Here is a 115,343-nt window from a genome sequence, read left to right on the forward strand (position 1 = left end):
GCGGGCCTGCAGGATGTCCAGGCCGGTCAGCGGCAGTTTCAGCGCCTGGCGCAGACGCTCGGCGAGCTGGACGGCGATCAGTGAGTGGCCGCCGAGGAGGAAGAAGTCGTCGTCCGGTCCGGGCAAGTGGCCCAGGAGAGCGGTGAATCCTTCGGTCACGGCGTCGGCGCGCGCGCCTTCCGGTGCCGGGGCCGACGGGAACCCGGGGAGCCGGGCCGGGTCCGCCGCACCGCCGGCCGTACGCGGCAGGGTGTCCAGCAAGGTCACCGCGGCGGGTACCAGTTCCGCGGCCAGCGCCGTGCGCAGACGGGAGCGGAGCTGGGCGGGTGAGGGGCCGCCGATGCCGCGCAGTACGGCGTACGCCAGCAGCGGGCCGCCGGCCGGTGCGACCACTGCCGCCTCGGCGACCTCGGAGTATGACCGCAGCAGCACCTCGGCCGGGTGCCCGCCCGGTTCGCTCCGAGGTGCCGGTGGCGCACCGGGAAGCCGGGACAGCCGAAGGCCCGGCTCGTCCGCCACCGCGGTGAGCAGGGCGGCGTAGTGGGCGCCGAGAGCGGCCGCCGCTTCCTCGTCCAGTGCGGTCCGGCTGTACTGGACGATCCCGGCGGGGGCGTCGGTGTCCACCATGCCGAAGGAGAGGTCGAACTTGGCTTCGCCGGCGCCGACTTCGACATACTCGTCCACCGTGCCCGGCAGCCGCAGTGTCGCGGGTGCGCCCAGGACGTCCGCGGTCACCCGGATCAGTGCCGTCCCGTCCGTGTCGCGGGCGGCGGCGCCGAGGCGCTCCAGGATGAGGTCGAAGGGGATCTCGCGGCGCTGCTGGGCGTCCAGCAGCGCCTCCCGCACGCGTTCCAGCAGCGCGGTGAAGGACGGGTCGCCGGCGGCGTTCACCCGCACCGGGAGGGTGTTGACGCACAGTCCGACCAGACCGCGCACGTCCGCGCCCTGGCGGTGGGTGCCGGCGACCCCGATCACCAGGTCGTCCTGGCCGGTGAAGCGGTGCAGTGCGGCGAAGGACGCGGCGAGCGCCACGGTGAACAGGGTGGCCCGGTGCTGCCGTCCCAGTTCGCGCAGTGCGGCCGGCACCCGCGGGTCGAGCGGAGCGGTGTGTGTGCCGGCCGGGCGGATTCCGGTGTCGGCGGGCGGCTGCGCGGGGCGGGGCAGACGCAGCGGGGAGACGCCTTCGAGGCGGCCGGCCCAGAGGCTCAGGCCCTCTTCGAGGCGGTCGGCGGCCGCCTGCTCGCGGCGCGCGAAGTCCGCGTACTGCGCAGGCTCCGGCTGCTCCTCGGGGGTGGTGCCCTGGACGGCGGCCGAGTAGACCCGGGCCAGTTCCCCGGCGACGGTATCCAACGAGGCGCCGTCGATGGCGATGTGATGGAACGTCAGCAACACCGTGTGATCCTGCTCCCCGTGCCGCAGGACCAGGGCGCGCGGAAGGGGACCGGCGGCGAGATCGAAGGGGCGGTGCGCCTCCTCGGTCAGCAGTGCGGCGGAGCCGTCCGCGTCGGACTCCACGACGCGCAGCGCGAGCGCCTCCGGAGCCGGAAGCACTTCCTGGTACGGCTCACCGTCCTGCTGCCCGTAGCGGGTACGCAGAATCTCGTGACGGCGTACCAGCGACGTCAGCGCGGCGGCCAGCGCGTCCAGGTCCAGCGGGCCGCGCAGCCGGGTAGCGAAGGGCACGCTGTACGAGGCGTCACCGTGGCCCAGCCGGTCCATCAGCCACATGCGGCGCTGGGCGTGGGAGAGCGGCGCGGGTCCTTGCCGGACGGTCGCGGGGGCGGCGGTGGGGCGGGCGGCGCGGGAGCGCGCCCGGCGCAGCAACTCCTCCTGGAACGCCGCGGCGGCGGGGGTGTCAGTGGCCATCGGTGTCCTCCGGGGTGCCGGGGTGCAGATCGCTGTGCGCGGCGAGGAGGGCGCGCTCGACCAGCGCGGCGTGCCCCGCCACCGTGGGGGCGGCGAAGAAGTCGGCGAGCGTCAGCTCGACGCCGAGCTCCTCGCGGAGGTCGTCGGTGACCGCGAGCGCGAGCAGGGAATGACCGCCCAGCGCGAGGAAGTCGGCATCCGGACGTGTGACGTCACGGCCCAACGACCGGCCCCAGACCTCGGCGACGGCCTGCTGCAGCGGACTCAGCGGCCCGGCCGGCGCATCGGGCCCGTCCGCGGTGACGAGATCCGTCAGCGCGCGGCGGTCGACCTTCCCCGAGGCGGTGAGCGGCAGCGCGTCCACGAGCCGTATCTCGTCGGGGATCAGATGGGCGGGCAGGACGGCGGCGAGCCGGTCCCGCAGGGTGCCGGGGCGGGGCACCGGTCCGGGCGAGGCCACGACGAAGGCCGCCAGGCGGGCGTCGTCGGGAGAGGGGCGGTGCACGGTGACGGCCGCGTCCGCCACCTCGGGCTGCTCCCGCAGGGCGTGTTCGATCTCCGCCGGTTCGATCCGGAAGCCGCGGATCTTCACCTGGTCGTCGGTCCGCCCGTGGAAGTCGAGGGTGCCGTCCGGACGCCGGGAGACCAGGTCGCCGGTGCGGTAGAGCCGCCCCGGCCCGGGGTGGTGGCAGAAGCGCTCAGCGGTCAGGTGCGGCTGCCCGGTGTAGCCGTGCGCCAGCCGGCTGCCGCCGATCCACAGTTCGCCGCGCTGCCCGTCCGGGACCGGCCGGCCCCCGTCGTCCAGCAGGTGCACGGTCGCGCCGGCGATCGGCCGGCCGATGGGCACCTGGCCGTCGCAGTCGGTGGCGGTGACGCGGTGGGCCGTGGTGAAGGTCGTCGCCTCGGTCGGCCCGTAGCCGTTGACCAGTTCCAGCCAGGGGAAGGCATGGAGCACCTCACCGGCATGGTGCGCGGACAGCGCCTCGCCGCCCACGATCACCGTGCGCAGCAGCGAGAAGACCCGGGAGCGGCGGGCGGCCAGCTGGTGGAAGAGCGCGGTGGTGAAGAAGGCGACGGTGACGCCGTGGCGTTCCACGTGCCGGGCCAGGTCCTCGAACGAGGGGCGCTCGGCGGTGCACACCACCACGGCGGCGCCGTTGGCCAGGGCTCCCCATATCTCGAACGTCGAGGCGTCGAAGGTCATCGGCGAGTGGAAGAGCACCCGGTCGCGGGAGGTGAGGGTGAGGTACGCCGGATCGGTGACCAGCTCGGCGATCGCGCTGTGCGGGACCGCCACCCCCTTGGGCCGGCCGGTCGAGCCCGACGTGAACATGATGAACGCCGTTGCGTCCGGGGCGAGTTCGGCTCCGGGGGCGGGGTCGCCGTCCACCAGCGGCTCGCCGGGCAGCGCGAGGGTGGCGCCGGCGGGAGCCGCCGATTCGAGGAGCTTGCTGTCGCCGACGGTCAGCGTCGCGCCCGCGTCGGCGGCCAGTGCCTCGGAACGGGAGCGGGGATGTGCCGGATCGAGCGGTACGCACACGGCGCCCGCCCACCACAGCGCGAGCTGGGCGACGACCGTGCGCGCGGAGCGCGGCATCAGCAGGGCTACGGAGTCACCCTGGCGCACGCCGTGCTCGCGCAGATGGGCGGCGAGCCCACGGGCCGAGGAGACGAGCTGCGCGTAGGTGAGCGTGGTGTCGCCGTCCGCCACGGCCAGGGCCTGCGGGGTCCGTGCGGCATGCCATGCCACGAGGGCCGTCAGGCCGGCCGCTGGCGTGGGCCGTCCGGCCGCCGGGGCGGGCGCGGAGCCGGACGGGGTGCGCTCGTCCTTCGGGGTGCCTTCGGTGGGCACGGGGCCTTCCTTCCGGGTAGCGGGGGAGTGCGGGGTGCGGGTGGTCATCTCAGGCTCCCGCCGGTTGCCGGGCGGCGCGGCGGGTGTCGACGAGCAGGGCCACCGCGCGCAGGTCCGGCTGGCGGAGCAGTTCGGGGGCGCGCAGCCGTATACCGCTCTCCTTCTCGATGACGGTCAGCAGCCGGGCGGCGAGAAGAGAGGTGCCGCCGGCCTCGGTGAAGTTCTCCGTCAGCGAGGTCCCGGGCCGCGCGAGCAGATCGCGTACGGCGCTCAGCACGAGCCGCTCGCCGGGGGTGGCGTCGGCGGACCGGTCGTCGTGCGCGGGGACGTCGCCGGGACGCGGTTCGGCGGTGGCGGCCGCCTGCCGGGTCAGCTCGGCCCGGTCCACCTTGCCGTTGGCGTCCAGGGGGAAGGCGTCCACGATCCGTACGTCCGAGGGCACCGCCTGCTCCGGCAGCCAGGCGCGTACGGCCGGCAGCAGCGCGTCCGCGGTCAGCACGGCGCCGGCCGCCGCCCGTACGTACGCCACCAGGCGGGTGTGGCCGTCGGCGGTACGCGGCGCGGTGACGACGGCGCCGAGGACCGCCGGGTCCTGCTCGAACGCGGCCTCCACCTCGGCCGGTTCGATCCGTACACCGCTGATCTTGACCTGGTCGTCGAGGCGGCCGAGAAACTCCAGCTCCCCGTCGGCCGGCATCCGCACCCGGTCTCCGGTGCGGTACAGGCGCTCCACTCCCGGCAGATCGAGGCCCTCGGGGACGGCCAGGAAGCGGCGCGCGGTCAGTTCGGGGTCCAGGTAGCCGAGCGCCAGACCGCTTCCGCCGATGAGGAGTTCACCCTCCGTGCCGCGTGCGACGGGCCGGCCGTCCGGGCCGGCGACGACCACGGTCACGCCCGGGAGGGGGTGGCCGATCGGCGGCGCGGACTCCGTGCCCGCCGCGCTGTCCGTGCCGTGCATGGCGTACACGGTGGAGACCACGGTGGCCTCGGCCGGTCCGTAGGCGTTGTGGACGGTGGCGGTCACGTCGGTGCCGGGCCGGCGGCGCATCCGGTCACCGCCCACGAACAGATGACGCAACGTCAGATCCCGGGGCCAGGGCCGCTCCAGCAGCGGCTCCACCATCGGGGTGGCCGCGACACCCACCGACACCGCGGACTCCCGCCACCAGTCGGCCAGCACCACCGGGTCCCAGCGGACCTCGTCCGGCGCGGGCACCAGAGCCGCCCCGGACGTCAGCCCGGCCCACAGCTCCAGCAGATGAGGATCGAACGCGACGCCGATCAGCAGGGACTGCCGGTCGCCGGGGGCCAGACCGCTCGTGGCGCGATACCAGCCCAACAGCGCGCCGAGCGCGGGCTCGCCGACGGCCACCGCCTTGGGGCGGCCGGTGGAGCCGGAGGTCAACACGGCGTAGAACGCCCCGGAGGGCGCGGAACGGGCCGTGGCACCGGGCGCGGCGAACGCCGCCACCACCGTGGCGGTGGCGTTGGCACCCTCGCCGGGCAGCGCCAGCGGCAGATGGCCGGCCGTCCGGTGCCGGGGCGGCAGGACCTCGGGGTCGCCGATCAGACAGACGACGTTCAGGTCCTCGGTGACGGCTTCGGTGCGGCGCTCACCGGGGCGGGGGCCCAGCGGCAGATAGACGGCGCCGATCCTGGCGAGCGCGACGGCGGTCACCACCAGCGCGGCCGAACGGTCGAGGCAGACGCCGACCAGGTCTCCGGGCCGTACCCGGTCGCGCAGCGTCCGTGCGACCTCGTCGGCTGCGGCGCCGATCTGCCGGTAGGTCCAGCTGTGGGCACCGTCGATCACCGCGGGAGCCTCGGGGGAGCGCCGGGTCCACTCCTCGAACAGGGCGAGCACTGCGCTCGCGCCGTCGGTCGCCGGGGCGTCGGCGCGGGCGACGCTGAGCGTGCTGCTGTCCGGGGTGGGCCGTCGGGTGCCGGCGGTGGTCGTCGGTGCCGCCGTCCGGGCGGTCATCGGCTGGGTCATCGGGACTCCGTCACGGTGGTCGAAGCGGCGGAAGCGGGCACGGCGGCGGGGCCGACGGCCGCCAGCGCGGTGGCCTGGTCGGCCAGCACCGGGTTCTGGAACAGCAGCCGCAGTGGCGGACGCTTCCCCAGCCGCGGTTCGAGCCAGGCCGCCAGCTGCGCGGCGAGCAGTGAGTGACCGCCCGCCCGGAAGAAGTCCGAGGACGCGTCGAAGCGGCTGTGGCCCAGAGCCTCCCGCCAGCCCTCGGCGAGCAGCTCCGTCATCGGATCGGCGGGCAGCTGCGCGGGCGCGCCATGGCTCTCCTCGACGGGGGCGGCCGGCTCCAGGGAGGCGGCCCGGCGGGTCAGCGCGACGCGGTTCGGCTTGCCGCCGGCCAGCCGCGGCATGGTGTCGAGCCGTGCCCAGCGCCCCGGTACCAGGGCGCTCGGCAGCCGGCGGCTGAGCTCCGTGTGCAACGCCTGCTCGTCCCACGACTCGCTGTCGTCCGCGCTCTCCAGGAAGCCGACCAGCCGGGGTCCGCCCGGGGCTTCACGGTCCAGGACGACGGCGCAGGACCGGCCGCCGAGCGCGGCCGAGGCGGCGGCTTCCACCTCTTCCAGTTCGATGCGGTAGCCCCGCAGTTTGATCTGGTGGTCCCGTCGTCCCAGGAAGTACAGCAGCCCGTCGCGGCCGCGGTAGCCGAGGTCGCCGGTGAGGTAGACCCGCTCACCGCCGAGGGCCTCGACGCGCAGGAACCGAGCGGCGGTGGTCTCGGGGTTGCCGACGTAGCCCTCGGCCAACCCGGCTCCGGAGATGGCCAGTTCACCGACCGCGCCCTCCGGCAGCGGCCGGTGGTGTGCGTCCAGGACATGGATCCGTTCGCCGGGCAGCTCGGTGCCGAGCGGAATCTCCGCAGCGTCGGCGAGACCGTCCCGGGTGATCTCGTGGACGGTGGAGCTGATGGCGGCTTCCGTGACGCCGTAGACGTTGAGCACGGTGCTGTCGCTGTCGGCCAGGAACGCGCGCATCACGTCCGCCGGGAGGCGCTCGCCGCCGAGCACCAGCAGCCGCGGCGCCCAGTGGCCGTCGCGGAGCACGGGGCGCATCTCCTCGCGGGTGGCGAGGAAGTAACTGGTCGGCAGATTGGCCACGGTGACGCGGGCGGCGACCAGCAGTGCGGCCAGCTCGGCGCCGGTCGGCACCTCGCGCTCGGGGGCGACCAGGCACGCCCCGGCGTACAGCGACGGCAGCACCTCTTCGAGGGCCACGTCGAACGACGGCTGGGCGAACAGCAGCACCCGGTCACCCGGGCCCAGGCCGAACCGGCCGGCCGCGCCGGTCAGATGGTTCTCCAGCGCCGCGCGGCCGACGGCGACGGGCTTGGGAATGCCGGTCGATCCGGAGGTGTGAATGAGGTAGGCGGCACCGGGCACGACCTCGGCCGCCCGCGCCGGCGGCAGGACCGGGGCGTCGACCGTGGCCGTCGGCAGCCCGTCGGGAACGGTGACGGCCGCGTCAGCTGAGGTCAGGACCAGCGCCGGGCCCAGCCGGCCCAACAGCAGCTCCAGCCGGGCCGGCGGGTCGGACGGCGAGAGCGGGCAGTACACCGCCCGGGTCCGCAGACAGGCCAGCAGCGCCACGACCGAGTCGGCGCCGCGGGGCAGCACGGCGGCCACCGGCTGCCCGGCGGTCACCCCCGCCGCCCGCATCCGCTGTGCCAGCGAGGTGACCTGAGCATCGAGGTCGCCGTAGGTGATCCGGCGGGCACCGGTGAGCAGCGCGGGCAGGGACGGGTCGTGGGCGGTGGCGGGGTCGAGCGGATCGTGTTCCGGCGCCGGCGGCGCGACGGCCGGGACGGCCTGCGGTGACGCCGGCGGCGCCAGATCCGCAAGGGCGGTGCCGGGCGAGTCGAGATACGCCCGCAGCAGGTCCAGGAACCGCCCGGCGAGCAGCTTCGCCACGTCCTCGCCGAACATGTCGGCGTCGTAGTCCCAGACCAGGGTCATCCCCGGCGCGCCGTGCCGGGGGCCGACCCCGCGCCGGTCGTCGGGCAGCAGCACCACGTCCAGGTCGAAGCGTGTGGTGCCGGTGTTGAAGCCCTCGAACAGGGTGATGTCCAGACCGGGGACGTCGATCTCGGGCAACTCGGCGTCGTGTGCGCTGAACATGACGCTGAACAGCGGGTTGTCGGCGCCGGAGGTGTGCAGGCCGAGCGCGCGGGTCAGCTCCTGGATCGGCACCTCCTGGTGCGGCAGCGCACGGATGAGGGTGTCGGTCACCTCGTCCATGGACTCCTCGGCCGGGGCGGCCGGGTCCAGCCGGAGCGCGAGCGGGATGGTGTTGACGAACATGCCCACCGTGCCCTCGAAACCGCGCGGGCGGTTGCCGACCGCGGTGCCGATCACCATCTGCGAGCGGCCGCTGTGCCGGCGCAGCAGCTCGGCGAAGAGCCCCAGGAGCGTGGCGAACGGCGTCAGACCGCGCTCCCGGGCATGGCCGCGCAGCGCTTCCGTCAGATCCGCACCGATCGACTGCCGCAGCTGACCGCCGTGGTGCCGGCGCCGGGAGCCGGGCCGGGTCAGACCGGGCAGCGGCATGTCGTAGGACATCTCGCGCAGTTCACCGGCCCAGAACTCCAGACCGTCACGGCGCTCCCCGGTCGCCTCGTCCCGGGAGCGGGCCCGGACATGGTCGGCGTACGAAGGCGCGGACGGCAGCTCCACCGGCTCGCCCAGGACGTGGCCCCGGTAGACGCTGAACACATCGCGCAGCAGGATCGCGAACGAGTGACCGTCGTGGATCAGATGGTGTTCGACATGGATGAGCCGGTGCCGGTGGTCCGCGAGCCGCACCAGCGTCCAGCGCAGCAGCGGTGCCTCGAAGGTGTCGAGCGGGGTCTCCGCCTCGGTGCGCAGCAGGTCCTGGAACGCGCTCTCCGGGTCCGCCTCCCCACTCAGATCCACCGTGTGCAGGCGCGGCACACAGCCCTCCGCGACCCGCTGCCCCGGCATCGCCCCGGCGACGGCGACGAGTTCCAGCCGCAGGCCGGGGTGCCGGTCGAGTGCGGCGGTGAGTCCGTGGCGCAGCGCGTCGGTGTCGAGGGTGCCCCACAGGTCGAGTGCGGCGGTGAAGTTGTAGGCGCGGCTGCCCGGTTGCACCTGTTCGTGCAGCCAGACGATCTCCTGCGAGGAGGAGAGCGGAAGCATGGGCGATCCCTGAGGTTGTCGGGGCGGGTTTTCTCCGGCCGGGGCGTGGTCGGGCCCGGCCTGGGGTGCGCAGACCGGACCGCGGATCGCGCGGCGGGTCTGGCGGTATCGGTAAGTGAGTGGTGAGCGCGGGGCGGGGCCCCGGGCAGGTCAGCCGGCCGTCGGAGCCGGGGTCCGCAGTGCGTCGGCCAGCGCGGTGAAGGCGCTCTCGGCGGTGTGGTCGGGGAGGATCGCGCGGTCCCACACCATGCGCAGATGCAGCTCGGGTCCCTGGGTGACGGAGACCGCGAAGGGGCCGCGCACGGCCCTGCCGTCGATATGGATCTCACGGGCCGTCACCCCGCCCAGGCGGAGCGGGGGGTGGCGCCGGGTGTCGTCGACGGTCAGCATGCCGTCCAGCCGGCCGGTCCAGCCGGAGCCGGCCGCGCGGGCGGCGTGCACCACGGCGTCGAAGGGGGTGGCGGCATGGTCCAGGTCGTCCCACCAGGCCTCGGCCGTCGCGGAGGCAGCGAGCGTGTCCCCGGTGGCGGTCGGGAAGACCACGGTGTTGAGGAAGCAGCCGAGCACCGGCGCGGCAGCGGCCGGCCGGCCGCCCCAGGGGTAGCCGAGCGGCACCACCTGGCCCGCCCCGAACAGCGCCGCTGCCGCCGCCCGGCAGGCGTTGAGCAGCTCGGGGAAGGGCACACCGGCAGGCGGCGCGGGCATCCGCAGCGCGGCCGAACCGCTCGGCGCGGTCCCGGCGCCAAGGAGTTCCGGCCGTGGCGCGGGGGCCTGTTCGCGCACCGCGCGGAGCCGCTCGCCCCAGTAGGCCATCGCCGCCGGTGCGCCCGCGCGCTCCTCCGCGTCGAGCTGGAGCAGAACGGCGTCCCGGTAGGCGGCCAGCTCGGCCGCGATCTCCGAGGGAGCGGGGCCCGCGGCGCCGGGACCTTCGTCGTAGGCGGCGCCGAGTTCTTCGACGAGCCGGGACAGCGACCGGCCGTCGCACGCGGTGTGGTCCAGGACGACGGCGAGCACCTCGTCCGCACCCTGAGGACCGTCCTGCACCAGGAACAGCCGCAGCGGCGAGCCCTGCGGGGCCCAGTCGCCCAGCGCGCGGCGCAGCACCGTGGCCGCATCCTCACCGGACGCGCACGTCATACGGGTCACCGGTACCTGCGGCTCTTCCGGGCGGAGCACGGGGGTGCCGCGCAGCACGGTGAGCCGGGCACGCAGCACGGGGTGCAGGGCGGCGAGACGGTTCGCGGTCGCCGCGAGGCGTACCGGATCCACCGTGCCGCGCGGGAAGGCGAAGAACATCGGCACGAGATCCGGACGCCCCGCGGGGTCCATGGCACGCACCAGTGCAAAGCGACGCTGGGCGCCCGTGACGGGCAGCAGGACCGGGGCCCCGTCGCCGGAGTCGAGTCGCCGGTAGCGGGCCAGGTACTGGCTCGTGATGCTGAGCACGTGATCCTCTCTGACGTGGCGGACATGTATCGCCGGAAGTGATGCGGACGGGAAGACCGTGCGGGGGCAGGCAGGAGGGGGGGCCGGACGCGGTGGCCGGCCGTCAGCCGATGGACGCGGGTTCGGCCGGGCCGGCGGAGCCCGACGGGGCGGCATCCGTGTCCTCGGCCGGCCCAGTGACCGGCAGTTCACGCATCCGCCGCAGCGGGGAGAGCAGCAGCGGCAGCGGTACGGCCAGGAATCCGGCCGCACACCACACCAGCGCCGCACGGGCCCCGAAGGCCTCGGCCAGGGCGCCGCCGGCCAGGGCACCGAGCGGCAGGGTGCCCCACATCAGGAACCGCAGCGTGGCATTCATCCGGCCGAGCAGCCGGGGCGGGCACAGGGCCTGACGGAAGCTCACCTGTGCGACGTTGTAGACCACGGCGCCGAAGAAGACCACGCCGGAGCCGAGAGCGAACAGTGCTGCCCCTGCGCCGCGTCCGGAGAGCGGCCACAGCAGCGCGAACGGGCCGGTGACCAGCGCGGACAGCCAGATGATCCTGGCCTGGCCGAACCGGGCGGCGAGCCGGCCCGCGCACAGCGCGCCGGCCAGTCCGCCCAGGGCCGCGGCGGCCAGCACGAGGCCGACCACTCCGGGCGCAAGTCCCAGCACCCGGACCAGAAAGACGGACTGAGTGGCCATCAGCACGGCGGAGAAGAGGTTTGCCAGCCCGGTGGTCACGGCGATCACGCGCAGCAGGCGATGCCCGAACACAAAGCGCAGCCCCTCACCGATGTCCTGGCGCAGCGAGGCATCCGGCCGGCGTTCGGGGCGGGCCTCGGGCTGCTTGATGCCCCACAGGAAGAGCGCGGAGAGGACATAGCCGGCGGCGTCCGCGACGATGGCCAGGGCGGCCCCCAGCAGCTGGACGAGACCGCCGCCGATCCCGGGACCTGCGACCTGCGCCGAGGAACGGATCGTCTCCAGCGCCCCGTTGCCCGAGACCAGCTGGTCCTTGGGCAGCAGCTGGGGCAGGAAGCTCTGGTGGGCGACGTCGAAGAAGACGGTCGCCACGCCGGTGACCAGGGCGACGACATACAACTGCGCCATCGTCAGCACACCGGCGACGGCGGCCGGCGGAATGCTCGCCATCGCCAGCGCCCGCACCACATCGGCGCGGATCATCAGCGGCAGCTTGCGCATCCGGTCGACCCAGGCCCCGGCCGGCAGGCCGACCAGCAAGAACGCGGCGGTCTCCGCGGCGGTGAGCAACCCCACCTGGAAAGCGGGGGCGTTGAGCTGGAGCACCGCGACGAGCGGCAGGGCGACCAGGGTGACCTGGGCGCCGAGTTGTCCGGCCGCGGCACCGGCGAGAAGAAGACGGAAGTCGCGCAGACGCAGCGGGCCGCCGGCTGCGGGTCGGGGTATGACGGGCATGTGGTCGACCATCGCCGAACGGTCGATCAGGGGTCAAAACCTGATGCACACTTTCGGCCGGATTTCTTCACCATTTACACACCGAAACAGAAAATTCTCCGTCAGATCCCGGCAACCACCGGATGACTGCCACACCCTGCCCCGCTATACGGGAAGGGGATTCCGCGGCGGTTGCACGGCCAGACCGGGCGATCATGCACAGAGCGTCACGTGCCGGAATCCGACCGAAAACAGTCGTTGATGTCCTCTTATTGACCGAAGCGTTCAGTTCCTCCGCTAGGACGCCGCTTCACGGAAGAGGACCCGGCCCCGCAGGTCATGGCGGCCGCGGGGCGGGTGGACCGAGCGGAGTTCCCCTCAGGCCGGCCGGAGTTCCGCGTCGACGGCGCCACGGATCAGCTCGTGCGCGCGCCGGAGCGAGGTGGTGCCGCTCAGCCAGCGTTCGCTCACGCCCTCGACCAGGGCGGTGAGCCGCTCGGCCGCCGCGGACGGGTCGGTCCCGGAGAGCGCCGGATCGGCCGCCTGGGCCCGGCGTATCAGATCGGCGAGGTCCTCGTTCCACTCGCGGGTCGCGGTGGCCAGCAGTTCCCGCAGGTCCGGGTCGAAGACGGCGGTGGCGCGCAACTCGCCCCACGCCGCGCTGTTCTCCCTGACGTGGGGGACGTCCTGCAGCTCGCGCACCAGGATCTCGGTGAGCTGCGTACGGGGGTCGTCGGAGACATCGAAGGCTGCGTCGGTGTAGCGGACCGCCCGCCGGTTGATGAACTCCAGTGTGCGGCGCAGCAGTCCGGTGCGGTCCTTGAAGTGGTAATAGATCAGCGCGGTCGAGACGCCGGCCTCCGCGGACACCTCCTCGACGCGCAGCCCGCGTACGCCGCGCCGGGCGATCAGCCGGGCGGCGGCTTCGAGGATCTGGGTGGGCCTGTCCGGCATCACATGCTCCTGGGTCCGAAGAATCATGGTGGCTCGGCTCCGATCATGCCCTAACATCGTCCTGACCGAAATTTCAGTCAGGGGGCTGATCGTGAACATATCCCGACGTCAGACACTGCAGGCGGCGGTTGTCGCCGCCGTAGGCGGCGCCTTGGGCGCCTGTGACACCCAGGACAGCGGCGGGCCCGCACCGCACGGCGAGCGCGCTGTCCCCGCGGGCGCGAACACGGCCGGCACATGGCGGCTGCCCGAGGAGTCCCATCCACACGAGTCGACCTACATGGCGTGGCCCACCCGCCGGATCTGGGGGCCGGACATCGCCGGCGTGCGCGACGACATCGCCCGCATCGCCCGGACGATCGCCGAGTTCGAGCCGGTGGTCCTCCTGGCCAACGAGCGGGAGGCACAGGCGGCAAGGCAGGCGTGCGGGTCCGGGGTGGAGGTCGTCCCGGTCCCGGTGGACGACCTGTGGATGCGGGACAGCGGGCCGGTCTTCGTCCTCGGGCCCGACGGCATCGCCGGCGTCGACCTCAACTTCAACGGCTGGGGCAACAAGCAGGACCACGGCCGCGACCGCCGGGTCGCCCGCGCAGTCCTGGACGAAGCGCGCATCCCCCGGATCAAGGCGCCGGTCACCGCCGAGGGCGGAGCGGTGGAGGGCGACGGCCGGGGGACCCTGCTGGCGGCCGAGAGCTCGCTGGTCAACGACAACCGCAACCCCGGCAGGTCCCGCAAGGACATCGAGCGCGCGCTCAAGGACCTGTTCGGCGCCACCACGGTGATCTGGGTGAAGGGCGTCAAGGGCAAGGACATCACGGACTATCACATCGACGCGCTGGCACGGTTCTCCGAACCCGGCGTCGTGGTCCTGAGCACCCCGCCGAAGAACTCCCGCCCGAATGAGTTCACCGGCGCCTACGAGCAGGCCCGCACGGTCCTGGACCGGGCCGTCGACGCCCGGGGCAAGCGGCTCGATGTCGTCGAACTGCCCGAGCCGGCCGACATCGGGCGCCGGGGGAAGGGGTTCCTGGCCTGTTATGTGAACTACTACGTGGCCAACGGGGCGGTCATCATGCCCCGTTTCGGCGACCGGAAGGCCGACAGCAAGGCCGCAGCCGTCCTGCGGGACCTGTACCCGGGGCGGAAGGTGGTGCCACTGCCCGTCGACAACCTCGGCGAGGGCGGCGGCGGCATCCACTGCTCCACCCAGCAACTCCCCGAGGCCGGCTGAACGGCACTGCCGGGGACGGCGGTTCGCCGGCCGTTCCGGTGGCGCCGGGCGCGGCAGCGACGAGCCGCTGCGCGCCCGGCGGCGGCCTCAGGTACGGCGCCCGCCACCGGCCAGCTGATTGAGCGGACCGTCCGCCGGCGTCCCGCGCTGGTCCGTCACGACCGGCAGCCGCGCCATCGTCTCCGCCGGGAGGAGCCCGGTCTGGCCCAGCACCGCGGCCTGGTCCCAGTAGAGGTGCTCGGCGGAGACCAGCGCACCGTCGAACGACACCACCGCGATGAGCGGGATCTCGACGCGCCGTCCGGTCGGCGGCACACCGGGGAGGATCCACGGCACCTCCACGTCATGGGTGAACGAGACCAGCATTTCGTCGACGAGCCGGGTCCCGCCCGTGGTGCGGGTCAGGGGCTCGATGGCGAAATCCGGTGCGTTGTGGCCCACGAACCAGCGGCGGTAGAAGTGCCGCACGGACGCCCTGCCACGGGCACCCATGGCGGTGGGCACATGCACGACCTCGGGGGCGTCCGACATGGTGGCCATCGTCATGTCGAGATCGAGGGTGCTGAACTCGCTGCTGGTGTGCAGCTCCCAGACACGCTCCCGATCCCGGTCAACTGCGCTGGTCACGGGCGGTCTCCTCGGTCTTCCATCCCCAAGCGGTGAGCATCCCGGGGGAGAGGGCGGCGCACCGGGGCGACGACAGATCGTGCAGGGCCCGCTCGATCTGGGCCTCGTCCACCCGCCCGGTCGCCAGCATGCCGCCCCGTGCCCGGCTCCACGTATCGGCCCAGAAGCGGCTGACCGCGCTGTCCGGCACCAACGGGGGAACGTGGATCTCGGCGGCCACGTGGCACAGGCCTTCCTCGTGGAGGAGCTGAGGGTAATCCGGCACCCAGGAGATGTCCGTGCCGATGGTCTCCCGGAGCGCCTGCCACATCGCCCGCATGACCATGGTGTACGGGGTATGTGGCGCGGTGGCGCTCGTCAGGTCGACGGCGTCGCTGAGCACCAGCACACCATCGGGCGCGACCAGCGAACTCAGCTTGGCGATCATGCGGCGCCACGAGCACAGATGCATCAGCACGAACCGCGCATGGACCAGCTGGAACCGGCCGGGATGGAAGTCCGGCGCGGTGATGTCGGCGCTCAGCGCCGTCAGGCCCGGTGTGCCGTCGCCGGTGAGGAACCGGGTGTCACGGTCCACGGCGAGCACCGTCCTGACACCGGCCGACTCCAGCAGCCATCGCGCGAGGGTGCCGGTTCCCGCGCCCACGTCCAGGCAGTTCCAGCCGGGACCGGCTCCCAACGCCGTCAACCGGGCGGCGCTCACCTCGTCGTAGGCGAGCGCTCCCAGGTCGATACGACCGGCCTCGCCGGCCTCTTCCGGGCGGAACATGCCTTCGCCGTAGCGCCCGGCATCCGTACCCCGCACGTCACCAGTATGACGGTGACCCTCAGGGGTTTCCTGCTGTGGTGACCAGCTCCGGAACCGGCTCCGCCGCCGGCCGCTTCCGGGGCCGTCCCGGGGCACGCCGCAGGATCACCTGCAGGACGAGCATCACCACGCCGGTGGCCACCGCGCTGTGCCACAGCAGCGCGTCCAGCCGGCCCGCCGAGAGATAGGCGCCCGCGGCCACCGCCGCCAGTGCGCACACGGCCCGGTCCACGATGCTCTCGACCGACAGCAGCGTGGCACGCGGCGCACCCGCCGGGATGGCATCGTTCACCAGCTTGCGCTGCAGCGGATAGGCGAAGCCGGTGACCGCGGCGAACACGCACAGCAGGGCGACCACGGTCCAGGGCCCGCCGAGGGTGCTGCCCGCCAGCGCGGCAGCCATCGCGAGGCTGAGCAGCGAGACCCAGGCCACCGGTGACAGCCGCGAGCCGAGCCACTGCGGACGGGCCGAGGCCACCGCCTCCGCGACGGTCATGGCAGCCAGCACACCGCCGTGTGAGCCCTCCGGGATGCCGTGATCCAGCAGCACCGGCTGGAAGAGGTTGACCTGGCAGATCCGCGAGAGCGTGAAGACGGCCACGCCCTGCACCATGAGCAGGGCGAGCCAGGGCGTGGCGCACACACAGCGCAGCGCCCTGGTGGCATCGCGCAGAAACGCGAGCCCGCCGCGCGAGGTCTCCTCGGTCCGGTCCCGGCCGGCGGGCGCGGCGTTCCGCGGCAGCACCACGGCGCAGACGAGCGAGCCCGCCGCGCTCGCGGCGCTCAGCACGTACGGCGTGGCGTGCGCGAGGGCCATCAACGGACCGACCAGCGGCCAGCACAGCACCTTTGCGGCCAGCCCCAGCGCCCGCGCCTGCCCCTCGGCCTTCAGATAGTGCTCTCCGGCCCCCTCGGCCGCCAGACCGTCGTAGAGATAGGCGCTGGCTGCGCCGGAGGTCAGCGAGCGGCCGGCGGCGATGGCCAGGAAGTGCACCAGGAAGCCGGTGTAGCTGGGGGAGAGGACCGGGGCCAGGTTCGCCGCGGTCATCACGACGGCACCGGCCCGCAGACAGTTGCGGGCACCGATCCGGTCGGCCACGATCCCGGTCGGGATCTCGAACAGGCAGAACGCGACGTAGTAGATGCTCTGGATGCCGAAGATCTGCCCGTCGGAGAGCCCCGCCTCCCGCTGGTAGGCGTAGAAGACCGGCATCCACCACAACAGGTTGAACAGCAGCTGGAAGCCGTTGTTGAGCCGGATGATCCGGCGGGCCCGCGGCGTCAGGGGCACACCCGCGGCCCGGGGACCGCGGGCTGATCGCAAGGCCGTGAACGGGCGGATCACAGCGCGTAGGGGCGGATCTGGACCAGGCGGAAGTCCCCCTGATCTGTCATCAGCCACTCGATGTCCAGCGGATGATCCACATCGGTGTCGCTGAAGTGGGACTGGAGCAGCCGCCCGGTCAGGGCGAGCCGGGCCAGCTTGTCGCGGGTGCCGACGGGCAGGTCCTTGTCGGACGAGCCGAGCGCGACGGTCCGGCCGCCGCCCTCGACCGTGTTGTACAGGTACTGCAGCGGCAGCGTCGTCCCGTCGACGACCGTCTCGGGCGAGCCGGGGGAGCAGTTGACGTAGACATTGCGGAAGTCCGCGCGCCGGGTCGGGTCGCAGGTCACCAGGACGCCGCCGAGGTCCGCGGGCACATACCGCTGGATGATCACACCCATGTATGTGTCGTCCAGGGAGATGCCCGCCTGATGGCGCAGCCGGACGCTGCGCGGCGACAACAGGGAGGCCCACACCTGGCGTACCGCATCGAGGAGTTCGTCCGCGCCGTGGACGGTACTGATGGAGTCGTAGACCCCGGCCGCGGAGAACCCGGGGAGGTCCTCGGCGTTGGAGGAGGAGCGGACCACGAGACGGTTGCCGGCGTCGGGTCCGTCGGGCAGTGCCTGGGTGATCTGCCGGGTGACCTCATCGGGCATGGGGGTGTTCCGGATGAGCTGCTGCAGATGCAGACAGAGCGCGTCCAGCACATCGACGGCGTCGAGTTCGAGGGCCATCTTGAGCTTGCCGAGGCCCTGTTGCACGGCCGGCGAGGACGTCAGGAAGCGGTGCTGCAGGGCGAAGGGGAGGGCGATTCCGTCCGGCGCGGCGATGGTATCGGCCACGAAGTCGGCGGCCCGTTCCCGCAGTTCGGCAGCCGATGCGTCCGGGGTGCCCAGGCGGGCCGCGAGGTGGCCGTAGAGGTCGGTGCGGGGCGGCCTGGGCTGCCCGTAGAAGGCGGTGAGATCGGCCGAGCGGCTGTCGAGGACGTGATGGAGCTCCCCGAGGTTGGCCGCCTTGGTGCCGTACCGGTCCTGGTCGGCGCGGCGCAGCCGGTGCAGGAACAGCGCGGGCACGTCCTCCAGCAGTGGCGGTTCCATCCGGATCCGCTGCTGGTGCCAGGCCGGGGCGTCCAGCGCCGGGACATGGGCCAGCGCGGCGAGGGTGATCTCGTCGTCCTGCACCCGGTAGCGGACCCATGCGCCGTCCAGGCCGTCCGCCTCGACGAGGCGCTCCAGGTCGCGCACGATCGCGTTGGGGATGCCCCAGCCGGAGGCGAGGACATTGGTGTGCGAGAGCGGTGTACCGGGCGCGGTGTTGAGGAAGCCGGCCACCCGCGGCACATCGTCCGGCAGCGCCGGCATGGCCACGATGTCGGACCAGCCGAGCCCGCCGGCCGCGGCCGCGTACTCCTCGGGGGTCCGGAAGTAGCGGAGCCGGCCGATGGCCTCGCCGGGGTTGAGCGGGGTACGGGTGCGGTTGCCGAAGAGTTCATGGCCGAGGATCCGCGGCACCCGTACATCGCTGATCGCGGCGAGTTCGTGCTCCTGCCCGTGGTTCGCCGGTTTCAGCAGGAGCGGCAGCCGGCCGTCGACCCGGTGGCGGACGAAGGTGTAGAACTCCTCCAGCAGCCGGCCGTTCATGGTGTCGGCCTCGGTCGTCTCCAGGACGAGGAAGGGCCGTTCGCGGCCCTCCGGGTCCTCGTCGGTGTGCAGCGAGAGCACACCCAGCAGGAAGCGGCGCTCGGGGTCCATGTAGACCGAGGCGTTGAAGGCGTCCAGGCAGTCGTCCAGCGCGGCCAGCTCCATGCCGAGGACGCGGGTGGCGATGTAGTTGACGTGGAACGGGTGGGCGGCGGTGTCGAGCAGATGCCAGGTGTCCTCGATGCGGTCCACCACGACCTTGAGGTACGGGTGGCCGGCCAGGACACCGGAGAGGGTACGGAAGAGCGGCAGCGAGAGGTTCTCGCCGATGACGGTGCGATCGGTGACCGGGCCCGGCGCGCCGGAGGGCAGGACGGTGGTGGTCATGACTGCGCCTCCGTGGTGCCGTGGGGGAGGATCTGCGGGAGGGCGTCCACCAGCGTCCGGAAGTCGCGGATCACGGTCTCCGGGTCGGCGGCGGACAGCAGACACAGCGCCGCCATGGTGTTGGCGCCCGCGGCCGGGTCGTACACCGGCACCAACGTCCCGTCCGGGAGGGAGTTCTCGTCGACCACGGACAGCCGGCTGCCCGCGCTGACGGGCACGGTCTCGCGCACCGTCGGGAAGTCCCAGATGCGCCGGTCCGGCCAGGCGTCACCGGCGCCGTCGACGGCCAGGACGACCAGGGACCCGGCCGCGCCGTCCGCCTCCTGCGGGGTGCGGGCCTCGGCGGGCCAGGAGACCGGACGCCCCAGAAGGTGGTCGGTGAGCATACCGATCAGGTCCAGGCCGAAGACCTCCTCGATCTGCGGGACGGTCATCGCCCCGCCGAACCGGGCGGCGGTCTCGATCACCCACATCCGCCCGTCGGCACCGAGCTTGATCTCGGTGTGCGTACCGCAGTTGCGCAGCCCCAGCGCATCGACGGCATCGCGCGCCAGGGCCACGATGCGCCGCTGGGCATCGTGCGGCAGCGCGGCGGGGGTGATGCCGGCGCGCTCGGTGAACGGCTCCACCGTCGGCATCCGCCCGCTGAGACACACCGGGCGGAAGTCGCCGTCCACCACGACGCCTTCGACGCTGACGTAGTCGCCCCAGCCCTCCTGGCCGAACCACTCCGACGCGGTGCCCTGCACGATCTCCTCGACGAGGAAGTCCGCCCCGGCACCGGCCACATGGAGCTCGGCGTAGCCCAGTTGCGCGGATTCGGCCATCACCTCCCGCGCCCGCTCCCAGGCCGCCTGCACCTCGCCGGCACAGCGGATGATCCGGTGGGCGGTGGAGCCGGCGCTCCAGGCAGCCTTCAGCAGCAGGGGGAAGCGGAGCGTGGCGGCCGCGTCGTGCAGATCCCGCTCGGTGGCGACGGGACGGAACCGGGGCTGGGATATGCCCTGGTCCTGCCAGGTGCGCCGCATCATCCGCTTGTCGCGGGCGAGGGCACAGGAGCCGCCCGCCCCGGCGAGGCCGAGCTTCTCGCAGGCCTCCGCGACCGCGACGACCGCGTACTCGGAGAAGGTGACGACCGCGTCCGCGCCCACCGCCTGGGCCCGGGAGACGATCAGGGACACCAGGTCGCGCCGTTCAGGCTCGGAAGGGCTCAGCACCGAGGCACACAGCCGGTCCACGGATGCGGCCACGGTGGGCGGGAGCGCGCTGAGCGCCAGCAGGTGCACTGCCGACCGTGCGGCGACCCGTGACAGGGCGTACCCCAAGGGCGGTCCGCCCTTGGCATACACGAACAGCACCTTGCTCACTGGAATCCGACTCCTCTTCATACGGGTATGGACCTTCGCAACGGCCGAGGACGCCCGGATCTCACCTCCGGACGCCATGCCTCAAGCGAAGCAGCCGTGCGGCACACGGTTCCCCGCATCGGGCCGCAACCGCTCAGGCAAATGCCAGAGTTGTGGATACCGTCGAACAGCGGTGAAGGTTCCGTGATGCCGTATGGCGGCCGCAGCAATGCCGAGGTGCGCGGACGCCACCAGATCGGCCGAGAACCGGGCATGCCGCGCAACGCAGGGGGATACGCATGGCGATGGCGCGCCGTCCGAACCCGTTGAACTCTTCACCGCAAAGGGGCCCGTCGTGGACGAGACCAGTCTGAAGTCGCTGCTTGAACGCCTTCCGGTGTCCTGGTGGGAGGCCGACCGTGAGCTGCGCGTGATCGACAGCGGCGGTGGTGCCTTCGATGACACGCTGACGGCCCAGCGGTTCCTCGACACCGTGCGCAGAGAGCTCCCCGAACCCGCCGCAGCACCCGAAACCAGCCATTGGCAAGCGCAGTTCGACGGTCGTGTCTTCGATGTGAACTGGCCCCTCGGCGTGCCCCGGCAGGGCCGCTCCCGTGGCCTGGCGGTGGAGGTCGCCGCGCGTGCCCCCGGCGTCCGCCGCTACGACGCCTTCGCGGACCTCGCCCCCGCCGCGGCCTTCATCCGGGACGCGGACGGGCGCTACCTCTGGGCGAACCACGCCTACGCCCATCTGTACGGGACCACACCGGAACACGTCATCGGCGCATACGTCGCGGACGTCGACGGCCCCGCCGACTGCCCGCAAGTCCTCGACCTGGACCGGGAGGTACTCGCCCGCGGCAAACCCGTGCGGCACACCCTCACCTACCACCGTGTCGACGGCACCAGCGGGCAGGCGGCCGGCCATCGTTTCCCCGTCCGGGAAGGGGGCCAGGCCTGCGTCGCGGGCATCTACGTCGACATCAGCGACTACACCCGCGCCCTGCGCCAGCGCCGGGAGGCCGAGGAGAGCCTGCATGCGCTGCGCGATCACAGCGGACTGGCGTGCGCCCTGATCTCCGCGGGCGGACGGATCCAGCAGGCGAGCGCGGCGGCCGCCGAACTGCTGCAGACCCGGCTGTCTGACCTCGTCGGCCGCCGTGCGCACACCGTGCTGGCACCCGCTCCGGAGTTAGGGGCACTGCGTCGCAGCTGGCACGATCTGATAGCGCGCCGCAGCCGGCGGATCCAGACCTCCGCCGTGCTCCAGGACGCCCGTGGCCGACAGTGCCGCGCCCGGCTGCATCTCACCACGGTCGGCCGGAGTGCGGACCGGGCCACGAGCGTGTGGGCGGTCGTCACCCACCAGGGACTCGCCCATGAGGCACATCCCCCGCTGACAGCCAGTCAGGTCCGCATCCTGTCCCTGCTGGCTGCCGGCCGCAGCAACGCGGAGATCGCCACCTCCCTGCACCTCTCCCGGCAGACCGTCGACTACCACCTCAGCCGCCTGCGCGACCTCCTCGAAGCCCCGACCAGACCCGCCCTCGTCGCCCGCGCCTATGTCCTGGGCATCCTCGCCCCCCAGACGTGGCCGCCCCGCTCGGCCACGGCCTGCCATCCGCACAGCGCCACCTGAGCGGTGCGGCGCCGGGCCGCGGCTTCGCCCGCGGACGGCCCGACGCACCGGGGAGGCGGACCGCCGGACGAGGTGCGAGAGCACCCGCTGCCATGCGGTGGCCGAAAGCCCAGTGTTGGGCCACCCGGCTGATTGTGGCCGACGGGCGTTTTACTCACGCGGGTTGAACGACGACGCAGGCCGACAACGGCAGCACGATATGTCTGGCAGCAGAAGGATGAAGAAGCAAGGAGCGTCGTGAGAAGAATCATGCGGGCGGGAAGTGTCGTCGGGGCGTGTGGGCTGGTGCTGCTCGGCAGTGGAATCGCCCAAGCGGTGACCATTCCGGACTCCCTGCTCTCGGCGGTGACGGACGCCGATATCGGCAGCGTGACCGGCACGGTCCAAGGAGTGGTCTGCAACAACCGCCTCGGCCATATCCACTACAAGTCGCCGGTGTTCCGGTCGGGCCACGCCTGCATCAATGGGCCGGTGCACAGCGGTAACAGCCTGCACAGCGGTAACTTCGTCAACCACGGAAACCCGAACAACAGCGGCAATCTCGCCAACACCAATGGGTCCACCAACAGCGCCGACTCCGTCTCGGGCGCTTCGACGGCCAGCAGCAACAACATTCAGGGCATCCTCGGAGGCCTTCTCCACTGATCCGGATACCGCCCTGACGGCAACGCCCCGAGCCGTCACACGATCGCCCGGCGAATCCGCCGGGCGATCGTCGTTTGTGGCCCCTCAACCCGAAACGGCCCCCGGAAGCCGGGGGCCGTTCTTTCGGATCAGCGTGTGGTCACGAAGCCTTCTGCGTGTTGCCGCCGCCGAGGGCCTGCGCGTTATTGCTGCTCTTCGTCGTCGGGCCGGTTGTCTCGTCCTTCGAGTTGGTGTTTCCGATGGTGTTGGTCGGGCTGCCGCTGTTGTTGATGCTGCCGCCGGAGATGCGAACGTCCCCTCCCCTGGGGTTTCCGCTTCGCAGCGGCCCGTTGACGCAGAATCTGGCTCTCGGTCCGCAGCGGAACGAGGCGTTGACCCTGGAGACGGTATCGCTGTTCGTGATCCTGTCCCCGCCGGATGAACCCGCCCAGGCCTGGGCGGGCGCGACCGCTCCGGCGGCCAGGAGCAGACCGCAAGCCCCTGTCATCACGAAGTTGATGCGTGCCATGTTCTTCACACTGTGCTCCTGCACCTCATGGTTGGTCCCCGGGATGTTGCTATCCCGGATGCCCGCATCCACCAAGCAGGAGCAACGGCCCGTCCTGCGTATTCACCCTGTCCGATCATGGGATTCACCGGTACGGCCGTCGGCCGCACCCACCTGTGCGCGCCCGGACAGCGCCTCGGCGAGGGCGAGAATCCTGCGGGCGTCCTCGACATGCAGGTTCTCGATCAGCCGGCCGTCGACGGTGACGACCCCGCGTCCCTCACGGGTGGCCTCGTCGAACGCGTCGATGATCTTCCGCGAGCGGGCGATCTGTTCAGCCGACGGGGCGAACACCCGGTTGCACGGTTCGACCTGCGACGGATGGATGAGCGTCTTCCCGTCGAAACCGAACTGCCGCCCCTGCACGCACTCGGCCTCGAAACCCTCGGGGTTCTTCACGTCGTTGTAGACGCCGTCGAGGATCACCTTGCCGGTGTCGCGGGCCGCCAGCAGCGCCAGGGACAGCCCGGTCAGCAGCGGGGCCCGGCCGGGGACGTGCTCGGCGTGCAGCTCCTTCGCCAGGTCGTTGGTGCCCATCACCAGCACCGTGAGCCGCTCGCCGGCCGCGGCCACCGCACGGGCGTCCAGCATCGCGCGCGGCGTCTCGACCATGGCCCACAGGGCCGTGTGGTCCGGAGCACCGGCGGCCTCCAACGCACGCTCGACGTCCCGTACGGTCTCGGCGGAGTCCACCTTGGGCACCACCACCGCGTCCGGACCGGCCTCGGCGGCGGCCCGGAGGTCGTCGGCATGCCAGGCGGTGCCCGGCCCGTTGACCCGGATCGCCACCTCGCGGTAGCCGTACTCGCCCGAGGCCGCGGCGGCCGCGACCCGCATCCGGGCGTCGGCCTTGGCGTCGGGGGCGACGGCGTCCTCCAGATCGAGGATCAGCGCGTCGGCGGGGAGGGACTTGGCCTTCTCCAGAGCGCGTTCATTGGCACCGGGCATGTAGAGCACGGAGCGGCGCGGTCGCAGGATCGCGTCGGACACGGGACTTACTCCTTTTCGGCCGCGGCGTAGGCGTCGCGCAGCTCGGGGTCGCGGGCGGCGAGGGCGTCGGCGAGTTCGGCGACCACCTGGCACTGCTTGTACGTGGCGTCGTCCTGCATCTTGCCGTCGATCATCACCGCGCCGGTGCCGTCCCCCATCGCCTCGATGACCCGACGGGCCCAGGCGACATCGGCGGGTGCGGGCGAGAAGACCTTCTTGGCGATGGCGATCTGCACCGGGTGCAGGCTCCATGCGCCGACGCAGCCGAGCAGGAAGGCGTTGCGGAACTGGTCCTCGCAGGCGGTGGTGTCCTTGATGTCACCGAACGGTCCGTAGTACGGCAGGATGCCGTGCGCCGCACAGGCGTCGACCATGCGCGCGAGGGTGTAGTGCCACAGGTCCTGCTGGAAGGTGGCCCGCGGAGCGGCGCCGTCCTCGCCGTGCGGGTCCTCCCGGACCAGATATCCGGGGTGCCCCCCGCCCACCCGGGTCGTCTTCATCCGGCGGCTGGCGGCGAGGTCGGCAGGACCGAGCGAGATGCCCTGCATCCGGGGGCTGGCGCCGGCGATCTCCTCGACATTGGCGACGCCGGTGGCGGTCTCCAGGATGGCGTGGACCAGGATCGGCCGCCGGACCTGCGCCTTCGCCTCCAGCTGGGCCAGCAGCCGGTCGACGTAGTGGATGTCCTCGGCGCCCTCGACCTTGGGCACCATGATCACGTCGAGCTTGTCACCGATCTCGCCGACCAGGGTCACCAGGTCGTCCAACGCCCACGGCGAGTCGAGGCTGTTGACCCGGGTCCACAACTGGGTGTCACCGAAGTCCGTGGCCTTGGCGATCTTCACCAGACCTGACCTGGCCGCTTCCTTGCGGTCGGCGGCGACCGCGTCCTCCAGGTTGCCGAGCAGCACGTCCACGGTGGGGGCGATGGACGGCACCTTCGCGGCCATCTTCTCGTTGCCCGGGTCGAAGAAGTGGATCATCCGGGACGGCCGGAACGGTACCTCGCGTACCGGTGTCGGCGCCCCGACGGCCAGCGGGCGGAAGAAGTCCTTCGGAGAGCGCATGCAGTCTCCCTGGTCGGCTCGGAGGGCGGTCCGCCGCCGGGTGCCCGGCGGCGCCATTGCGGCCCTCACTCTAGGCCCGCACGACAAGAACGCTACTGACCAGTACGTGTGCCGTTGATCACCGTCGGCAGGGACGTGCCGCGGCGGATACCGCCGGCCGCGATGGCTCGCTGCCACCGCCGGCGGCCCGCTCAGGACCCCAGGCAGTCGACGAAGGACACCCGGTCGCCCGCGCCCTTGATGAAGTCCTGCTGGGAGTGATTGCGGAAGTGGCACATGTCGTAGCGGGCCCGGGGGCCGGCTCCACCGTCCGGCTCGTAAGCGTGCTGCCCGGACAGCTGGCACGAGTCGTAGCGCACCAGCGGGCCCCGGGCGCCGATGCGGTAGCGGTGGGGGCTGCTGTCCGCCGCAAAGGACTTGAAGGCGTTCGCGGTGTCGTCGCAGTCGTTGAAGTGCACCGTTCCGCTGTCCCAGGCGCAGTCGATCACGACGGTGTCCGGGTCGCGCACCTCGAAGCGGATGTCCTCGGCGTGGAAGCGCTGTACGGAGTCGTGGTGCGGACCGCGCGGAAAACGGAAGAAGGTGCTGGTGTGCCCGTAGTCGCCGGAGTCCTCGGGGCGGCGGCCGGTGACGATGTAGGAGCCGCCGCGGCAGGTGATGGAACCGCCGTAGGGGAACTCCAGGAAGTTGCCCCAGGCGTACTCGACCTTCATGTCGTTGAACCAGTAGTTGAGGAACTGGTCCTGCTGCGGGCGGCTCAGTGACTTCTGGGACAGCCCGGAGTACAGGAACGCCTTGCGGTAGGCGCCGCCCACCCGGCAGGCGTCCCAGCGCATCTCCGAGTTGGTGTTGCTGCCGTCGAGGGCCAGCCCGTAGGTCCACTCGCCCGTCCACTCGCATTCGGTGAAGCGGTAGTCCTGTGCCTGCCCGGTCGAGTAGGAGTAGAAGAACGACGCGCCGGGGGTGGCGGCGGCGAAGCCGATCTGCTCGAACATCACATTCGCCCAGCTGTCCTCGTTGCGGCACAGATAGGCGTTGTCGGCCCGGTGCGGGGCGAAGAGCAGCTGGGTCATGCGTTTCCCGGCCCCGCGGAACCGTAAGCCATTGGCCTTGAGCTTTCCGCCCTGGGCGTTGAGCAGGGCGTGAGGGGCGCGGATGAGGTACGTGCCGGCCGGTACATCGATCACGGTCCGGCCTATGTGGTCCCACACCCGGCCTGCCGCGTACGCGTAAGCGCGGGCGAACGCCCGGCTGTCGTCGGTGCGCCCGTCGCCCTTGGCGCCGAAGTCCGCCACCACGTCGATGACGTCCTTGCCCTTGGGCTTGTGACCGGTGACCACGGGCGCCTTGGCGTCGTCGGACGACTGCCGGGTGGCAGGGGGCGGCTGGGAGTCGCACCCGGTGAGGGGGGCAGCCAGCGCGGCGGCCGTGCCCGCCAGCACGGACCGGCGGGTGGCACCACCGGTTGACGGGGAGGTTCTGCCTGCCATGATGTTGCTCCTTCGGGGGCCATTCATCAGGTGGGGGACATGAGCCAGTTCGGATATGCGATCAGACAGCTGTCGGCGGCCCAGAAATCCGCGAAGGGAGTGTCCCTGTATTCGCGCTATGTGAACCGGCCGGCCGGACGGGTGTTAGCTGCCGCGGGCTACAGTCTGAAACTGACACCCAATCAAGTCACCATGATCAGCGCCGTGTTCACCTTTACCGGCGTGGTGATGATTGCGGCGCTGCGTCCCTCGCCCGCAGTGGCGGTCGGAATATTCGTGGCCCTGGTCGTCGGCTTCGCCCTCGACTCCGCCGACGGGCAGCTCGCCCGGCTGACCCGGACCGGCAGCGCCGCGGGGGAGTGGCTGGACCATGTGGTCGACTGCGCGAAGATGCTGGCCCTCCACATGGCCGTGCTGGTCTCGTTCTACCGCCACTTCGGTTTCTCCGACCCTCGCTGTCTGCTCGTTCCCGTCATGTTCCAGTTCGCCGCGGTGATGGTGTTCTTCGGCGGCATCCTCACCGAGCAACTCAAGCGCGCCGACCGGCTGAAGAGCGGTGCGGGCGGGCCGGCGCCCGCGGCACCGGCCTCCACGCTGCGTTCCGTCGCGCTGCTTCCGGTCGACTACGGGGTGTTCTGCGCAATATTCCTGGTGTTCGGCAGCCGGGATCTGTTCATGGCGCTGTACTGCTGTCTGCTCGTCGCCCATGTGCTCTTCATGGGGGCGTTCCTGGTCAAGTGGTACCGCGAATTGTCCGCCCCCGGCCGCTGATGGGCCGGGGACGGAGAGGCATCCGGTCAAGCTGCGCGGGCACGGCGCGGGGTCAACCCGTCCGGTTCACGCCGAATTCGCGAGCCCGTCGAGCACCTTGCGCAACAAGGAGCTCGAGGTGTGCACGGTGTAGGGGAAATAGATCACATCGACCCCGACCGTCGCGAAATCCTTTTCGAGCTTGTCGCCCTTGCTCGTCCCCCGCCAGTCGTCGCCCTTGAAGATGACGTCGAACCGCACCTGCTGCCATGTCTCCAATTTGTCGGGCACCGTCTCGACGAACGCCGCGTCCACAAAACGGATGCTGCGCACGATTTCCAGCCGCTCGGTGAGCGGAATCACCGGCGCCTTCCCCTTGGCCTGAGTCGCCATTTCGTCCGACACCACACCGGCCACCAGATAGTCGCACTGGCTTTTGGCGTGCCGGAGAATGTTCAGGTGCCCGACGTGGAAAAGGTCGTAGACCCCGGGTGCATAACCTACTCGGTGCGTCATTTACCCCCCACTCGCCCTGCGGTCAGTTCCTGGCGGTCACATAGACCGGGCCATTGCGTCCCGAGACATTGGTGCCGTCCGTGACCTCGATCGAGTACCGGTGCTGGGACCCGGGATCCACGGTGTCCGTGAAGCTCATATCGGGCCGGTTCCAGTAGCGCGAGTCCTGGTTGAGCGAGGTCAGATACGCGCCATCGCGGTAGATCTTGTAGGTCAGGACGCCGTTGTCCCGGTCCCAGGAGGCCTTCCACTTCAGCGTGATCTTGCCCCGGGAGCCGCTCGCACCGCTGAGCAGCGGCACCTGCGGCGCCCCGGTGTCCGGCGCCGCCGCGAAGCGGGTCAGGCCCTGCTGCGGTGCGTCATTGACGGTGGTGAACTCGCCCCCCGCCCACAGGACGCCGTCCGCCATGGTCAGCGCCCGCGGCCCGATCTGCTCGCCGATCCCGTCGTTGGTGTCCGGGAACCACGGCAGGATCGTCTTGTCGGAGATCGACTGCGCCAGGAAGTGCTGGCGGTTGTTGATGTCCGTGAACCCGCCCGGGGTGCCGGAGCAGTCGTGCGCATGCGAACCGCTGTAGAGCACGCCCTTGTACGGCAGCACCGCCTGGGTGGCACCCAGACAGGTGTCCTTCCAGAGCTGCGAGCCGTCGGACAGCCGGCCGGCCGCCCGGCCGTCGAAGACTCCGCCGCCGGTGCCCTCGGCGCCCAGGTAGAAGTTGGTGCCGTCATTGACGAGGGTCTTGACGGCCGATCTGTTGGGGATCCAGCCGCTGAAGGAGTTGACGACCTTGCCGGTGGTCGCGTCCAGCCCGGCCAGCGCATGCACGCCCAGCAGGCTCCCGTTCACCGAGGTGAACCGGCCGCCGATGATGACCTTGTTGAGCTTGGGGGCGACCGTGATGGCGTTGACCCCCGGTGTGGGGTCGTTGGAGACCGAGGAACCACGGATCGTCGCCTTGAACGGCAGCAGCGCGCCTGTGGGCCGCAGCGCGGCGATCCGCTCACGCGTCTGTCCTTGGACCGTGCCGAACCCTCCGCCGATGTAGACCGTATCGGCGGTGACGTCGATGGCCCGTACGGTCGAGCTGACCGTCGGCTGCCAGTCCGCACCGATCGTGCAGTCGGCGGTGTTGAGGGCGGCCGTGTTGGACCGCCCCACCGGACCGGCCTTCCCGAACGAGCCCCCGATGTAGATCATCGAGCCGTCGGGCGAGGCCTTCATGGCCCGGATCGTGCCCGTGCCGCCGGTGAACGCCGGGGCACACGGCAGCGGTTCACCGGTCTTGGCGTCGAAGGCCGCGAAGTTCGTGCGGGCGATCTCGCCGGTACCCGGGGCCGCGCCCGGGGGCCTGATGTGGCTGAATGTGCCTCCTACGTACACGATGCCCTTGGCGTAGGCCATGGCCCACACGATGCCGTCGGTCTGCCAGGTGCTCAGCGGATCGGCGGTCAGCGTGGTTTCACCGGTGGCCTGGGCGGGACCGGCGGAAAGTGCCGTCGACGCGGTACCCAGTACCGCGGCCGCGAGCAAGACATGGATGGTTCTGTTTCTTTGGCGCACAGGTCCCCCCTGGAAGCATGGCGCGATGGGAATTGTCAGGACAGGAAGCGGGAACGAGGCGATTTCTGTGCGGAAATGAGCCCGGTGTTCATCGCGAGTTTTCCGAACCACGCTTGCGTAGTGCCCCGAAGAACTCCCCTACCCCCAGCGGCAAACGATAGCGCCAGACGGCAGCGCCGAAAGCCCCAATCGACAAAACAATTCCCAAGAAGAGGCCAGGAACGCTGTCGCCGAGAAATGTCCGCATGGCGAACACCGGGAGCGCCACCGCCACGACGGCGGCAAGTGCGGCGTACACATAGCCGCGGTCGACGGTGCGAAAGCCCAGCCGATAGCGGGTCAGCAGCGCCGAGGCGCCGTTGTCCACCACGATCGCCAGCCCCCAGGAAACCGCCGCGCCCAGCACTCCGTACCGCGGAACCAGCCATACGCCGCTGCCCAGTTGGATCACGAACGCGGTGCCGGCGACAGCCAGATTCCAGACACTCCGTCCGGCCATGAGGATGACCGTCTGCGCGTTGCCCACACCGACGTTGACCAGACAGGCCGCCGCCAGCACCACCAGGCCGGCCGCTCCACCGGCGAAGCCGGGGCCGAAGAGCGACAGCACGGTCCGTGGGTAGGCGGCGAGGACCAGGAACACGGGCCAGGAGAAGAGTGCGATCCAGCGCGTCGACAGCCGGTGCAGATGCTGGGCCCCGTGCGCGTCGCCACCCGCGAGCAGTCGGCTGATCTGCGGCGCCACCGCCAGCCGGATCGCCAGTTGGAGCAGCGTCCCCGCGGTGACCAGCCGCCCGATCGCGGTGTAGACGCCGGCCTCGGCGGCCGTGCCCAGCACCGACAGCAGGATCACCCCGGTCCACACCGCGGTGATGTCGAACACCGAGGAGATTGCCCGCGGACCGGCGAAGGCCCAGAACTCCCGTGCCTGCGGCGGTGGTCGGCCGGTGCCGGGATGCGTACGGCAGGATCTGCGCAGCGAGACACCGGCGGCCACCGCACCCAGCACCCCGGGCACCAGCCAGGCCGCGGAGAGCGCGGCCACACTCGGGGCGAGCAGCACCAGCGGCACCGCGAGGAGGACGCGCAGCGCCGGCTTGCCGATCTGCTCCACGCCCACGAAGGGGACCACCGAGCCGTACCCCCGGGTGGCCCCGAGCAGCACCAGCGCCACCGTCGTCACCGGCAGGAACACCGCGAACAGCCGCATCAGCGCCGCGGCTTGGCCCGGCTCCAGATCGGGCAGCAGCAGGCCGGCGAGCCCGGGGGAGAGCAACAGCACCGCCGCCCCCGCGACGCTCGCCAGCAGCGTCGGCAGCACCGAGATCCGCAGCAGCCCCGGCACCCCGCCCCCGCCGCTGAGTTCGAGGTCCCGGGAGACGAAGCGGACCAGGGCGGTATCGGCCCCCAGCTTCAGCGCATTGCTCAGGATGGTGAAGGCCGCGACACCGGTGAAGACCGCGCCGGCCCCGCGGGCCCCGAGCCCATGGGTGACGACGGCGACGAGGGCGAACCCGAACAGCGCGTTCGCGGCCGAGCCCGCCAGGCCGAAGAGACTGCCGCGTGCGGTCGTGGACACCCCGCGCCCGCCGGCCGCGGCCGGTACGGGTGCCGTCGGCGTGGGCCGGCCGCCGGAGCCCGCCGGACGGACGGCCGTCATCTGCGCAGCGAGGTGGTGTCGGCGTCGAGGGAGGTTCCGCCTGCCGGCGCGGGGGCGGTGCGAGGCGGCGGCGGGCCGGGCAGTTCGGGCGGTGCCACCACCACGGCGGCGCGCGCACGGCTGCGGCCGCGCTTGCGGTGGGTGGGACCGCCGTCCGTCAGCCGGCGCAGCGACGGCCCGCGGCTGCCCTTGTCCAGGACGGCGCCCAGGATGTGCCCGCCGGCCCCGGTGATCAGCTCCCACACCCGGTCCAGATCGTCCCGGCGGACCTCGTTCAGATCGCAGACCACCACGACGCCCGCGGCCTGTTTGGCGACGGCCAGCCCGTCCGCGTGCGACAGCAGTGGCCCGGTGATGACCACGACGTTCTCGTTCGGCCCCGACGGTGCGTTCAGCAGCCGTGCGAACTGCGGGGAGGACAGGGTGCGCGCCGGGTTGGGTACCTCCCGGCCGGGCAGCAGATCGAAGCGCCCGTCGACTCCCGCGTCCACGGCCAGCCGCTCGCCGTCCGCCCAGCTGCCCGGCACCGGCCGGCCGTGGCCGGGGTGCAGCGGGAGCCGCTGGGCGAGCCGCGGGGTACGCAGATCGGCCTCCACCAGCAGGATGTCGTTGCCGATCTCGGCGAACGCACCGGCCAGGTTGACCGCGACCGAGACGGCATCCGCGTTCTCCCGGGGGGCGACGATCAGCAGGCTGCCCCGTCCGGCGAACCGCTGGTCGTGCACCAGCCGGAACGCGATCGTGCGGTAGGCCTCCGCACGGTTGCCGCGGCCGCTCCGGCCGACCTCCAGCAGCTCCGTACCGCCCTGCCGGCGCGGCAGGATGCCCAGCACCGGTGCCCGCAGGTTGTCCTGCACATCGGCCACCGACCGGACCCGCGGTTCCAGCACCGAGCGGACCCAGGCGGCCAGGATGCCCAGCACCAGACCGATCACGGCGCCGGCGAGCAGCAGCACGGCGAGACCCGGACTGGACGGGAAGGCCGGCGGATCGCCCTTGCGGACGATGTCGCCGGGCGTGGTGTCGAGGGACTTGAGGCTGGAGATCCGTCCCTGCAGATCCGCTATCTCCGACACCAGGTTGCTGCGCTCGGACTCGTCGGTGGCCCGCCCCGACCCGCTCGCGCCCGCGATCCGCCGGTCCAGCACCTTGCGCTGCTCCTCCAGGGGCTTGAGTTCGGCGCCGAGCTTGGTGACGGTCGTATCGATCCGGTGGCTCGCGGCATCCTGCCGGTAGTCGAGATACGCATGCAGGAAGGCGTTGACGAGAGCCGCCGCCCGGTCCGCGGAGTCCGCGCTGTACTCGAACATCAGGGTCTGCGTCTCGGGCGGATTGCTCACCCGCAGATCGCGCTGGAGGGTGGCCGGGTCGGCGTCGAGCTTGAGGGACTTGGCCGCGCCGGCCGCGACCGAGGCGCTCTGGGCGATCTGCCGCTCGGTGCCCATGCTGATCTGCTTGTCCACCGAGACACCACCGGCCTCGAACGGCGCCGTACTGATCGCATGCACCACGACCTCGCCGGTCGCCGTATAGGTCGAGCCACCGAGCAGGGACACGGCGCCGCCGCCGAGCATGCCCAGCACCAGCCCGAGTACGAGCAAAGCGCGATACCGGAAGAGCTGGCGCAGCTGGTCACGGATCTGGTCCGGCTCCTCCGCAGGCTCGTCGAAGACGCTCACGTACGTGCTCCTCCTGTGTGTAGAGGTGAGGTGACGCGGTGCGCTGTGGACGTCGCTGCGCACGCGGGCTCCTCCGGGGACCGCGGCAGGACCCGCCGTCCCGGTTTACGGGTGATCAGTAGCGGGATGCACACCAGCAGCGCGAGCGGGCCCACGATGGCCATCAGACTGCCGCGCAACAACACCAGCTGGTAGAAGCCGAATGCGGGCACCAGCAGCGCCGCGAGGGTGCCGCGGCGCCGCCGCAGCCGGTGCCGCAGGACGTCGATGCGCCGTCCCACCGCGCCGATCAGACCGAAGACGGCGACGACCGACGGGAAGCCCGCCCACATGTAGGACTCGATCCACAACGGCGCGGAGAGGTTCTCGAAGGTGTAGCCGGCATGCCGGGCGAGCAGGATGCCCGCGTCGTCGGGCTTGCCGGGCCATGCGGAGCGGGGCACGAAGAACAGCGGAGGACCCAGCGCGGCCGTCGGGGTGTAGCCATGGGTCCGGACGTAGTCCACACCCGTCTCCATCTGCTGGAACGCGTCATAGTCGCCGTTGGAGGTGAACTGCTCGGCGAGCGAGACGACATGGACGGGTTCCCGTTTGTCGTAGCGGAAGTAGTCGCTGTACGGGAAGACCACCAGCACCACGGCCGCCACGGCCGCCGCACCGAAGCGGAAGGCGCGCGGCCCCCGCAGCCAGGACGCGCTGAAGACCAGCGCCAGCAGGACCGTGCCGGCCCAGAAACGCGGCTGGCTGATGGGGTTGTTGACCACGACGTTCACCGCGATCAGCAGCGGCAGCAGCAGCCACCGTAATCCGCGCAGGGTCCGGTCGCCCTCGGTGAAGCGCGGCACATGCACCAGCGCCACCAGCGCCCAGAACGCCGGTACGGACAGGGCCCAGGCCGCCATTGCCCGGTCCGCCGACCCGGAGGGCTCCGCATGCGCCGCCGCCTCGTTGGCGGCCTGCCGGCTGAGGAAGAACGCCGACAGTCCGCCCTGACCGGGAATCAGCACGACCGCCAGCAACAGCGCCAGACCGCACAGCAGCAGCACCCGCCCCGGCGACAGCCGCCGGGCGAGGAGCGGTTCGAGGACCGTGGAGGGACGCGCCGACCGCCAGGACGCCACCGCCGAGCCCGCGCTGTAGGCCAGAAGTCCCGTCTCGACCACGGCCGTTGTCACGAACGCGGTGTTCGCGTCGACGACGAACCCCCGCGGATACGCGTCCGTCGCGAGCATGGCCAACGGCGCAAGCCCCAGCCATACGTACGAGAAGAGCCAGAAGCCGAAGGCGATCACCCGGGCCCGCACATCCGTCAGCACCCGGGCCAGCGCCGCACCGGTGTGCACCACCACCACGCACTGCACGGCGAGCGCGGCACCGAAGCGGGCGTCCAGCGACTGCAGGATCAACACCGGCACCAGCACCACCAGCAGCAGCGCCCAGCAGCACAGTGCGGCGATGCCACGCACCGGTGCCGCGGCGCCGGGCCGCTTCACAGGCATCATCGGCCCACCTCCCCCCAACTCCCCACCAGCGCCCACAATCTAAGGGACATCGGGAGACAAGGGCGCCTTCGGGACACAATCGCAACCCAATTCACAGTCCGCGGGCCCCGGCGGGCTCCTACGATGACCGCACATCCAGAGGGGGGCCAGTCTTGGAAGACTCGTTCGCGGGCCGGTGTGTGCTGGTGGTCTCGACCAACTACGCGCCCGAACACACCGGCATAGGGCCGTACTCGACACAGATAGCCGAGCACTTGGCAGCAGCCGGCGCCGACACCCATGTCCTCGCGGGCATGCCGCACTACCCGGCCTGGCGGGTGGCGGAGGGGTATCGCGGCCGGTGGCGGATACGCGAGCGCCGCGGCGGGGTCACGGTGCACCGTCGGCGCCACACCGTGCCGCCGCGTCAGACCGCCCTGCGCCGGGCGCTGTTCGAGGCGAGCATCCTGGCGCACGGTGCGGTGTCGCCACCGCGTATCCGCCCCGACGTGGTGCTCACCCAGATGCCCAGCCTGGCCGGGGGAGTGCTGGGCGGGCGCCTGGCGCGACAGGCGGGGGTCCCACATGTCGTGGTCGTCCAGGACCTGATGGGAGCCGCCGCCGAACAGAGCGGCATCCAGGGCGGTGGCCGGGCCGCCGCCCTGGCCGGGGCGGTGGAGGCCAGGGTCCTGCGCGGGGCCGCCGTCGTCGGGGTGGTGCACGAGTCGTTCGTCGACCGGGTGACGGCGATGGGCGTGCCGCGGGCGCGGGTGCATGTGGTGCCCAACTGGACGCATGTGGAGGGCCCGAGCGGCGACCGGGAACGGACCCGGGCGCGGCTGGGCTGGTCCGAGCAGGACACCGTGGTGCTGCACGCCGGCAACATGGGCCTCAAGCAGGGACTGGAGGTCCTGGTCGAGGCCGCCCGGCTCGCCGATCAGGAAGCCGCGCCCGTACGGATCGTGCTGATGGGCGACGGCAACCAGCGCGCGTCCCTGCAACGGCTCGCCGCGGGCGTCTCCTCGCTGTCCTTCCTGCCGCCCGCCGACGCCGCGGAGTTCCCCGAGGTGCTCGCCGCCGCCGATGTGCTCGCGGTGACCCAGAAGGCCTCCGTGCTGGACATGAGCCTGCCGTCCAAGCTGACCTCGTACTTCATGACGGGCCGGCCGGTGATCGCCTCGGTGGCCGTCGAAGGGGGCACCGCCCAGGAGGTGCTGCGCTCGGGCGCCGGATCGGTGATCGCACCGGAGGACCCGAAGGCGCTGCTGGCGGAGGTCCGGGCGCTCGCCGACGACTCCGAGCGGGCGTCCCGGCTGGGAGCCCGGGGCCCGCAGTACGTCGAGCAGCGGCTGAGCAGCCGGGCCGGTCTGGAGCGGATCAGCGCTCTGCTGCGGACCGCGAAGGCCGGCCGGTAGCCGCGGGTGGCGGGGGCGGTGTCCGTCCCCGCCGCCCGGGGTCACCCGGCGCCGGCCCGCGCGAGGGAGCCGTACCACTCCTCCAGCCGGTCGGTCACGGCCGCCAGCGAGAACTCCGCCTCGACGGCCGCCCGGCCCGCGCGGGTGATGCGCTCCCGCAGCGGGCGGTCCTCCAGGAGCCGCAGCACCGCATCCGCCAGCTGTTCCGGCGAACCGTCGGTGACGAGCGCGGCCTCGCGCCGCTGGAGGGCGGCGGCGATACCGCAGCTGTCCGTGCAGACCACCGGTGTGCCCACCGCCAGGGACTCCAGCACACTCATCGGGAACGGCTCGTCGACGCTGGGCAGGACGTACACGGTGGCCTGCGCGGTCCGTCGCACGGCGGCGTCGTGATCGAGGGCCCCGCCGTACGTCATCACCGCGCCGAGGCCCTCGTCGGCGATCAGCCGCCGGACCTCCGCGAGCCGCCCCTCGTCCGAACCGTGCACGGTGAAGGACACCTCGGGCCGCTTGCGGTGCACCAGCGCCGCCATCCGCACAAAGGCCTCCGGCCGTTTGCGGCTCTGCAACCGGGCGAGGAACAGCACATCGGTTTCGTTCCGGTCCGCGGCGACGGGCCGGGCGCGGACTCCGTTGGGGAGCCTGACCAGGCGTGGCCCGCGCGGCCCCAGCACCTGCCGCAGCCCGGTCTCTTCCTCGTCGGTGAGCACCAGTGCCGCCGCCGCCCGGCGCAGCAGCGGGACGTACACCCGGTCGAAGAGCCGGGCCACCGCCGAGCGGCGGGGCTGGACCATGCCGTGTGTCTGCACCAGGAAGGGGCGGCGGCGCACCGCGGCGACCGCGAGCGCGGCCAGCGAGACCAGATCGCGCCCGGCGTGCAGATGCAAGGCGTCGGCCCGCCCGGCACTCCGCCAGAGCACCGGCAGCAGCCCCGGGTGGAACAGACCGAGGAACCCTTGCCCCGGCACCAGGGTGCGGGCCGGCCGGGCGCGCAGCGGCACGCCGTCCACGGACCGCGGGGGTGGCGCGCCCCGCCCCCGCCACAGCGAGACCAGCTCCACCTCGTGGCCGCGCGAGGCCAGTTCGCCCAACTGCCCGGTGGCGACGCTCACCGGACCGCCGTACGCACCGTCGTCGCTCACCAGGGTCACGACATGGGTGATCCTCATACGGCACCTCCGGCGGTGTGCACGGCCCCCGGGGGCACATCGCGGTGGGCGACCGCGCCGGCCCCGACCACCGCACCCGCCCCGACGGTGACGCCGCGCAGCACCATGGCGCGGGCGGCCACCCAGGACCCCTGCTCCAGACGGATCGGCGCATTGTCGAACTCGAAGGTGGGCGAGCGCCGTTGATGGCTTCCGGTGCACAGCACGGCGCCCTGGGACACACAGACATCACTGGCGATGGTGATCGGCTCCAGGTTGATCAGCCAGGAGTCCTCACCGAGCCAGACGTCATCGCCGACCGTCAGCTTCCACGGCCACTGCACCCGCACCCGATGCCGTATCAGTACCCGTTCGCCCACCCGGGCGCCGAAGGCCCGCAGCAGCGGGGGCCGCAGCCGCGGCGGGAACCACCACTTCATGAACAGGACGTTGAGCACGGCGAACCAGGCGGCCTGGGTCAGCAGCCCCCGCCCCTTGTCGTAGCCGGTGCCGCTGAAACCGCGCAGCCGGCGGGCGGTGGTGGGCACCGTCATCGGTCCACCCGCACCCGGTGGCCGGAGCGTTCGTCCGCCAGCTGCCGTACGTCCGACTCGACCATGATCCGGGCGAGTTCGTCGAACTGCACCTTCGCCGACCAGTCCAGCAGGCTCTTCGCCTTGGACGCGTCGCCGATGAGCGCATCCACTTCGGAGGGGCGCTCGTACTTCGGGTCGAAGCGCACATAGCGCTCCCAGTCCAGTTCCACCGTGGCGAAGGCGGCCTGCAGGAAATCGCGTACGGTCGCGGCCACACCGGTCGCCACCACATAGTCGTCGGGCTCGTCCCGCTGGAGCATCAGCCACATGGCCTCCACGTACTCGGGGGCGTAACCCCAGTCGCGGACGGCATCGAGGTTGCCCAGATAGAGGTGCTCCTGCAGGCCTGCCTGTATGCGGGCCACCGCGCGGGTGATCTTGCGGGTGACGAAGGTTTCGCCCCGCCGCGGGCTCTCGTGATTGAAGAGAATCCCGTTCACGCCGAACAGGCCGTACGCCTCGCGGTAGTTGACCGTGGACCAATAGGCCATGACCTTGGCGCAGCCGTACGGGCTGCGCGGGTGGAAGGGCGTCGCCTCGTTCTGCGGCGGCGGGGTGGAGCCGAACATCTCCGAGGACGAGGCCTGGTAGAGCCGGGTCCGCACCCCGCTGGCGCGGATGGCCTCCAGCAGCCGTACGGCGCCCAGCCCGGTCACATCGCCGGTGTACAGCGGAGCGTCGAAGGAGACCCGGACATGGGACTGGGCCCCGAGGTTGTAGACCTCGTCGGGCTGCACATCACGCAGCAGGTTCACCAGGGCGACCCCGTCCGACAGGTCGACGTGGTGCAGCAGCAGCCGGCGGTCCGGTGTGTGCGGGTCCTGGTAGATGTGGTCGATGCGCTCGGTGTTGAAGCTCGACGAGCGTCTCATCAGGCCGTGGACTTCATAGCCCTTACCGAGCAGCAATTCGGCGAGATAGGAACCGTCCTGACCGGTGATACCGGTGACAACCGCGGTTTTCGGCATGGCTTCCCCCCACGAGAAGTGATGTACATCGGGATCGATCGATGGAATTCCCGCGCCGGCCGGCGGGCCGCGGGGCGTGGACGCTACCCGCTCCGTGGCCGGTGGTCGAGAGCGAAGTGCGGCAGATATTTCCTGAAATAGCCGGTGGACGTATCGGGTTCACTGACACAATCCGGCCCATGGATGACTTGCTGCCCACACCCGCCCGGGTCTTTGTCGCGGGCCACAGAGGTCTGGTGGGATCCGCCGTGGCCCGGCGGCTGACCGCCCAGGGCTATGACGTACTGACCCGTACGCACGCGGAGCTCGACCTGCGTGACGCCGACGCCACCGCGGCGTTTCTGCGCGCGGCCCGGCCCGATGCCGTCGTCCTGGCGGCCGCCAAAGTCGGCGGAATCATGGCCAACAGCACCCAGCCCGTGCAGTTCCTGGAGGACAACCTGAGCATCCAGCTCAGCGTCATCGCCGGTGCGCACCACGCCGGGGTGCGCCGGCTGCTGTTCCTCGGATCGAGCTGCATCTACCCCAAGCACGCCGCCCAGCCCATCACCGAGGACGCCCTGCTCAGCGGGCCGTTGGAGCCCACCAACGAGGCGTATGCGATCGCCAAGATCGCCGGACTGGTCCAGATCCGGTCCTACCGCCGGCAGTACGGTGCCTCCTTCATCTCCGCCATGCCGACGAACCTCTACGGGCCCGGGGACAACTACGACCTCGAAAACTCGCATGTCCTGCCGGCGCTCATCCGCCGGTTCCACGAGGCGAAGGAGAAGGGACTGGCGGAGCTCACGCTCTGGGGCACCGGCACCCCACTGCGCGAATTCCTGCACGTCGACGACCTGGCCGCGGCCTGCGAGGTACTGCTGCGCCGCTATGACGGCGACGACACCGTCAACGTCGGATGCGGCGAGGACCTGACCATCGCCGACCTCGCCTCCTGTGTCGCCTCCGCGGTGGGGTACGAGGGGCGGATCTCCTTCGACCCCTCCCGCCCCGACGGCACCCCGCGCAAGCTGCTCGACATCAGCAAGATGCGTGCGCTGGGCTGGACTCCCACCATCCCGCTGACCGAGGGCATCGCCCGGACCTACCGGGCGTGGCAGGCGGAGCCGGCCCGGGTGTGAACGGGCCGGTCCCGTGGTGTGCGGCCGGCGCCCGCCCCTAGGGCGTGTCGTTTGGGGCGAGGCGCCGGCCGCACACCGGCGCTCCCGGCGTCTAGTAGGCACCGCGCCCGTCCACGACGGCACGCACGGTCCGGACCAGCACTCCGATGTCGCTGCCGTAGGACCAGTTGTCCACATAGCTCAGATCCAGTGCGACGGTCTCGTCCCAGGTGAGGTCGGACCGCCCGCTGACCTGCCACAGGCCGGTCAGCCCCGGCTTGACGGATAACCGGCGGACCTCGGTCCCGTCATACCGCTCGACCTCTTCGGGCAGCGGGGGCCGCGGGCCGACCAAGGACATATGGCCGGCCAGGACGTTGAAGAGCTGGGGCAGTTCGTCCAGCGAGAAGCGCCGCAGCAGCCGGCCCACCCGTGTCACCCGGGGATCCCGCCGGATCTTGAACATCGCCCCGTCGTTCTCGTTCGCCGCCTCCAGCGCGGCCCGCATCCGGTCGGCGGTGACCACCATCGTGCGGAACTTCCACATCCGGAACGGCATCAGATCCCGGCCGATCCGGATCTGCCAGTAGAACACCGGGCCGGCGCTGGTGAGCCTGATGGCCGCGGCCACCGCGGCGAAGACGGGCGCGAACAGCACGAGCAGCAGCAGGGCCCCCAACCGGTCCGTGGCCTGCTTCAGCAGCACCGGAAGCCCCCGTCGAGCCGCCGGGTCTATGTGCATCACCGTCAGGCCCGCCGCCTTGGCGAGCCGGACCCGGTGCTGTGACACGTCGATCAGGCCCGGAAGTATGGCCAGATTCCGGCCTCCGTCGTGCAGCGCCCAGGCCAGGCGCCGCACCCGTGCCGCGGACAGCTGACGGCCCGGCGCCACGAAGACGAGATCGGCATCGAGTTCCGCGGCGCACCTGAGGACGGTCTCCCCGTCCAGCGCCCCCTCGGGTGCCGCACCGTCGGAAGCGAGCCGCGCTGGGACGGGCAGCGCCGAGTCGGTGGTTTCCTCCCCGACGAGACAGCTGCCGACGACGACGTATTCGTGATCGGTGCGGTGCGCCAGTTCCGCGAGCACCACATCGACGGCGCCCGCTTCCCCGACGATCAGTACGCGTCGCAAGGCCTGCGCCCGACGGCGTATCGCCAGCAGATACCGGTGTACGAGCCTGCGCCGGGCCACGCTCAGTGCCAGGCAGGGCAGCAGCGCGACGACACAGACCTTCAGTGAGACCTCGACCCGCACCGCGACGCAGACGACGGCCAGCACGCCCAGCATGGTCAGCCAGTCCCGCAGGGCCGGCTTCACGGCGTCGCCGCTGCCCACCTCATCCCTGGTGTAACGATTCTTTGACGTTCCGACGGCCAGCCAGGAGAGACCGGCCAGCACCGCGGTGAGCACCGGCTGCGGCTGTCGCGTCACGGCACAGAGCACGCCGACCGGCACCAGGGCACCGAAGGCGTCCACGACCCACGCCAGGTGCACGAGCCAGCGTTCCGTCGGCTTGTCCCTGCCTCCCTCGTTGCGCTCCGGCGCACGATCCAACTTGGCTGTTCCGGCAGGTGATTCGATCACCCGTGATCCGGCAGCTTCGAACAACCCCATGGCCCCCCACTTGGTCGTCCCCTCACTTCCGGCGCAGTTGGAGCCCCCCGGCCACACAACCGCCTCCGTGTCGGACGTGACGTTAGAGCACGATGCACCCGACTGCTGCGGTTTACCTATTTTGAGTGTTCTTGTGTCCCATTGTTTACAAGGCAACGGAGGCGTGATCGGGTTTCGGCCGACGCTCCGGGGCCCCGGGCCGGCGGCGGCCGCACCCCGCTCGCACTCGCTGCCGGGCTTTTCGCTGTGCCCTGTCCGCACCCGGCCTAGCATGCTGGCCATGAACAGCGATCTCTTCTCCGCCGAGAACATGGCCACGCAGGCCACCGCGCCCGGGATGACCCAGCAGAACGCAAAGTCGGTCAAGTACGCCCTGGACGGGGAGTGTTATGCGCGACAGGGCTCGATGGTCGCCTACCGGGGTGATCTGCAATTCGAGAAGCAGGGGCAGGGCGTCGGCAAGTTCCTCAAGCGCGCCGTCACCGGCGAGGGGCTGGCGCTGATGGCCGTACGGGGCCGCGGCGAGGTGTGGTTCGCGCACGAGGCCGCCAACTGCTTCATCATCGACCTCGCCCCCGGCGACGGCATCACCGTCAACGGCCGCAATGTGCTGTGTTTTGACCCGTCCCTCTCCTACGAGATCAAGGTCGTCAAGGGCGCCGGCATGGTCGGCGGCGGACTCTTCAACTCCGTCTTCAGCGGCCAGGGCAAGGTGGCGGTGATGTGCGAGGGCAACCCCCTCGTCATACCCGTGTCCCCGCAGTCCCCGGTCTTTGTCGACACCGACGCCGTGGTCGGCTGGAGCAGCAGCCTGCAGACCACGCTGCACCGTTCGCAGAGCCTCGGCTCGATGCTCCGTGGCGGCTCCGGCGAGGCCGTGCAGCTCCGCCTCGACGGGGAGGGCTTCGTGATCGTACGGCCCAGTGAACTCCGCCCGGAGAAGTCGGCCGGCAACTGATCCGGCGCCACCGTGTACGTGGCGACCGCGGTCAGCAGGTCGAAGGGGGAATCGATGCCGTAGGGCTTGGCCCGCCATCGCCACATGGCGGCCGGCTCCGGGGCCTCCTGCAGGTGCGGGCCGGCGCCGGGCGTATCCGGAGGGGACTTCGCTCGGCGCGTCATCGGCTGGCATGATCGCGTCCATGGCTGAACGCGTGATTGCCGCATGTGACGGCGCGTCGAAAGGAAACCCCGGGCCCGCGGGCTGGGCCTGGGTCATCGCCGACGGCGAGGGAGCCGTCGTGCGGTGGGAGGCCGGGCCGCTGGGCACCGCAACGAACAATGTCGCGGAACTCACCGCACTGGAACGCCTGCTGGCAGCCACCGATCCGGCCGTTCCCATGGAGATCCGGATGGACTCCCAGTACGCGATGAAGGCCGTCACCACCTGGCTGCCCGGCTGGAAGCGCAAGGGGTGGAAGACCGCCGCGGGCAAGCCGGTCGCCAACCAGGAACTCGTCATGCGCATCGACGCGCTGCTCACGGACCGCTCCGTGGAGTTCCGGTACGTGCCCGCGCACCAGGTCGACGGAGACCCGCTGAACGACTTCGCGGACCGCGCCGCGAGCCAGGCGGCGATCGTCCAGGAGGCCGCCGGCAGCGAGCTCGGCTCCCCGCAGCCGCCGCCCGCCGCGGCCGCCGTCCGGCCCGCAGGCACTCGCCGAGGCGCCTCCGGAGCGGCAGCGAAGACCGCGTCCTCGCCGAAGCGGCGCACCTCGGGGAACGCGTCGCGGACACTCAACGCCAAGTTCCCGGGGCGCTGCCGCTGCGGACGCTCCTATGCGGCAGGTGAGCCCATCACCAAGAACCCGGACGGCTGGGGGCACCCCGCGTGCCGCACGGGCGCGGACAGCGGTGCCTGACTTCCCGGGCGGCGGCTCACCGAGGTACCCGGACTCCGGACGCACCTGACGCCCGGAGTCCGGTACGCGGCCGACGACCGCCCGGGACTAGTCGGCCTTGCCCCCCTTGGGGCCCGCCACCGGTACGTCGAGCGGGCGGGCGATGCCCACCACCCCCTCGTCGAGGCGCTGGAGGTGCCGCAGCACGCGGAAGGTGACCGTGCCGGAACGCAGTGCCCCGGAACCGGCGGCATCCAGCATCGCGGCGATGCTGACGCCGGATTCCACCTCGCCCTCGGTGCTCTCCTCCAGCACGCGCGCGACGATGAGATCGATGTTGTGCGCGATCCGCCGGCCCGCTCGTTCGAGGCGTGGATCGGCCGCGATGGTCTTGCTGTACGGCACCAGTTCGGCCGTCGCCGCCAGGGAACGGGCGTGGTAGGCGCAGGTCTCCAGGAGCGCGACCAGGTAACGGGCGGTCTGCCGCCGTACGCGCAGCGGGGTGATCGGATGGGTCAAGGGCTGGATGGAGGCACGCAGATCGTCCAGCGCCGTGTCCAGATCGCGCGCCTTGCCCAGCAGGTCGACGGCCGGCCCGCCGCTGAGCTGTTCCACCGCAGCGGAGACGACGTCCCGCAGCCGGACCAGCACCGTGCCCAGCTGCTCGTCCGTACGGCGGTCCGTGTGCACCGGCAGCACCAGTACGGCGGCGATGATCCCGCACGCGGCGCCCAGCGCCGTCTCCTCGATGCGCAGCACCAGCACGGTCAGGCTGTAGGTGTTGAGCAGGGTGTAGAGCAGCCCGAGCATCGCGGTGACGAAGAAGGACATCAGCGCATACGACAGCGGTGCGCTGAAGAACATCCCGAAGATGCAGAGCAGAACGAGGGCGAAGGCGGTCCAGGTGTGGTTGCCGACCAGCCCGGCGAGAGCGACACCGGCGACCACGCCGAGGACCGTGCCCACCAGCCGGCGGTAGCCCTTGACCAGGATCTCGCCCGTGGACGCGGTGTTGAGGAAGACCACCCAGCAGGTCAGCACCGCCCAGTACCAGCGCTGGCTGGACAGGAACTCACCGCCGATGATGGCCAGGGTCGAGCCCACCGCGACCTGGAAAGCGGCCCGGGTGGTGGGCCGTTGGAGCCCGGTGCGGTCCTCCTCCGCCTCGTCGGTCTCCTCGCCCCTGACGATCGCGAGGTCCTCGGCGTCGAACTCTTCGCGTGAGCGAGTGGTGGCCGGGGTGTCGTCCGATTCGTCCTGCGGCCCGTCCAGCGCCAGCCGCAGACCGAGCACGGCACGGGCGGCCTCACCGAGCCCGCGGAAGACGTCCTGGACGACGGAGGAGGCGCGCGGCAGGTCGTCCTCGTCGCGGTAGCCGAGCAGCCTGTTGCGTACATGGGCCAGCGCGGTGCCGCGGTCGTCGGGCGCGCGCCGGGCGACCAGCAGGAGCAGTGCGTTCAGATCCCGGCGCAGGGTGACGGTGGCATCGTCCTCGGATTGCGTACGGGTCGCCGTGGCCGGCACGGGGGCGTGCGGCAGATGCATGGTGAGGGTGTCCGCCCGCTCGGCGCTGCGGGCGTTGAGTATCAGCATGCCCAGCCGCTCGGCGGCGATCTCGGCATCGGCGACGCGGCGTTGCACCAGTCCCGCCACGCCCGCGTCGCGGGTGCCCTCCTCCAGGAGGCCTTGAATCATCAAGGCCGCTTCGTGCAGCCGGGCGGTGTGCCGCCGCAGGTCGTCGAGGACCTTGTCCAGGTCCTCGGGGCCGGCGTCCAGCAGCTCTATCTGGGTGGCCAGCAGCTGGGCGAGGCGGGCCCGGAAGGCCTCGCGCAGCCGGCCCAGGGTGCGCTGCGGTGTCTCCAGGACGACGGCGAACCGTACGACCGCGCTGCACGCGAAGGCAACGCCCAGGGTCAGATACAGCTCGGGGAGGGCGGGGAGGGTGGCGTGCACGAACAGCGAGACGAAGTAGACCTGGAAGCCGATCAGGCCGAGCGCGGTGCCGCGGTCACCGAACCGCCGGGAGTAGACGGCGCCGAAGATCAGGAGGACGAAGAACACATCACCGGCGATCACCAGGGCCTGCAGCAGCGCCGCCAGTGACATGGCGGCCAGCGCGACGGGCAGGCCCAGCGCAAGCGTGATCGCCTGCCCGCGGACCTCCTTCTCCCGGATCGCGAAGGTGGCGACCATGGCCGCCATGGCGCCCGCGACCATCAGGGTGATGCCGGTCCGGAGCAGTGCGAGGACGACGAGCGTGAGCACGATCGCCCCGACCGTCCGCAGCCCCGCCTTGAGCCGCAGGAGCCCTGGGTCGGATGCCGCGAAGCGGTCCCAGGTTCTCGTCCCAGTCCGCCGTATCGCTGCCATCACGATGCCGTACACTCCCACTTCTTGCCTTGGTCAGGGGTGCTCCAGCATCGCACGCCTGATCGGAATGGCTTCATCCGCACCGTCCCGGCGCAGCCGCGCGGCAGCTGTGAGTTCCGCGGACCCCCGCCAACTCCCCTGCTTCACGCACTCCTTCGTCTTCTCGCACCCCTGGATTTCCCGGCGTTAGCCGACCGTTAGCCGATCATCAGCGGCGGCACCCAGGGTGAGTGGTGCGAAACGAACGAGACCGGCCGTCCCCCGTCGGCTCTCCCGCTCGGAGTCACCCTTCCCGGGTGGCTGGAGGGAGCCGCACGGGCCGGACGGCGGTGTTGCACCGATGTTTCTCCGGGTTCCGGAGAAGAGGGAGTTGATGACTGATGACCATCCGTGGTCTGCGTACCGTCGCCACCGTCACCGCCGCTGTCGCCCTTGCTGCGGGGGCGAGCGCCGGAATTGCCTCCGCAGCCGGTACGGCAGGATCCGGCGCGGCCGCGGCCGGCGAGTGCGAACCGGGGACGCTGAAGGCCACGACCACCAGCGCGGGTTCGAGCCAGGCCGGAATGAATCACGCGGGCACTTACCTGAAGGTGACGAACACGGGGGAGAGCGCGTGCGCGATAAGCGGCTACCCGGGACTGGCGCTGGAGGGCGCCGGTCACACGGCCCTGAAGACCACCGCGCACCACGGTGACACCTACTTCGCCAAGGACCCCGGCGCGCACCAGGTCACCCTGAAGCCGGGCAAGAGCGCCTTCGCGGACCTGGTCTGGACGCACGCCGGTCCGTCCTCCGCGCAGGCCAAGTACCTGCAGGTGTCTCCGACGGGCAGCAACTCGCACAGCGTCGTGGCCTTCGACAACGCCGTCGACGGCGGGGCGCTGTCCGTGACCGCCTGGTCGGCGAAGCTGCCCAGCGCTTCCTGACCTCTCCCGGCAGAGCGGAGGCCCGGCGCACCGAGCGCCGGGCCTTCGCTCTGCGGGCGCCGGGTCAGCCGCGGGCGCCGGCCAGAAGTGTGCGGTACCAGTCGACGGTGGCGTCGAGAGTGGCGCCCAGAGGTGTCGGATGGACGCCGAAGGTCCGCGCGAAGGCTGCCGAGTCCACGATCTGCGGCTCGGTGTGCTGGTAGAACATCTCCGCGTACTCGTCCATGAAGGCCGCGTCGAACGGCCCGAAGGGGCGCGGCTCGGCGAGGATGACGCTCCGCAGCGGGCGCCCCACCCGCTCCTCGATCATCGAGTGGATCTCGCGCGTGGTGACGGCGGGAGCGGTGGGCAGATGCCAGACCCTGCCGTCGCCTTCCGGGTGTTCGCCGAGCGTGGCGAGCCCGGCCGCCACATCACGGATGTCCGTGTAGCTGTGCGGCAGGTCGATATCGCCCATGCCCAGGACCTCGCCTCCGGTCAGCGCGCCGGGGAAGACCGCTCCGCCGAGCGTCGAGTTGAGCACGCCGGGGCCGACGAAGTCCGCCGACCGCGCGAGGACGACCCGGGCGCGCCCCGCACGGTGGGCGGCGAGATAGTGCTCGTCCAGCTGTGCCCGCATCTGCCCCTTGCGGCTGGTCGCCCGCCACGGAGTGTCCTCCGTCATCACCTCGCCGTGCGTCGGGCCGTACGGGTACAGCGTGTCCAGGACGACCAGTCGGGCGCCCGTGGTCTCGACGGCGGCCAGCACCGACTGCTGGACCCGGGGCATCACCTCGACCTGGCGGTGATAGTCGACATTCACGCAGTGGTACACGACGGCGGCGCCCTCGACGGCGGCCAGTGCCCCCTCGGGAGTGCTCACATCGGCGGCGTACCGCTCGATGCCCTCGACGGCGGCGTCCGGAGTCGAGCGGCTGACCAGCCGTACGGCGTGACCGCGGCGGGCGAGTTCGCCGGCGAGTGCGGTGCCTGCGGGCCCGGCGCCGAGCACTGCATGGAGGGGACGTGCTGTGGCAGACATGGCGGTTCCTTCTCTGCGAGCCGATGGCCGGTGACCGAGGGCCGAGGGGGTGGACGGGCGGAGCGCCGGTGAGGCGATCTCCGCTTTGCTCTTTCGCTTCTGTTAGAGACCATAACTCTAGTGATGGCTCGTTTCAATAGGTGTGTTGGATACGATCAGCAATGACCCCTCACACTTGCTGGATGCCGTCGCGAACGCAGGAGGAGAACATGGCCGCCGAAGGACGGAGCCCCCGGGCCCGCTACCGCGAGCAGAACCGCGCGGAGATCAAGGCGGCCGCGCTGCAGCAGCTCGCCGAAGGGGGAGTCCAAGCCGTGGCGCTCACCCGTATCGCCAAGGACATGGGGCTGTCCGGCCCCGCCCTCTACCGCTACTTCGCCGGCCGCGACGACCTGCTGGGTGAGCTGATCCGGGACGCCTATGACGAGGTGGCGCGCACCATCGAGGGTGTCGGCGCAGTGCCCGCCGACGGCGCGCGAGCCACCCTGCACGCGCTCGCCGACGCCTACCGGAGCTGGGCGTTCGCGCAGCCGCACCGCTATCTGCTGATCCAGGGAACCCCGGTACCCGGCTACGCGGCTCCGCCCGACACCCTGCTCCGTGCGCGGGCTGTCCTGGGCCCGTTCCTGAAGGTGTTCGCCGAGGGCGTCCCCACTACGGCGCTGCGGCCGGTCGTCGACGAAATGGAGGCCTGGGTACGCAAGGACGACGGCGTCGCCGACTGGCTGGCGCAGCACACCGGGCTGGCTCCGCACGACGAGGCGGCGGGGACGGCCCTCGCCGGTACGGTGCTGACCTGGTCGCAACTGCACGGCACGGTCAGCCTGGAGGTGTCCGGCCAGTACGCCGGGATGGGGCACCGGGCGCAGACTCTGCTCACCGCCCAGATCGACCTCTTGGCGGATTCCTTCCAGCTGTAGCCGCAGGATCAGTGCCCGAGTCCTTGCCGAGGCGATGGCTGACGGAGAACGTGCCGCGCGCCTTGCCGGCGAACCCGTGGGCGTCGACGCGGAAGTGGACGTCGACCGGAATCGATGCGGCAGCGCCCCGCCGAACGGCGGCTCAATATCCGGCCGGGCGTATCAGCCCCGTCTCATACGCGAAGACGGTGGCCTGTGTCCGGTCGCGCAGGCCCAGCTTGACCAGAATCCGGCCCACATGGCTCTTCACGGTCTGCTCCGCCACCACCAGACGCTCCGCGATCTCCCCGTTCGACAGACCCTGGGCGACCAGGGCCAGGACCTCGGTCTCGCGTTCCGTCAGGTCACCGATGCGGTCCTTGAGCGGGGTGCGAGGGGAGCTGGTGACCCGGGAGAACTCGGCGATCAGGCGCTTGGTGATGTTCGGCGCGAGCAGGGCGTCGCCGGCCGCCACCACCCGTACCGCCTGGGCGAGTTCGGCCGCCGAGGCGTCCTTCAGCAGGAACCCGGAGGCGCCCGCTCGCAGTGCCTCGTACACGTACTCATCGAGGTCGAAGGTGGTCAGAACAAGGACCTTGACGGTGGCGCCGGCCGGTTCGGTGAGCTGACGGGTCGCCTCGATGCCGCCGAGCCGGGGCATTCGGACGTCCATCAGGACGACGTCCGGGGCGAGTTCGGCGACCTGGGCAACGGCATCGAGGCCGTCGACGGCCTGGCCGACGACCTCGATGCCGGGTTCGGCGTTGAGCAGCACCGTGAATCCCTGGCGGACCATCACCTGGTCGTCGGCGATCAGCACGCGGATGGTGGTCACGGGGCGTCCTCAACAGGGGTGACGGGGACGGCAGGGGCGGCAGGACCGGCGGTCTGCCGAGGGGGGCCGCCGGGCAGGACGGCGGTGACTTCGTAGCCGCCGTCCGGAGTGCGGCCGGCGGCCAGTTCGCCGCCGAGCATGGCACTGCGTTCGCGCATCCCCAGCAGCCCGTGCCCCGACCCGGGCGAGGGCAGGGCGGGCCCGTCCGGTGCGGTGTTCGTGATCCGGAGGGTGAGGCCGTCGCGGTGGTATCCGACCGTCACCCGCACCGCGGCTCCCGGCGCATGCCGCATCGCATTGCTCAGCGCCTCCTGCACGATGCGGAACGCCGACAGTTCGATGCCCGGTGCCAACGGGCGAGCCGCACCGACGGTCTCGGCGGTCACCACCACCCCGGCGCCGCGTACCTTGCCGATCAGTTCGTCCAGCCGGCCGAGTGTGGGCTGCGGGGCATGTTGCGCCCCTGCCGACAGGGCGTCCTCCGAGCGCAGAACGCCCAGGACCCGCCGCAGTTCGGTCAGGGCCTCGACCGCGCTCTCACGGATGCCCGTGAGGTTCTCCCGCAGCTCCTCGGACGGGCTCTCGACCAGGTGCGGTGCGACCTGTGCCTGGATGGAGATCACCGACATGTGGTGGGCGACCACATCGTGCAGCTCGCGGGCGATCCGGTTGCGCTCCTCCAGCACAGTGCGCTGGGCCCGCTCCTCCGCGGTGAGCACCTCCTGCTCGACCAGCCGTCTGCGGGCCACCCGGCTGATGCGCAGCGAGCCGCCGACCACCACTGCGGTCGCGAAGCTCACGGCGCCCTGCATGACGTCCTGGTGCGGGCCGGGATACGCCCAGGACAGGGGGGCCGCTCCGGCCAGGACGCTGATCACCAGCGCCTCGGCCGCGATGAGGGGGCGGACCCGGAGTGCGAGGAGGAGCAGCACGAGGGTGTGCAGCGCGATCCCCGCGATACTCCAGGGCCACGGTGTGTCGTGGGTGGCACCGTAATCCACGGTCACCGAGGTCAGGAAGAGGCTGATCGTCGACAACCACCAGGCGGGTACCGGGCGGGACAGCGCGAGGACGGCGGCTGCCGACTGCAGCCCGTTGAGCAGCAGCACGCGGGTGGGAATCGGGTCGAAGTCATGCTGGTACTCGTTGGTGTTGAGCAGGAGCATGAGCAGCGCGAACAGCACCACGTGGACATGTGGGAGCCAGGCCAGCCATGGCAGGCGTGGCAGTGGGTCGCGTGCCACCGTCCACAAGCCCGTGCGCACAGTGCGCAGCACCGTCCCGAGGGAGGCTGTCGACCGCCGCCCCCCACCCTCCCCGACCCCCGTATCCACAAGGCTCACCCTAATCACGCCCCACTTCCGCCACGCGTACGGGCTGTTGTTCGCGTACGACCCGAGTGACGCCGCCGACTTGGGGGCGCCCTTGCTCATACGTCCGGAACGCGGCCCAGCACATCAGCAGCGTCAGCGCGAACACCGGCAGCCAGGCCAGCCGGGCGACCACCCAGCCGAAGCCGTCGGGGACGGTGTGCAGGCCGGTCAGCGGCTCGCCCGCCGACAGTCCGACCGCCGTCACCGCCATCAGCGCGGTCTGGTGCCACAGGAAGACAGTCATCGCCCAGAGGTTCATCACGGCCACCGCCGCCCAGAGCACAGGGCGTTGCAGCATCCGGCGCAGCGGACCGAGCAAGAGCAGCGCCGCCCCCGACTGGGCGAGACCGAAGGTGACGGCCGCGAGGGTGGGCGGGTTGAGATTGGATATGCCGGCGCCGGGCACCCCGACCATGGCGGCGGGTAGCCGGCCCACACGACGAGTCCGACGGTGGCGGTGGCGCCGCCGAGCAGCAGCACCCACGCGGTCGGCCGGCTCCGCAGCCCGCCCCGGGCCCAGGCAGCGCCCAGGCAGTACGGGACCAGCCAGCCCGCCAGTACATTGATCCAGCCGAGCCAGGCCGGCCCGCCCAGGCCGAACCGGATCAGGTCGATGTGCAGGACGACGGCGAGTGGCCACACCGGATGCAGTCCGGTGACCAGCGGGGTCGCTGCCGTCAGTGCCATGAAGACCACCAGGAACCAGAGGGGGGACAGCGCCAGTTTGCCCAGTGTGTGTACGGTCTCCAGGCCGGCGCCGGTGGCGAGCAGCGCGCCCGCCACCACGCTCCACACCACCAGGAGGGCCGCAACCGGCCGCAACAGCCGGGCTGTCCGGGCGCCGAGCCACCGCCCGTACGTACCCCCCTGGACACGGGCAGCGGCATAACTCCTCGCCGCCACCCGGCCGCCCACCAGAAAGAAGACCGCAAGGGTCTGGAAAACCCAGGAGACCGGGGTGAGGTGCGGCATGGAGTGGAGCGGGCTGGCGACGTGCACCGCGCCGCTGTCGACGACCAGGGCGGTCACCAGCCAATGCCCGAGCACCACACCGAGGATGGCGAGCGCACGCAGCGCGTCGATGCCACGGTCGCGATCGGGCGGGGTCGCGGAGGCGATCCGCCGGACGAGGTCACGCACCGTGGCCCTCCTTGGCAAGGGCCTGTCCGGAGACGATCCGGGCGAGGTTCCGCAGGGATACGGAACCGGGCTCGAGGTAGTTGCTGTGGCCGCCGGCACCTGCTGGGAAGATCCGGGCGCCGAAGGCGGGCGAGACCGGGTCGGTCCCCAACCCCAGGGTGAGGAAGGAAAATTGCACCTGCGTGTGCGGCACTTCGGCGATCCAGTCGTCGTCGCCCCGGCCGGCCCACACGGTTGCTCGGGTGTGCAGTGCAGCGACGCTGTCGGCACCGGCCCCGGGGCTGCCGTACAGGACGATGTCCGCGGCATCGAGCCCCGAAGCGGCCCGGCCGCAGACCACGGAACCGTAGGAATGGCAGAGGACGGTGATCCGGGCGGGCGGCCGAAGTGCCACCACCTCGTGGACGAATGCGCGAAGTTGGGGAGCGGCCTCCTCGGCGAGGCCCGGTGTCACGGCCCGGGTGCTCACCGTGGCCGGCGTCTCGTATCCGAGCCAGGCGATGACGGCGGACCGGTCACCCAGCTCCTGACTCAGCGCCGTCGCACCCGCCCTCAGGCGTCCGTACCTGTCGAGGTTGGTGTCCGAGCCCGGCACCAGTACGGCGATCCGGCCGGCCCGCGCCAGGTCGCCGAAGACCTCGGCGGTGCGGCCCCCGTTGCGGCCGTCGAAGGACAGGAACTGCCGTGCCGGGCCGGCCATGAGGCGCAACGCCTCGGCCCGCGCCCGGTCGCCGTGGCCCTCGGCCATCCGCTCCGCCGCGCGGATGCTGTCGCGGTTGACGGCGTACCGCTCGGCGAGGGCGGCGGGTCCGGGGGACCGCAGCGGTGCGAGGGCCACCGGGACAGGTGCCGGAACGGCCGAGGGGCGGGCCGCACCCGACACGGGCACGGTCACCGAGGCGGCGACGAGTACGGCGAGCAGGGTGCGCAGCGGGCGGCTGCCGGGCGGGCGGGGCGCCATGAGGGAGGGTCCTTCCGTACCGGAAGCCGGTCGTGCTTCCGGTACCGAAGCTATGGATCACCCCACTTGGTCGGCGTCCCGCCGTGGAGCGCACTTCCCGCGTAGCTCTCAGGTACTAGGGGTAGGGGCGACGGACGGGCGGTGGACAGTGGGGCCGCGCCGTCCGTGGACTCATACCTTGCGGACGGTTACCTCCGCCGCGGGCCAGTGCCTGGGTCTCCTCGTCCGGTGCCATCTCCTCCGTGACGACGGCATCCAGCTCCGCCACCGCCGTCACGTGGGCAAGGACCCGGGCCGGCTGATGCGCTTGTTCGGCATCACCTCGCACACCGCGATCCACTACGTCCGCGCCGCCCACCCCGAACGCTTCACCATCGACCCCACCCAGGCGTGAGCCTTACCGACGCCGCCGGCAAAGGACACAGAACTCGCGGGGCACGCCGACCACCGGAGCGCCGGCACCGTGCACCGAGAGCTCGAAGGCGACCCCGACAGCCGATGAACCGGAGGCTGCTTCAGGGCACCTGCGCCGGCTGCCGCCGTTGGTGTCAGAGGGGGGCGGCGCCGTGCGTGGTGTGTGGAGTGCGGCGGCGGGGGAGGGCAGGGTCGGCGTGGGCATCGGTCTTGTGCCCGGCCGGACGGCTCCCGGGCCCCGCCGGCCGGCCGGCCGTGATGCCGGGACGGTCCCGACGCCACGGCTGAACGCGGCCCCGTTCGGGGCGCCCTGCGCTACAAGGGCGGAGTCCGGACCAGTGGAGCGCGAGGCGAAGGGCGTGTGTCGTGGGTGTCGGTTTCACGGAAGAGTCGACGTCGGTGACGGTAGCGGCGTCGGCGGTGCCGCAGCGCGTGCTGCTGGCCGCCCGTCCGCAGGCGGCGCTGCGCTTGTACTGCGTGCCGCCCGCCGGGGCCGGTCCGGACTGCTATCTGCGATGGGTCCCGATGCTGCCGCCCTGGGTCGAGCCGTGTTCCGTGGCGCTGCCCGGCCGGGGGGCCCGCTCGGCGGAACCGTCGCTGACCGATCCCGCCTATCTCAGCGCCCGGCTTGCCGCGGTGCTGGACGACTGGGCCGACCCCCGTCCGTTCGCGGTCTTCGGACACAGCGCGGGCGCGCTGCTGGCCTACGAGGCGATCCGTCATCTGCGGCGCACCCACGGCCGCCTGCCCTCGCTGCTGGGTGTCTCCTCGTTGTCGGCGCCGCATATCGATGCCTACAGCGCCGGGCTGCCGCCGCGCCTGACGGCCGGCCTGGAGGGCATCAGGGAACTCGTCGGCCCGATCCCCGAGCAACTGCTCGCCGACGCACGTCTGATGGCCGCCGCCTGCACCCCGCTGCTGGCCGACTGCCTGCTGCTCCTGCACTACCGCCACCGCCCCGAGCCGCCCCTCGATGTGCCGTTGGCCCTCTACGGCGGCGAGCAGGACCCCGTCACCCCCGTGCAGGAACTCCAGGCATGGAACGACCTGGTCACCACGCCCACCCTGCCCGAGCTCTTCCCCGGCGGGCACACCTACCTGCAGACCGGGACGAAGGCGCTGGTGAGCCACCTCACCGGTGCGCTCGACACCGTCATCAACCGCCCCGTGACGACGGCATGACGGCCGCCGCGCCGGCCGGCGGACCGGTCGGACCTGCCCGGCGCGTGGGAGCGGCCGCCGTCGTGTGCCTCGGCCTGTTCATGCTCGGCCTGGATCTGACGGTCCTCAATGTCGCCGTCCCCGACTTGCAGGGCGACCTGGACACCTCCACGGCGCAGGTGCAGTGGATCGTGGACGGCTACGCCCTGGTACTCGGCGGCACGGTGCTGGCCGTGGGCGCCTTCACCGATGCCTGGGGCCGGCGGCGTTCCTTCGTCTGCGGGGTGACGGTCTGCGCGGGTTCCTCGCTCGGTGGCGCGCTGGCCGGTCACCCGTGGCAGGTGATCGCCGCGCGCTGCTCCATGGGAGCCGGGGCGGCCTTGCTGATGCCGGCCACGCTGGCGGTCATTCACCAGCTGTTCCCCGAAGCCCGTCTGCGCAGCCGGGCGATCGCCGCATGGGCCGCGGTCGGCGGCATGGGCGGCCTGTGCGGTCCGGTCATCGGCGGCTGGCTGGTGGAGCACGCCTCCTGGCGCGCCGCCTTCTGGATCAATCTGCCCCTGGCCGCCGTCATCATCGTCCTGGCCCTTGCCCTGGTACCCGAGTCCCGTGCGAAGCGGCGCACCGGCTTCGATGTGCCCGGTGCCGCCCTGTCGGCCGCGGGGCTGCTGGCCCTGGTGTGGTCGATCACCGAAAGCCCGCACCGCGGCTGGACCAGCCCGGCCGCGCTCACCGGATTCACCGCCGCCGCACTGCTGCTGGCCGCCTTCGTCGGCCGGCAACTGCGCACGCCCGCCCCCATGCTCCCGCTGTACCTGCTGCGGGTGCCGGGCATCGGTGTGGCCGCGGCGGCCCTCGCCCTGATGTCCTTCGCCATGTTCGGGGCGCTGTTCGTGCTGACCCTGTATCTCCAGGGGGTGCTCGGCTTCAGCCCCTGGCAGGCCGGTGTGCGGACGCTGCCCCTGCCGGCCGGACTCGCGCTCGGCGCGGTGTGCGCGGTGCCCGTACGGGCACGGCTGGGCGGGAAGGTCCCCGTCGTCGGCGGTCTGATGCTGGTGACGGCCGGCTTCGCCGTCCTGGCGACCACCACCCCCGACTCCGGCTACCCGCACTGCGCGGCCTTCCAGCTGCTCGCGGGCGTGGGCGCCGGACTGGTGGCGGCAGCGGCCACCGAGTCCGTGATGGGCTCGGTCGCCACCGAGCGAGCCGGGCTCGGATCGGCCATCAACGACGCCACCCGCCAGGTCGGCTCCGCCCTCGGTGTGGCCGTCCAAGGCTCCGTGCTCGCGGCCGTCTTCACCTCCCGCCTCACCACCTCCCTCACCGATCTGCACGCCCCCGCACTCGTGGCGGAAGCGGCCGAGCACAGCATGCTGTCCGTCCCCGCACAGGCGATGCGCCTCCCCGGCCCGCTGCGCGCCGGCGTGCTGGCCGCCGCGCGCAGAGCCTTCACGGACGCGATGACGCTCACCGCCGTCGTTGCCGGAGCCGTCACACTGCTCACCGCCGCCGCGGCCGCACGCTGGCTCGGCCGGCCGGCCGAGCCCCACGACGCCCGTCTCTCCCGCGACGGCCATACCGCCCCGCCCGCCGCGGCCGGAGCCCGGGGAGGTCGCGCACCCGGCGTTATAGAGCGATAAGTCACTCGTTCAGAGGTGCCATCAGGGCCGTTGCCCGAGGACCGGGTCGGCGACAGTAGGGAGCGCGAGACCGCCCTCCGCGCACCGGTTTCCGGTGCCGACCGCCGCCCGCCCGCCTGGAGCCGCGATGCACAGCCCCGTCCGCACCGGCACGTTCCGGGGTGCCCCGGGCTCCCGCTGAACGCACGCGTGGTGCCCCGTCCGCACCGACGTACCGCGCCCGGACCGCACTGCGCCCGAGGCCTTCGCCGGCACCACCTCACCCATTGAAGGAGTCACCCGTGCCCACCAGTACCGAGCTGATCACCAGCACCCTCACCAAAACCTTCGATCTCGACCCGGCCGAGGTCACCCCCGAGCGCACCTTCGAGGATCTGGGGCTGGACTCGCTCGCTCTCGTCGAGATGGGTCTGATGCTGCAGGAGCGCACCGGGATCTCGCTGGAGGACATTCCCCTGCAGACGACCATCGGCGGGCTGGCGGCGCTCATGGACGCCCGGGACGCCGACACCGCTCTGACCGCGGCGCCGAACAGCGGGGCCTGATGCCCAGTCAGTGCCGCGAGGTCGCCGTCACCGGCCTCGGGGTCATCAGCCCGGCCGGGATCGGCGCCCGGGCAACCTGGGACGGTCTGCTCACCGGCCGGTCCACCGCCGCCCGGGACCCGGAACTGGCGGGCCTGCCGGTGGACATCTCCTGTCGGGTGCCGGACTTCGACACCGCCGCCATGGTCGGCCGCAAGGCCGCCTGGCGGCTGGACCGCTTCGTGGCCATGGCTCTCCTCGCCGCCCGGCACGCCGTCGCGGATGCCGGCCTCGGCCCCACCGAATGGGACGCCGCGCGCGTCGGGGTGGTCATGGGGACGGGCACGGGCAGCATGGAACGCTATGTCGGCGAGTTCGCCAAGCTCGCGGCCGGCCGCCCCCTGGACATCTCGCCGCTCGCCATCACCCGCAGTGTGCCCAACATGGCAGCCGCCGAAATCGCCCTCGACCTGACGGTCACGGGACCCAACTTCGCCGTCTCCACCGCCTGCGCCTCCGGCAGCAACGCCCTGGGCATCGCCCGTGATCTGCTGCGCGCCGGGAGCTGCGACATCGTGCTGGCCGGCGGAGCGGAATCCGCGCGCCACCCCATCCCCGCGGCCTGCTTCCACCGGATGGGAGCCCTCTCCCGGCGGACGGAGGACCCCGCGCGGGCCTGCCGCCCCTTCGACGCCGGGCGCGACGGATTCGTCCTGTCCGAAGGCGCGGCCGTCCTGGTACTGGAGCGCCCCGACCACGCGCATGCCCGCGGTGCCCGCCCCCGCGCCCATCTGGTCGGCTACGGGGCGAGCTGCGACGCCTACCACTACGCCGCCCCCGACCCGGACGGCCGGGGAGCCGCGGCGGCCCTCACCGCCGCCTTGGCCGACGCCGGCACCGCGCCCGGGGACATCGACCACATCAATGCGCACGGCACCGGAACCCGGCGCAACGACCTGGCCGAAGCCAGGGCGCTGCGCAGCGTCTTCCCCGAGCCCCCCGCCGTCACCTCCCTCAAAGGCGCGCTCGGGCACGCCATCGGAGCGGCCGGTGCCATCGAAGCGGCCGTCACCGTCATGAGCCTGCAACGGGACACCATCCCTCCCACCGCCAACCACGAGGACCCCGACCTCGACATCGACCTGGACATCGTGGCCAAGGTCCCCCGCACCACGGCCCAGTCCGCCGCCGCCAGCCTGTCCACCGGCTTCGGCGGCCAGAACGCCGCACTGGTCTTCCGGTCCGCCTGACGCGCACGCGGGGCGGCGAACAGCCCACGGTGCGCGCCGGGCCGGATCGAAAGCCACGGCTACCGCATCGCCCGTTCCTCTCTGCGCCTCGACGAGCCCGACCGTGATCCTTCCGCGGTACGGGGCCGTGAAGCGGCATGCGACGCGCGGAAATTCGGTGGGCCGGTGGCCTCGTCCGCCGTCGCGCGCATGGTGCGGCCCGGTGGCCGGGTATGCGGATTCCGTGCGGTCCCGGCCGCCCGGCGCCGACGCCGGTGACGGCACCGCGGTGGCCGGGCCCGCGTGCGGCGCCCGCCGCGGCGTACGCCAGAATCCCTTCCGACCAATCCAGGTGTCGCCCGGCGCCGAATCACTGGTGACCATGTCACAGTCCGGAGGTGTCCATGCCCGTCGCAGCCCGCGGCGACCGATCCTCAGCGCCGCATTCCGGTGCCCTGGAATCACTGCTCGACCGCGTCTCCCGCGGCGACCAGCACGCGTTCGAGAGTCTCTACACAGCGGTGGCCGGATCCGTACTGGGCCTGGTGCGGCGGGTGGTGCGGGATCCGGCCCAGTCCGAGGAGGTGGCACAGGAGGTGCTGATCGAGGTGTGGCGGTCCGCGGCCCGCTTCGACGTGCGGCAGGGCAGCGCCATGGCCTGGATCATGACCTTGACCCACCGGCGGGCGGTGGACCGGGTGCGCTCGGTCCAGGCGGCGGCCGACCGCGACCACCGGGCCGGGTTGCACGCCTACACCGCGGCCTTCGACGAGGTCAGCGAGCAGGTCGAACGCCGACTGGAGCGTGAGCAGGTGCGCCGCTGTCTGGGGCAGTTGACCGAACTGCAACGGGAGTCGGTGACGCTCGCCTACTACCGCGGCTACACCTACCGGGAGACCGCCGACCTGCTCGGCACGGCGCTGGGGACGGTCAAGACACGGCTGCGCGACGGCCTGATCCGGCTCCGCGACTGCCTGGGGGTGTCGGCATGAACACCGTCGATCTGCACACACTCACCGGTGCCTACGCCCTGGGCGCACTGTCCGAGCACGAGGCGGCGGAGTTCACCCGCCACCTCGCCCAGTGCGAGGCCTGCACCCAGGAAGTACGGGAGCTGCAGGAAACCGCGGCCCGACTCGCCCTGGCGGTCGCCGAGGTGCCCCCGGCGGACCTCCGGACCCGGGTGATGGCGGCCCTGCCGGAGGTCCGGCAGCTGCCGCCGATACGGCGTGAGGCGACCGTGGTCCCGATGCGCGGACGGCGACTGCGCCATCGCCTGCCCTACTTCGCGGCCGCCGCCTGTCTGGCCGTCGCCGCGGTCACCGGCGGGCTGGCCGTCAACGCCCGGTACGACGCCGACCGGCAGCGGGACCGTACCGTCCGCGCCGAACAGCAGGCGGCCGCGGTCAGTGCCCTGATGACGGCGCCGGACGCCACCTTCCACACCACGGCCTTCAAGGGCGGGGGCAGCGGCACCGTGGTGGCCTCCAAGCGGAGGGGACAGACCGCCTTCCTCTATCACGGGCTGCCGGCACTGCCGGGCCAGCGGGTGTACGAGCTCTGGTACAGCCGCAACGGCACCATGGTGCCCGCCGGTCTCGTCGAGCCCGGCCGCTCCTCGGGCACGATGCTGCTGACCGGCGGGCCGCAGGGCGCGGACGGGGTCGGCGTCACGGCCGAACCTCCGGGTGGTTCCAGCAGTCCCACCAGTCCGCCGCTGGGCCTGCTCCGGGTGTGACCTCCGGAAACGACGGGTGACACCGGCGGCCGTCCCACGGCGCGGCCGCCGGTCCCGTCGGCGTGCCCGGTCTGAACCGCCGGCCTCCAGGCGCCACGAACTCCCGCTCGTCGCGGCGGTCCGGAACATCGGGACCAATCCGCGCCGCACCCGGTACCGAATCCCTCAGTGAGCGGGCCGTCGCACCCCGGACGCGGCCCCGCCCCGACATGAGGAGGCACCTGCTGTGGAGCTTCGACGGATAGCTGTGGTGGGCGGCGGGGTAGCGGGACTGACCGCCGCGTATGTGCTGCAGCAAGGCGGATGTGAGGTGTCGCTGTACGAGGCGGAGGACCGTCTCGGCGGCCACGCCCACACCCACGACACGGCCTCGGGAGACGGCCGGGTGGTCCGCGTCGACACCGGCTTCATCGTCCACAACGAACGCACGTACCCGCTGCTGCTGCGGCTGTTCCGCGAACTCGGGGTGGCCACCCAGGACTCCGAGATGAGCATGTCCGTACGGTGCGAGGGCTGCGGTCTGGAGTACGCCGGCGCCCGCGGGCCGGCCGGGCTGTTCGCCCAGCCGCGCAGCGCCCTGCGGGGGCGCTATCTGCGGATGCTGACCGAGATCCGGGCCTTCCACCGCGCCGCGCGCACCACGCTCGCCACCGAGCGCGGTGACACGCTGACCCTCGGCACATTCCTTACCGGCTGCGGCTTTTCACGGTATTTCATCACCCACTTCGTCACTCCGCTGGTCTCCGCGGTATGGTCCTGCGCCCCCACGACCGCCATGCAGTATCCGGCCGCCTATCTGTTCCGCTTCCTCGAACACCACGGGCTGCTGTCCGTCAGCGGCTCCCCTCAGTGGAAGACGGTGACCGGCGGCTCGGTGGAGTACGTCAGCAGGGTCGGCAAGCAGCTCACGGTGGTCCGTACCGGCACGCCGGTGCGAGCGGTGCACCGCAGCCACGACCGGGCCACGGTCGTTGCCGAGGACGGCACGGAGCGCGCGTACGACGCGGTGGTGGTGGCCGTCCACCCCGACCAGGCGCTGCGGATGCTCGCCGACCCCACCGATGACGAACGGCGGGTCCTGAGCGCGTTCCGCTACTCGCGCAACAGCACCCTGCTGCACAGCGACACCTCGCTGCTGCCGCGCGCACGCGGGGCCCGGGCCTCGTGGAACTACCTGATGGCCTCCTGCCATACCCCCGCTGACCAGGTGCAGGTCAGCTACCACATGAACCGTCTGCAACGGCTGGACACCCCCGAGGACTACCTCGTCACCCTCAATGCCACCGACCGGGTCGCCACCGACCGGGTCCTGGCGCGCATGGTCTACGAACACCCCCTCTACACACCGGAGTCGGTCGCCGCCCAGCAGAGCCTGCCGCAGCTGAACTCGGCGGTCACCGCCTTCGCGGGCGCCTACCACGGCTGGGGATTCCACGAGGACGGCTGCCGCTCCGGGGTGCAGGCCGCCGCGGCCCTGGGGGTGCGCTGGTGACACCGCGTACCGCCGTACCGGCCGCCGCGCCCGCCACCGGCATCCGCACACCCGCGCTCTACGAGTGCCTGATCTCGCACGCCCGCACGGCCCCGGTGCGGCACGCCCTGCGCCACCGCACCTACATGTGGCTGGTCGACCTCGACCGTCCGCCGCGGCTGCCCCGTGCCCTGCGCCCGCTGGCCCGGTTCGACCCCCGGGATCACTTCGGCGGCACCGCACCGTCCCTCCGGGCCGGGCTGGAACGGTTCCTGGCGAGCCGTGGGGTGCGGCTGGGCGGCGGGCGGGTGCTGATGCTCGCGCACGCCAGGGTCCTGGGACACGTCTTCAATCCGCTGACCCTGTACTGGTGCCACGACCACAGCGGCGCGCCCGTCTGCGTCGTGGCCGAGGTGCACAACACCTACGGCGAGCGCCACTGCTATCTGCTGCACACCGATGAGCAGGGCCGGGCGGAGGTCGCCAAGGACTTCTATGTCTCGCCGTTCTTCCCGGTCGACGGCGCCTACCGGATGCGCCTGCCCGAACCGGCCGACCGGCTCGATCTGACCGTACAGCTGCGACGTGGTGACACCAGGCCGTTCACCGCGACCGTGCGCGGCACCCGGCGGCCCGCGACCGCGGGGCAGCTGCTGGCCACTGTGCTGCGCCACCCCTGGTCGACGGCCGCGGTCACCGCCGGGATCCGCCGCCACGGCATCGCCCTGTTCCTGCGAGGTCTGCCCGTCCAGGCCCGCCCCCGCCACCGTATCCAGGAGGGTATGCAGTGAAGACTTCCGTCCCGGACCGCGCCGCAGCCGGTTCCGCCCTCGCCCCGTACGCCGCACACACGACGACTCGGGAGCGGGTGGACGCCGCCAAGTGGCCGGATGTGGCGCGCAGTCCACGCGGCTCGGCCGGCCGGACCGCCGTGACCCGGCTGATCGTCCAACGGGCACTCGCCTCCCTGCCGCTGCGGATCGCGCTCGGCGACGCCCCCGTCACGGGCGCCGAGGGCCCCCTGCTACGGGTACACGACCCGGACGCGTTCTTCCGCCGGATCGGCACCGACGGGCTGATCGGCTTCGGCGAGTCCTATATGGCGGGGGAGTGGGACGCGGACGAGCTGGTCGGCGCGCTGACGGTCCTCGCCTCCCGCCTCAGTTCGCTGGTACCGCGCCCCCTGCAGCGGCTGCGTGGCGCCTGGGCGCAGCGCCGGCCCCGCGGACAGCGCAACACACTGGAGGGCGCACGGGAGAACATCCACCGCCACTACGACCTGTCCAACGACCTGTTCGCGCTCTTCCTGGACCGGACCATGACGTACTCCTCGGCCCTCTTCCGGAAGCGTCCCGCCGCGTGGAGCGATCTGGCCGATGCCCAGCACCGCAAGATCGACCGGCTGCTGGATCTGGCCGGCGTCGGCGCGGGCACACGCCTGCTGGAGATCGGCACCGGCTGGGGAGAGCTGGCCCTGCGCGCCGCCGCCCGCGGCGCCCGCGTCGTCTCCGTGACCCTGTCCCAGGAGCAGCGCGAGCTCGCCATGGCGCGGCTCGCGCAGGCCGGTTACGCGGACCGGGTCTCGGTCGAGCTGTGTGACTACCGGCAGGTGACCGGTGCCTACGACGCCGTGGTGAGCGTGGAGATGATCGAGGCCGTCGGCGAGGACTACTGGCCCGTCTACTTCGACACCCTCGAACGCCTCCTGGTGCCCGGCGGCCGGATCGCGCTCCAGGCGATCACCATGCCGCACGACCGGATGCGCGCCACCCGCACCACCTACACCTGGATCCACAAGTACATCTTCCCCGGCGGCCTCATCCCGTCCGTCCGGGCCATCGAGGAGTGCGCCGCACCCGCCGGTCTACGGGTGGAGGAGAACGACGGATTCGGCGGCCACTACGCCGAAACGCTGCGGCTGTGGCTCGACCGCTTCACCGCACAGCCCGCCACGGTCGGTGCGTTGGGCTTCGACGTGGTGTTCCGCCGCATGTGGGAGTTCTATCTGGCCTACTGCGAGGCCGGATTCCGGGCCGGCTACCTGGACGTACGCCAGCTGCTGCTGACCAAGGCCGCCACGACGGCACGGGACGGGGGTCTGCGATGACGCGTGTCGCGCCCCGTCTCGCCGCACTGCTCGCAGCCCACTTCGGGGGGAACCTGCCGGTGCGGCTGCGCGCCTGGGACGGCAGCGAGGCCGGGCCGAAGACCGCGCCGGTCGTGGTGCTGCGCTCCCCCCGGGCGCTGCGCCGTCTGCTGTGGCAGCCCGGTGAACTCGGGCTGGCGCAGGCGTACATCGCGGGCGATCTCGACATCGACGGTGACCTCGCCGACGGTCTGAGAAGGGTGTGGCGCTCGGTACGGGAGCACGGCCCGGCCCCCGGCTCTCCCGGCCCCCGGCAACTGGCCAGGGCCGCCGTCACCGCACTGCGGCTCGGTGCACTGGGCCCCCGCCCGCCCGCGCCCGGGGCGCCGCGGGCACGGCTGCGGGGCGCGCTCCACAGCACCGTCCGGGACCGCGCCGCCATCAGCCATCACTACGACCTCTCCAACGACTGGTACGCGCTGCTGCTGGACGAGACCATGGCCTACTCCTGCGGCTACTGGAAACGCCCCGACGACCCGTCCTACGGGCCGGCCGACGCCCAGCGGGACAAACTGGAGCTGGTCTGCAGGAAGCTGGGCCTTCGTCCCGGCGCCCGCCTCCTGGACGTCGGCTGCGGCTGGGGCAGCCTCTCGCTCCACGCGGCGCGGGAGCACCACGCACGGGTCACCGCGGTCACGCTCTCGCGAGAGCAGCACGACTTCGTGACCGCCCGCGTGGCGGCGCTGGGGCTGAGCGAGCTGGTCGATGTCGAACTCCGGCACTACCGGTACATCAGGGGAGACGGCTATGACGCGGTGTGCGCGATCGAGATGGGGGAACATGTGGGCGACGCCGAGTACCCGGACTTCGCCGTCCGGCTGCATGCGTTGCTGCGCCCCGGGGGGCGGGTGCTGATCCAGCAGATGTCCCGTGGTGCCGCCGCGCCCGGAGGCGGTGCGTTCATGGAGTCCTACATCGCCCCCGACATGCATATGCGCCCGCTGGGCGAGACCGTGGGCCTGCTGGAGGCCGGCGGGCTGGAGGTGCGGTCCGTCGAATCGCTGCGGGAACACTATGCACGGACCATCGCCGCCTGGCACCGCACACTGGAGACCCGCTGGAAGGAGTTCGTGGCGCTGGGAGGGGAACCGACCGCCCGGGTGTGGCGGCTGTATCTGGCCGGTGCCGGCCTGGCGTTCACCGAGCGCCGCATGGGCGTCGACCAGATCCTCGCCGTACGCCCCACTCCGGAGGGAGAAGCCGGCATGCCGGCGACGCCGGACGACTGGTATACGCGGGAAGTCCGGCAATGACCGGATTTCCCTGGGCGGCCTTTGCCGTCAACCTCGCCGCGGCGGCCGGTGCCGCGTTCGCCGTCATGCTCACCACGTTCGCCGTCGCCCGGGCCAAGGGGGTGCACCGGCTGGTGGACATCGCATGGGGAGCGGCGTTCACGGCGGTGGCCCTGACGACCTGTGCCCTGTCCGCCGGTCACGGGGACGACGGCCGGCGGATCCTGGTCACCCTCGCCACGGGGGTGTGGGGACTGCGGCTGTCCGTCCATATCGCCCGTCGTGGGCGCGGGCACGGCGAGGATCCGCGCTATGAGCGCCTGCTGGCCAAGGCCCCCGGCAGCCGTGATGTCTACGCCCTGCGCACGGTGTACCTGTTGCAGGGCGGACTGGTGTGGCTGATCTCGCTCCCGGTGCAGGTGGCGCAGTATGTGGCGGTGCCGCTGGGGGCGAGTGCCGTCGCAGGCGGGCTGTTGTGGGCGGTCGGCTTCGTCTTCGAGGGCGTCGGGGACTTCCAGCTGGGCCGGTTCAAGGCCGACCCGGACCACCGGGGCCGGGTGATGGACCGCGGCCTGTGGGGCTGGACCCGGCACCCCAACTACTTCGGTGACTTCCTCGTCTGGTGGGGGCTGTTCCTGCTGGCCTGTGGCACCGTGCAGAGCGCCGCGGTCGCCGTGGTCTCGCCGCTGGTGATGTCGTACCTGCTGATCTACGGCAGCGGTAAGCGACTGCTGGAGAACCACCTGGCCGACCGCCCCGGATACGCCGCCTACACGGCCCGCACCAGCGGTTTCTTTCCGCTGCCACCGCGCCGCCGCCCCGACCCGGAGGATCCCCGCCCATGAGGACAGGCCCGGCACGGCCCACGGACCCCCGCAGCGGCGACGGAAGCCGGGGCGCGCACCGGCCGCTGGTGGTCCACCGCCATCCGGACGCGCCACGGGCCGCGGTGCTGCTGATGCACGGGGGGAGGGCCGACGGCCGCACTCCGCCCCCACGGCTCAACCTCCCCGCACTGCGGATGCGGCCCTTCGGATCCGCGCTTTTCCGGCCCCCGCGCGGGCGGGAGCTGCTGCTCGCCTCCGTGCGCTACCGCTGCCGCGGATGGAACGGGCCGCAGGCGGACGCCGCCCAGGACGCCCGCCGGGCGCTCGACGAGCTGGCCGCGCTCGCCGCTGACGTACCGGTCGTGCTCGTCGGCCACTCCATGGGCGGCAGGGCCGCCCTGCACACCGGCGGGCATCCGGCGGTCCGCGGCATCGTCGCGCTCGCCCCGTGGTGCCCGCCCGACGAACCCGTCTCCCATCTGCGCGACAGGACCGTCGTGCTGCTGCACGACAAGCACGACCGGATCACCGACGCCGAGGGCTCCTGGCTCTTCGCCGAGCGCGCCCGGCAGTCGGGAGCCCGGGCCCATTCGGTCGCCATGCCGCGCGGCGGACACACCATGCTCCGTGGCGCCCGCCAGTGGCACCGGCTGACCGTGGATCTCGTCGCCGCCATCCTGGACGGCACACCGTTGCAGGTCTCGGCCGACGGAAGGTTCCCCGGGTAGCGGCTCGCACCGCCCGCACCAGCAGCCCCGCACAGCACGCTTTTCTTCCGACGCCCCGTCCGTCGCCACACGGCCGGGACGCAGGGAGAGATGGCCTGATCCGGCGCGGTTCTCGCCGCCCCACGGATCCCGTGCCGGGGCCCTTCCGCGTGCCCAAGTCCCGTGTGGGGAAGTCTTCTTCAGGGTGGGGGCATCCGAGTGCGCTCTTGCCCGAACGGGCCGTCAGGGCATGCCTCGACGGCGGTACTTGGCAAGGCCGGCGAGTACGTGATCGTCGCTTTTCCGTCAAGAGAATCGCCGGAAACGAGCAAAAGAGGCAACTTACTGACCAGATTGTCGCGTCTTCCGTGCAGAGTCATCAAACGGGGCCCGAAAGCTTGCCCCGTGCCAAGGGCTCAGAAACCGGGCTTTCGAAGGAGAAGGTATGCGACCGTTTGCGTTGAGCTACGCCCGTCCGGCGGTGAAATCACCGACGACCACCCCATACAGCTATGACGCCACCCGGCAACTCAACGTCCTCCCGGACGGGCGCCCGGCCACCTGTAGCCGGGCGGTGCTGCTGGCAACCGGCACCACCGCCTCCACCGCCGGTTCCAAGACCCACTTCGACGACTGAGCGCCGATGACCGTCCTGGTCCTTACCTGCGAGGAAGACTTGACGGCGGACATCGTGGTGTCGACGCTGCAGGACCTCGGTGTCCCGCTCGTCCGCCTCGACCCCGCCGACCTGCCGGGGAGGGTCGCCGTGTCGGCGGAGTACGCCGAGAACGACTTCCACGGATATCTCAAATCGGGCGAACGCATGGTGAGCCTCAACAGTCTGCGCTCGGTATGGGTCCGCCGCCCCGGCACCCCCGGGGCGCGCGCCGCGGAACAGTCCGCCTGGATCACGGCGGAGTCCGAACAGGCGCTGTACGGCATGCTCTCGTGCACCCCGGCACGCTGGATGAACCATCCCGTCGCCTCCGTGCAGGCACGCAACAAGCCGTGGCAGCTCCGTATCGCCCATCGCAGCGGTTTCCTCGTGCCCCCCACGCTGATCACTACGTTCCCCGCGGTCGCCCGGCAGTTCGCCGCCGCCCACCAGGACCTCGTGGTGAAATCGGTCAGCGGGAAGCACCCCGGCGACCCGCCACTGGTGCTGCCCACCACACGCATCAGCCCGGACGCGGACTTCAGCGGGGTCGCGGCCGGCCCGACCCTGCTCCAGCAGCACATCCCCAAGGAGGCCGACATCCGGCTGACCTGCGTCGGCGAACATCTCTTCGCCGCCCGCAAGAAAGCCGATCCCGAGGAAGTGGACAGCCGTTTCACCCAGCACGGCACCTGGGAACCTGCCGAGGTGCCGGACTCCGTCCACCGGGCGGTGAGCAACTATATGGACACCGCCCAACTTGCCTATGGTGCCTTTGACTTCGCAGAAGACCCGGACGGGGCCTGGTGGTTCCTGGAATGCAACCAGGGCGGCCAGTTCGGCTTCGTCCAATTGGAGACCGACCAGCCCATCGCCCAGGCCATCGCCACCTGGCTGGCGGTGGAACCTTGACCTGATCCCGGAGCGGCGGTCGGCCGCGGGACCACGGCGCCGCGAGGCCGAGGCCGCGTCGCCCCCCCTCCTCCCTGCGGTCCCGGCGCGCCGTCTCCCGAGCACGGCGCGCCCCGGCCACCCCGCCGTCCCCCTACTTGATCAAGACGTTCGCCACCACGATGAACAGCCCGATCAGCACATCCACACCACCGACCCGGAAGGACCCCGGCCAGCCCCGGCCCGCCACCCGGGCCGCCCATACCCCCCAGCCGAACAACGCCACCATGTTGATGGTCAGGGCGACGTCGATCGCGCTCTCCTCGCCCCACCACTTCGCCTGGGCGCCGAGCAGCACAGCCATCGTCGGCACCGTCGCGGCCACCAGCGGCCATTCGGTCAGCATCGAACGTACCGCGCTGGCGGTGACCTGGGCGTCGTCGTCCGTCCGGTGCGCGATGGAGTGGGCATAGCCGTGCGCCGCGGCCGACGCCACTGCTGACAGCGCCACCCACAATGCGTCGTACCCGGGATCCGCCGGTGTGCCTTCATGGCTCAGCGCGGCCGCCAGCGCGCTGGCGAGCACCGAACCGTACACCCCGCCGAACAGCAACCGCTGCAGGGGTTCCCCCCGTCTGGCGGGCGGCAGGGAATCGCTGCGAACTACGGACAAGGCGCCACCTCACAGGACCGACAGGGCTGCCCCCGCTTCGGGATGCACACACGAGATGTAGCAGCCGCGGCGCGGATCCGTCCGACGCTACGCCGACAGTTCCGGCGAATTACCACCTCACCGCGGCACCGCGCGGAATGACGGACTCCGCCCGGTGGACCGCAGCTTCGTCAGACGCGCAAGGTCAAGGGCGGATGCGTGCCGTTCAGATAGTGGTCGCCGATGTCGCGGAGCCTGTGGGTGGGGGAGGCCTGCGCCGTCAGGATGCGTGCGTTGCGCCAGAACCGGTCGAAACCCGGGGCGCCGGCCGGGGAGTCGGCGCCCCGGGTGAGTTCCAGGACGCGGGTGGTGATGTCCATCGCGGACCTGCTGGTGACGGCCTCGGCCGCGGCGACGAGGACCGCGATGTCCGCGCGCTCGTCCACACCGAGCCCCTGCCCCGCGAGCAGACCGCGCGCCAGTGCCTCCGTCGCCGAGTCGACCACCGCCGCGGCGGTGTGGGCGGCCGTGACCAACTCCCCGTACGCGAGAAGGAGATAGGGATCCGCACCCGGCCGCTCCGGGTACCCGCCGTCGTCCGCACCGGCGGCCGGCCAGCTGCGCGGTGCGGCCCGGTTGAGGTCCCGGGCCTCGGCAAGCGCTCCTTCGGCGGTCCCCAGGCTGACGTGGACGAGGGCGAGCCGGAGAGCCAGCGGGGCGAGCGTGGCGAAGGGGGAGACGGCGTGCTCGTCGCGGGGGACGGCACCGAGGACGTGGTCAGCGGGGACGGGGACGCCGTCGAAGCTGATGCTGCCGGCGCCGGTGAGCCGCTGGCCGAGGCGGTCGTTCTCGGCATCGGCCGCCACGCCCGGATGGGCCGGGTCGACATAGACGATCAGTGCCTCACCGCTGTCGGCGCATACCGCGCCGAGCGCCAGCCGGTCGGCGACCTGGACACCCCCGGCGAGTGTCTTGCACCCGTGGAGGACGTACCCACCGGCGACCGGTGTGAGCGTCAGGTCGGGACCTGCCGTCGGTTCCAGGTCCGGGATATCGGTACTCCCGCTCCAGAGCCACTGCTCCGCCGCCGCCCGGAGTTCGAGTCCGTCGGCCTTTTCCGGGCTGCCGAAGAACTGTGCGCTCCACGACAACACATAGTGCCGGCCCAGCAGTTCGCCGACCGAGCTGTCGGCCGCCGCGATCTCCCGGATGACCGCGCAGGCGGTGCGCCAGTCGGTGCCGCGCCGGGCCGGACCGGGCGGCGTCAGCAGCGCGGGCAGTCCCGCTTCGCGCAGCCGTGAGACCTCGTCGAACGGCGGCTTGCCCGCGCGGTCGCGGCCGAGGGCGTCGACGGCGAGATCGTCCGCGATCTCCCGGGTGACACGGAGCCGGAGCCCTTCATCGGCAAGGTGGTTGAGCTCTATGAAGGCGGGCCGTACTGCGGATTTCTTCGGCATTGCGCCGTTCACCGTCCTGTCGGGTGTCTCCGGCGCGGGCAGGGAGATCCGGCCGCCGGCCAGAGGAACGGAACGCATCGGTGTCCGCACGCCCACTTCGCCCCTCCGGCTTCCCTAGTTTTCCCACTGGATTGATAGGGAATAGAATGCTTCCGGACTGCGGGCGGATCAAGGGGCGTTCAAAGGGTGGACAGGCCGGTCTTGGCATCCGGACCGCTTGTGATGGCCCGCCGGCGGCCGGGCCCGCTGCGAAGTCGGCCGCACGCTCTGTGGCACCGCCATGGCGATGGGGGCGCCAGGGTCCACTGCGTCCGGATACGTGGCCGTCCTCCCGCTCGGCGCACGATCGGCCGGACACGTCCTGGCCGGCTGGCCGGCGTTGGGGTTCTTACCTGCGAGTGGGGCGTCACCTACCAGGGCCTCCCCACCACCACTATCAGCCGGAGCCGCCTGCGGGAGGCGGTGCTCGCCATCTTCCATCACGACCCGAACACGAGCACCCACACGTTGGAGACCGGAGTCCAGGTATTGGCCGTGGCCCTGGCGGAAGGGGCGCGGTTCCAGGCGATTCCCGCGCAGATCGCTCAGGCGATCCGTGGCAGGTCGGCCTGGGTCGTGGGCAACCACGCGGACGAGATCAGGAACTGGGACCAGCGGTCCAGGGTCGTCTTTCAGGCACGCGCCACCGACCCGAGCGGTGATGGCGAGGTGTGGCAGCAGCGCCGTGAATACGACTGGAATGGGGCCCACGTGCTGCTGACCGCGCTGGATCTGGCTCGCCGGCTCTACCTGATCAAGCCACCGACGAGGAAGGGCTGACCTTCACAGCACCCCACAAGGCGCTCACCGGGAGCGGCTGCCGCCGTGCTCCACCGCGTGCCGGAGGATGCGCTGCCGCCACTGCGCCAGTGCCTCGGCGCGGTCGCCCCGGCGTCCTCGGCGGCGACGCCCGTCGCTGTTGCGGCCGGCGCGCCGCACTTGGGAGCGCCACGTCGTCCACCACCCACACTTGGGTACGGATCGCCTGGCGCAGCCGCTCGGCAGTCCGGTTGTCACCGACCTATCAGACAGGCCCTGGTCCGGACGGTCGTACGAAACCCATGCATGAGCCGGAGGGCGGAGAGGGGCCAGAACTGTGTGCGGGCGTTTGTCAGAGACTTCCGGCCCTGACACGCTGTCCGCATGCGAGTCGTCAGAGAGCGGAATGCGCTCCGGCCGCGGCAGGAGCCGACTGGCGGACGCGACGCCGCACAGATGCAGGAAGCCGAATCGCGGCGCATCCAGCGCCCGATGTCCGGCCTGCGGTCTGGGTAGCTGGGCACCAAGCGCTGGTTGCGCCGCACACGAGCGTCGTTGCCGACGCGGACGGGAGCCTCAAGTCCGCGGGCGGCACGGGGGGCTGCGCGGGGCATATCGGGCCTGTCGCACGCGGAGCGACCGCCCTTCTCGGGATGCATGGTCCCTTCGTGTGCCGGGCGTTGCCACGGGTCCGGAGGGCGAGGTGGTGCAAGGCCGCCCTGCCCGGGGAGCCCCGCGAGCTCACCGCCCGGCTCGACGCCGCACCGGCGTCCGCGCGCCGCTGACGGCAGCTTCGGATCCTGTGACCATCGGATCCGCACGAACGAGAGGGAGTTGTGCCATGGAGATCAACCAGGACGCTGAGGTCCGGACCTCCCGGGGAGGGAACCCGGTCTCGCGCCGATGGCTGCTGGGGGTTTCCGGCGGAGCCTTCCTGGCTGTCGGCTGCACGAAGGAAAGTCAGGGCGGCCAGGCGGACTCGGCGAAGAAGCCCGAGGGCAAGGATGCCCTGCAGAACCGCGCCGCCGTAGCCGGCCCGAACGGTGTGCTGGGCGCAAACTTCAATGAGGACCCGGCCCATGTGGACAAGGCCGCGCTGAACGCCCTTGGCGCCACCTGGGTACGCGGCTTCGTGCTGATGGACACAATCAAGGACGGCACGGACCCGTTGCAGCAGCCGGCGATCCGGAAGCTGCTGGAGATGCACGGACAGGGGTTCGGCACGATCCTGGCGCTGAAATTCCAGTTCAGCAAAGAAAATCAGACGGTCCCTTCCCCGGCGACGGAAGGGATGAAAGCCGAACTGGCCGCGGTGGACAAGGTGTTGCAGGCCGTACTGGACAAGGTGGACATCCTCACCATCGGCAACGAGCCCTTCCTCGAAACCCATCAGGAGGAGAGGGTGACCAAGCTCAACCCCTTCTACCGGGAGGTGGCCAAGCACGTCATTGCCTACCGGGAGAAGCGATTCCGTAACGGCTGCCGGACGCATCTCTACATGGGGGCCCTCAACCGCCTCGACGATCCCCGAATGATCTCGGAGGCGACCAGGGGCTGGATCGAGTTCGTCAACAAGACTCCACAGCTCGAGGGCCTGGACATCCATCCGCATGTGACGTCGGCGGAAGCCGCCCAGAAATACCTCAACTACGTACTACCCAAGCTCAACGACAACAAGAAGTTCCTCGTCACCGAGTTCTCGCTGGTGGGGTACTACGAGAAGCAGATGACCCAGACCATTCCCACGGACTTCGTCCATGCCTACGAGAAAGAAATGGACATCACCCGGGGAATGAAGGTGTGGCAGCTTCTCAAGCTCGCGAAGGAGCAGCCCTTCACACAGAAGCAGTGGAACGATTTCCTGCGGATGAGCCCGTGGTTCGAGAGCCACAAGCACTTCATGCGGGATCAGGTGAAGAAGTACCGGAAGACGGGCCGGCTGGCCGTAGCCACCTACGGTGTGATGCAGGCAAAGGCGATGGTGACGCACATCAACGCGGGCAAGAAGCCCTGGATGCTGAACAGCCTGTACGTCAACCTCACCGTTCAGCACAACAAGGGTGACAAACTCCCGCACAACTACACCGTCTTCGACGACTTCACGTCGCTGCAGCGGGAACAGGACCGCCTCCCGGTGCGTCCGACGAAGGCGCGCAGGTAGGCACCGCCCCGCTGGTCCTCCGCAGCGGCTCGCGCCACCCACCAGCCCCCGCCGGCACGACACACTTCATGTACTTGCTCAGCCGGCTAGGGGTTGGTCCAGGACGCGGGGTCCTCGGTCAGTGCGGACACCGGGTCCGGCAGCTCGGCCGAGGCGACATCGGCCAGCGACACACCGTCGAGGATCTGGCGGACGTTGGCCCGCAGGGCGATCCACAGCGGCAGCAGTGACTCGGCGGGCCCCGAGTACGACAACTCCGGTGGACGGACTCCGCGTACCGACACCAGCGGGCCGTCCACGACACGGATGACATCCGCGATGCTGATGGCCTCCGCGGGCTTGGCCAGCCGATAGCCGCCGTTGCCGCCGCGCTGACTGTGGACGAGCCCGCCCCGGCGCATGTCGTTCAAGATGCCTTCGAGGAATTTATGCGGAATGTCCTGTGCTTGGGCGATGGCCTCCGCCTTGAGCGGGCCCGCATCCCGGGCAGCGGCGAGCTGCAGCGCCGCCCGCACGGCATAGTCCGCTCTGGCTGAAATCCGCATGCTCCGCATTATCCCGTAAGGGGCACGACACAGGACCTCCGGGTGCACCCACGACCGCTCCCGTGGAACACCCCCGCCCGGTTGCGAGCCCGGACGACCGGACGGACGCTCGACGTACGGCATCGACTCCGAGGTGAGTGTCGTGGCAGACAAAGGCGCGCACATGTCCGTCGCCGAGTCCTCGACCATGGAAACGCGTGGGCCCGCCGGCGTGGAAATGGCCCTGGTCGTCAACGGCGTCTCCCACGTCCTGGACCTGGAACCCCGGGTGAGCCTCCTGGACGCCCTGCGTGAGCACATGGCTCTCACCGGTTCCAAAAAGGGCTGTGACCAGGGAACCTGCGGAGCGTGCACGGTCTGGGTCGACGGGCGCAGGGTGCTGGCCTGTCTGACACTGGCCGTCACCTGCGAAGGCCGGGAAGTGACCACCATCGAAGGTCTCGCCGAGGGTGATGAGCTGCACCCGATGCAGCGCGCATTCGTCGAGCACGATGCCTTCCAGTGCGGATACTGCACACCCGGGCAGATCATGTCGGCCGTCGCCCTGCTGAACGAAGGGCATGCCGGGACCGACCGCGAGATCGCCGAGTGGATGAGCGGGAACATCTGCCGGTGCGCGGCCTATCCCCATATCCGCTCCGCCATCCGCGAGGTGCGTGGCCGGAAGGCAGGACAGTGATGCGTGCCATCAGCTACACCCGTGCGACGGATGTGACCGGTGCGGTCGCGGCGGTGACGAGTGACCCCGGAAGTTCCTTTCTGGCGGGCGGCACCACTGAAGTCGACCTGCTCCGGCTGGATGTGCTGCGTCCCCATCGCCTCGTGGACATCAACCGGCTGCCCCTGGCCGGGATCGAGGACCGGGCCGACGGAGGGCTGTTCATCGGCGCGCTGGCCCGGATGAGCGAGGTGGCGGAGGCACGGGCAGTCGTGGAGCGCTTCCCGATGCTGTCCCAGGCACTGCTTCTCGGGGCCTCCGCGCAGCTGCGGAACATGGCCTCGATGGGCGGAAATCTGATGCAGCGTGTGCGCTGCGCCTACTACCGCGATCCCGAATCCGCGTGCAACAAGCGCCTTCCGGGCAGCGGCTGTTCCGCTCTGGACGGCGTCCATCGCGGTCACGCGATCCTCGGCACGAGCGAGCACTGTATTGCCACCCACCCCTCGGACATGGCGGTCGCGCTGGTCGCCCTGGACGCCGTCGTGCATGTGGAGGGCACCCATGGATCCCGCAGCATCCCGGTCGACGATTTCTTCCTGCTCCCGGGCGACACACCCGAGCGGGAGCACCCCCTCACACCCGGCGAACTGATCACCGCGATCGAGGTGCCCCCGGTCCCCATGGCGCGCAGGTCGCTCTACCTCAAGGTGCGCGACCGCGAGTCCTACGAGTTCGCCCTCGCCTCGGCAGCGGTGGCGCTGGCGCTGGAGGACGGGGTGATCCGTGAGGTCCGGCTCGCCCTCGGCGGCGTGGCGACCAAGCCGTGGCGCGCTCGCCGGGCCGAGGAGGCCCTCGTGGGGCAGCGCGCCGACGTGGGCGTGTTCGCACGGGCCGCCGGCGTGGAGCTGGCCCCCGCCCTCACCCGCCCGATGAACGCGTTCAAGGCGGAACTCGCCCGGCGGACCCTCGTCCGTGCCCTGCAGACCGCTGCCGCGCAAGGAGAGGGGACAGCATGACCACGGGCGCCACTCTCACCGCCATCGGCCGGCCTCTCGCCCGCGTCGACGGCCGCGCCAAAGTCACCGGAGGCGCCCGCTACGCAGCGGAGTACACCCTGCCCGGCACCGTGTACGCGGCGCTCGTCGGCGCCCGCACAGCCTGCGGACGGGTCACCGGAATCGATACGAGTGCCGCGGAGAACGCCGACGGTGTGCTCGCCGTACTGACCCACCACAATCTGCCGAAAGTCGCCGGCCGGCCCCATCTGCTTCCGTCGCTGGCCGGCCACGCCGCTCCCGGGGAGAGCTTCTTCCCGATGCAGGACGATGCCGTGCACTACTTCGGACAGCCCGTGGCCATGGTGATCGCCGACTCGCACGAGCGCGCCCAGTTCGCGGCCCGGCAGGTCCATGTCGACTACGAGCGCAGCCCCTCCACCACCACCCTCGAAGAGGGCCGGGACCAGGCCTACGAACCCGAGGCGATCTTCGCCGGGTTCATCCCCGCACGCAGTGTGCGCGGCGACGTCGAGGCCGGTTTCCAGGCGGCGACCCAACGACTCGACGCGACATTTCATTTCGCGGCGAACCACCACAACCCCATCGAGCCATCGGCCACCACAGCAGTCTGGGACGGCGACCGGCTCACCCTCTACGACGCCACACAGGGGATCGTGGCAAGCCAGAGCACCGTGGCGGCGCTGCTGGGCATCCCCCCGTCGAAGGTGCGGGTCCGTGCTCCGTTCGTCGGCGGGGGATTCGGCTGCAAGGCCATGATCTGGCCGCATGTCACCCTGGCCGCCGTGGCCGCCCGGCATGTGCGGCGCCCCGTCAAGCTGGCACTCACCCGCGAGCAGATGTTCACCTCCTGCGGCCACCGCGAGGAGCAGGAGCAGCGCGTCGAACTCGGTGCCACGGACGACGGCCGGCTCACCGCCCTGCGCCACCACAAGCTCTCGCTGACCTCACCCTTCGACGACTGGGCCGAACCCTCGCTCAGCATCGCCTCGCAGGCGTACGCCTGCCCCCACTACGAGGGTGTCTACCGGCTGATCCGCAGCAACACCATGACGCCCACCTTCACCCGCGGGCCCGGCGAGACCACCGGCATGTACGCGCTGGAATGCCTGATGGACGAGCTCGCCCACCGTATCGGCGTCGACCCGGTGCAACTGCGGATGCGCAACCACGCCGAGTCCGACCCCAACACCGGCCACCCGTGGTCGAGCGACGGTGCGCAGGAGTGCTACCGCCGTGGCGCGGCCCGCTTCGACTGGCAGTCCCGCAACCCCGAACCCCGCTCCGAGCGGGACGGCAACTGGCTCATCGGCAAAGGCATGGCCACCGCCGGGTACCCGGTGTTCTTCCCCATGCAGCCGCAACGAGCCCGGGCCCGTCTCTACGCCGACGGTTCCGCCGTGGTGCAGGCCGGCACGCAGGAGTTCGGTACCGGATCGGCCACCGCGATGACCCAGGTCGCCGCCGACGGCCTGGGTGTCTCCCTGGAGAATGTCCGGTTCGAGTACGGCGACACCGATCTGCCGAACGTCGCCGCCACGGTCGGCTCGGCAGGTGCCGGCATGATCAGCGCCGCGGTGCACACCGCGGCCACCACGCTCCGCGACCAGATGATCGAGCAGGCGATCGCCGACCCCGACTCCCCGCTGCATCTGGCGGACCCGGCCGCCGTCGTCGTCCGTGCGGGGCGGATGGAGCTACGGGACCGGCCCGGCAGCGGCGAGTCCTACCGCGACCTGATGCAGCGCCACTTCATGACCGATATGGATGCGCTCGGCAGCTGGAGCCCGCCGCCCGCGAACGTGCCGTACGGACTCGCCACCTTCGGCGCGCAGTTCGCGGAGGTCGCCGTCGACCCGGACCTCGGTGTGGTCCGCGTCCGCCGGATGGTCGGTGCCTTCGCCCCGGGCCGGATCCTCAACGCCAGGACCGCCCACAGCCAGGTCATGGGCGGCATGATCTGGGGCATCGGCCAGGCGCTGCTGGAGGGCACGCTGGTCGACCCCCGCGACGGCCGCTGGGCGAACGCAAGCCTGGGGGAGTACCTGGTACCGGTCAACGCCGACGCCCCCGGCGTCGACATCGAGTTCGTGGAAGTGCAGGACACGGTCGTGAATCCGCTGGGCGTCAAGGGCCTCGGGGAAGTCGGCATGGTCGGCGCCGCGGCGGCCATCGCCAACGCCGTCTTCCACGCGACCGGCCGGCGCACCCGGGATCTGCCGATCAGGATCGAGGACCTGCTGTAGGACCGGTCTTGCCTTCTGGACCGTGGTTGAGGACCCCCGGAGCCCATGACGGATGATTTCGTCAGGCGGCGGTCCCACGGAGGCATACATGTACGGACAAAGCAGTACCAGCCGGGTCCTGCTGGTGGATGATGACGCGGCGATCCGGCGGTCGCTCGGGCGTGGGCTGCGGCTGAACGGCTTCACCGTCGGGCTGGCGGACGGCGGCCGGGCCGCGCTGGAGCGGATGGACGAGGCGCCGCCGGACGTCATGGTCCTCGACATCTCGATGCCCGACCTCGACGGCATCGCGGTGTGCCGACGCCTCCGGGAGAGCGGCAACGACATACCCGTGCTGATGCTGTCCGCCCTCGACGAGGTCACCGACCGGGTCGCCGGACTGCAGGCGGGCGGCGACGACTACCTCGTCAAACCGTTCGCCCTGGACGAACTGGTACTGCGCCTGCATGCGCTGCTGCGGCGCCGCCCGCCCGCCCCCACCGATGCCGTACGCGTCGGCGGTCTGGCGCTCGACACGGTGGCGCACCGCGCACGGCTCGACGACCGGGAAGTGGAGCTGACGCGACGCGAGTTCGCCCTGCTGGAGGTCCTGGCCCGCAACGCCGGGCAGGTGCTCACCCGCGACCAGCTTCTGGAACGCGTATGGGGCTACGACTTCGAGGTCCGCACCGATGCGGTGGACACCTTCGTCAGCTATCTGCGGCGCAAGCTGGAAGCGGGCGGGCGGAGCCGGATCGTGCACACGGTGCGCGGCGTCGGTTTTGTGCTGCGGGACGACGAGAGCGGGGCGGCGCGATGAGACTGTCCACCCGGATCGCGCTCGTTGTCGGGATGGTGGTGCCGCTGCTGGTGATGCTGTCCGGCTGGCTCCTGGTGCAGCTGGTGGGCAAGGATCTGCGCACCCAGGCGGATCAGCGCCTCACCGAACGTGCGCAGAGCGTGGCCGTGGCGGCGCGTGGCCTGTTGCGGGCCAGCTCCCACGACCGGCCCCGCGCCGAGCAGGCCCGCCAGCGGAAGCTGTTCACCTCGGCCCTGGACGTCGGCGTCCGGCTGTCCGGCCCCGACGGCACCGTCATGGACGGCCCGCAACCCGCCGCATCGGTTCCCCCGCCGGCCGGAACACACCATCCGTCCACCGTCCGGTCACACGGCAAGAGCTGGCGGGTGCTGGCCGTGCCGGTCACCGGCCGCGGGGTGCACGGCGTGCTGTGGCTGTTCTCCCCGGACACGGCGCGCGAGGCACAGCTCGGGATGGTGCGCCGGAGGGTCGTCACGGTGGCGCTGTTCGCCGCTCCGCCGGCCGGTGCGGCGGCCTGGCTGCTCGCCGCCCGCGCGGCCCGGCCGTTGCGGCGTCTGCAGCAGGCGGCCGGCGGACTCGACCCGCACACCGGCGCCGCTCGGCTGGATCATGCCCCGACCCGGATCACCGAGGTCGACGACCTCGCCCGGACCCTGCAGACCTTCCTGACCCGGTACGACGAGCAAGCCACCCGCACCGCCGAGGCGCTGGCCTCGGCACGCTCGTTCTCCGCCGCCGCGTCCCACGAGCTGCGGACCCCGCTGATGAGCATGCAGACCAACCTCGACATCCTCGATGCGTTCCAGGACCTCGATGCCGCCGACCGGGCGGAGACGGTGCACGACCTGCGGCATGAACACGCCCGTCTGCTGGGCCTCTTGGTGATGCTGAGAGCACTTGCCCAGGGCGATCTGGTCGAGGCGGACTCGTTTGCCGCCATCGACATGGCGGATCTCGCCGATGAGGCCGCCGCGGACATCCGGCGCAGGCACCCCGGGGCCGAAGTGGTGGTCCACAGCAGCCCGGGACTGACGCTCCACGGATGGCAGCCCGGACTCCGTTCGATGCTGGACAACCTCCTGACGAACGCACTGGTCCACGGCCGGTCCGCCGAGACCGGCGCCCACGTTGCGCTCTCCCTCCGTGCCGCTGAGGACAGCGGCTCCCCCTGCATCGTCCTCGGTGTCGAAGACCGGGGGCCGGGAGTGCCGTACCAGCGCCGGGATGCGATCTTCCAGCGTTTCCAGCGCCGTCCGGACAGTCCGGGTTCCGGGCTCGGTCTCACCCTGGTCGCGCAGCAGGCCGCCCTGCACCGGGCCGGGCTGCGGGTTCTGGACGGCCCCGGGGGCCGGGGCGCCCGCTTCGAGGTCGTGTTCCCCGCCGCTCCCGCCCACCGTCCCCAGCACACCGCGCTGCCCGCGCACCGGGACTGGCTGGCGGACCCCGCGAACCGGCCACAAGGTTTCCACAAAGAACGTCCCTAACTTCTCCTCGCGGACGGGCACCGTGCCCGCCACGCTCGTGAGGAGGACCCTTATGCGTACCCGGAACATCGCCCTCTCTTCGGTGGCTGCGGCGACCGCCCTGCTCGGTGTCGCCGGCACCGCCGCCGCGGACAGCACCCCGGCACCGTCCGCCTCCGCCAAGACCCGCACGGGAGACGGCGCGCAGGCGCTGTGCAAGCGCGTCCCGAAGATCGAGAAGCGCATCCACAGGGCACTTCACCGTCTGCAGGGCAAGGCCGGAGCCCGTGGCTCCGTCGCCCGCCTGGAGAAGCGTGTGAAGAAGGCGAAGGCTGCGGGGCACACCGAGATCGCGACCTTCCTCAACCACAAGCTCACCCACCGCAAGTCCCTCGTCCCCACGCTCCAGCAGCGGCAGAAGGACCTCGCCAAGGTCGCCACCTGGTGCGGTACCCACCACAACGCGGCCTCGTCGTGACCCGTACCGGACAGGCCGCCGTGCTCGGGGCGATCACCCTGATGTGCGGACTGCTCGTCGCCGGATGCGGCAACGGGGTGCGCGCCGAGGGCGACGCCCCCCACGTGACACCGTCGCCGTCCGCGCCCGCGCCCACCGACCTGGCGGGCATGCGCAAGCTGGTGGACGGTGCCGAGAGCGCGGCGGCCGCCGCGGACTCCGATGCGGCCGCGGACCGCTGAGACCCGCACCGAAGACGGCGCGCGTACGCCCCGCCACGACGGAGGGGCGTACGGAGCACAGGAGCAGTACACCCGAGGCACCCGCCATCTCAACGGGCCTGCCGACCGGGTGCCGTGCCCCGGCCGTCCCTTCGCCTGAGCGCGCCCCCACGACCGGCGCGCTCAGGCGATCCGGCTCAGTCCTCGGCCCGCTGGGTGACGGGAGCCTCGGTGCGGTCTCCCGGGAACTCGTACCACCGGCGTTGCAGACAGACGTAGCGCGCATCGGCCTCGACGAGGCGGAGGAAGGCCGTGACGGTCTCGCTCAGGCGCTGTTGCAGCGCGGGATCGGCCAGCTGCCCGTCCTCGGCGAACCCCTCATGGGCCGCGGCAAGGCTGAACATGTCGGGGTAGACACGGGTGCCCAAATGCTCCAGCGGAACCCGCAGCGCCCACAGCCCCCGGTTACCGCCGACCAGGGACGGGGAGGCGGAGACCAGCAGCGCATGCTTCGTCTTGAACGGCTGCGGCCGGACCCGCGAGACCCAGTCGATCGCGTTCTTGACGACTCCTGGCACGGAAGCGTTGTACTCGGGGGAGGCGAGCACGAAGGCGTCGCTGCGCTCCAGCCGGTCACGCAGCGCCAGCGCACCCGCCGGCACCCCCTGTTCGGCCTCCACATCACCGTCGTACAGCGGCATGTCGAATTCCCGCATCGCGGCGAGGTCGACATCGGCGCCGGCCTCGGTCATCATGCGGGCGACCAGGGAAGCCAGGCGGGCATTGCTCGACCCGGCCCGCAGCGCGGCGCCGAGAACGAGGACGCGCAGCGGTCCGGGGTGTGCATCCGTGGGCATGGTGACGTCCTTCCGGCACAGCAGAGCGCGTGCCCGTTGCCGCGGGACACGGCCACTGCCTGGGGTGACGAAAGCGTACAGGCGCACCGGCGGCACACCCGGTACCCACCACGCCATGTCCTGACCTGCTCCGGAGCCGCCGGAACCGTGCCGGCCCGGGCGCCCCCTACGCGGAGGCGCTGCGAGCCCGGTTCCGGGCGGCCCTACGCCGCATGGCGCGCCGCTCGTCCTCGCTCATCCCGCCCCACACACCCGCATCCTGACGGGATTCGAGGGCCCACTGCAGGCACTGCCCCATCACCGGGCAGCGGCGGCAGATGGCCTTGGCCTCCTCGATCTGCAGGAGCGCGGGGCCGGTGTTGCCGACGGGAAAGAAAATTTCCGGGTCCTCTTCGCGGCACACCGCGTCGTGGCGCCAGTCCATGAATACCTCCGTTCTCCTCGGCCGAGCGCGGTCGAGTCTCTCGGTGCGAGGCGCCGGGGCTGCCCACTGACGTCCTCAACTGCCTTGCCCGGCCGTCCTGTTGTCCTCGCGTGCCCGATCCTGCGCCCACAATGCTTCGCCACCGCCGACTGGCGCATTCCGGTCCGGCGCGGCGCGGCGCGAACACCGTTGCCTTCGGCTGTATCGCGCCGCCTACCCCCAGCTCGGCGCGGCACTCCTGCACCGCGCGCCCTCCCGGAACCCGCGTCCGGCTCCAGGTGTCGGGTGGCCGAGTGGGGGTGAGCGAAGCCGTATTTCGCGCGTCGCGGCAGGCGAGAGCCCGGGGACGTCACCGGCCGACGCACGCGGCGCGGCCGTCCCGGAGTGCCCGTCGCCGGCATCTCTGCGTCCCGCCGTCGGGTCCGGGCCGCGGCGCGCGGAGGTGGCAGCCGTGAGCGAGGTGCGGTGCGACCTGCCGCTGATCGTTCACCGAACGAAATCTGCAGGGGGCTACGGTCGGCCCCGCGGCTCGGCGTACCGTCGGCCGTACCGCTGTGATCAGGAGGTGCAAACGGATGCTGGTACTGGGGCGTTCGCAGGTCGAGGAGCTGCTCGACCTGGATTCGCTGATCGACGCACTGGCGTCGGCGATGACGGACCTGAGCGCCGGCCGCGCTTCCTCTCCGGACCGCGTTGCCGCCCTGGTGCCGGAACGGGAGGGGTTTCTGGCGGCCATGCCGGGCTTCGTACCGTCGGCCGGGGTGCTAATGAGCAAGCTGGTCTCCGTCTTCCCGCACAACGGGGGGACCCCGGTCCCGACTCACCAGGCACTGATCGTCGTCTTCGATCCGCACACCGGAGAGCCCGCGGCACTGCTGGACGGCACGGCCATCACCGCGGCGCGGACCGCTGCCTGTTCGGCGCTCTCGGCGCGCCTGCTGGCCCGCGAGGACGCCTCGGTGCTGGCGGTCCTGGGCACCGGAGCGCAGGCCCGGTCGCATGCCGAGGCGATGTGCCGGGTCCGCCCGATCCGGCACATCCGCGTGGCGGGCCGGGACCGGGCGAAGGCGGCCGCCCTGGCCGACGCCCTGTCCTGCGAACTCCACGTCCCCGCCGAGGCGACAGCCACCTACGCCGAGGCACTCGACGGCGCGGAGATCGCCGCCGCGACCACCCACGCCGTCGACCCCGTGATCCGCCGCTCCTGGCTGACACCGGGCGTGCATGTGACCTCGGTGGGCTTCAACCCGGCCGGCCGGGAGATCGACGATGCCACGGTGGCCGACGCACTGGTGTGCGTCGAGTCGCGACAGGCGGCGCTGGCGCCCTTCCCCGCGGGCAGCAACGACCTGCTGGCCCCTCTGCGCGACGGCGTCATCACCGAAGCACATGTGCACGCCGAGCTCGGCGAACTCCTCGCGGGCAGCAAACCGGGCCGCTCCTCGCCGGACCAGATCACCCTCTACAAGTCCGTCGGAGTGGCAGTGCAGGACGCGGCAGCCGCAGCCCTCGTCGTCGCCGCTGCCCGCGAACAGTCGGCCGGGGCGGACATCCCGCTGGAGTGACACACGCACGCCGGGGGAGCGCCTGCGTACGGCGGGGGCGCGGGCGCTCACCCACCGGGGCTCCACAAGGCTGACCAAGGGGCCGACGGGCACGCCCGAGGGGTCTGCCTTTCGAGAGCCGGCGAGGCGACCGTCCGGTGGGGCTGGCAGCCCGCCAGGTGGAGCAGGTCCACGCCCACGGCCTGTACGACATCGAGTGCGACACCGCCACGACCAGCGCGCAGGACTGTGCGCGGCAGATCAGGGGAGTTTCTGCCGCGGCAACCGGTCCCCACCGCGTTCGAGCAGCTCAGGGCGATGCTCCGCGCTGGCCTGCCGACCGCCGGCTGAGGCGCCCCACCATCGGGCAACCACGGTCAAGACGCAGGACCGCGCGACCACGCAGGCGCCGCTTCAGCGTCCGTACGTCCGGTGGCACAGCCGCACAAGATCCGGCCGGACGCGGCCGGACGCCATCCGGCACACGAGGCCGGCATCGACGTTCGGGCGAGGCCGCGACGTCCGCGGAAGTTCTCGCGGGGCCGAGGCCGTGGGCTGCCGATGGCGGGGCATCGTTCGTACCGGCACCGGACGCGGCCTCGACGGCGTGGAGTGAGCGGGGCGGGGCAGCGTCCGTCCGCGGGGCCGTTGCCGTCGGTTCACGGGCGCTGCGTGCCGGGGAGCGGCATCTGCCTTGTGTAACGTCGAGGGCCGATTCGACTTCCGCCCCACGGACGCAACATCGACCAGCTGCTCATGCGACGAGCCCCGCGTGGGCAGCACCAGCGGTGAGGGCCGGCCCGGCGCGACCGTGCGTCCGCCCGGTGCGCGACCGGGATCGTGCAAGGGGCCGCCGGCCGGAAGGGACACACAGCTGCTGGTGGCCAGGAGGACGACCGCCGCTGCGGTGAGGCGAAGGAGGAGAGGGCGCACGACCTCACCGTGTCGGAGGCCCGTGGGCTGTCCAAACGACGCGCCGAGCCTCCACGCGGACGAAGGACAAAACCGAACTCTTGTGGGGCTCCTGGGCTGACGGGGAGAGGCGAAGACGGGGAGCAGCGCTCCGGCCGGCCGGCGCTTCCATGTCCGCCCGCTCACGCACCCCCTGACGTCTGGCGCCCCTGAGGCGGCGTCACGTTCTCACGCCGCCGCGAAGGTGCGCGTCAGCTCCTCGGCCACGATCTGCGCGCCCGGCGCGAACCACCGTCTCCGGTGCCGGACGAGCTGAACGGGCACGGGCTGGGCCTCGGGGCCGTCCACTGCGGTCAACCGGCCCTCGTGAAGGTGGTGTTCGACCGTCACACGGGGGAGCAGCGTCAGGCCGAGACCGGCAGCGACGCACGACCGGGCGGCGTCGATGCTGCCGAACCGGGTGATCCGGGGGTGGGCACCGGGCAGGCCCAGCAAGGTGCGTACGAGCCGGTCACTGTACGAGCACCCCTCCTCGTGGACGAAGAAGCATTCGCCCGCCAACTCGTCCCAGCCGGCCGCCCGTCCGGCCAACGGATGCCCGGGTGCGGCCACATACGTCAGCGGCTCGTCCGCGATCCTGCGGGCCAGCAGGTCGCTTTCGCCGACCTCCGGTTCCAGCAGCAGTGCGATGTCGAGCCGACCGGTTCGCAGTCCGTCCACCGCCGTGGCCGTGCTGACGGCGTGCAGCTGGACATCCAGGCGAGGGTGGGTGCGCCGCAGGGAAGCGATCACTCCGGGCAGCCGTGAGGAGCACAGCGAATCGCCCGCGCCGACGGCGACCTGGCCCTCGGTCGTTCCGTCCGCCATGTCATGCTGCCCGGCCGCAGCCGTCGCGCGGAGCCGGGCCACCGCGTCGAGTACCGCTTCGGCCTCTTCCAGCAGGCGCAACCCGGCCCGGGTCGGGACCGTCCCGGACGGCATCCGGTCGAACAGCGGGGTCCCCAACTCCCTTTCCAGGGTGCGGATCTGGACGGTGACCGTGGATTGCGCGAGATGGAGTGCGCGGGCCGTGGCGGTGAAGCTTCCCGCTCTGGCGAGAGTCACGAACGTACGCAGAAGTCTGGTGTCCATCGGACGTACGCTATCGCGATTCTCGATGGAGTCGAGCATGAACCATCGTTGGACGCGATCGGATCGCGCTGCCATCGTGAAGCCATGACCACACACACCTCCCCCACCGGTCCGAGCCCGAGCCCGGACACCACCGAGAGCCCGGACGCCCTCCACGGCTCGGGCACCGTCGAGGTGCTGCGGTACTCCGCCTTCACCACCGACCCGGCGGGCGGCAACCCGGCCGGTGTGGTGCTCGACGCCGATGCCCTCGACGACGCGCGGATGCTTGCCGTGGCCGCGGAGGTCGGGTACTCGGAGACGGCGTTCGTCACGGCACATGACCTCGCCGCCCGCCGCTACCGGCTGCGGTACTTCAGCCCCCGCGCCGAAGTCGCCTTCTGCGGACATGCCACGATCGCCACGGCCGTGGCCCTCGCCTCCCGCACCGGAACCGGTGAGCTGCTGTTCGACACGCCGGCGGGCGAGATCAGGGTGGGTACGAGCCTCGTCGACGGGCTGGTCCGGGCCACGCTCACCAGCGTGCCGGCCCACTCCCACCCGGCCGAGGACACCACCCAGGTCGAGCCGGTGCTGCGGGCCCTGCGCTGGACCAGGGACGACCTGGACGAGGGCCTCCCGCCGCACATCGCCTTCGCGGGCAACGACCATCTCGTGCTGGGAGTCCGGAGCAGGGCACGACTGGCCGCCCTCGACTACGACTTCGACGCGCTGCACGACATCATGCGGCAGCACGGCTGGACGACCGTGCACCTCGTCCACCGTGCGGCCCCCGACCGCCTCGACTTCCACGCCCGCGACCCCTTTCCGGTCGGCGGCGTCGTGGAAGACCCGGCAACCGGCGCCGCCGCCGCGGCCTTCGGCGGGTATCTGCGCGCCCTGGGCCTGGTCACGGAGCCCCTGCGGGTGCACATCCGGCAGGGCGAGGACATGGGCCGGCCCAGCGACCTCTACGTCGACCTCCGCCCCGACGACCCGCGGGTGCAGGTAACGGGGCAGGCCGTCCCCCTCCAGGCTCCGGGTCGGTGAGCCGGGGGGCGAAGGGGAGGTGAGGCCGCCGACCGCGGGGCCGCCCACCGCACTCGGCGGCCACGCCACGTCACGGACGGACGGTGTCGTGGCCTGAGGGTCCGCCGATCACATCGGGAGGGACAGCAGACGTACCCGCCCCACCGGCCAATGTGCCCCATCGCGCAGTGGGATCCACATGGTCCGCAACGGCATGACCACGGGCCCTTCGGACTGTTCGACGTGTACCTCCTCCTGCAGCGCCCGCCAGCCGAGGCGTTGGTAGAGGGGGAGGAGGTGCGGCCGGCAGAAGAGGAGTCCGTACTGCGGGCCCATCGTGCGGGCATGTTCCAGGGCGGCCGTGACCACGAGCCGGGCCAGCCCGTGTCCCCGCAGGTCAGGAGCGACGACCACCCCGCCGAAGCCCACCACCTGGGTCTCGGCCGAGCCGACCGAAAGGGGAAGTGTGACCAGACCCGTGTGTGCCACGAGGCGGCCGTCCCGTCTGAGGGCGAAGTGCTCCCGCTTGGGCAGCCAGGTCAGCCCGGTCCCGGAGACGCCGAAGGGGTCCTCGTCGTCCCCGACGATCTCACGCAGTTCCGTTGCCGCATACCGCGCGAGCCGGACCACGGTGGGTGGCACTGACGGCGGATTCGTTGTCATCCTCCGCATCTTGCTGTCCGCACCGGCCGCGGGCAACGCCGGCTTTGCCAGGAGCGTGCCACGGCACGTCAGTTCACCATCTGGCGCAGCCAGTCATCGAGGACGACGAAGTCCGCGTCGGCGAGGCCACGGCGGGGATCGACGCGGTGGAGCAGGGCTCGCTCGCCGTGGTGGGCGGACACCCAGGACCGGTCGATGCCGGTGATCTCGTCGTCGACCCAGGCGAATGTGCGCCCGGCCGCCCAGTCGAGGAGCGTGCGGGTCTTCCAGTGCAGCCCCGCCCGTGCGTCTCGTTCCTCGTCGTCGGACGGGTCCGGCCACGTCACCATCGGCAGCTCCGGCAGTCCGAGTCGCGGCGAGATGCACTCGTTAGCCTCGGTCATCCATGTCGTTGCCCAGACGAGGCGGCACGGAAGGGCTGCCAGCCTGGGCCCGAGCTCCGGGTTGATCCTGGCCAGCAGCGGATTCGAGCCGGCCTCCGCCGGTTCGTGGCCCGTGCCGTACGTCGGATGCCCGCCCGCACGGTCGTCAGGCGCCGGCCCGAACGGGATGAGGGGGCCGTCGACATCGAGGAAGAGGAGCGGGCGCTCTGCAGAACCGGTCACCGCTGAAAGATAGCGGCGCGTCGGGCGATGCGCCGCGCCGCTGCTCCAGGAGTTCTCCCCCTGACATCGGCCCGCATCGGCCGTCGATAGGGTGCGCGTATGGCTGAGAACTGGAGCTCGTCGGACCCAGGGGTCATGCGGTTCCCCTCGGGCATCCTGGTGCGCGGCCGGGGCCTGCGCCACCCCCTTCCCGCAGGGCCGGCGCCCACCTTCGCGATCTATCTTCTCGGCAAGCGGCCTCCGTCGACCGAGTGGGACGCCAGATGGCTGCGCTGGCCTGATTTTCGGCTGCCCGAGGACCGTCGGCAGGCTCGCCTCGTGTTCAAGGAGGCGCTGTCCCGGGCAGCGGACGAACGCGTCGAGGTAGCCTGCGGCGGCGGGCGCGGGCGGACGGGAACGGCGCTGGCATGCATGGCTGTTCTCGACGGGGTGCCGGCGGACCGGGCCGTAGCCTTCGTCCGTCGGCACTACCACCATCGCGCTGTGGAAACCCCCTGGCAGCGACGCTTCGTACGGCGCTTCGCGGACGCGTAGGCGGGGCCCGCCGGGCCGGAACCGGCCGGCTGCCGGCGGCTGCGGCGCGTTCACCGGCCGTCGATGGCTATGCCTGGAGGCCGAGATCCGGGCCGAAGACCTCGTAGTGGATGTGCGAGGCCGGCACTCCGGATGCCAGGAGTTGGGCGCGGACCGTCTTCATGAAGGGCACCGGCCCGCAGAGATACGCGGTGGTACCGGCCGGAATGGCGATCTGCGTCAGATCCATCCGCCCGGTGCGCACGGTCACCGGCTCCGCCGCACCACCCGTCGGCCGGCCGGCCCCCTCATCCCCGTACGGGAGTCCGTCCCCGTACGGGAGTCCGCCCCCGTACCGGAGACCGTCTTCGTACCAGAGTTCCGTTGTCGCGTCGGGGAGTTTGCCGGTGAGCCGGTGGAGATCCGTACGGAACGGATGGGTGGCGGGTGACCGATCGGCGTGGGCGGCGATGACGCGGCGTCGGGAGCCGGCGGCGGCGAGGTACGCGAGCATGCCGACCATCGGAGTGCAACCGATGCCCGCCGAGGCGAGGAGCAGGGGGCCATCGTCCCCATCGGAGAGCACCACGTCACCGAACGGCGGGCTCACGCGCAGGGTCTCGCCGCCGTGGACGTGCGCGTGCAGATACCCGGAGACCTCGCCCGCCCGGTCGTCGGACGGGGCGCCGGGCCGGCGGGCGGCAGGCACCCGCTTCACGGAGATCTGCAACCCGCCGTCCGGCTGCCCGGACAGGCTGTACTGGCGTATCTGCCGTGCACCGTCCGGGAGTTGCACTTGTACGGAGACATATTGGCCGGGACGGGACGGGGGGACGGGCGCGCCATCGGCCGGCCGCAGGATGAAGGTCGCGACCTCGTCGGTCTCCTGCATGCGGGCGGCCACTCGGTAGGGACGCCACACTTCGCCGTCCGGGACGCCCGCCTCGGTCGAGAGGCGCTTCTCGACGGCGATCAGGGCATGGGCCATCAGCCAGTACACCTCGTCCCAGGCGCGTACCACCTCGTCGGTCACCGCGTCGCCGAGCACCTCGGCGATGGCCGCGAAGAGGTGTTCCCGCACGATCGGGTACTGGTCCGCACGCACCCCGAGAGAGGCATGTTTGTGGGCGATCCGCGTGAGCATGGCGTCCGGCCGGCGCTCCGGGTGCTCGATGAGACGGCTCGCGAAGGCGGCGACGGCCCCGGCAAGAGCCTGTCGCTGGCTGCCGTTGGCCTGGTTGCCGCGGTTGAAGAGATGGCGCAGCAGCTCGGGGTGGGCGGTGAAGAGCTTCTCGTAGAAGAGCGCCGTGATCTCACCGATGGCTCCGCTCACGGCGGGGAGGGTGGCGCGGACGGTCTCGGCGGACTTCGGTGACAGCATCGACAACTCCGGGCTCTTGTAGGAGGGGGAGGGGGAGGGTAATGAAATGTGCATCTTGGATTCGTATTTTCTGGGGTGAGGTGGCACGGTTTGGAGTGCGTGGGGGTGGCGGCCGTGCTGCGGGGGTTCCCGTGCGAGGGGGATGCCTTGCCTTGGGATACGTGCAATCCGTGCCGCGGGCTCGGGTCGATCGACCGTCTTCAGTCCGCGCCGACGTGCTCAGTCCGTGGGGCGCGGCGTCAGGCTGAGCAGGAGCGGCCCGGTCGGGGTTTCGATCAGGTCGGCAACCGAGAGCGGATCGAGCGAGGCGTAGAACGCTTCCTGTGCCGCCCGTAGTGCGCCGCGCAGTCGGCAGCCACCGCGCAACGGGCATGGCGGGTCGTCCTCGCAGCCCACCACGTCATCGACCCCCTCCAGTTCACGGACCAACCGCCCGAGCGAACCCGTACGCCCCGCAGCCGTCAGCGTCAGCCCGCCGCCCCGTCCGCGCCGCGCCTCGACGGCGCCCAGGTGCTGGAGCTTGCTCACCACTTTGGCGGCGTGGGTGTACGGCACTTCGACGGCGCTCGCCACCTCGCGGGTGGTGGGCGCGTCGTCCGCGTCGCCGCGCACCGCGAGGCGCATGGCGATACGCAGGGCGATGTCGGTGCTCTTGGTGAGTCGCACCTTTGCACTCTATAGAAGTGGTATCCAAGATGCCAATTAATGGGCGGTGGTGGGAGTCTGGACGGGGGAGGGGGACAGGGGGCGCCGCACTGCCCTATCTCGGGCTGGTGGCAGAGCGCGCCGCGCCGCCACCCGGCCGGTGTGCGGGCCTCGTTGTTCAGTGCCGTCCGGAGGACTGCTGCTGGAGGTAGGCGGCGACATCGGCCACATCGTTGCCGATGGCCAGGACACCGTTGATACCGGCGTTGGGGGTCGAGGCGCCGTTCACTCCGGCGAAGAACACATCGAAGTGGCCCCGGCGCGTCTCCAGATAGCCGGCCGCCGTCTCACCGCCCACGGCCAGCCGGTCGTTGAGGGCGTCACCGCCCGCCGCGGTGCCGGTCTTGGCGAAAACCTTGCCGCGTGACGGGCAGCTGCGGCAGGAATCCGCCAGGGTCCCGTCGACACCCAGGACGGGCAGCGAGGTGCGGAAGCGCCGTGCCTCGGGGGTGTGCTGCCAGTACGTCAGGATCTGCGCCACGGCGCGTGGGGTGGTCCGGTCGATCGGGTTGCCGCCGCGGCCGTCGGCGAGCTGTACGGCCTTGCGGTCCACCCGCGCATGGTCCAGAAACGAGGCCAGTACGGGGAAACCGGCTTCGCAGTTGGGGCTTCCCGTGCTGGTGGCCATCAGACAGATCCCGAGGTTCGCCCCGAGGTTGTGGCTCACCTTGAGGATGAGCCTGGCGTACTGGTCGTACGTGGGGGAGGTGTACCGGGCCACCGTTGGTGCGCCCTGGTAGGTCCTGGGCAACTGCCGGGCCGGGTTGGGGCCGATCGCCTTTGCGCGGACCTCGACCCCGGCCCGTTTCAGTGCCTCGATCACGGCGGTGCGGCCAAAGGCGTTCGGGTCCTTGATCCCGGACACCCGCAGGGCGGGAGCGGAGCCGACGGGGATGGTGCCGGACAGGCGGATACGGGTGCCGTCGGCGGAGCTGCTCACGGCGATGTCGGCCGGTTGGCCCGCCGCGACGGTGCGGACGGAGGATGTGACGTGGTAGGGCGCGACCTTCGGGCGCCACTCCAGGCCGGCCGGCGCGTCCGCCTTGGCGCCGGGGGTGGTCAGCAGATCGATGACGTTGTCGTTGATGATCAGTGGTGTGGGGGTCGGGTCGAGGACGGGGTCCGGCCGGAACAGCCGCGCGTCGATGACCACGTCCCCGTCGACCAGACGGATCCCCGAGTTGCGCACCTGCCGGGCCAGGTGGTTGATCCCGGCCAGTGGGTCCTGCGGGGTGAGGGTGGCTCCCGGGACGTCGTTGGCGTAGGTGTGGTCGATGGCGGTGAAGGCGACGGTTCCGTCCTTGCGGGTGCGGCCACCGAGGGTCAGGTCGCCCTGCGCGACCAGGTCCAGGTTGCCCTTGAGTGTCGTGTTCCGGCGCTGCCCGACGGCGTGGACCGGCGTGACGAAGCGGTGGCCGCTGCCGAGGGTGTGCCAGATGCTGCTGACGCTGAACAGTTTGGCCGTTGACCCGGGGATGAAGAACTGGTCGGCGAGGCGGGACTGCGTCGCCTTGCCGGTCTCCGGGTTCTGCTGGAGCAGCCCCCACCGGGCATGCCGGTAGTCCGGCTTCCGCAGGACCGAAGTGATCCGCGGGTCGAGAGCTTGGGGTGTGGGGGACGGCGCGACCTGGATCAGACCGGTGATGACGACGCCGACGGCCAGCACAACGCCCAGGGTGCGGACGATGCGTCTGCGCGCGGACCTGTGTGTGACGGAGGGTGACATGCAGACTCCACCGGTGGTGTTGATCTGTCGCGTATCTACCGCTATATCCCCCTGAAGGTACTGCTCACGGCTGCCACGGGGACGCAGGTGTCGGCCGGGGTCCCCCGGACGCTCCAGCGCACCGGCCCGCGGGCCGGCGAGGAACGCCACCCGCCCTCCGCCGCGCCGCGGTCGAGCGGCGCCTCCTGAGGGAGCCTCAGCTGCCTCCGTCCTTCCTCACTCCAGGACCACCGTGGCACCGGCGCCTTCGAGGAGCTGCACGTTCTCCTCGACGTAGGAGAGTCGTCCCTGTGGTGCGGAGACGACATCTGCCGGTGCCCGGCGCACGACATCGGCGTCGTGCCGGATCAGGGTGAGGGGCGCGGCCACGCCGAAGCCGCCGCACAGGCAGTCCTTGAACGCGTCCCGTCTCCGGCCGAAGTACCCTCCGGGGCCGGTGAGCGCCTCGCTCAGCGCGCGGTGCAAGCCGGGCCCGTCCGTGACGAACCGGTGAGGGACCGGTGGCGTGGGTCCCGTCTCACGCCCGGCGGACGAGGAGTTCGGTGTTGCGGTCCGCCGGGGTGCCCGCCATTGCTTCGTGGACGCCGTCGGTCAGTCCGGCGGCGAGGCCGGGAGCGTTGTAGGACAGCTCGCGGTAGAGCGAGGCGAGGCCGACGGCGGAGAGGTCGTTGAAGTCCGTGTGGTGCGGGGCGGCGGATTCGATGAGGGTGGCGAACAGGGACAGTGTCCCGTCGTGGTTGTCCACGAGTTCGATGATCCGCGCATGCTGTGGATAGTCCACGTGCGAGGCGGTGTTGACCTCCCAGAAGGAGCGGGCGGCCGTCGGATGGGCATGCGGCGTGATGCGGTTGACGTGGCTGTGGCCGTTGATCCATGCCACCACGTTCGGGAACCGGCTCAGCAGCGCGATGACCTCCTCGCCGTCGTGCCGCTTCTCCTCCGTGCGGGCCGCGTCGGGGCGCCGGGTCATGCTCGGGCTGTGGTGGTGGCTGAACACCAGGATGTGCGCGTCGTCGGCGCCGGTGTTGCGCACCAGCCGGCCGTCCGCGTCGTAGTGGCGCGAGCTGTGAGCGGCCAAGGTCCGCTCCAGCCACCGGAGTTGCTCGGTGCCCAGCGACCCTTCGTAGTGGCCGCTGCGGTAGGTGGTGTCGATGCTGATGCCGATGACACCCTCGGCGACGGTGAAGGAGTAATACATCTGGTCACCGTCGAGGTGATTGTCGGTGTAGCCGTGCCCGACCGGTCCCGCTCCGGCGAACGCCGGGTTCAGATGCGCCCGCAGGTACTCATGGGGCGTGAACATCCTGCGGCGCTCGTCGGCGGTCACGGTGCGTGCGCCGGCGGCGTTACGGCTGAGGATCTCCTTGAGCACGGTGCTCTTGGGGTCGCCGCCGGAGTTCAGCACCTTGGCGAAGGCGGCCACGTCGGCATCCGGCACGGAGAACAGCTTGCGCGCCCCGGTGAGGTAGTCCGCCAGCACGGGGTCCTGCGGGGCCAGACAACCACCCGGCAGGTCGTCGTGGTTGCCGGGTGTCGAGTACCAGGGAAGCCGCAGGCCGGGGCTGACGACCGGGCGCATCGCGGCTTCGAGGTAGCCGGGTATCGGCGGCAGGCCGCGTCTCTTGTCCTGGTCGCGCAGGCTGTCGTCCGGGTGCCAGTACAGCGCGAGGCCGGAATTCTGTACGCCTTCGTACGACGTCGGGTCACCGGTGTTGGGCGTGATGCGGCCACCGCTCATGAGGGTGAGGAACCATTCCAGCTCCACCATGGAGTGGTTGTCGATGTTGTCACCCGTGGACATGACGAAGGCCGGCGGCCGGCCGGTGTGCGGTCCGCCGCGGACCGCGTTGGCCTGTTCCACCAGCGACACCGAACCGGCCACCGACAGCGCCTCCTGCGCCCGCCACGATCCCGGCGATCCGGCGCGCAGGTACTCGGTGCGCAACGGGCTCTGGACGTCGGCCACATGGAGGTCGGTGAACTGGACGAAGCACGCCAGGGCGGTCCGCCGGTCCTGGCGCCCGGCCGCGGCGGAGGCGATGTCACCCCGGACGACCAGGGGCCATCCGGGACCGGAGGTGATCCGGCGGTAGCTGCCGCTGCCGGCGAGAGTGGCCGCGGTGTCCAGCGTGGTGGCCCCGTACGGTGCCGCCCGCCGCGCACCGGAGCGGACCGGCGACGTATCGGTGAGGGGCTGTGCGTGTGCGGCGGCCGGGGCCGCGCTGCTGCTGCGCTGACTCGGCAGTGCCCAGGCGGCACCGGCTCCGGCGACGGCGGCACCGGAGCTGAGGAGGAAGCGACGACGGTTGGTGGGGATGTGCGTTTCAATTCCGGCCATGAGGCCCTCCGTGCCGTGGCCGGTGTGCCTGACCACAGCGATGTCACCAAGCGGAATATCTCATTCCAGAGCTTGGGCGGTGAGCGTGACCAGCAGCTGAACGGGCCCGGAACTGGGCACACCCATTGCCCGTCGGTACGGTCCGCTGCCCGGAGGGCCGTGGCGACCGGCCTGCCGCCCCCCTCCGTGCGCCTCCGTCGGGCCTCCTCGGTCCGCCGTTGCCTCCGGCGGGCCGGTCGTTGAGAGGCCGTTCACGAGCGCGAGGCCGATCGCCAGGCAGAGGCCGCGTGCGGATCCCATGGCCCGGCCCGCCTCACGTCATGTACATCTGTCACAGGGAAATCCGCAGCCCGCTGACGGCGATGCCGATGGCGGCACGCGGGAACGGTCTCCCGCCCCGCAAGGTCCCCCATTTCCCCATGGCAGGAGAGGTCATGCCCACTGGCGCCGCCCCGGTCCGGATCACGTCCTATGGCGCCCGCTGGGGTGCCCCGCCCCGGCATGACGCCGGCGCACTCGTACTGGACGTCCGTGACCGGATGTGGGACCCGGCCGACACCGCCGTCACCGCGTCCCTGGTCCCGCTGACGGGACTGGACCCCGAGGTCCGTGACTACGTCCTGTCCGGCCCGGACGCGCGGCGGACCGTCGAGCGCACCGGCCGTCAGGTACTCGCCCTGCACCGGGCCGCCGCCGAGGAAGCGGTGCATCTGTACGTCGCCTGCTGGTACGGCCGCCACCGCGCTCCGGCCGTCGCCCGGGCGGTCGCCGACTGGCTCGCCGAACGCGGCACCGCCGCCGATGTCGAGCACCGCGACATCGCCCGCCCGCTGATCCACCGCGAACCCGCCAAGCAACTGGAGGCCTGCGTCTTCTGCCGCATCGCCGCCGGCACCGCGCCCGCCCAGCTCGTCCGTGAGTGGCCGGACGCCGTGGCGATCGTGCCCCGCCGCCCGGTCACCCCCGGCCATCTCCTGGTCGTCCCGCGCCGCCATGTACGGGACGCGACGACCGATCCGGCCGTGACCGCCGAGGTGATGCAGCGCGCGGCGGAACTGGGCGCGGAGCTGGCGGGTGACCTGAACATCATCGCGGCGGTCGGTCCGGCGGCGACGCAGACGGTCTTCCACGCCCACGTCCATCTGGTTCCCCGACGTCACAGTGACGGCCTGTCACTGCCCTGGACTCCCCAGCCGCTGTGACGGCGTGAGGGGCCGACGGCCTGCGCGGATGGCGGCGCTAGTATCTCCGTTCGGATGCTTCGGCGGGGAGCGCGGATGAGCGGGGGGCAACGGATCGTGGCACGGGTGGAGTTGTCGTACACACCGACGGTCGAGGATTTCCGCGAGGCGCTGAGCGCCCGGGCGAAGGTCTCGGTGTCGTTCCGTCGTACGCGCCTGCTGATGGCGTTCGTGGCCCTCTGCATGGTGAGCGTCGTGGTGCTGTCGTGGGCGGGCGACGACTACGGCGATCTGCTTCCTGCCGTGATGGGGCTGGTCTTTCTGCTGGTCCTGCTGGGCCAGACACGGATGCAGGCGAAGAGTCTCCACCGGCTGGCCGCCGCCAAGGGCGAGCAGCGGATCGTCGCGGACGAGACCGGCGTCACCGTCGCGACCCAGCAGGGAACCACCAGCCTCACCTGGCAGGCGGCCCCCCGCTACGTCGAAACACCCGGGCTCTTCGTCCTGCTGAGCGGCGACAAGAACGCCTCCGGCCTCACCCTGCTGCCCAAGCGCGGGGCGAGCGGACCGGTCGATGCCGACCGGCTGCGCGCCCTGCTCGACCAGCGGCTGTCACGTGTCGGTACGGCCCACCCGCGACCCGGACGGGTGCCTTCACAGGACTAAGGGCTGTCCCGTAATCCCTGGCGGATCAGCGCGGGGCCTCAGCGCGGGACCGGGCCCTGTCCGCTGGAGCATGGCCAGGGGCCGCTCGTCACCGCGCGCTGTCGGCCACCTTGCCCTCTTCGTCGGTCCGGGACGCGCGGTGGCCCAGGTTGAGGGCGGTGGCGAGGTCGACGGACGGGTCGAGGGCGGCGTCGATACGGACGTGCAGCAGCGGTCCGCCGCCGGTGAAGCACTTGGTGCCGAGGGCTGCGTTGAGCCTGGCGGCGGCGGCCGCGGTGACGGTGATGCCGGTGTCCATGCGCAGAACGGCGGCCTCGGGGTCGACGGATGACGTGGTGCGGGGCCGGGTGAAAGTGCCCAGAGTGGCCTTCCCGCCCCGGTCCAGGGCGGCGTTGAGGGTGCCTTGGGTGAGGTCGCCGACCAAGCCGGTGACCTTGACGACCTTCTTCGTCTTGATGTTGATCAACGCGATACCGGCGCGGGTGAACCGGAGCTCACCGCCGACCTTGCCGCCGCTGTTGGTGACGACACCGCTCTTGATGCCCAGACGCACGCTGCCGGTGGAGTAGTGCGGGCTGATCTCGCCCTGGGTGTCGATCTCCGCGATCGCCACGCCGCGGGCCTTGAGCGCGGCGAGGAGCGTCGGGGGCGCGTCGAAGCGGGCCGAGCCGCCCTCGACGGGGACCTCGGTGTTTCCGGCGAGGCGGGTGGCGGCCCGGCCGCCGGACGGCGCGGTGGAAGGGCGTGCCGGGGCAGGGGCGGCGGCGAGAAGAGCAGTGGTGAGCGCCAGAACGGCAGCCGTGGCGAGATGGCGAGCGCGCATGCATGTCCCTTTCTCCGGTGGGACCGAGTGCTGCGGAGCACCCGATTCCGTGCTGGAGCGGTCACCCTACGTGCTCGTCGTGGCGGTTCGGCGGCGGCCGTGGCGCGCCGGGCCGGGTCGTACGCCGCCCAGCCCTGCCGCGGCGAGGGGGCGGAGCACCCCGGTCAGGGGTGACGTCCCTCCAGGCTGATCAGCAAGGTGCGCATCGCGGCATTGAGCTCGTGCTGCTGCTCGTGTGTGAACGCGGCGAGCAAGGTGCGTTCGGCCTCGGTCTTGGTGGCGAAGACCTGCAGCGCCCGGTCGAGACCACGCTCGGTGAGCGTGACGAGAACGCTGCGGCGGTCCTCCGGGTCGAGTTCTCTGCTGACCCACCCTTTGGCTTCGAGCCGGGAGACGCGGTTGGTGACGGCTCCGGTGGTGAGCTGCATCTGCTCCATCAGGTCTTTGGCGCTGAGGCGATGGCGCGGCGCGGCCCTGCGCAGACAGGCCAGTAGCTCCAGTTCCCACAACTCGATCCCGTGTCGCGCCAGTTCGCGCTTGAGCTCGATCTCCATGTGGTGCGCCACCCTCCGCAGGCGATACACCAACGCCTTGGACTCCAGGTCGGCCGGGTCGTGCGCGGCGGAGATGACGTCGATCATGCCGTCGACGCGGTCGCGGGGCGAGCTTGTGGTCACACGTCGGATCCTAGCAGCGCGTTGACTGAAAGGCGAACGTTAATTATCTTCACGTTAAGGTAATTAGAGGAGGAGCCATGACGCGCACCGCGCGGGAGAAGCTCGGCCAAGTCGTCACCGTCGCCGGAATGGCGGCGGCCCTGCCGTCGGTCTGGCAGACCGTCACCCACATCACGGATGACACCTATCGGGCGCCCGAGGCGCGGGACGGCGCGGGCCATGTGCAGTACCACATGGCCCGCGAGGCCCTGATCACCGCGGGGAGCCTGACGGCCATCGGCATCGGCGTTCTCGCCGGGCCGCGGCGCGGCCGGTCGTTGTGGGGCGCGATGGCGGCCGCAGGGGCCGGCTTTGCGGCGGCGATGTGGTCCGGAGGCCCCACCACAGGTGTCTGGGCACCCAACGAAAAGGCGCTCACGGTGCACCTCGCCTCCACCACCGGTCTCGCCGCGGGTATCTGGCTGCTGCGCCCCGGGCGGGGGCGTCGATGAGCGTCGAGGTGATCGTTGCGGGAGGCGGGCCGGTCGGCCTGCTGACCGCTGCTCTGCTGGACGCCGCGGGGGTCACCGTGGAGGTACTGGAGCGCAGGGCCGGTCAGAGCGAGAACGCCAAAGCCACCGCGGTGCACCCCCGGACCCTGGAGGTCCTCACCCTGCTGCGCACCGAAGGCGGCCGGCGGCTCTCCGACGTACTGGTCTCGCTGGGGCGCCCCGTACCGAGCGCGCACTTCGCCGCACTGCCCGACATGCTCGACTACACGAAGCTCGACACGCCCTACCCCTTCGTGCTGATGGTCCCGCAGACGACGACCGAGCGAGTGCTGGCGGACCACCTTCGCAGGCGCGGAATACCAGTGCATTACGGTCACGACGTCACCGGGTTCACCCAGGATGCCGACGGGGTCCGGTTGACCGTCAACGGCCGGGTGCGCGAAGCCGGTTACCTGGTGGGCGCCGACGGCGCGCGCAGCCTCGTACGACGGCAGGCCGGCATCGACTTCCAGGGGACCCCGCCGTCCATGGTGGGATTCGTCGCCGACGTCACCCTGACCGATCCTCCGGACGGCGTCGCGCACTACTGGGACCACCGGCGCGGTCAGATCAGTGTCGTCCCCCTCCCCGAGGGTAGGCACCGGGTGTTCGGCACCGAAGCCGCGGACACCGGGCTCACCCCCGACCAGGTACGCGCGCGCCAGACGCAGGCACTGACCGTCGACGAACTGCGGGCCCTCCTGCACCGGATGACCGGCAGTGACCACGGACTGCGCGAGGCGCTGTGGCTGTCCACGGCCAATGACACGACGCGGCACGCCGTGAAGTACCGCAGGAACCGGATCTTCCTGGCCGGCGACGCGGCACATGTCCATCTGGCCGCAGGCGGCCAGGGGATGAACGTCGGCCTGCAGGACGCGGCGAACCTGGCGTGGAAGCTGGCGGCCGAGATCCAGGGCTGGGCCCCGACCGTGATCACCGAGGGAGCGGCCGCCTACGAGAGCGAGCGCGCCCCGGTCGCCGTCAAGCTGGCCGGCAACACGCTGGCTCAGGCGGCCCTGATGACCACCTTCAGCCCGGCGGGAGCGGCGCTGCGTGACCTGATGAGCGGGCTGATCGCCAAGGGCGGCGAGACGGCGGACGACCTGACCGCCTGGTTGTCCGGCCTCGGCCTGTCCTATCCCCCTCCTGCCCCGGGGCACCCGTTGGACGGCTGCCGCGCGCCCGACCTGGAACTGTCGGACGGCACCGTGCAACGCCGGCTGGCGATCGACCGCTTCCTCCTCGCCGACTTCACCCCGGACGCCGTCTTCGGGCCCCTTCGCTCGGCCCGGGTCGAGGTTGCCGGGGCCCCGCCGTGGTCGGGGCTGTCCGCCGCACTGATCCGGCCGGACGGCTATATCGCCCGCGCCTGGACCGGCCCCGATGTCGAGGAGGTGGCCGCGGCGCTCCGCTCCTGGACGACCGGCCCGTAAGCGCCCGGGGCGCCGCCCGTTCCTTCGCGCCGGGCGGCGCACCGTACACCTGAGCGCCGTGGGCCTGGCCGAAGCCCTCGTGCCCTTCCCGCATCCTCAGCATCTGATGATCCTGGACCCGGGACAGTGAGCTCCCGAGGTGACCGTTGCGGGCGGTGATCGTTCTCCGGTGGTGAACAGAATCGTCACTGCCTCGGTCCTCTCCCTCTGCTGCCTGGTGCCGGCTGCTTCGGCTCATGCCGACGGCCCCGAGAAGATGCCGCAGGTGGCAGGCCATCGGCTGGTCTCCGCCTACGAGGCTCTCCATTACGACACCTCCGTCCAGCTCAAGGACGGGCGCGGCGCGGGCCGCCATGTGCTCTGGCCGGCGGGCTGGAAGGTCTGTGCGCAGAGTCCGGCGGCGGGCACCCCGCTGCAGGGCCGGAGGGTCACGCTCACCGTCGTCAAGAGCGAGGAGTCGTGCCCGTAGTGGTGCGCCGCGCCCGCTCCGCTGGGCCGTATCAGCCGCGTGGGATGCGCCCCTTGCTGTGCATGGCGGTGCGGACGCGTTCCTCGGCCAGGCGGCGGCCGGCGGTGTGCGGGGTGATGTGCTGCAGCCGGGCCGCGTCCAGGACGGTCATGGTGTTGGCGCGCAGCCGCGTCGAGACCGTCTCGACAATGGTGGGTGTGTCGGGCCGGAAGCCGGAGTAGCGGGCGTCCATCGCGAAGGCGGCCGCGACGACGCCGCCGGCGTTCGCCACGAAGTCGGGGAGCAGCGTGATGCCACGCTCCGCGAGGATGCTCCGGGCTTCCGCTGAGGTGGGCAGATTGGCGCCCTCCACAACGAGCTTCGCCTTGATGTCGGGCGCGGTGGTGCGGTCGATGACGTCCTGCAGAGCGGCGGGCACCAAGATGTCGCAGTCCACGGTGAGTTCGCCGCCCGGAGCGAGCCGGGTGCCGGGGGAGTGGCGGGTGACGAAGCGGTCGCCGTGCTCCTCGCGCGCCGCCAGCAGAGCGTCGACGTCGAGACCGCTGGGGTCGTACAGCGCCCCGTGGGCGGTGGACACCGCCACGACGGTGGCACCGAGTTCGGCGAAGCGGCGGGCCGCCGCGCTGCCGACCGCACCGAAGCCCTGGAGGGCGACCCGGGAGCCGGCCATCGGCAGCCCCTGGTGCCGTGCCGCGGCGTCGGCCGCCTCGGCAACGCCGTAGCCGGTGACACCGAGCTTGTCGTAGGCCACGCCGCCGAGATGCTCGGGGGTGCCGACGGCGGCGCCGCGGTCGCCCAGCTCGTCCTGGATGATGGCGGCGTCATCTTCGGTCAGGCCCATGTCGAGCCCCATCACGTACTCGCGGGGCACCTCGTTGGACAGTGCGCGGGCGAAGGCACGCAGCACCGCCTCCTTGTCGCGGGAGGCCGGGTCCGCGACGATGCCGGCCTTCGCACCGCCGTAGAAGAGGTCGACGGCGGCCCACTTCCACGTCATGACACGGGCCAGCCGGGACACCTCGTCGACGGTCACGCCGGGGCTCATGCGGGTGCCGCCCTTGCCGATGCCGCGAGCGGTGTTGTCGATCACCAGGACGCCCTTCATGCCGGTGCGCCGGTGCGAGACGACGACGATTTTCTCGGGGCCCCACTCGTCGACGAGAGAGAGTGCATCAGTCACGGGTGTGTTCCTTGTCGGTAGGAAGGGACGGGAGCGCGGGTCGGGCGGGGGTGTCGGCCGGGGGCAGCGCCTGGGCGATCAGCTCGGCGAGATGGGTGCCGCCGCGATGGGTCTGCTGGGCGATCTGGGTGCGGCAGCTGAAGCCGTCGGCCAGGATCTGTGTGTCGGCTGCGGCCGAGCGCACCGCGGGGAGCAGTACCTGTTCGCCCGCGGCGACCGAGACGTCGTAGTGGCCGCGTTCGAAACCGAAGTTGCCGGCGAGGCCGCAACAGCCCGAATCGAGCGTGGTGTTGTCGACTCCCATGCGGGCCAGCAGCGCTGCGTCGGCGCTGAAACCGGAGGTGGCGTGCTGGTGGCAGTGGGTCTGGCTGATCGAGCGGGCCTCGATCAGCGGGGGCTGCCAGCCGGGCGTGTGGTGGACGAGGAGTTCGGCGAGGGTGCGGGTGGTCCGGGCGAGGGCGCGGGCGTCCGGGTTGCCGTCGAGGAGTTCGGGGAGGTCGCTCTTGAGGGCCGCGGTGCAGCTCGGTTCCAGTCCGACGACGGGTGTGCCGGCACGGACCGCGGGAGCCAGCGCGGCGACGGTCCGCCGGGCGATACGGCGGGCGATGCCGAGCTGGCCGGTGGTGATCCAGGTGAGCCCGCAGCACTGTGTGCCCTCGGGGACCTGCACCCGGAAGCCGGCGTGCTCCAGCACGGCCACGCCGGCTTTGAGGACATCGGGGCTGAAGTGGTTGTTGAACGAATCGACCCACAGCAGGACCGGTCCGCGCCGGCCGTCGCCCCGGGGTGTGCGGCGGCGGAACCAGGTCAGGAAGGTCTGTTGGGCGAAGCGTGGGAGGTCCCGCTCCGCGGCGATGCCGCCGAGCCGTTTGACGGCGGGGGCCAGGCGGGAGGAGGTGAGCGCGTTGACCGGACCGGGGATCCGGGCGGCCAGCCGTGACAGCAGCGGCAGCCAGCCCATGGTGTAGTGCGACGCGGGGCGCAGGCGTCCCTTGTAGTGGTGGTGGAGGAACTCCGACTTGTAGGTGGCCATGTCCACCCCGACCGGGCAGTCGGCACTGCATCCCTTGCACGACAGGCACAGATCGAGGGCGTCGCGGACCTCGGTGGAACGCCAGCCGTCGGTGATCACCTCTCCCTGGGTCATCTCGTACAGAAGACGGGCGCGGCCGCGGGTGGAGTCCTTCTCGTCCAGGGTGACCCGGTAGCTGGGGCACATCACATCGCCGCGGTGCGCGGCGGAGCGGCACTTGCCGACGCCGACGCAACGGCGGGTGGCCTTGGCGAAGTCGCCGTCATCGGCGTGGAAGGGGAAGACGGTGGCCAGCGGCAGGGGGGTGCGGTGCGGGCTGACCCGCAGATTGCCGTCGACGGGCAGCGGCTGCACGATCATGCCGGGATTGAGGCCGTGGTCGGGGTCCCAGATGTTCTTGAATTCCTCGAACAGGTCGAGGACGTCGGGTCCGTACATCAGGGGCAGCAGCGCGGAGCGGGCCTGGCCGTCGCCGTGCTCGCCGGACAGTGAGCCACCGTGTGCGGCGACCAGCCGGGCGGCGTCGGAGAGGAAGGCGCGGAAGACGGCGGTGCCCTGCTCGGTGGTGAAGTCGAAGTTGATCCGGACGTGCAGACAGCCTTCGCCGAAGTGCCCGTAGACGGCTCCCTGCAGCTCATAGCGGTGCAGCAGAGCGGTGAACTGGCGTAGATAGGAGCCCAGTTGGTCGGGCGGGACGGCCGCGTCCTCCCATCCGGGCCAGGCTTCGGAGCCGTCGGGCAGCCGGGTGGCCAGGCCCGCGCCGTCCTCGCGGATCCGCCACAGCTCACGGGCGCGCACGGGATCGGTGATGACCTCACTGCCGGTGCAGCCGGCGGCCCGGTGCGCGCTCTCGGCCAGCGCTTCGGCCTGCCGGGACAGCGTGTCCGCCGGACCGCCGAGTTCCGCGAACAGCCAGGCCTGTGCGGTCGGCAGGGTGTCGATGGCGGCCCTGGTCCCGGGCCGGGTGACGATGTCGGTCAGCGCGCGATCGAGTCCCTCCAGGGCCAGCGGCTCGTGCCGGAGCAGTGCGGGGACCGCATCGGCCGCGGCGCCGGCGTCCGAGAAACCGAGGACGACCAGGGCCCGTGCGGGGGGAGGCGCCAGCAGGCGGACGGTCGCCGAGAGGACGACGGCCAGTGTGCCCTCGCTGCCGACCAGGGCTCTGGCGAGGTTGAAGCGCCGCTCGGGCAGCAGCTGTTCCAGCGCATAGCCCGACACCTGCCGCGGAAACTGCCCCAGCTCGGTGCGCAGCGTCGCCAGATTGCGCTGGGCGAGGCCGTACAGGGAGGCGATCAGCTCTCCGCGGTCATCGCCCGCGGCAATGGCCGCGTCGATCTGCTCACGGGTCATCTCGCCGAGCCGGACCACCGTGCCGCGGTAGGTGACCACTTCGAGTTCCACGATGTTGTCCGCGGTGCGTCCCCAGGCGAGCGAGTGCGAACCGCAGGCGTTGTTGCCGATCATGCCGCCGAGGGTGCAGCGGCTGTGCGTGGAGGGGTCGGCGCCGAACAGCAGGCCGTGCTCGGCGGCAGCTTTCTGCAGCTCGTCCAGCACGATGCCGGGCTGCACGGTCGCGGTCCGGGTGTGCGCGTCCAGCGCGATCAGCCGGTGGAAGAAGCGGGAGAAGTCGAGCACCACGCCCGGCCCGACGGCCTGCCCTGAGGTGCTGGTGCCCGCGCCGCGTGCGGTGACCGGCACTCCCAGGCGACGGCACACACGGAGGGTGTTGAGGACGTGTTGCCGCTCGCGGGGGAAGACCACGGCGAGCGGGATCCGGCGGTAGTTGGAGGCATCGGACGCGTACTGTGCCCGGTGCCCGGCATCGCCGGCGACCTTGCCGCAGTCCCCGCGGTCGAGGGCTTCGGCCACAGCTGCCGCGTCGAGGCTGCCGAGGCCCTGCGCTGTCGTGGTCACCGTGCTCGCTCCTTCGTGCTCACCGGTCATGTTCTGCTTGGTCCCGTCCACGATGTGGGCCGCCGGGGGCGAGGGACAAGGCCCAGCAGGACGAAAGAATTCATGCTTGAGAGCAACAGATCCTTAGGCTCGCCTTCGAGGGCGGCAGATGTTTATGCTCGCCTTCCCGCGTCCTTGGGAGCCCGTGTTGCTGAAGCCACTGCATCTGCTCACACTGAAGGCCGTCGTCCGCAGCGCATCGTTCGCCCTCGCGGCCCGCGACCTCGGTTACACCGCGTCCGCCATCTCCCAGCAGATCTCCGCCCTGGAGAAGGAGACCGGACTGGTGCTGTTCGAGCGGGAGGCGCACGGGATCCGCCCCACGGCCGCGGCCCACCGCCTGGTCGACCTCAGCACCCGTGTGCTGGCGGCCATGGACGACCTGGACCACCAGGTGCAGGAGCTGGCCACCGGCGCCACCGGCCGGCTGCGGCTGGGCAGCTTTCCCACGGCCGACGTGCGGCTGGTGCCCTCCGCCCTGTCCGCGCTCGTCGAAAGCCATCCGCGGGCACGTATCCAGCTGGAGGAGGGCGAGCCCGAAGAGCTCATCTCCGCGCTCAGCCACGGCGATCTCGATGTCGCGCTCGTCTTCGAGTACGGGCTCAGCCCCCGCCAGTGGCCCGACGGCCTGACCCGCCATCAGCTGCTGCGCGAGGACCTGGTCCTGCTCAGGGCCCGCGACAGCGACCTGAGTGCGCAGCTGCCCCAGCTGTCCGGGGCCCGCTGGATCACCAGCCGGGAGGACACCGCCGGGGCCCGGTCGTTCGTCCGCCTCTGCGCCGCCGCGGGGTTCGACGCCGCCGTCGCCTTCCGCAGCAACAACTACAACGTGGTGCGGGAGCTGGTGTCCGCCGGGCTCGGGGTGGCCGTGGTCCCGGCGCTCGGCCATGTGCCCGGCGAGGGGATCGAAGCGACCAGGGTCACCCAGCGCTCCGCACACCGCAAGGTGATGGCGCTGCACCGCAGCGAGAACAGCAACCCGCTGCTCCCCGCCGTGCTCAGCTGTCTGCGGCGCGCGGTACCCGACGGCGAGCCGTATCTGCACCCCGCGCAGGCCGAGTGACCGTCCGGGCGAGGGGCTCCGCCGCTCCCGGTGCGGGGGAGCGGCGGAGCACCGGCGCGGGCGGCTGACCGCCCGTCACCGGACCGGTGCGGGCTCGGGTTCGTCGGACTCGGACATGTGGTCAAGGGCGTCGAGATCCACCGAGCCTCCCGGCATGACCTTGCGGGTGCGGCGGTAGCCGTAGGTGGCGTAGATGACCAGGCCGACGACCAGCCAGCCGCCGAGCCGCACCCAGGTCTCCCATTGCAGGAACGACATCAGCCAGATGGAGAAGGCCATCCCGAGGACGGGCACCACCGGCATTCCCGGGCACCGGAATCCGCGCTTGAGGTCCGGCTTCCGGTAGCGCAGGAGCAGCACGGAAGCGGAGACCACCACGAACGCCAGCAGCACTCCGATATTGGTGAGTTCGGCGACCGCGTTGATCGGCAGCAGACCCGCCAGCACGGCGGACACGGCACCGATCAGCCAGGTGGCGCGGTGCGGAACCTTGCGCTGGGGATGGATGGCGCCGAACCATGCCGGCATCAGCCCGTCGCGGCTGAGCGCGTACCACAGGCGGGAGGCGCCCATCATGAAGGAGAAGGTCACGGTGACGATGCCGATGACCGCGCCGACGGCGATCACATTGGCCAGCCCGTTCAGCCCCACGCTCTGGAACGCGCTGGAAATGCCGCTGTTCGGATTGAGCTTGCTGTAGTGCTGCATCCCGGTGAGCACGATGCAGACCAGCACGTACAGCACCATGGAGACCGCCAGCGACAGCATCATCGCCTTCGGCAGCTTGCGCCGTGCCTCCACCGACTCCTCCGCGGCCGTGCTCAGCGCGTCATAGCCGAACACGGCGAAGAAGACCGTGGCCGCCCCGGTGAAGGCCCCGCCGAAGCCGAACGGCGCAAAGGGATGCAGATTGCCGGTGTTGACCTTGGTGAAGCCCACCACGATCACCAGCAGCACGATGGCGATCTTGATGATGGTCAGCACCGTCTCCACCCGTGCCGAGGTGCGGGTGCCGCGGTTGAGCAGCCAGGCCACGCCGAGACAGATCGCCATCGCGAGCAGGTCGACCCGGTGGCCGGTGCCGGTGCCGGGGGCGCCCAGGGCCCAGGCCGGCAGATGGATGCCGACGGCCTGCAGCAGAAATCCCAGATAGCCCGACATCCCGATCGCCACGACGGCCACGATGGCGGTGTACTCCAGGAGCAGGTCCCAGCCGACGATCCAGCCCACGATCTCCCCGAGGACCGCGGCGCAGTAGGTGTAGGACGAGCCTGCCTTCGGCACCATGCCGGCGAACTCCGCGTAGGCGAAGGCCGCACAGAGCGAGGCGGCTCCCGCCACGAGGAACGAGATGAGGACGGCGGGGCCGGCCACGTCCCGGGCGACGGCCGCGGCCAGGCTGAAGATGCCGGCCCCGATGATGGCGCCGATGCCGATCATGGTCAGCTGGGTGAGGCCGAGCGTGCGCACCATGCGCTCACCGGTCGGCTGTTCATGGGGAAGCGTTCGCCTGAAGATTCCCTGGGGACCTCTTCCCAGCAACGCGCGAAGGGGAGAATTCGGGGTGTGATGGGGGGACATCGCTCGCTCCCTGTCAGGCAACGGCGGCACGACGGGCCACCGTCGTGGCGTGGGTCACCACTGGCCTGAAACCATCACTCACGATCCTCCCCGGCAAAAGGGACCCCAGCGCGACAACTTACGTGGCTGAGGGCAAGCGGAACTGATGGAAGGGCGCCGCAGGGCGAGAAGACCGGATTCTTGTGCACACGGCACCTTGTTCCGGGGAAGGGCAACTCGTCCAGGGGCCACGGCGGTTGGCGGCGTGGCGTGGCGCGGCGCGTCCGGGCAGCGGCCGGGGCCCGTCCTACGGACCATGGCGGTCATGGGTGCCGCGCCGCGCCCCGGACACCGCCCGCAGGACGTCGACCAGCGCCGCCACCGTGGGCCGGTGCTCGACGGAGGAACGGAACATCACCACGATGTGCCGCTCGACCTTCTCCCGCAGCCGTACGACATCGAGGCGTGACGCGCGCAGGCCGAGCATCAGATCGGTCACGGTGCTCACCCCGATACCCGCCTCGACGAGCGCCAGCGTGGCCGCGGTATCGGTCACCTCGTGCCGGACACGGGGTTCGATGCCCGCTCGTCGGCAGGCGGTGCGCACCGCGCGGCCGTAGTAGCTGTCGGGCGACGGCAGGATCCACCCCAGATCCTGGGTCTCCGCCAGGCCGACCACCTCGCGTCCGGCCATCGACCCGGCGGGCACCGCCAGCGAGAAGCGCTCGCGGTAGAGCTGCCGCACCTGCAGGGCGGACTCGCGCGGAATGGGCACGTCCGGGTAGTCCAGGCCGAGCGCCAGGTCCACCGCTCCGGTCGTGACCGCGTCGTGCACCTCGTCGACATCCATGTCGCGGCTGTGCACCGTCAGCCCGGGATGGACCCGCCGTACCTCCTGCAGCGCCGGCGGCAGGATCTCGGCGGCCGCCGTGGCGAACAGCCCTACCTGCAGTACTCCGGAGATCTCGTGCCGGGTGCGCTCCAGCGCCTCGACGGCTTCCGCCTCCGTGGACAGGATCCGCTCGGCGTGACGCGCCAGCGTCCGGCCGGCGTCGGTCAGCTCCACCCGCCGCCCGACCCGCCGCAGCAGCTCCATGCCCGCGGCCTTCTCCAGCGCGGCGATCTGCTGAGAGACGCCACCGGGCGTGTATCCAAGGGCCTGTGCCGCCGCGGTGATCGTTCCGCGCCTGGTCAGCTCCACCAGGGACCGCAGCTGCGCACTCGTCCAGTCCATATAGAGATCGTAATAGATCGGACGCAGTAACTGTTCGTAGACGTCAACGGTTGGGGTGCTGCACGATGGCGGGCAGCTAGCTGATCAGCTCTTCTTGCCATGCACTGACAGCCCTCGCCACGCGCCGGACGGTTGCCCCCGGCGCCGGTTTGGGCCTCCGGAAGGGATCGGCCTCTTGTCCATGTCATCCATCTCCCGCACCGTTCCGCCGACCGCAGACGTCGTGATCGTCGGCGGCGGTGTGATGGGCACCAGCATCGCGTTCCATCTGGCCGAGGCCGGGGTGCACAACATCGTCGTCATCGAGCGGGGCGAGCTGGGGAGCGGCAGCTCGGGCAAGCCGATCGGCGGGGTGCGGGCGCAGTTCTCCGACCCGCTCAACATCGCACTGGGCAGCAGGAGTCTGCGCGCCTGGCAGGACTTCGGGCAGCGTCCCGGCGCCGACATCCGGCTGGACAGCGTCGGCTATCTCTTCCTTCTCACCAGCGACCGGCAGGCCGCCGATTTCGAGACCGCCGTCCGGATCCAGAACAGCCTCGGCGTCCCCAGCCGCATGATCGGCCCCCGCGAGGCACACCAGCTGTGCCCCTACCTCAGCACCGACGGGCTGGTGGCCGCCGCCTACTCCCCGACCGACGGCCACGCCCGGCCCGGACTCGCGGTCCAGGGCTATGCGCGCGCCGCCGCCCGGGCCGGCGTCGCGTTCGCCCCCCACACCACCGTCACGGGCCTCGACACCACCGGTGACCGCGTCACCGCCGTCCACACCGATCACGGCCGGATCTCCTGTTCCACGGTCATCTGCGCCGCGGGCGCCTGGTCCGCGCGGCTCGGCGAGATGGCGGGCGTCCACCTCCCGGTGCGCCCGGTGCGCCGCCAGCTCGCCTTCACCGCGCCCATCGCGCCGCCCGCCCCGCGCCTCCCCTTCACCATCGACTTCGACTCGACGGCCTACTTCCACAACAGCGACGACGGACTGCTGTTCGGCCTCGCCGACCCCGAGCAGGCCGACGGCTTCGACACCACCTGGACACCCGACTGGCTCGAACTGTTCCGCGCCGCCGCACGGCGCAGGGCCCCCGCCCTCGCCGACATGGAGACCACCGGCGGCTGGGCCGGACTGTACGAGGTCACCCCGGACCACAACGCACTGATCGGACGGGCCGGCGCGCCGCACAACTTCCTGTACGCCACCGGGTTTTCCGGCCATGGCTTTCTGCAGGCCCCGGCGGTCGGTGAGATCATGCGCGACCTTCACCTGGAGCGCACACCGTTCGTCGATGTCACTCCCTTCAGCGCCGACCGCTTCACGGCCGGTGCCGAGACTCGCCCCGAAATCCATGTGGTGTGAATCCCCCCGACGGAAGGATGACCTGCCGATGATCAGCCAGTGGCAACTGCGCGCCGCATTCGCCCAGCGGCTCTCGGACATGTACGGGCGGGAGGTGCCCGCCTACACCACGCTCGTGGACGTCTCACGCGAGGTCAACGAGGATGTGCTGGGTGCGCTGGGCGCCGACGCCGAGCGCCTGGGATCCATCGGCCGGGTGACCGCGGAACGGCACGGCGCCATCCGCGTCGGCACCCCCGAGGAACTCCGCCAGGTCGCCCGCATCTTCGGCGCCCTGGGGATGCACCCGGTCGGCTTCTACGATCTGCGGGAAGCCGCCGCCAGCGCGGTCCCCGTCGTGTCCACCGCGTTCCGCCCCGTCGACGGCGAGGAACTGGCCCGTAACCCGTTCCGCGTCTTCACCTCCCTGCTCACCCCCGCAGACCCCCGGTTCTTCGACCCCGACCTGCGCGCCCGCCTGGAAGACTTCCTCGCCGGCCGTCAGCTCTTCCCCCCGGAACTGCTCGCCCTCGCCGACCGCGCGGAAGGTGCCGGGGAACTGCCCGAAGCGGACGCCGAACGGTACCTCCAACTCGCCGTGCGGGCCTTCGAACTGTCCCCCGAGCCGGTCGACCAGGCGTGGTACACGACCCTGGAACGGGTCTCCGCCGTCGCCGCGGACATCGGGGGAGTGCGCAGCACCCATATCAACCACCTCACCCCCCGTGTCCTGGACATCGACGAGCTCTACCGGCGGATGACCGAGCGCGGCATCGAGATGATCGACACCATTCAGGGGCCGCCCCGCTGGAAGGGCCCCGACGTCCTGCTGCGCCAGACCTCCTTCCGGGCCCTCGCCGAGCCCCGCGCCCTGCGCACCCCGGACGGCAGCGTGATCAGCGGAGCCCTGCGGGTGCGCTTCGGTGAGGTCGAAGCCCGCGGTATCGCCCTCAGCCGCGAGGGCCGGGCCCGCTACGACCGGCTGCTCGCCCGCGTCGACGATCAGGCGGCCCGCCACCCCGGGACCGACCGGGCCGAACTCGCCCGCGCCCTGTGGGCGGAAGAACTTCCCGACAGCGAGCAGGGACTCGCCGTACAGGGCCTGGCGCACTTCACGTATCACGTCGCGCCCGACCGGCCACGTGACGGCAGCCGGCCGCCCGCCGGGCTTCACGACCTGCTGGAACAGGGCTGGGTCCGTGCCGAACCGCTCGTCTACGAGGACTTCCTGCCCCGCTCCGCGGCCGGCATCTTCCAGTCCAACCTCAGCGAGGAGGGCTCCAGGAACAACGACCAGCAGGGCGCCGCCTACGACAGTGCATGGCTCTCCGGCGCCCTCGGACGCGACGTCCTGGACCCCTTCGACCTCTACGAGGAGCAGCAGAACCGCTCCCTCGGGCAGGTCGCACGAGAACTCGGACTCGACGGTACGCCCACCTGACCACCCCACCCGCCACCCGCACCCCTCAACACCCCAAGGGAGCACCATGACCAGCACCATCCTCCCCACCACCGAGGATCTGCGCACCCGGGCCCGCGACAGCCTCGCCGCCCTCGGTGTCACCGTCCGGGAAGGCGACGACTTCTCCGCCCGCAGCCCCATCACCGGCGAAGACCTCTTCGGCCTGCGCGCGGCCACCGCCGCCGACACCGAGGAGGCCATTGCCGCCACCCGTGAGGCGTTCCTCACCTGGCGCACCACCCCGGCGCCCCGCCGCGGTGAACTCGTGCGCCGTCTGGGCGAGTTGCTGCGTGACCACAAGAGCGACCTGGCCGACCTCATCACCATCGAAGCGGGCAAGATCCGCTCCGAGGCGCTCGGCGAGGTCCAGGAAATGATCGACATCTGTGACTTCGCCGTCGGTCTGTCCCGCCAGCTCTACGGCCGTACGATCGCCTCCGAGCGCCCCGGCCACCGTCTCGCCGAGACCTGGCACCCCCTCGGCGTGGTCGGCGTCATCTCCGCGTTCAACTTCCCCGCCGCGGTGTGGTCGTGGAACACCGCCGTCGCCCTGGCCTGCGGTGACACCGTGATCTGGAAGCCCTCCGAGCTCACCTCGCTGATCTCCCTCGGCTGCGACCGGCTGCTGGCACAGGCCGCCGAGGACGTCGGTGCCCCGCGCGATGTGCACCGCCTGCTGCTGGGCGACCGCACCATCGGCGAACGGCTCGTCGACGATCCCCGTATCGCGCTGATCAGCGCCACCGGCTCGACCCGCATGGGACGCGAGGTCGGCCCCCGCGTCGCCGCCCGCTTCGGACGCAGTCTGCTCGAACTCGGCGGCAACAACGCGGCCGTTGTCGCGCCCTCCGCCGACCTCGACCTCGCCGTGCAGGGCATCGTCTTCGCCGCGGCCGGCACCGCGGGCCAGCGCTGCACCACGCTGCGGCGTCTCATCGTCCACCGGGACATCGCCGACACCCTCATCGCACGGCTCACGGCCGCCTACCAGAAGCTCCCCATCGGCGACCCCTTCGACGAGACCACCCTCGTCGGCCCCCTCATCTCCGCCACCGCCCTGGGCGCCATGCAGGACGCCCTCACCCGGGCACAGGCCGAGGGCGGCAAGATCCTCGCGGGCGGCAACCGGCGCCTCGCCGACGCCGCGCCCCGGGCCAGCTATGTCGAACCGGTCATCGTCCGCGTCGACGAACAGACCGACGTCGTCCGCGAAGAGACCTTCGCCCCCATCCTGTACGTGCAGACCTACGACACCCTGGAAGAGGCCATCGCCCTGCACAACGACGTCCCGCAGGGCCTCTCGTCCAGCATCTTCACCCGCGATCAGCAGGAAGCCGAGCTCTTCCTGTCCGCAGAGGGCTCGGACTGCGGCATCGCCAACGTCAACATCGGCACCTCCGGCGCCGAGATCGGCGGGGCCTTCGGCGGGGAGAAGGAGACCGGAGGCGGCCGCGAGTCCGGCTCCGACGCCTGGCGCGCCTATATGCGCTCCGCCACCAACACCATCAACTACTCCAGCCGGCTCGCCCTCGCCCAGAACGTCAGCTTCCTGTAGCCGCCGGCCGGGCCCCGCACCCGGTTCAGCACCCTCGGCCACCCCCGTCCTGCCTCGCGCAGGGCGGGGGTTCGTCATGCCGGTGGCGTCCGGAACCGCACGCGGGGCCCGGCGAGGTGCCCGGATATCGGGCGCCATCTGCCGTTTTTCGACAAACACCGCGCTGCGCCGGGACATCCGTTGACGTGGTGGGCGGCGCGTGTGATGGTACGGCGGCCTGGGTCATGGACATGCCGTTCTCCCGCCGCGCAGACGCTGCCCCACGTTGTCGACGCCGGCCGGGACGACGACCCCGCCATGGCCCGGTGCTCCACCAGAACCTCCGTCGGTAGAACCCCTACCCCCTCAAGGAGTCATGGTGTTACGAAGACTCGCGGTGGCCGGCGTATCCCTCGCCGCCACCCTCCAAGCAGCCGTGCTGGCCATCGCCCCCACCGCCGCGGCCACCTCGCAGAGCAATCCGTCAGCCCACCTGCCCGCCGCTGCGATATCCGCCGGCGACCGGGCCGTGCACAGCGGGCCGGGCACGACCGTCGTAGGCCCCGTCGCCGGCCGCACCCGGACCGCGGACGCCCCCGACATCGACGTGGCCAAGGTCCAGGCACATCTCACCGAGCTCAACAACATCGCCACCCGCAACGGCGGCACCCGCAAATCCAGCGGACAGGGCTACCGGGACTCGGTCACCTACGCCAAGGCCAAGCTTCAGGCAGCCGGTTACACCGTCACCGAACAGCCCTGCACCTCCGGCTGCGCCACCGGGGCCGGGCCCAATCTGATCGCCGAATGGCCGCAGGGCGACGCCACCAAGGTCTATATGTTCGGCGCGCACCTCGACAGCGTCGGGGCAGGGCCGGGCATCAACGACAACGGCTCCGGCTCGGCCGCGCTGCTGGAGACGGCACTCACCCTCGCGCAGCAGCACCCCACCATGGCGGCCCGGGTCCGGTTCGGCTGGTGGACGGACGAGGAACAGGGCCTCAACGGCTCCGACTTCTACGTCGGTTCCCTCTCCTCCGCCGAGCGGTCGAAGATCAAGGCGTACTACAACTTCGACATGATCGCCTCGCCCAACGGCGGCTACTTCATCAACCACCTCACCTCCGCCGCGGCCCAGCCGATGAAGGCGTACTGGGACTCCCTCGGCCTCCAGCCCGAGGAGAACACCGAGGGCGCCGGCCGCTCCGACGACTACTCGTTCGAGCAGGCCGGCATCCCCACTTCCGGATATGCGATGGGTGCCAGTGCGCGGAAGACCTCGGCGCAGGCGACCAAGTGGGGCGGCACCGCGAGCCGTGCCTACGACTCCTGCTACCACCAGTCCTGTGACACCACCAGCAACATCAACAGCACGGGACTGAACCGCAGCGTCGACGGCATCGCCGCCACCCTGTGGAAGCTCGCCGTCGCCGACAGCACCCCGGCGAACGACTTCTCCCTGACCGCGGGCCCGGCCACCGGCAGCGTCGATCCCGGCGCCTCGGCCACCAGCACCATCTCCACGGCAACCACCAGCGGGTCCGCCCAGTCGGTGACGTTGTCGGCCTCGGGCGCTCCGGCCGGTGTGAGCGTCGCCTTCAGCCCCGCCTCGGTGACCTCCGGCGGCAGCTCCACCATGACGGTCGCCACGACGTCGAGCGCGGCACCCGGCACCTACACCCTCACCGTCACCGGCACCGGGTCCATCACCCACACCACGCCTTACGCCCTGACGGTCAAGGGCGCCGGAGGCTGCACCGCCCAACAGCTGATCGCCAACGGCGGATTCGAGAACGGCACCACACCCTGGACGGGCGACACCGGGGCGATCGGCGCCCACGCCGGTCAGTCCGCCCACGGCGGCAGCAGGTTCGCCTGGCTCGGCGGCTATGGCTCCGCCGCCACCGACTCCCTCAACCAGTCGGTGACCGTGCCCTCCGGATGCAGCAAGGCCACCTTGACCTACTGGCTGCACCTCGACACCGATGAGACCGACCGCGTCGCCTACGACACCTTCAAGGTCAAGGTGGGCAGCACCACCTTGACGACCCTCTCCAACACCGACGCTTCGAGCGGCTACACCCAGCGCTCCCTGGACCTGACCCCCTACATCGGACAGCGGATCAACCTGACGTTCACCGCCACCGAGGACTCCAGCCTCCAGACCAGCTTCGTCGTCGACGACGCGACCCTGCAGACCGGCTGACCGACGGCCCGGAGGGGCAGGGCGCACCTGGCTTGCCCCTCCGGTGCCACCCCACGCCGATCACCGGCCGGCCCGTCCGGTGATCGCCGGCGTGCGGCCGGTGCCGTACCGCCCTGGTGGACGAACAGGTCCGTACCGTACGGAAGTTGAGCCCGCGCCCGGCCGCGATGCGTACGACAGGTCAAGCAGTCGCCTCGTCCGTCGCGTAACACGAGGCGGCGTAGTGGCCCCGGTCGCCGGTGGGCGTCCAGCCGCCGGTGCCCTGACCGGGGTCGGCGAGGGCGAAGCCGTTGTCGAGCAGTTGCGCGCCGAGCGAGGCGGCGGGGAAGCCGCTGCCGTCGGGTGTGTCTTCCACGGGCCACAGCGTGACGAGCAGGGCTTCGGTGTCGCCGGTGTCGGGTTCGCGGTCGAGGCTGGCGACTTCGAGGTGCCAGTGGCCGTTGCGTACAAAGGCCTCGGCGCGGTAGACGGCCCGCGCGGCCGGGGCATTCTGATGGGTTTCCGTCATGCGAAGGGAGCTCCTGTTGTGGGGGCGGGAGTGCGGGAAGGGTGGTGACGATTCCGGCGGACGGCGGACGGCGGACGGCGGACGGCGGACGGCGGACGGCGGACGGCGGATGGCGGATGGCGGACGGCGGCCCGGCCTCGCCGGTTCAGACCTTGCGCCGACGGGCCATGGCGAACGAGATGAGGCCGGACCACGCCAGACCTGCGGCGACGGGCCGGCGGCCAGGGATCGGCCGGGGTATCGGCGTGCGGGCATGTGGGACCTCCAGACGGCTTCTGCCCCGTCGCCGGGGGCCACCCGGCCGGTCTCCACGACCGACGAGAGCGAGTTGCTTCTGCCCCGTCGTCGGGGGTGCACTCCGGTTGCCTCCGCCGAGGACGTACCCGCCGGCCCTTCGCCCGCCCTCGGCAGGGGGCCCGGCGCTTCAAAGGACGTCTCTGGTGGGTGTGGTCCAGGGGGCTGCCTGGGGGGTGGCGGCGGTGGTGTGCTCCGGGAGGCCGGCGAGGGCTTCGACCCGGGCGGGGCGGTAGGGGGTGGGGCCGCTCCACTCCAGCAGCAGGACGGTGGCATCGTCGTCGAGCCGCCCGTCGTGGTAAGCGAGATGCCGCCTGATCAGGCGGCGCAGTGTCTCCGGCACGGGCAGCCCGTCGGCATGGTGCTGGATGAGGAAGTCGGTGAAGCCCGCCAGGCCGAATTCCCGGCCTTCGCGGTTGCGGGCCTCGGTGATGCCGTCGGTGTAGAGCAGCAGGCGGTCGCCGGGCTCCAGCTGGTCCCGGCCCAGGGTGGGCGGCAGGCCCAGGTCGGTGCCCATGGGCGGGGAGGGCGGGCAGTCCAGGATCAGTGCGGTGCGCCCTTTGCGGATGACGACCGGCGGAGGGTGCCCGAGGCTGGTCCAGGTGAGGACCCCCGTGGCGGCGTTCAGCTCGGCCAGAATGCCCGTGGCATAGCGGCTCGAGCCGAACTGTTCCACCAGGGCCCGTTCCACGGCTTCGGCGATCTGCAGGATTCCGGGGCCCTGCCGGCGCCGGTTGCGGCTGGCGGCGACCGCGAGGTTCGCGGTCAGCCCGGCGGCCGTGTCGTGGCCCATGGCGTCGAAGAGGGCCAGATGCACCGTCTCGTGGGCGATGGCGTAGTCGAAAACGTCGCCACTGACCTCATAGGCGGGCTCCATCACCGCGCTGATCAGCACCCGGTCGGTGGCGATGGTCCTGGGCGGCATGATGCGCCACTCCATCTCCGCGGCCACATTCATCCTCCGGCGCCGTACCAGCCGGGCATAGGTG

General features: G+C 71.4%; 98 protein-coding genes and 2 pseudogenes (2 of these 100 running past the window's edge). 48 read left to right on the top strand and 52 right to left on the bottom strand.

What is annotated here, in order from left to right; translation table 11 throughout:
- The 7 genes from ACWGI6_RS03890 to ACWGI6_RS03920 form a co-directional block, all read right to left on the bottom strand.
- On the bottom strand, positions 1-1,866 hold the 5' portion of the coding sequence (locus ACWGI6_RS03890) for a condensation domain-containing protein (RefSeq protein ID WP_453265981.1). Its footprint begins 990 nt before the window's first position; only the first 1,866 of its 2,856 coding nucleotides appear in the window; its start codon is at positions 1,864-1,866; its stop codon lies off the left edge, out of view.
- The gene (locus ACWGI6_RS03895) at positions 1,856-3,766 is read right to left on the bottom strand and encodes an amino acid adenylation domain-containing protein (protein ID WP_453265982.1); all 1,911 of its coding nucleotides are present in this window, start codon (positions 3,764-3,766) and stop codon (positions 1,856-1,858) included. The genes ACWGI6_RS03890 and ACWGI6_RS03895 overlap by 11 nt, the downstream gene beginning before the upstream one ends.
- A 1-nt stretch (position 3,767) precedes the next feature.
- Positions 3,768-5,711, bottom strand: a complete 1,944-nt coding sequence (locus ACWGI6_RS03900; protein ID WP_453265983.1) for a non-ribosomal peptide synthetase — start codon at positions 5,709-5,711, stop codon at positions 3,768-3,770.
- Positions 5,708-8,896, bottom strand: a complete 3,189-nt coding sequence (locus tag ACWGI6_RS03905; protein WP_453265984.1) for a non-ribosomal peptide synthetase — start codon at positions 8,894-8,896, stop codon at positions 5,708-5,710. The genes ACWGI6_RS03900 and ACWGI6_RS03905 overlap by 4 nt, the downstream gene beginning before the upstream one ends.
- Positions 8,897-9,046: 150 nt before the next feature.
- Entirely contained in the window at positions 9,047-10,342 is a 1,296-nt protein-coding gene (locus ACWGI6_RS03910; RefSeq protein WP_453265985.1) for a non-ribosomal peptide synthetase, read from the bottom strand.
- Between the two features lie 103 nt (positions 10,343-10,445).
- The gene (locus ACWGI6_RS03915; protein ID WP_453265986.1) at positions 10,446-11,762 is read right to left on the bottom strand and encodes an MFS transporter; all 1,317 of its coding nucleotides are present in this window, start codon (positions 11,760-11,762) and stop codon (positions 10,446-10,448) included.
- A gap of 357 nt (positions 11,763-12,119) precedes the next feature.
- The gene (locus ACWGI6_RS03920) at positions 12,120-12,695 is read right to left on the bottom strand and encodes a TetR/AcrR family transcriptional regulator (RefSeq protein WP_453265987.1); all 576 of its coding nucleotides are present in this window, start codon (positions 12,693-12,695) and stop codon (positions 12,120-12,122) included.
- 91 nt (positions 12,696-12,786) lie between these two features.
- On the opposite strand from ACWGI6_RS03920, the gene ACWGI6_RS03925 reads away from it, so the two are divergent.
- A complete protein-coding gene (locus ACWGI6_RS03925; RefSeq protein ID WP_453265988.1) occupies positions 12,787-13,926 on the top strand; it encodes an agmatine deiminase family protein in 1,140 nt (379 codons plus the stop codon).
- An 87-nt stretch (positions 13,927-14,013) separates the two neighbouring features.
- On the opposite strand, the gene ACWGI6_RS03930 is transcribed toward ACWGI6_RS03925, so the two are convergent.
- The 5 genes from ACWGI6_RS03930 to ACWGI6_RS03950 are packed head-to-tail and all read right to left on the bottom strand — an operon-like array spanning position 14,014 to position 20,082.
- Complete coding sequence (locus tag ACWGI6_RS03930; protein WP_453265989.1) at positions 14,014-14,553, bottom strand: nuclear transport factor 2 family protein; 540 nt, start codon at positions 14,551-14,553, stop codon at positions 14,014-14,016.
- Positions 14,537-15,358 (bottom strand): class I SAM-dependent methyltransferase, encoded by an 822-nt coding sequence (locus ACWGI6_RS03935; protein ID WP_453265990.1) that lies wholly within the window; start codon positions 15,356-15,358, stop codon positions 14,537-14,539. Before ACWGI6_RS03935 ends, ACWGI6_RS03930 begins: the two co-directional genes overlap by 17 nt.
- 22 nt (positions 15,359-15,380) lie before the next feature.
- Positions 15,381-16,652 carry an MFS transporter gene (locus tag ACWGI6_RS03940; protein WP_453265991.1) on the bottom strand — a complete coding sequence of 424 codons (1,272 nt, stop codon included), beginning with the start codon at positions 16,650-16,652 and terminating at the stop codon, positions 15,381-15,383.
- A 50-nt stretch (positions 16,653-16,702) separates the two neighbouring features.
- Complete coding sequence (locus ACWGI6_RS03945; protein WP_453265992.1) at positions 16,703-18,715, bottom strand: PEP/pyruvate-binding domain-containing protein; 2,013 nt, start codon at positions 18,713-18,715, stop codon at positions 16,703-16,705.
- Positions 18,712-20,082, bottom strand: coding sequence for an ATP-grasp domain-containing protein (locus ACWGI6_RS03950; protein ID WP_453265993.1), 1,371 nt, complete (start codon positions 20,080-20,082; stop codon positions 18,712-18,714). Before ACWGI6_RS03950 ends, ACWGI6_RS03945 begins: the two co-directional genes overlap by 4 nt.
- Before the next feature lie 334 nt (positions 20,083-20,416).
- On the opposite strand from ACWGI6_RS03950, the gene ACWGI6_RS03955 reads away from it, so the two are divergent.
- Together ACWGI6_RS03955 and ACWGI6_RS03960 are read left to right on the top strand one after the other, a co-directional pair.
- Entirely contained in the window at positions 20,417-21,700 is a 1,284-nt protein-coding gene (locus tag ACWGI6_RS03955; RefSeq protein ID WP_453265994.1) for a PAS domain-containing protein, read from the top strand.
- A 249-nt stretch (positions 21,701-21,949) separates the two neighbouring features.
- A complete protein-coding gene (locus ACWGI6_RS03960; RefSeq protein WP_453266125.1) occupies positions 21,950-22,345 on the top strand; it encodes a hypothetical protein in 396 nt (131 codons plus the stop codon).
- Positions 22,346-22,484: 139 nt separating this feature from the next.
- Here ACWGI6_RS03960 and ACWGI6_RS03965 read toward each other — a convergent pair whose 3' ends face one another.
- The 4 genes from ACWGI6_RS03965 to ACWGI6_RS03980 all read right to left on the bottom strand — a co-directional run bounded on the left by ACWGI6_RS03965 (position 22,485) and on the right by ACWGI6_RS03980 (position 26,439).
- Positions 22,485-22,853, bottom strand: a complete 369-nt coding sequence (locus tag ACWGI6_RS03965) for a hypothetical protein (protein ID WP_453266126.1) — start codon at positions 22,851-22,853, stop codon at positions 22,485-22,487.
- 102 nt (positions 22,854-22,955) lie between these two features.
- Positions 22,956-23,882 (bottom strand): HpcH/HpaI aldolase/citrate lyase family protein, encoded by a 927-nt coding sequence (locus tag ACWGI6_RS03970; protein ID WP_453265995.1) that lies wholly within the window; start codon positions 23,880-23,882, stop codon positions 22,956-22,958.
- Positions 23,883-23,887: 5 nt separating this feature from the next.
- Positions 23,888-24,949, bottom strand: coding sequence for an HpcH/HpaI aldolase/citrate lyase family protein (locus ACWGI6_RS03975; protein ID WP_453265996.1), 1,062 nt, complete (start codon positions 24,947-24,949; stop codon positions 23,888-23,890).
- A gap of 191 nt (positions 24,950-25,140) precedes the next feature.
- A complete protein-coding gene (locus ACWGI6_RS03980; protein ID WP_453265997.1) occupies positions 25,141-26,439 on the bottom strand; it encodes a glycosyl hydrolase family 28-related protein in 1,299 nt (432 codons plus the stop codon).
- A 39-nt stretch (positions 26,440-26,478) separates the two neighbouring features.
- On the opposite strand from ACWGI6_RS03980, the gene ACWGI6_RS03985 reads away from it, so the two are divergent.
- Entirely contained in the window at positions 26,479-27,210 is a 732-nt protein-coding gene (locus tag ACWGI6_RS03985) for a CDP-alcohol phosphatidyltransferase family protein (RefSeq protein WP_453265998.1), read from the top strand.
- A gap of 66 nt (positions 27,211-27,276) precedes the next feature.
- On the opposite strand, the gene ACWGI6_RS03990 is transcribed toward ACWGI6_RS03985, so the two are convergent.
- The 5 genes from ACWGI6_RS03990 to ACWGI6_RS04010 all read right to left on the bottom strand — a co-directional run bounded on the left by ACWGI6_RS03990 (position 27,277) and on the right by ACWGI6_RS04010 (position 34,107).
- On the bottom strand, positions 27,277-27,705 hold the full coding sequence (locus ACWGI6_RS03990) for an adenylyltransferase/cytidyltransferase family protein (protein WP_453265999.1): 429 nt from the start codon (positions 27,703-27,705) through the stop codon (positions 27,277-27,279).
- 22 nt (positions 27,706-27,727) lie between these two features.
- The gene (locus tag ACWGI6_RS03995; RefSeq protein ID WP_453266000.1) at positions 27,728-29,236 is read right to left on the bottom strand and encodes a fibronectin type III domain-containing protein; all 1,509 of its coding nucleotides are present in this window, start codon (positions 29,234-29,236) and stop codon (positions 27,728-27,730) included.
- 118 nt (positions 29,237-29,354) lie between these two features.
- A complete protein-coding gene (locus ACWGI6_RS04000; RefSeq protein WP_453266001.1) occupies positions 29,355-30,926 on the bottom strand; it encodes an oligosaccharide flippase family protein in 1,572 nt (523 codons plus the stop codon).
- Positions 30,923-32,605: a polysaccharide biosynthesis tyrosine autokinase gene (locus ACWGI6_RS04005; RefSeq protein WP_453266002.1), complete on the bottom strand. Its 1,683-nt coding sequence runs from the start codon at positions 32,603-32,605 to the stop codon at positions 30,923-30,925. The genes ACWGI6_RS04000 and ACWGI6_RS04005 overlap by 4 nt, the downstream gene beginning before the upstream one ends.
- Positions 32,602-34,107, bottom strand: coding sequence for a hypothetical protein (locus tag ACWGI6_RS04010; protein WP_453266003.1), 1,506 nt, complete (start codon positions 34,105-34,107; stop codon positions 32,602-32,604). The genes ACWGI6_RS04005 and ACWGI6_RS04010 overlap by 4 nt, the downstream gene beginning before the upstream one ends.
- A 152-nt stretch (positions 34,108-34,259) precedes the next feature.
- Between ACWGI6_RS04010 and ACWGI6_RS04015 the strand changes: the two genes are divergently transcribed.
- Positions 34,260-35,501, top strand: coding sequence for a glycosyltransferase (locus ACWGI6_RS04015; protein ID WP_453266004.1), 1,242 nt, complete (start codon positions 34,260-34,262; stop codon positions 35,499-35,501).
- Positions 35,502-35,542: 41 nt separating this feature from the next.
- Here ACWGI6_RS04015 and ACWGI6_RS04020 read toward each other — a convergent pair whose 3' ends face one another.
- From ACWGI6_RS04020 to gmd, 3 genes are read right to left on the bottom strand one after another with little or no spacing between them, the layout of a single operon-like run.
- Positions 35,543-36,670: a glycosyltransferase gene (locus tag ACWGI6_RS04020; RefSeq protein ID WP_453266005.1), complete on the bottom strand. Its 1,128-nt coding sequence runs from the start codon at positions 36,668-36,670 to the stop codon at positions 35,543-35,545.
- Positions 36,667-37,203 (bottom strand): putative colanic acid biosynthesis acetyltransferase, encoded by a 537-nt coding sequence (locus ACWGI6_RS04025; RefSeq protein ID WP_453266006.1) that lies wholly within the window; start codon positions 37,201-37,203, stop codon positions 36,667-36,669. Before ACWGI6_RS04025 ends, ACWGI6_RS04020 begins: the two co-directional genes overlap by 4 nt.
- Complete coding sequence (gene gmd, locus ACWGI6_RS04030; protein WP_393904809.1) at positions 37,200-38,213, bottom strand: GDP-mannose 4,6-dehydratase; 1,014 nt, start codon at positions 38,211-38,213, stop codon at positions 37,200-37,202. Before gmd ends, ACWGI6_RS04025 begins: the two co-directional genes overlap by 4 nt.
- Before the next feature lie 179 nt (positions 38,214-38,392).
- On the opposite strand from gmd, the gene ACWGI6_RS04035 reads away from it, so the two are divergent.
- The gene (locus tag ACWGI6_RS04035) at positions 38,393-39,337 is read left to right on the top strand and encodes a GDP-L-fucose synthase family protein (RefSeq protein ID WP_453266007.1); all 945 of its coding nucleotides are present in this window, start codon (positions 38,393-38,395) and stop codon (positions 39,335-39,337) included.
- Positions 39,338-39,428: 91 nt separating this feature from the next.
- On the opposite strand, the gene ACWGI6_RS04040 is transcribed toward ACWGI6_RS04035, so the two are convergent.
- A complete protein-coding gene (locus ACWGI6_RS04040) occupies positions 39,429-40,931 on the bottom strand; it encodes an exopolysaccharide biosynthesis polyprenyl glycosylphosphotransferase (protein ID WP_453266008.1) in 1,503 nt (500 codons plus the stop codon).
- A gap of 280 nt (positions 40,932-41,211) precedes the next feature.
- Between ACWGI6_RS04040 and ACWGI6_RS04045 the strand changes: the two genes are divergently transcribed.
- Entirely contained in the window at positions 41,212-41,889 is a 678-nt protein-coding gene (locus tag ACWGI6_RS04045) for an AIM24 family protein (protein WP_453266009.1), read from the top strand.
- 172 nt (positions 41,890-42,061) lie between these two features.
- Positions 42,062-42,793, top strand: coding sequence for a ribonuclease H family protein (locus ACWGI6_RS04050; RefSeq protein WP_453266010.1), 732 nt, complete (start codon positions 42,062-42,064; stop codon positions 42,791-42,793).
- 87 nt (positions 42,794-42,880) lie between these two features.
- On the opposite strand, the gene ACWGI6_RS04055 is transcribed toward ACWGI6_RS04050, so the two are convergent.
- Entirely contained in the window at positions 42,881-45,142 is a 2,262-nt protein-coding gene (locus tag ACWGI6_RS04055) for an FUSC family protein (protein WP_453266011.1), read from the bottom strand.
- Between the two features lie 380 nt (positions 45,143-45,522).
- On the opposite strand from ACWGI6_RS04055, the gene ACWGI6_RS04060 reads away from it, so the two are divergent.
- Positions 45,523-46,068 (top strand): DUF4232 domain-containing protein, encoded by a 546-nt coding sequence (locus ACWGI6_RS04060; protein WP_453266012.1) that lies wholly within the window; start codon positions 45,523-45,525, stop codon positions 46,066-46,068.
- A gap of 64 nt (positions 46,069-46,132) precedes the next feature.
- On the opposite strand, the gene ACWGI6_RS04065 is transcribed toward ACWGI6_RS04060, so the two are convergent.
- A complete protein-coding gene (locus ACWGI6_RS04065) occupies positions 46,133-47,089 on the bottom strand; it encodes an NAD-dependent epimerase/dehydratase family protein (protein ID WP_453266013.1) in 957 nt (318 codons plus the stop codon).
- Between the two features lie 209 nt (positions 47,090-47,298).
- Between ACWGI6_RS04065 and ACWGI6_RS04070 the strand changes: the two genes are divergently transcribed.
- The gene (locus ACWGI6_RS04070; protein WP_453266127.1) at positions 47,299-48,009 is read left to right on the top strand and encodes a TetR/AcrR family transcriptional regulator; all 711 of its coding nucleotides are present in this window, start codon (positions 47,299-47,301) and stop codon (positions 48,007-48,009) included.
- A gap of 142 nt (positions 48,010-48,151) precedes the next feature.
- Here ACWGI6_RS04070 and ACWGI6_RS04075 read toward each other — a convergent pair whose 3' ends face one another.
- The 4 genes and pseudogenes from ACWGI6_RS04075 to ACWGI6_RS04090 form a co-directional block, all read right to left on the bottom strand.
- Positions 48,152-48,823 carry a response regulator gene (locus ACWGI6_RS04075; protein WP_453266014.1) on the bottom strand — a complete coding sequence of 224 codons (672 nt, stop codon included), beginning with the start codon at positions 48,821-48,823 and terminating at the stop codon, positions 48,152-48,154.
- A complete protein-coding gene (locus tag ACWGI6_RS04080; protein WP_453266015.1) occupies positions 48,820-50,067 on the bottom strand; it encodes a sensor histidine kinase in 1,248 nt (415 codons plus the stop codon). Before ACWGI6_RS04080 ends, ACWGI6_RS04075 begins: the two co-directional genes overlap by 4 nt.
- A gap of 100 nt (positions 50,068-50,167) precedes the next feature.
- Positions 50,168-51,336 (bottom strand): annotated as a pseudogene (locus ACWGI6_RS04085) (acyltransferase family protein).
- Positions 51,329-52,297, bottom strand: a complete 969-nt coding sequence (locus tag ACWGI6_RS04090; RefSeq protein WP_453266016.1) for an alpha/beta hydrolase — start codon at positions 52,295-52,297, stop codon at positions 51,329-51,331. The pseudogene ACWGI6_RS04085 and the gene ACWGI6_RS04090 overlap by 8 nt, the downstream one beginning before the upstream one ends.
- 178 nt (positions 52,298-52,475) lie before the next feature.
- On the opposite strand from ACWGI6_RS04090, the gene ACWGI6_RS04095 reads away from it, so the two are divergent.
- From ACWGI6_RS04095 to tgmB, 15 genes are all read left to right on the top strand, one after another.
- Complete coding sequence (locus ACWGI6_RS04095) at positions 52,476-52,691, top strand: hypothetical protein (protein ID WP_453266017.1); 216 nt, start codon at positions 52,476-52,478, stop codon at positions 52,689-52,691.
- A gap of 419 nt (positions 52,692-53,110) precedes the next feature.
- A complete protein-coding gene (locus ACWGI6_RS04100) occupies positions 53,111-53,893 on the top strand; it encodes a thioesterase II family protein (RefSeq protein ID WP_453266018.1) in 783 nt (260 codons plus the stop codon).
- Positions 53,894-53,937: 44 nt separating this feature from the next.
- Positions 53,938-55,512, top strand: coding sequence for an MFS transporter (locus tag ACWGI6_RS04105; protein WP_453266019.1), 1,575 nt, complete (start codon positions 53,938-53,940; stop codon positions 55,510-55,512).
- Positions 55,513-55,793: 281 nt separating this feature from the next.
- Positions 55,794-56,057: an acyl carrier protein gene (locus tag ACWGI6_RS04110; RefSeq protein ID WP_453266020.1), complete on the top strand. Its 264-nt coding sequence runs from the start codon at positions 55,794-55,796 to the stop codon at positions 56,055-56,057.
- Entirely contained in the window at positions 56,057-57,286 is a 1,230-nt protein-coding gene (locus ACWGI6_RS04115; protein WP_453266021.1) for a beta-ketoacyl-[acyl-carrier-protein] synthase family protein, read from the top strand. The genes ACWGI6_RS04110 and ACWGI6_RS04115 overlap by 1 nt, the downstream gene beginning before the upstream one ends.
- Before the next feature lie 383 nt (positions 57,287-57,669).
- Positions 57,670-58,257, top strand: a complete 588-nt coding sequence (gene sigK / locus ACWGI6_RS04120; RefSeq protein WP_393904792.1) for an ECF RNA polymerase sigma factor SigK — start codon at positions 57,670-57,672, stop codon at positions 58,255-58,257.
- On the top strand, positions 58,254-59,003 hold the full coding sequence (locus ACWGI6_RS04125; protein ID WP_453266022.1) for an anti-sigma factor: 750 nt from the start codon (positions 58,254-58,256) through the stop codon (positions 59,001-59,003). Before sigK ends, ACWGI6_RS04125 begins: the two co-directional genes overlap by 4 nt.
- A 226-nt stretch (positions 59,004-59,229) precedes the next feature.
- Entirely contained in the window at positions 59,230-60,495 is a 1,266-nt protein-coding gene (locus ACWGI6_RS04130; RefSeq protein ID WP_453266023.1) for an NAD(P)/FAD-dependent oxidoreductase, read from the top strand.
- On the top strand, positions 60,492-61,265 hold the full coding sequence (locus tag ACWGI6_RS04135; RefSeq protein ID WP_453266024.1) for a DUF1365 domain-containing protein: 774 nt from the start codon (positions 60,492-60,494) through the stop codon (positions 61,263-61,265). The genes ACWGI6_RS04130 and ACWGI6_RS04135 overlap by 4 nt, the downstream gene beginning before the upstream one ends.
- A gap of 77 nt (positions 61,266-61,342) precedes the next feature.
- Positions 61,343-62,581, top strand: coding sequence for a class I SAM-dependent methyltransferase (locus ACWGI6_RS04140; protein WP_453266128.1), 1,239 nt, complete (start codon positions 61,343-61,345; stop codon positions 62,579-62,581).
- Positions 62,578-63,873: a class I SAM-dependent methyltransferase gene (locus ACWGI6_RS04145; RefSeq protein WP_453266025.1), complete on the top strand. Its 1,296-nt coding sequence runs from the start codon at positions 62,578-62,580 to the stop codon at positions 63,871-63,873. The genes ACWGI6_RS04140 and ACWGI6_RS04145 overlap by 4 nt, the downstream gene beginning before the upstream one ends.
- The gene (locus ACWGI6_RS04150; protein WP_453266026.1) at positions 63,870-64,697 is read left to right on the top strand and encodes a DUF1295 domain-containing protein; all 828 of its coding nucleotides are present in this window, start codon (positions 63,870-63,872) and stop codon (positions 64,695-64,697) included. Before ACWGI6_RS04145 ends, ACWGI6_RS04150 begins: the two co-directional genes overlap by 4 nt.
- Positions 64,694-65,407: an alpha/beta fold hydrolase gene (locus ACWGI6_RS04155; RefSeq protein ID WP_453266027.1), complete on the top strand. Its 714-nt coding sequence runs from the start codon at positions 64,694-64,696 to the stop codon at positions 65,405-65,407. The genes ACWGI6_RS04150 and ACWGI6_RS04155 overlap by 4 nt, the downstream gene beginning before the upstream one ends.
- A gap of 424 nt (positions 65,408-65,831) precedes the next feature.
- Entirely contained in the window at positions 65,832-66,023 is a 192-nt protein-coding gene (tgmA, locus tag ACWGI6_RS04160; RefSeq protein ID WP_030079154.1) for a putative ATP-grasp-modified RiPP, read from the top strand.
- Between the two features lie 6 nt (positions 66,024-66,029).
- Positions 66,030-66,953 carry an ATP-grasp ribosomal peptide maturase gene (gene tgmB, locus ACWGI6_RS04165; RefSeq protein WP_453266028.1) on the top strand — a complete coding sequence of 308 codons (924 nt, stop codon included), beginning with the start codon at positions 66,030-66,032 and terminating at the stop codon, positions 66,951-66,953.
- A 133-nt stretch (positions 66,954-67,086) separates the two neighbouring features.
- On the opposite strand, the gene ACWGI6_RS04170 is transcribed toward tgmB, so the two are convergent.
- Entirely contained in the window at positions 67,087-67,605 is a 519-nt protein-coding gene (locus ACWGI6_RS04170; protein WP_453266029.1) for a hypothetical protein, read from the bottom strand.
- Between the two features lie 170 nt (positions 67,606-67,775).
- The gene (locus ACWGI6_RS04175) at positions 67,776-69,041 is read right to left on the bottom strand and encodes an acyl-CoA dehydrogenase (protein ID WP_453266030.1); all 1,266 of its coding nucleotides are present in this window, start codon (positions 69,039-69,041) and stop codon (positions 67,776-67,778) included.
- 222 nt (positions 69,042-69,263) lie between these two features.
- Here ACWGI6_RS04175 and ACWGI6_RS04180 point away from each other — a divergent pair, with 222 nt between their 5' ends.
- The gene (locus tag ACWGI6_RS04180; RefSeq protein ID WP_453266129.1) at positions 69,264-69,860 is read left to right on the top strand and encodes a ribosome-inactivating family protein; all 597 of its coding nucleotides are present in this window, start codon (positions 69,264-69,266) and stop codon (positions 69,858-69,860) included.
- Between the two features lie 820 nt (positions 69,861-70,680).
- Positions 70,681-72,000: a hypothetical protein gene (locus ACWGI6_RS04185; protein ID WP_453266031.1), complete on the top strand. Its 1,320-nt coding sequence runs from the start codon at positions 70,681-70,683 to the stop codon at positions 71,998-72,000.
- Between the two features lie 86 nt (positions 72,001-72,086).
- On the opposite strand, the gene ACWGI6_RS04190 is transcribed toward ACWGI6_RS04185, so the two are convergent.
- Positions 72,087-72,545: an RrF2 family transcriptional regulator gene (locus ACWGI6_RS04190; RefSeq protein WP_393904778.1), complete on the bottom strand. Its 459-nt coding sequence runs from the start codon at positions 72,543-72,545 to the stop codon at positions 72,087-72,089.
- A 187-nt stretch (positions 72,546-72,732) separates the two neighbouring features.
- Between ACWGI6_RS04190 and ACWGI6_RS04195 the strand changes: the two genes are divergently transcribed.
- The 7 genes from ACWGI6_RS04195 to ACWGI6_RS04225 all read left to right on the top strand — a co-directional run bounded on the left by ACWGI6_RS04195 (position 72,733) and on the right by ACWGI6_RS04225 (position 79,429).
- Complete coding sequence (locus ACWGI6_RS04195) at positions 72,733-73,224, top strand: (2Fe-2S)-binding protein (RefSeq protein WP_453266130.1); 492 nt, start codon at positions 72,733-72,735, stop codon at positions 73,222-73,224.
- Positions 73,224-74,222, top strand: coding sequence for an FAD binding domain-containing protein (locus ACWGI6_RS04200; protein WP_393904776.1), 999 nt, complete (start codon positions 73,224-73,226; stop codon positions 74,220-74,222). The genes ACWGI6_RS04195 and ACWGI6_RS04200 overlap by 1 nt, the downstream gene beginning before the upstream one ends.
- Positions 74,219-76,468, top strand: a complete 2,250-nt coding sequence (locus ACWGI6_RS04205; protein WP_453266032.1) for a xanthine dehydrogenase family protein molybdopterin-binding subunit — start codon at positions 74,219-74,221, stop codon at positions 76,466-76,468. Before ACWGI6_RS04200 ends, ACWGI6_RS04205 begins: the two co-directional genes overlap by 4 nt.
- An 88-nt stretch (positions 76,469-76,556) precedes the next feature.
- Positions 76,557-77,267 carry a response regulator transcription factor gene (locus tag ACWGI6_RS04210; protein ID WP_453266033.1) on the top strand — a complete coding sequence of 237 codons (711 nt, stop codon included), beginning with the start codon at positions 76,557-76,559 and terminating at the stop codon, positions 77,265-77,267.
- The gene (locus ACWGI6_RS04215; RefSeq protein WP_453266034.1) at positions 77,264-78,751 is read left to right on the top strand and encodes a sensor histidine kinase; all 1,488 of its coding nucleotides are present in this window, start codon (positions 77,264-77,266) and stop codon (positions 78,749-78,751) included. Before ACWGI6_RS04210 ends, ACWGI6_RS04215 begins: the two co-directional genes overlap by 4 nt.
- A 52-nt stretch (positions 78,752-78,803) precedes the next feature.
- Entirely contained in the window at positions 78,804-79,208 is a 405-nt protein-coding gene (locus tag ACWGI6_RS04220) for a hypothetical protein (RefSeq protein WP_453266035.1), read from the top strand.
- The gene (locus ACWGI6_RS04225) at positions 79,205-79,429 is read left to right on the top strand and encodes a hypothetical protein (protein ID WP_453266036.1); all 225 of its coding nucleotides are present in this window, start codon (positions 79,205-79,207) and stop codon (positions 79,427-79,429) included. Before ACWGI6_RS04220 ends, ACWGI6_RS04225 begins: the two co-directional genes overlap by 4 nt.
- A gap of 176 nt (positions 79,430-79,605) precedes the next feature.
- Here ACWGI6_RS04225 and ACWGI6_RS04230 read toward each other — a convergent pair whose 3' ends face one another.
- Both ACWGI6_RS04230 and ACWGI6_RS04235 read right to left on the bottom strand, forming a co-directional pair.
- A complete protein-coding gene (locus ACWGI6_RS04230; protein WP_453266037.1) occupies positions 79,606-80,265 on the bottom strand; it encodes an NADPH-dependent FMN reductase in 660 nt (219 codons plus the stop codon).
- Positions 80,266-80,431: 166 nt separating this feature from the next.
- Positions 80,432-80,689, bottom strand: a complete 258-nt coding sequence (locus tag ACWGI6_RS04235) for a WhiB family transcriptional regulator (protein WP_453266038.1) — start codon at positions 80,687-80,689, stop codon at positions 80,432-80,434.
- A 575-nt stretch (positions 80,690-81,264) separates the two neighbouring features.
- Between ACWGI6_RS04235 and ACWGI6_RS04240 the strand changes: the two genes are divergently transcribed.
- Both ACWGI6_RS04240 and ACWGI6_RS04245 read left to right on the top strand, forming a co-directional pair.
- The gene (locus ACWGI6_RS04240) at positions 81,265-82,254 is read left to right on the top strand and encodes an ornithine cyclodeaminase family protein (RefSeq protein WP_453266039.1); all 990 of its coding nucleotides are present in this window, start codon (positions 81,265-81,267) and stop codon (positions 82,252-82,254) included.
- A 158-nt stretch (positions 82,255-82,412) separates the two neighbouring features.
- On the top strand, positions 82,413-83,144 hold the full coding sequence (locus ACWGI6_RS04245) for a hypothetical protein (protein ID WP_453266131.1): 732 nt from the start codon (positions 82,413-82,415) through the stop codon (positions 83,142-83,144).
- 229 nt (positions 83,145-83,373) lie between these two features.
- Here ACWGI6_RS04245 and ACWGI6_RS04250 read toward each other — a convergent pair whose 3' ends face one another.
- Positions 83,374-84,276 carry a LysR family transcriptional regulator gene (locus ACWGI6_RS04250; protein ID WP_453266040.1) on the bottom strand — a complete coding sequence of 301 codons (903 nt, stop codon included), beginning with the start codon at positions 84,274-84,276 and terminating at the stop codon, positions 83,374-83,376.
- Positions 84,277-84,360: 84 nt separating this feature from the next.
- On the opposite strand from ACWGI6_RS04250, the gene ACWGI6_RS04255 reads away from it, so the two are divergent.
- Positions 84,361-85,305, top strand: a complete 945-nt coding sequence (locus ACWGI6_RS04255) for a PhzF family phenazine biosynthesis protein (RefSeq protein WP_453266041.1) — start codon at positions 84,361-84,363, stop codon at positions 85,303-85,305.
- 108 nt (positions 85,306-85,413) lie between these two features.
- Here ACWGI6_RS04255 and ACWGI6_RS04260 read toward each other — a convergent pair whose 3' ends face one another.
- Positions 85,414-85,947, bottom strand: a complete 534-nt coding sequence (locus ACWGI6_RS04260; protein ID WP_453266042.1) for a GNAT family N-acetyltransferase — start codon at positions 85,945-85,947, stop codon at positions 85,414-85,416.
- A 68-nt stretch (positions 85,948-86,015) separates the two neighbouring features.
- Positions 86,016-86,552, bottom strand: coding sequence for an HAD domain-containing protein (locus tag ACWGI6_RS04265; protein ID WP_453266043.1), 537 nt, complete (start codon positions 86,550-86,552; stop codon positions 86,016-86,018).
- 99 nt (positions 86,553-86,651) lie between these two features.
- On the opposite strand from ACWGI6_RS04265, the gene ACWGI6_RS04270 reads away from it, so the two are divergent.
- Positions 86,652-87,086, top strand: a complete 435-nt coding sequence (locus tag ACWGI6_RS04270; protein WP_453266044.1) for a protein-tyrosine phosphatase family protein — start codon at positions 86,652-86,654, stop codon at positions 87,084-87,086.
- A 67-nt stretch (positions 87,087-87,153) separates the two neighbouring features.
- On the opposite strand, the gene ACWGI6_RS04275 is transcribed toward ACWGI6_RS04270, so the two are convergent.
- From ACWGI6_RS04275 to ACWGI6_RS04295, 5 genes and pseudogenes are all read right to left on the bottom strand, one after another.
- Positions 87,154-88,446 carry a globin domain-containing protein gene (locus tag ACWGI6_RS04275; protein WP_453266132.1) on the bottom strand — a complete coding sequence of 431 codons (1,293 nt, stop codon included), beginning with the start codon at positions 88,444-88,446 and terminating at the stop codon, positions 87,154-87,156.
- Positions 88,447-88,665: 219 nt separating this feature from the next.
- Positions 88,666-89,112 carry an RrF2 family transcriptional regulator gene (locus tag ACWGI6_RS04280; RefSeq protein ID WP_453266045.1) on the bottom strand — a complete coding sequence of 149 codons (447 nt, stop codon included), beginning with the start codon at positions 89,110-89,112 and terminating at the stop codon, positions 88,666-88,668.
- A gap of 157 nt (positions 89,113-89,269) precedes the next feature.
- On the bottom strand, positions 89,270-90,877 hold the full coding sequence (gene dacB / locus ACWGI6_RS04285) for a D-alanyl-D-alanine carboxypeptidase/D-alanyl-D-alanine endopeptidase (RefSeq protein WP_453266046.1): 1,608 nt from the start codon (positions 90,875-90,877) through the stop codon (positions 89,270-89,272).
- Positions 90,878-91,093: 216 nt separating this feature from the next.
- Positions 91,094-91,348 (bottom strand): annotated as a pseudogene (locus ACWGI6_RS04290) (barstar family protein); the annotation flags it as partial.
- A gap of 46 nt (positions 91,349-91,394) precedes the next feature.
- Entirely contained in the window at positions 91,395-93,215 is a 1,821-nt protein-coding gene (locus ACWGI6_RS04295) for a TIGR03767 family metallophosphoesterase (protein WP_453266047.1), read from the bottom strand.
- Positions 93,216-93,649: 434 nt separating this feature from the next.
- Here ACWGI6_RS04295 and ACWGI6_RS04300 point away from each other — a divergent pair, with 434 nt between their 5' ends.
- Together ACWGI6_RS04300 and ACWGI6_RS04305 are read left to right on the top strand one after the other, a co-directional pair.
- Positions 93,650-94,417, top strand: coding sequence for a RapZ C-terminal domain-containing protein (locus tag ACWGI6_RS04300; protein ID WP_453266048.1), 768 nt, complete (start codon positions 93,650-93,652; stop codon positions 94,415-94,417).
- 75 nt (positions 94,418-94,492) lie between these two features.
- The gene (locus ACWGI6_RS04305; RefSeq protein ID WP_453266049.1) at positions 94,493-95,062 is read left to right on the top strand and encodes a YcxB family protein; all 570 of its coding nucleotides are present in this window, start codon (positions 94,493-94,495) and stop codon (positions 95,060-95,062) included.
- A gap of 88 nt (positions 95,063-95,150) precedes the next feature.
- Here the strand turns inward: ACWGI6_RS04305 and ACWGI6_RS04310 are convergent, their stop codons facing one another.
- The gene (locus ACWGI6_RS04310; protein WP_453266050.1) at positions 95,151-95,885 is read right to left on the bottom strand and encodes a hypothetical protein; all 735 of its coding nucleotides are present in this window, start codon (positions 95,883-95,885) and stop codon (positions 95,151-95,153) included.
- Positions 95,886-96,049: 164 nt separating this feature from the next.
- Positions 96,050-96,562: a MarR family winged helix-turn-helix transcriptional regulator gene (locus ACWGI6_RS04315; protein WP_393904754.1), complete on the bottom strand. Its 513-nt coding sequence runs from the start codon at positions 96,560-96,562 to the stop codon at positions 96,050-96,052.
- A 77-nt stretch (positions 96,563-96,639) separates the two neighbouring features.
- On the opposite strand from ACWGI6_RS04315, the gene ACWGI6_RS04320 reads away from it, so the two are divergent.
- From ACWGI6_RS04320 to ACWGI6_RS04330, 3 genes are all read left to right on the top strand, one after another.
- Entirely contained in the window at positions 96,640-97,053 is a 414-nt protein-coding gene (locus ACWGI6_RS04320; RefSeq protein ID WP_453266051.1) for a hypothetical protein, read from the top strand.
- A complete protein-coding gene (locus ACWGI6_RS04325; protein WP_453266052.1) occupies positions 97,050-98,528 on the top strand; it encodes an FAD-dependent monooxygenase in 1,479 nt (492 codons plus the stop codon). Before ACWGI6_RS04320 ends, ACWGI6_RS04325 begins: the two co-directional genes overlap by 4 nt.
- 169 nt (positions 98,529-98,697) lie before the next feature.
- On the top strand, positions 98,698-98,997 hold the full coding sequence (locus tag ACWGI6_RS04330) for a PASTA domain-containing protein (protein ID WP_393904750.1): 300 nt from the start codon (positions 98,698-98,700) through the stop codon (positions 98,995-98,997).
- Positions 98,998-99,028: 31 nt separating this feature from the next.
- On the opposite strand, the gene ACWGI6_RS04335 is transcribed toward ACWGI6_RS04330, so the two are convergent.
- On the bottom strand, positions 99,029-100,177 hold the full coding sequence (locus tag ACWGI6_RS04335) for a Glu/Leu/Phe/Val family dehydrogenase (RefSeq protein ID WP_453266053.1): 1,149 nt from the start codon (positions 100,175-100,177) through the stop codon (positions 99,029-99,031).
- Positions 100,170-103,124: an FAD-binding and (Fe-S)-binding domain-containing protein gene (locus tag ACWGI6_RS04340; protein WP_453266054.1), complete on the bottom strand. Its 2,955-nt coding sequence runs from the start codon at positions 103,122-103,124 to the stop codon at positions 100,170-100,172. The genes ACWGI6_RS04335 and ACWGI6_RS04340 overlap by 8 nt, the downstream gene beginning before the upstream one ends.
- Positions 103,125-103,308: 184 nt before the next feature.
- On the opposite strand from ACWGI6_RS04340, the gene ACWGI6_RS04345 reads away from it, so the two are divergent.
- Positions 103,309-104,226 carry a LysR family transcriptional regulator gene (locus ACWGI6_RS04345; RefSeq protein ID WP_453266055.1) on the top strand — a complete coding sequence of 306 codons (918 nt, stop codon included), beginning with the start codon at positions 103,309-103,311 and terminating at the stop codon, positions 104,224-104,226.
- A gap of 75 nt (positions 104,227-104,301) precedes the next feature.
- Here ACWGI6_RS04345 and ACWGI6_RS04350 read toward each other — a convergent pair whose 3' ends face one another.
- Positions 104,302-105,699 (bottom strand): amino acid permease, encoded by a 1,398-nt coding sequence (locus ACWGI6_RS04350; RefSeq protein WP_393904746.1) that lies wholly within the window; start codon positions 105,697-105,699, stop codon positions 104,302-104,304.
- Positions 105,700-106,093: 394 nt separating this feature from the next.
- On the bottom strand, positions 106,094-107,020 hold the full coding sequence (locus ACWGI6_RS04355) for a LysR substrate-binding domain-containing protein (RefSeq protein ID WP_453266056.1): 927 nt from the start codon (positions 107,018-107,020) through the stop codon (positions 106,094-106,096).
- A 181-nt stretch (positions 107,021-107,201) separates the two neighbouring features.
- Here ACWGI6_RS04355 and ACWGI6_RS04360 point away from each other — a divergent pair, with 181 nt between their 5' ends.
- The 4 genes from ACWGI6_RS04360 to ACWGI6_RS04375 all read left to right on the top strand — a co-directional run bounded on the left by ACWGI6_RS04360 (position 107,202) and on the right by ACWGI6_RS04375 (position 113,552).
- Entirely contained in the window at positions 107,202-108,371 is a 1,170-nt protein-coding gene (locus ACWGI6_RS04360) for an NAD(P)/FAD-dependent oxidoreductase (RefSeq protein WP_453266133.1), read from the top strand.
- A gap of 28 nt (positions 108,372-108,399) precedes the next feature.
- Complete coding sequence (hglS, locus tag ACWGI6_RS04365; protein WP_453266057.1) at positions 108,400-109,791, top strand: 2-oxoadipate dioxygenase/decarboxylase; 1,392 nt, start codon at positions 108,400-108,402, stop codon at positions 109,789-109,791.
- A gap of 46 nt (positions 109,792-109,837) precedes the next feature.
- Positions 109,838-111,367: an L-piperidine-6-carboxylate dehydrogenase gene (amaB, locus tag ACWGI6_RS04370; RefSeq protein ID WP_453266058.1), complete on the top strand. Its 1,530-nt coding sequence runs from the start codon at positions 109,838-109,840 to the stop codon at positions 111,365-111,367.
- Positions 111,368-111,722: 355 nt separating this feature from the next.
- Complete coding sequence (locus ACWGI6_RS04375) at positions 111,723-113,552, top strand: M28 family peptidase (protein ID WP_453266059.1); 1,830 nt, start codon at positions 111,723-111,725, stop codon at positions 113,550-113,552.
- Between the two features lie 181 nt (positions 113,553-113,733).
- Here the strand turns inward: ACWGI6_RS04375 and ACWGI6_RS04380 are convergent, their stop codons facing one another.
- On the bottom strand, positions 113,734-114,060 hold the full coding sequence (locus ACWGI6_RS04380; RefSeq protein ID WP_453266060.1) for a hypothetical protein: 327 nt from the start codon (positions 114,058-114,060) through the stop codon (positions 113,734-113,736).
- Positions 114,061-114,484: 424 nt separating this feature from the next.
- On the bottom strand, positions 114,485-115,343 hold the 3' portion of the coding sequence (locus tag ACWGI6_RS04385; RefSeq protein WP_453266134.1) for a PP2C family protein-serine/threonine phosphatase. It continues 431 nt past the right edge of the window; the window shows 859 of its 1,290 coding nt (coding positions 432-1,290); its start codon lies off the right edge, out of view — the gene reads right to left on this strand; the stop codon is at positions 114,485-114,487.

The organism is Streptomyces sp. NPDC054786 (assembly GCF_053611685.1).

Bases quoted from the DNA above. Each gene is read 5' to 3' on its own strand.
- ACWGI6_RS04020 (WP_453266005.1), bottom strand. From the start codon at position 36,670: ATGAGGATCACCCATGTCGTGACCCTGGTGAGCGACGACGGTGCGTAC.
- ACWGI6_RS03920 (WP_453265987.1), bottom strand. From the start codon at position 12,695: ATGCCGGACAGGCCCACCCAGATCCTCGAAGCCGCCGCCCGGCTGATC.
- ACWGI6_RS03895 (WP_453265982.1), bottom strand. From the start codon at position 3,766: ATGACCACCCGCACCCCGCACTCCCCCGCTACCCGGAAGGAAGGCCCC.
- tgmB (WP_453266028.1), top strand. From the start codon at position 66,030: ATGACCGTCCTGGTCCTTACCTGCGAGGAAGACTTGACGGCGGACATC.
- ACWGI6_RS03980 (WP_453265997.1), bottom strand. From the start codon at position 26,439: ATGGCAGGCAGAACCTCCCCGTCAACCGGTGGTGCCACCCGCCGGTCC.
- ACWGI6_RS04155 (WP_453266027.1), top strand. From the start codon at position 64,694: ATGAGGACAGGCCCGGCACGGCCCACGGACCCCCGCAGCGGCGACGGA.
- ACWGI6_RS04195 (WP_453266130.1), top strand. From the start codon at position 72,733: ATGGAAACGCGTGGGCCCGCCGGCGTGGAAATGGCCCTGGTCGTCAAC.
- tgmA (WP_030079154.1), top strand. From the start codon at position 65,832: ATGCGACCGTTTGCGTTGAGCTACGCCCGTCCGGCGGTGAAATCACCG.
- ACWGI6_RS04145 (WP_453266025.1), top strand. From the start codon at position 62,578: ATGACGCGTGTCGCGCCCCGTCTCGCCGCACTGCTCGCAGCCCACTTC.
- ACWGI6_RS04190 (WP_393904778.1), bottom strand. From the start codon at position 72,545: ATGCGGATTTCAGCCAGAGCGGACTATGCCGTGCGGGCGGCGCTGCAG.
- ACWGI6_RS04200 (WP_393904776.1), top strand. From the start codon at position 73,224: ATGCGTGCCATCAGCTACACCCGTGCGACGGATGTGACCGGTGCGGTC.
- ACWGI6_RS04380 (WP_453266060.1), bottom strand. From the start codon at position 114,060: ATGACGGAAACCCATCAGAATGCCCCGGCCGCGCGGGCCGTCTACCGC.
- ACWGI6_RS04115 (WP_453266021.1), top strand. From the start codon at position 56,057: ATGCCCAGTCAGTGCCGCGAGGTCGCCGTCACCGGCCTCGGGGTCATC.
- sigK (WP_393904792.1), top strand. From the start codon at position 57,670: ATGCCCGTCGCAGCCCGCGGCGACCGATCCTCAGCGCCGCATTCCGGT.
- ACWGI6_RS03985 (WP_453265998.1), top strand. From the start codon at position 26,479: ATGAGCCAGTTCGGATATGCGATCAGACAGCTGTCGGCGGCCCAGAAA.
- ACWGI6_RS04360 (WP_453266133.1), top strand. From the start codon at position 107,202: ATGTCATCCATCTCCCGCACCGTTCCGCCGACCGCAGACGTCGTGATC.
- ACWGI6_RS04300 (WP_453266048.1), top strand. From the start codon at position 93,650: ATGCCCACTGGCGCCGCCCCGGTCCGGATCACGTCCTATGGCGCCCGC.
- amaB (WP_453266058.1), top strand. From the start codon at position 109,838: ATGACCAGCACCATCCTCCCCACCACCGAGGATCTGCGCACCCGGGCC.
- ACWGI6_RS04175 (WP_453266030.1), bottom strand. From the start codon at position 69,041: ATGCCGAAGAAATCCGCAGTACGGCCCGCCTTCATAGAGCTCAACCAC.
- ACWGI6_RS04125 (WP_453266022.1), top strand. From the start codon at position 58,254: ATGAACACCGTCGATCTGCACACACTCACCGGTGCCTACGCCCTGGGC.
- ACWGI6_RS04305 (WP_453266049.1), top strand. From the start codon at position 94,493: ATGAGCGGGGGGCAACGGATCGTGGCACGGGTGGAGTTGTCGTACACA.
- ACWGI6_RS04250 (WP_453266040.1), bottom strand. From the start codon at position 84,276: ATGGACACCAGACTTCTGCGTACGTTCGTGACTCTCGCCAGAGCGGGA.
- ACWGI6_RS04355 (WP_453266056.1), bottom strand. From the start codon at position 107,020: ATGGACTGGACGAGTGCGCAGCTGCGGTCCCTGGTGGAGCTGACCAGG.
- ACWGI6_RS04180 (WP_453266129.1), top strand. From the start codon at position 69,264: ATGGCCCGCCGGCGGCCGGGCCCGCTGCGAAGTCGGCCGCACGCTCTG.
- ACWGI6_RS04255 (WP_453266041.1), top strand. From the start codon at position 84,361: ATGACCACACACACCTCCCCCACCGGTCCGAGCCCGAGCCCGGACACC.
- ACWGI6_RS04070 (WP_453266127.1), top strand. From the start codon at position 47,299: ATGGCCGCCGAAGGACGGAGCCCCCGGGCCCGCTACCGCGAGCAGAAC.
- ACWGI6_RS04220 (WP_453266035.1), top strand. From the start codon at position 78,804: ATGCGTACCCGGAACATCGCCCTCTCTTCGGTGGCTGCGGCGACCGCC.
- dacB (WP_453266046.1), bottom strand. From the start codon at position 90,877: ATGTCACCCTCCGTCACACACAGGTCCGCGCGCAGACGCATCGTCCGC.
- ACWGI6_RS04040 (WP_453266008.1), bottom strand. From the start codon at position 40,931: ATGGGGTTGTTCGAAGCTGCCGGATCACGGGTGATCGAATCACCTGCC.
- ACWGI6_RS04235 (WP_453266038.1), bottom strand. From the start codon at position 80,689: ATGGACTGGCGCCACGACGCGGTGTGCCGCGAAGAGGACCCGGAAATT.
- ACWGI6_RS04060 (WP_453266012.1), top strand. From the start codon at position 45,523: ATGACCATCCGTGGTCTGCGTACCGTCGCCACCGTCACCGCCGCTGTC.
- ACWGI6_RS04090 (WP_453266016.1), bottom strand. From the start codon at position 52,297: ATGGCGCCCCGCCCGCCCGGCAGCCGCCCGCTGCGCACCCTGCTCGCC.
- ACWGI6_RS04050 (WP_453266010.1), top strand. From the start codon at position 42,062: ATGATCGCGTCCATGGCTGAACGCGTGATTGCCGCATGTGACGGCGCG.
- ACWGI6_RS04150 (WP_453266026.1), top strand. From the start codon at position 63,870: ATGACCGGATTTCCCTGGGCGGCCTTTGCCGTCAACCTCGCCGCGGCG.
- ACWGI6_RS04055 (WP_453266011.1), bottom strand. From the start codon at position 45,142: ATGGCAGCGATACGGCGGACTGGGACGAGAACCTGGGACCGCTTCGCG.
- ACWGI6_RS04185 (WP_453266031.1), top strand. From the start codon at position 70,681: ATGGAGATCAACCAGGACGCTGAGGTCCGGACCTCCCGGGGAGGGAAC.
- ACWGI6_RS03915 (WP_453265986.1), bottom strand. From the start codon at position 11,762: ATGCCCGTCATACCCCGACCCGCAGCCGGCGGCCCGCTGCGTCTGCGC.
- ACWGI6_RS04275 (WP_453266132.1), bottom strand. From the start codon at position 88,446: ATGCTGTCACCGAAGTCCGCCGAGACCGTCCGCGCCACCCTCCCCGCC.
- gmd (WP_393904809.1), bottom strand. From the start codon at position 38,213: ATGCCGAAAACCGCGGTTGTCACCGGTATCACCGGTCAGGACGGTTCC.
- ACWGI6_RS04210 (WP_453266033.1), top strand. From the start codon at position 76,557: ATGTACGGACAAAGCAGTACCAGCCGGGTCCTGCTGGTGGATGATGAC.
- ACWGI6_RS04375 (WP_453266059.1), top strand. From the start codon at position 111,723: ATGGTGTTACGAAGACTCGCGGTGGCCGGCGTATCCCTCGCCGCCACC.
- ACWGI6_RS03900 (WP_453265983.1), bottom strand. From the start codon at position 5,711: ATGACCCAGCCGATGACCGCCCGGACGGCGGCACCGACGACCACCGCC.
- hglS (WP_453266057.1), top strand. From the start codon at position 108,400: ATGATCAGCCAGTGGCAACTGCGCGCCGCATTCGCCCAGCGGCTCTCG.
- ACWGI6_RS03990 (WP_453265999.1), bottom strand. From the start codon at position 27,705: ATGACGCACCGAGTAGGTTATGCACCCGGGGTCTACGACCTTTTCCAC.
- ACWGI6_RS04310 (WP_453266050.1), bottom strand. From the start codon at position 95,885: ATGCGCGCTCGCCATCTCGCCACGGCTGCCGTTCTGGCGCTCACCACT.
- ACWGI6_RS03945 (WP_453265992.1), bottom strand. From the start codon at position 18,715: ATGACCACCACCGTCCTGCCCTCCGGCGCGCCGGGCCCGGTCACCGAT.
- ACWGI6_RS03905 (WP_453265984.1), bottom strand. From the start codon at position 8,896: ATGCTTCCGCTCTCCTCCTCGCAGGAGATCGTCTGGCTGCACGAACAG.
- ACWGI6_RS04270 (WP_453266044.1), top strand. From the start codon at position 86,652: ATGGCTGAGAACTGGAGCTCGTCGGACCCAGGGGTCATGCGGTTCCCC.
- ACWGI6_RS04045 (WP_453266009.1), top strand. From the start codon at position 41,212: ATGAACAGCGATCTCTTCTCCGCCGAGAACATGGCCACGCAGGCCACC.
- ACWGI6_RS04025 (WP_453266006.1), bottom strand. From the start codon at position 37,203: ATGACGGTGCCCACCACCGCCCGCCGGCTGCGCGGTTTCAGCGGCACC.
- ACWGI6_RS04215 (WP_453266034.1), top strand. From the start codon at position 77,264: ATGAGACTGTCCACCCGGATCGCGCTCGTTGTCGGGATGGTGGTGCCG.
- ACWGI6_RS04295 (WP_453266047.1), bottom strand. From the start codon at position 93,215: ATGGCCGGAATTGAAACGCACATCCCCACCAACCGTCGTCGCTTCCTC.
- ACWGI6_RS03965 (WP_453266126.1), bottom strand. From the start codon at position 22,853: ATGGCACGCATCAACTTCGTGATGACAGGGGCTTGCGGTCTGCTCCTG.
- ACWGI6_RS04000 (WP_453266001.1), bottom strand. From the start codon at position 30,926: ATGACGGCCGTCCGTCCGGCGGGCTCCGGCGGCCGGCCCACGCCGACG.
- ACWGI6_RS04035 (WP_453266007.1), top strand. From the start codon at position 38,393: ATGGATGACTTGCTGCCCACACCCGCCCGGGTCTTTGTCGCGGGCCAC.
- ACWGI6_RS03960 (WP_453266125.1), top strand. From the start codon at position 21,950: ATGCGGGCGGGAAGTGTCGTCGGGGCGTGTGGGCTGGTGCTGCTCGGC.
- ACWGI6_RS04205 (WP_453266032.1), top strand. From the start codon at position 74,219: ATGACCACGGGCGCCACTCTCACCGCCATCGGCCGGCCTCTCGCCCGC.
- ACWGI6_RS04260 (WP_453266042.1), bottom strand. From the start codon at position 85,947: ATGACAACGAATCCGCCGTCAGTGCCACCCACCGTGGTCCGGCTCGCG.
- ACWGI6_RS03975 (WP_453265996.1), bottom strand. From the start codon at position 24,949: ATGCGCTCTCCGAAGGACTTCTTCCGCCCGCTGGCCGTCGGGGCGCCG.
- ACWGI6_RS04240 (WP_453266039.1), top strand. From the start codon at position 81,265: ATGCTGGTACTGGGGCGTTCGCAGGTCGAGGAGCTGCTCGACCTGGAT.
- ACWGI6_RS04065 (WP_453266013.1), bottom strand. From the start codon at position 47,089: ATGTCTGCCACAGCACGTCCCCTCCATGCAGTGCTCGGCGCCGGGCCC.
- ACWGI6_RS04320 (WP_453266051.1), top strand. From the start codon at position 96,640: ATGACGCGCACCGCGCGGGAGAAGCTCGGCCAAGTCGTCACCGTCGCC.
- ACWGI6_RS04350 (WP_393904746.1), bottom strand. From the start codon at position 105,699: ATGGTGCGCACGCTCGGCCTCACCCAGCTGACCATGATCGGCATCGGC.
- ACWGI6_RS04230 (WP_453266037.1), bottom strand. From the start codon at position 80,265: ATGCCCACGGATGCACACCCCGGACCGCTGCGCGTCCTCGTTCTCGGC.
- ACWGI6_RS04010 (WP_453266003.1), bottom strand. From the start codon at position 34,107: ATGATGCCTGTGAAGCGGCCCGGCGCCGCGGCACCGGTGCGTGGCATC.
- ACWGI6_RS04325 (WP_453266052.1), top strand. From the start codon at position 97,050: ATGAGCGTCGAGGTGATCGTTGCGGGAGGCGGGCCGGTCGGCCTGCTG.